Annotated in this window: 106 protein-coding genes and 3 tRNA genes (2 of these 109 only partly in view); 49 read left to right on the top strand and 60 right to left on the bottom strand. The window is 71.5% G+C overall.

Features of this window, described 5'->3' with window-relative positions; all coding sequences use genetic code 11:
• Both ACLBWP_RS05945 and ACLBWP_RS05940 read left to right on the top strand, forming a co-directional pair.
• Nucleotides 1-528 carry the 3' portion of a carbohydrate ABC transporter permease gene (locus ACLBWP_RS05945; RefSeq protein WP_243562439.1) on the top strand. It extends 438 nt beyond the left edge of the window, so the window shows 528 of its 966 coding nt (coding positions 439-966); its start codon lies off the left edge, out of view; its stop codon occupies nt 526-528.
• A 1-nt stretch (nt 529) separates the two neighbouring features.
• Nucleotides 530-1,444, top strand: coding sequence for a carbohydrate ABC transporter permease (locus ACLBWP_RS05940; RefSeq protein ID WP_447654471.1), 915 nt, complete (start codon nt 530-532; stop codon nt 1,442-1,444).
• An 85-nt stretch (nt 1,445-1,529) separates the two neighbouring features.
• On the opposite strand, the gene ACLBWP_RS05935 is transcribed toward ACLBWP_RS05940, so the two are convergent.
• The gene (locus tag ACLBWP_RS05935) at nt 1,530-2,363 is read right to left on the bottom strand and encodes a siderophore-interacting protein (protein WP_447654470.1); all 834 of its coding nucleotides are present in this window, start codon (nt 2,361-2,363) and stop codon (nt 1,530-1,532) included.
• 28 nt (nt 2,364-2,391) lie between these two features.
• Between ACLBWP_RS05935 and ACLBWP_RS05930 the strand changes: the two genes are divergently transcribed.
• Genes ACLBWP_RS05930 through ACLBWP_RS05915 form a run of 4 tightly spaced genes read left to right on the top strand, consistent with a single transcriptional unit; the run spans nt 2,392 to nt 6,519 of the window.
• Nucleotides 2,392-3,471, top strand: coding sequence for a FecCD family ABC transporter permease (locus ACLBWP_RS05930; protein ID WP_447654469.1), 1,080 nt, complete (start codon nt 2,392-2,394; stop codon nt 3,469-3,471).
• 47 nt (nt 3,472-3,518) lie between these two features.
• A complete protein-coding gene (locus ACLBWP_RS05925; RefSeq protein ID WP_447654468.1) occupies nt 3,519-4,616 on the top strand; it encodes a FecCD family ABC transporter permease in 1,098 nt (365 codons plus the stop codon).
• Nucleotides 4,613-5,494, top strand: a complete 882-nt coding sequence (locus ACLBWP_RS05920; RefSeq protein WP_447654467.1) for an ABC transporter ATP-binding protein — start codon at nt 4,613-4,615, stop codon at nt 5,492-5,494. Before ACLBWP_RS05925 ends, ACLBWP_RS05920 begins: the two co-directional genes overlap by 4 nt.
• A gap of 11 nt (nt 5,495-5,505) precedes the next feature.
• Nucleotides 5,506-6,519, top strand: coding sequence for an ABC transporter substrate-binding protein (locus ACLBWP_RS05915; RefSeq protein WP_447654466.1), 1,014 nt, complete (start codon nt 5,506-5,508; stop codon nt 6,517-6,519).
• Between the two features lie 4 nt (nt 6,520-6,523).
• On the opposite strand, the gene ACLBWP_RS05910 is transcribed toward ACLBWP_RS05915, so the two are convergent.
• The 3 genes from ACLBWP_RS05910 to ACLBWP_RS05900 form a co-directional block, all read right to left on the bottom strand.
• Nucleotides 6,524-6,787: a hypothetical protein gene (locus ACLBWP_RS05910; protein ID WP_447654465.1), complete on the bottom strand. Its 264-nt coding sequence runs from the start codon at nt 6,785-6,787 to the stop codon at nt 6,524-6,526.
• 49 nt (nt 6,788-6,836) lie between these two features.
• A complete protein-coding gene (bla, locus tag ACLBWP_RS05905; RefSeq protein ID WP_447654464.1) occupies nt 6,837-7,781 on the bottom strand; it encodes a class A beta-lactamase in 945 nt (314 codons plus the stop codon).
• A gap of 88 nt (nt 7,782-7,869) precedes the next feature.
• On the bottom strand, nt 7,870-8,433 hold the full coding sequence (locus tag ACLBWP_RS05900; RefSeq protein ID WP_447654463.1) for a TetR family transcriptional regulator: 564 nt from the start codon (nt 8,431-8,433) through the stop codon (nt 7,870-7,872).
• Nucleotides 8,434-8,541: 108 nt separating this feature from the next.
• Between ACLBWP_RS05900 and ACLBWP_RS05895 the strand changes: the two genes are divergently transcribed.
• Complete coding sequence (locus tag ACLBWP_RS05895; protein WP_447654462.1) at nt 8,542-9,114, top strand: hypothetical protein; 573 nt, start codon at nt 8,542-8,544, stop codon at nt 9,112-9,114.
• Between the two features lie 81 nt (nt 9,115-9,195).
• On the opposite strand, the gene ACLBWP_RS05890 is transcribed toward ACLBWP_RS05895, so the two are convergent.
• Entirely contained in the window at nt 9,196-10,677 is a 1,482-nt protein-coding gene (locus tag ACLBWP_RS05890) for a mannitol dehydrogenase family protein (RefSeq protein WP_447654461.1), read from the bottom strand.
• A gap of 160 nt (nt 10,678-10,837) precedes the next feature.
• On the opposite strand from ACLBWP_RS05890, the gene ACLBWP_RS05885 reads away from it, so the two are divergent.
• The 5 genes from ACLBWP_RS05885 to ACLBWP_RS05865 all read left to right on the top strand — a co-directional run bounded on the left by ACLBWP_RS05885 (nt 10,838) and on the right by ACLBWP_RS05865 (nt 16,205).
• On the top strand, nt 10,838-11,491 hold the full coding sequence (locus tag ACLBWP_RS05885; protein WP_447654460.1) for a TetR/AcrR family transcriptional regulator: 654 nt from the start codon (nt 10,838-10,840) through the stop codon (nt 11,489-11,491).
• Between the two features lie 72 nt (nt 11,492-11,563).
• A complete protein-coding gene (locus tag ACLBWP_RS05880) occupies nt 11,564-14,227 on the top strand; it encodes an MMPL family transporter (protein ID WP_447654459.1) in 2,664 nt (887 codons plus the stop codon).
• A gap of 132 nt (nt 14,228-14,359) precedes the next feature.
• Nucleotides 14,360-14,803, top strand: a complete 444-nt coding sequence (locus ACLBWP_RS05875) for a MarR family winged helix-turn-helix transcriptional regulator (RefSeq protein ID WP_447654458.1) — start codon at nt 14,360-14,362, stop codon at nt 14,801-14,803.
• Between the two features lie 45 nt (nt 14,804-14,848).
• Complete coding sequence (locus ACLBWP_RS05870; protein WP_243562463.1) at nt 14,849-15,061, top strand: hypothetical protein; 213 nt, start codon at nt 14,849-14,851, stop codon at nt 15,059-15,061.
• Nucleotides 15,062-15,113: 52 nt separating this feature from the next.
• Entirely contained in the window at nt 15,114-16,205 is a 1,092-nt protein-coding gene (locus ACLBWP_RS05865; RefSeq protein ID WP_447654457.1) for an alkene reductase, read from the top strand.
• Nucleotides 16,206-16,298: 93 nt separating this feature from the next.
• Here ACLBWP_RS05865 and ACLBWP_RS05860 read toward each other — a convergent pair whose 3' ends face one another.
• The 4 genes from ACLBWP_RS05860 to ACLBWP_RS05845 all read right to left on the bottom strand — a co-directional run bounded on the left by ACLBWP_RS05860 (nt 16,299) and on the right by ACLBWP_RS05845 (nt 19,229).
• Entirely contained in the window at nt 16,299-16,454 is a 156-nt protein-coding gene (locus ACLBWP_RS05860) for a hypothetical protein (RefSeq protein ID WP_447654456.1), read from the bottom strand.
• A 321-nt stretch (nt 16,455-16,775) separates the two neighbouring features.
• Nucleotides 16,776-16,848, bottom strand: a tRNA-Arg gene (locus tag ACLBWP_RS05855).
• A gap of 106 nt (nt 16,849-16,954) precedes the next feature.
• Nucleotides 16,955-17,740, bottom strand: a complete 786-nt coding sequence (locus tag ACLBWP_RS05850) for a dienelactone hydrolase family protein (protein WP_447654455.1) — start codon at nt 17,738-17,740, stop codon at nt 16,955-16,957.
• 67 nt (nt 17,741-17,807) lie between these two features.
• Nucleotides 17,808-19,229 (bottom strand): glucose-6-phosphate dehydrogenase, encoded by a 1,422-nt coding sequence (locus tag ACLBWP_RS05845; protein ID WP_243562468.1) that lies wholly within the window; start codon nt 19,227-19,229, stop codon nt 17,808-17,810.
• Nucleotides 19,230-19,330: 101 nt separating this feature from the next.
• On the opposite strand from ACLBWP_RS05845, the gene ACLBWP_RS05840 reads away from it, so the two are divergent.
• On the top strand, nt 19,331-20,488 hold the full coding sequence (locus ACLBWP_RS05840) for a Gfo/Idh/MocA family protein (RefSeq protein WP_447654454.1): 1,158 nt from the start codon (nt 19,331-19,333) through the stop codon (nt 20,486-20,488).
• Nucleotides 20,489-20,633: 145 nt separating this feature from the next.
• Entirely contained in the window at nt 20,634-22,913 is a 2,280-nt protein-coding gene (locus ACLBWP_RS05835) for a bifunctional metallophosphatase/5'-nucleotidase (protein ID WP_447654453.1), read from the top strand.
• A gap of 717 nt (nt 22,914-23,630) precedes the next feature.
• Here the strand turns inward: ACLBWP_RS05835 and ACLBWP_RS05830 are convergent.
• The 3 genes from ACLBWP_RS05830 to efeU are packed head-to-tail and all read right to left on the bottom strand — an operon-like array spanning nt 23,631 to nt 27,713.
• Nucleotides 23,631-24,914, bottom strand: coding sequence for a Dyp-type peroxidase (locus ACLBWP_RS05830; RefSeq protein WP_447654452.1), 1,284 nt, complete (start codon nt 24,912-24,914; stop codon nt 23,631-23,633).
• Nucleotides 24,911-26,137 carry an iron uptake system protein EfeO gene (gene efeO, locus ACLBWP_RS05825; RefSeq protein WP_447654451.1) on the bottom strand — a complete coding sequence of 409 codons (1,227 nt, stop codon included), beginning with the start codon at nt 26,135-26,137 and terminating at the stop codon, nt 24,911-24,913. Before efeO ends, ACLBWP_RS05830 begins: the two co-directional genes overlap by 4 nt.
• Complete coding sequence (efeU, locus tag ACLBWP_RS05820; protein ID WP_447654450.1) at nt 26,124-27,713, bottom strand: iron uptake transporter permease EfeU; 1,590 nt, start codon at nt 27,711-27,713, stop codon at nt 26,124-26,126. The genes efeO and efeU overlap by 14 nt, the downstream gene beginning before the upstream one ends.
• A gap of 69 nt (nt 27,714-27,782) precedes the next feature.
• Here efeU and ACLBWP_RS05815 point away from each other — a divergent pair, with 69 nt between their 5' ends.
• Together ACLBWP_RS05815 and ACLBWP_RS05810 are read left to right on the top strand one after the other, a co-directional pair.
• Nucleotides 27,783-28,586, top strand: a complete 804-nt coding sequence (locus tag ACLBWP_RS05815; RefSeq protein WP_243562480.1) for a trimeric intracellular cation channel family protein — start codon at nt 27,783-27,785, stop codon at nt 28,584-28,586.
• Between the two features lie 367 nt (nt 28,587-28,953).
• Nucleotides 28,954-29,628, top strand: a complete 675-nt coding sequence (locus tag ACLBWP_RS05810) for a TetR/AcrR family transcriptional regulator (protein ID WP_447654449.1) — start codon at nt 28,954-28,956, stop codon at nt 29,626-29,628.
• A gap of 226 nt (nt 29,629-29,854) precedes the next feature.
• Here the strand turns inward: ACLBWP_RS05810 and ACLBWP_RS05805 are convergent, their stop codons facing one another.
• The 5 genes from ACLBWP_RS05805 to ACLBWP_RS05785 all read right to left on the bottom strand — a co-directional run bounded on the left by ACLBWP_RS05805 (nt 29,855) and on the right by ACLBWP_RS05785 (nt 36,957).
• A complete protein-coding gene (locus ACLBWP_RS05805) occupies nt 29,855-32,188 on the bottom strand; it encodes a transglutaminase family protein (RefSeq protein ID WP_447654448.1) in 2,334 nt (777 codons plus the stop codon).
• On the bottom strand, nt 32,185-33,507 hold the full coding sequence (locus ACLBWP_RS05800) for a DUF58 domain-containing protein (RefSeq protein WP_243562486.1): 1,323 nt from the start codon (nt 33,505-33,507) through the stop codon (nt 32,185-32,187). The genes ACLBWP_RS05805 and ACLBWP_RS05800 overlap by 4 nt, the downstream gene beginning before the upstream one ends.
• Nucleotides 33,507-34,529 carry an AAA family ATPase gene (locus ACLBWP_RS05795; RefSeq protein ID WP_447654447.1) on the bottom strand — a complete coding sequence of 341 codons (1,023 nt, stop codon included), beginning with the start codon at nt 34,527-34,529 and terminating at the stop codon, nt 33,507-33,509. The genes ACLBWP_RS05800 and ACLBWP_RS05795 overlap by 1 nt, the downstream gene beginning before the upstream one ends.
• A gap of 170 nt (nt 34,530-34,699) precedes the next feature.
• Entirely contained in the window at nt 34,700-35,713 is a 1,014-nt protein-coding gene (locus tag ACLBWP_RS05790; RefSeq protein ID WP_243562488.1) for a sugar phosphate isomerase/epimerase family protein, read from the bottom strand.
• Nucleotides 35,710-36,957, bottom strand: a complete 1,248-nt coding sequence (locus ACLBWP_RS05785; RefSeq protein WP_447654446.1) for a Gfo/Idh/MocA family protein — start codon at nt 36,955-36,957, stop codon at nt 35,710-35,712. The genes ACLBWP_RS05790 and ACLBWP_RS05785 overlap by 4 nt, the downstream gene beginning before the upstream one ends.
• Nucleotides 36,958-37,059: 102 nt before the next feature.
• On the opposite strand from ACLBWP_RS05785, the gene ACLBWP_RS05780 reads away from it, so the two are divergent.
• Both ACLBWP_RS05780 and ACLBWP_RS05775 read left to right on the top strand, forming a co-directional pair.
• Nucleotides 37,060-38,058, top strand: coding sequence for a LacI family DNA-binding transcriptional regulator (locus tag ACLBWP_RS05780; RefSeq protein ID WP_243562492.1), 999 nt, complete (start codon nt 37,060-37,062; stop codon nt 38,056-38,058).
• Between the two features lie 458 nt (nt 38,059-38,516).
• Entirely contained in the window at nt 38,517-38,732 is a 216-nt protein-coding gene (locus ACLBWP_RS05775; protein WP_243562494.1) for a hypothetical protein, read from the top strand.
• Between the two features lie 84 nt (nt 38,733-38,816).
• Here the strand turns inward: ACLBWP_RS05775 and ACLBWP_RS05770 are convergent.
• The 5 genes from ACLBWP_RS05770 to ACLBWP_RS05750 form a co-directional block, all read right to left on the bottom strand.
• Nucleotides 38,817-38,905 (bottom strand) — tRNA-Ser (locus tag ACLBWP_RS05770).
• A gap of 428 nt (nt 38,906-39,333) precedes the next feature.
• The gene (locus tag ACLBWP_RS05765) at nt 39,334-40,635 is read right to left on the bottom strand and encodes an LCP family protein (protein WP_447654445.1); all 1,302 of its coding nucleotides are present in this window, start codon (nt 40,633-40,635) and stop codon (nt 39,334-39,336) included.
• A 173-nt stretch (nt 40,636-40,808) separates the two neighbouring features.
• Nucleotides 40,809-42,158, bottom strand: a complete 1,350-nt coding sequence (locus ACLBWP_RS05760; protein WP_447654444.1) for an LCP family protein — start codon at nt 42,156-42,158, stop codon at nt 40,809-40,811.
• Nucleotides 42,159-42,342: 184 nt separating this feature from the next.
• Nucleotides 42,343-43,035: a GntR family transcriptional regulator gene (locus ACLBWP_RS05755; protein ID WP_447654443.1), complete on the bottom strand. Its 693-nt coding sequence runs from the start codon at nt 43,033-43,035 to the stop codon at nt 42,343-42,345.
• 239 nt (nt 43,036-43,274) lie between these two features.
• Nucleotides 43,275-44,738 carry an MFS transporter gene (locus ACLBWP_RS05750; protein ID WP_243562502.1) on the bottom strand — a complete coding sequence of 488 codons (1,464 nt, stop codon included), beginning with the start codon at nt 44,736-44,738 and terminating at the stop codon, nt 43,275-43,277.
• Between the two features lie 385 nt (nt 44,739-45,123).
• Here ACLBWP_RS05750 and ACLBWP_RS05745 point away from each other — a divergent pair, with 385 nt between their 5' ends.
• Nucleotides 45,124-46,509, top strand: a complete 1,386-nt coding sequence (locus tag ACLBWP_RS05745) for a sigma 54-interacting transcriptional regulator (protein WP_447654442.1) — start codon at nt 45,124-45,126, stop codon at nt 46,507-46,509.
• Nucleotides 46,502-48,535, top strand: a complete 2,034-nt coding sequence (locus ACLBWP_RS05740; protein ID WP_447654441.1) for a VWA domain-containing protein — start codon at nt 46,502-46,504, stop codon at nt 48,533-48,535. The genes ACLBWP_RS05745 and ACLBWP_RS05740 overlap by 8 nt, the downstream gene beginning before the upstream one ends.
• A 38-nt stretch (nt 48,536-48,573) precedes the next feature.
• On the opposite strand, the gene ACLBWP_RS05735 is transcribed toward ACLBWP_RS05740, so the two are convergent.
• Genes ACLBWP_RS05735 through ACLBWP_RS05725 form a run of 3 tightly spaced genes read right to left on the bottom strand, consistent with a single transcriptional unit; the run spans nt 48,574 to nt 50,630 of the window.
• A complete protein-coding gene (locus ACLBWP_RS05735) occupies nt 48,574-49,338 on the bottom strand; it encodes an SCO1664 family protein (protein ID WP_447654440.1) in 765 nt (254 codons plus the stop codon).
• Nucleotides 49,335-49,862: a DUF3090 domain-containing protein gene (locus ACLBWP_RS05730; RefSeq protein ID WP_447654439.1), complete on the bottom strand. Its 528-nt coding sequence runs from the start codon at nt 49,860-49,862 to the stop codon at nt 49,335-49,337. Before ACLBWP_RS05730 ends, ACLBWP_RS05735 begins: the two co-directional genes overlap by 4 nt.
• Before the next feature lie 33 nt (nt 49,863-49,895).
• Complete coding sequence (locus tag ACLBWP_RS05725; RefSeq protein ID WP_447654438.1) at nt 49,896-50,630, bottom strand: MSMEG_4193 family putative phosphomutase; 735 nt, start codon at nt 50,628-50,630, stop codon at nt 49,896-49,898.
• Nucleotides 50,631-50,701: 71 nt separating this feature from the next.
• Between ACLBWP_RS05725 and ACLBWP_RS05720 the strand changes: the two genes are divergently transcribed.
• Genes ACLBWP_RS05720 through ACLBWP_RS05710 form a run of 3 tightly spaced genes read left to right on the top strand, consistent with a single transcriptional unit; the run spans nt 50,702 to nt 52,030 of the window.
• Complete coding sequence (locus ACLBWP_RS05720; RefSeq protein WP_243562514.1) at nt 50,702-51,160, top strand: GtrA family protein; 459 nt, start codon at nt 50,702-50,704, stop codon at nt 51,158-51,160.
• A gap of 4 nt (nt 51,161-51,164) precedes the next feature.
• Nucleotides 51,165-51,584 (top strand): bleomycin resistance protein, encoded by a 420-nt coding sequence (locus ACLBWP_RS05715; RefSeq protein WP_447654437.1) that lies wholly within the window; start codon nt 51,165-51,167, stop codon nt 51,582-51,584.
• 17 nt (nt 51,585-51,601) lie between these two features.
• On the top strand, nt 51,602-52,030 hold the full coding sequence (locus tag ACLBWP_RS05710; protein ID WP_243562517.1) for a BLUF domain-containing protein: 429 nt from the start codon (nt 51,602-51,604) through the stop codon (nt 52,028-52,030).
• A gap of 3 nt (nt 52,031-52,033) precedes the next feature.
• Here ACLBWP_RS05710 and ACLBWP_RS05705 read toward each other — a convergent pair whose 3' ends face one another.
• The gene (locus ACLBWP_RS05705; RefSeq protein ID WP_447654436.1) at nt 52,034-52,651 is read right to left on the bottom strand and encodes a TetR family transcriptional regulator; all 618 of its coding nucleotides are present in this window, start codon (nt 52,649-52,651) and stop codon (nt 52,034-52,036) included.
• An 8-nt stretch (nt 52,652-52,659) separates the two neighbouring features.
• Entirely contained in the window at nt 52,660-53,310 is a 651-nt protein-coding gene (locus ACLBWP_RS05700) for an NAD(P)H-binding protein (protein ID WP_243562524.1), read from the bottom strand.
• Between the two features lie 125 nt (nt 53,311-53,435).
• Between ACLBWP_RS05700 and ACLBWP_RS05695 the strand changes: the two genes are divergently transcribed.
• On the top strand, nt 53,436-54,365 hold the full coding sequence (locus ACLBWP_RS05695; RefSeq protein WP_447654435.1) for an NADP-dependent oxidoreductase: 930 nt from the start codon (nt 53,436-53,438) through the stop codon (nt 54,363-54,365).
• A gap of 14 nt (nt 54,366-54,379) precedes the next feature.
• Here the strand turns inward: ACLBWP_RS05695 and ACLBWP_RS05690 are convergent.
• The 3 genes from ACLBWP_RS05690 to serS form a co-directional block, all read right to left on the bottom strand.
• A tRNA-Ser gene (locus ACLBWP_RS05690) sits at nt 54,380-54,464 on the bottom strand.
• A gap of 170 nt (nt 54,465-54,634) precedes the next feature.
• Nucleotides 54,635-55,477 (bottom strand): HAD family hydrolase, encoded by an 843-nt coding sequence (locus ACLBWP_RS05685; protein WP_447654434.1) that lies wholly within the window; start codon nt 55,475-55,477, stop codon nt 54,635-54,637.
• Nucleotides 55,474-56,751, bottom strand: a complete 1,278-nt coding sequence (serS, locus tag ACLBWP_RS05680) for a serine--tRNA ligase (RefSeq protein WP_447654433.1) — start codon at nt 56,749-56,751, stop codon at nt 55,474-55,476. Before serS ends, ACLBWP_RS05685 begins: the two co-directional genes overlap by 4 nt.
• A gap of 139 nt (nt 56,752-56,890) precedes the next feature.
• Here serS and ACLBWP_RS05675 point away from each other — a divergent pair, with 139 nt between their 5' ends.
• A complete protein-coding gene (locus tag ACLBWP_RS05675; protein WP_243562534.1) occupies nt 56,891-57,976 on the top strand; it encodes a diacylglycerol/lipid kinase family protein in 1,086 nt (361 codons plus the stop codon).
• A 198-nt stretch (nt 57,977-58,174) separates the two neighbouring features.
• On the opposite strand, the gene pheA is transcribed toward ACLBWP_RS05675, so the two are convergent.
• Genes pheA through ACLBWP_RS05655 form a run of 4 tightly spaced genes read right to left on the bottom strand, consistent with a single transcriptional unit; the run spans nt 58,175 to nt 61,690 of the window.
• Complete coding sequence (gene pheA, locus ACLBWP_RS05670; protein ID WP_243562536.1) at nt 58,175-59,128, bottom strand: prephenate dehydratase; 954 nt, start codon at nt 59,126-59,128, stop codon at nt 58,175-58,177.
• A gap of 10 nt (nt 59,129-59,138) precedes the next feature.
• Complete coding sequence (locus tag ACLBWP_RS05665; protein WP_447654432.1) at nt 59,139-59,720, bottom strand: MarR family winged helix-turn-helix transcriptional regulator; 582 nt, start codon at nt 59,718-59,720, stop codon at nt 59,139-59,141.
• A gap of 9 nt (nt 59,721-59,729) precedes the next feature.
• Nucleotides 59,730-60,188: a hypothetical protein gene (locus tag ACLBWP_RS05660; protein WP_243562539.1), complete on the bottom strand. Its 459-nt coding sequence runs from the start codon at nt 60,186-60,188 to the stop codon at nt 59,730-59,732.
• On the bottom strand, nt 60,185-61,690 hold the full coding sequence (locus ACLBWP_RS05655; RefSeq protein WP_447654431.1) for a molybdopterin-dependent oxidoreductase: 1,506 nt from the start codon (nt 61,688-61,690) through the stop codon (nt 60,185-60,187). Before ACLBWP_RS05655 ends, ACLBWP_RS05660 begins: the two co-directional genes overlap by 4 nt.
• On the opposite strand from ACLBWP_RS05655, the gene ACLBWP_RS05650 reads away from it, so the two are divergent.
• The 3 genes from ACLBWP_RS05650 to ACLBWP_RS05640 are packed head-to-tail and all read left to right on the top strand — an operon-like array spanning nt 61,670 to nt 64,430.
• Nucleotides 61,670-63,112: a glycosyltransferase 87 family protein gene (locus ACLBWP_RS05650; RefSeq protein WP_447654430.1), complete on the top strand. Its 1,443-nt coding sequence runs from the start codon at nt 61,670-61,672 to the stop codon at nt 63,110-63,112. The two genes, ACLBWP_RS05655 and ACLBWP_RS05650, sit on opposite strands and share 21 nt — an antisense overlap.
• Nucleotides 63,109-64,188, top strand: a complete 1,080-nt coding sequence (gene moaA, locus ACLBWP_RS05645; protein ID WP_447654429.1) for a GTP 3',8-cyclase MoaA — start codon at nt 63,109-63,111, stop codon at nt 64,186-64,188. The genes ACLBWP_RS05650 and moaA overlap by 4 nt, the downstream gene beginning before the upstream one ends.
• Nucleotides 64,189-64,190: 2 nt before the next feature.
• The gene (locus ACLBWP_RS05640; protein WP_447654839.1) at nt 64,191-64,430 is read left to right on the top strand and encodes a MoaD/ThiS family protein; all 240 of its coding nucleotides are present in this window, start codon (nt 64,191-64,193) and stop codon (nt 64,428-64,430) included.
• Between the two features lie 114 nt (nt 64,431-64,544).
• On the opposite strand, the gene ACLBWP_RS05635 is transcribed toward ACLBWP_RS05640, so the two are convergent.
• The 5 genes from ACLBWP_RS05635 to ACLBWP_RS05615 form a co-directional block, all read right to left on the bottom strand.
• On the bottom strand, nt 64,545-65,564 hold the full coding sequence (locus ACLBWP_RS05635; RefSeq protein ID WP_447654428.1) for a sulfate/molybdate ABC transporter ATP-binding protein: 1,020 nt from the start codon (nt 65,562-65,564) through the stop codon (nt 64,545-64,547).
• Nucleotides 65,561-66,322 (bottom strand): ABC transporter permease, encoded by a 762-nt coding sequence (locus ACLBWP_RS05630; protein ID WP_447654838.1) that lies wholly within the window; start codon nt 66,320-66,322, stop codon nt 65,561-65,563. The genes ACLBWP_RS05635 and ACLBWP_RS05630 overlap by 4 nt, the downstream gene beginning before the upstream one ends.
• A gap of 107 nt (nt 66,323-66,429) precedes the next feature.
• A complete protein-coding gene (gene modA / locus ACLBWP_RS05625) occupies nt 66,430-67,221 on the bottom strand; it encodes a molybdate ABC transporter substrate-binding protein (protein WP_447654427.1) in 792 nt (263 codons plus the stop codon).
• A gap of 100 nt (nt 67,222-67,321) precedes the next feature.
• Nucleotides 67,322-68,449, bottom strand: coding sequence for a ThiF family adenylyltransferase (locus ACLBWP_RS05620; protein WP_447654426.1), 1,128 nt, complete (start codon nt 68,447-68,449; stop codon nt 67,322-67,324).
• The gene (locus ACLBWP_RS05615; protein ID WP_447654425.1) at nt 68,436-68,840 is read right to left on the bottom strand and encodes a TOBE domain-containing protein; all 405 of its coding nucleotides are present in this window, start codon (nt 68,838-68,840) and stop codon (nt 68,436-68,438) included. The genes ACLBWP_RS05620 and ACLBWP_RS05615 overlap by 14 nt, the downstream gene beginning before the upstream one ends.
• A 149-nt stretch (nt 68,841-68,989) precedes the next feature.
• On the opposite strand from ACLBWP_RS05615, the gene ACLBWP_RS05610 reads away from it, so the two are divergent.
• Both ACLBWP_RS05610 and ACLBWP_RS05605 read left to right on the top strand, forming a co-directional pair.
• Nucleotides 68,990-70,648 (top strand): glycosyltransferase family 39 protein, encoded by a 1,659-nt coding sequence (locus ACLBWP_RS05610; protein WP_447654424.1) that lies wholly within the window; start codon nt 68,990-68,992, stop codon nt 70,646-70,648.
• An 80-nt stretch (nt 70,649-70,728) separates the two neighbouring features.
• Nucleotides 70,729-71,244, top strand: coding sequence for a GNAT family N-acetyltransferase (locus ACLBWP_RS05605; protein ID WP_447654423.1), 516 nt, complete (start codon nt 70,729-70,731; stop codon nt 71,242-71,244).
• A 4-nt stretch (nt 71,245-71,248) separates the two neighbouring features.
• On the opposite strand, the gene ACLBWP_RS05600 is transcribed toward ACLBWP_RS05605, so the two are convergent.
• From ACLBWP_RS05600 to ACLBWP_RS05580, 5 genes are all read right to left on the bottom strand, one after another.
• Nucleotides 71,249-72,181, bottom strand: a complete 933-nt coding sequence (locus ACLBWP_RS05600; protein WP_447654422.1) for a 4-(cytidine 5'-diphospho)-2-C-methyl-D-erythritol kinase — start codon at nt 72,179-72,181, stop codon at nt 71,249-71,251.
• Nucleotides 72,182-72,190: 9 nt separating this feature from the next.
• Nucleotides 72,191-73,498, bottom strand: a complete 1,308-nt coding sequence (locus ACLBWP_RS05595; RefSeq protein WP_447654421.1) for an O-acetylhomoserine aminocarboxypropyltransferase/cysteine synthase family protein — start codon at nt 73,496-73,498, stop codon at nt 72,191-72,193.
• Entirely contained in the window at nt 73,498-74,535 is a 1,038-nt protein-coding gene (locus ACLBWP_RS05590) for an LLM class flavin-dependent oxidoreductase (RefSeq protein ID WP_447654420.1), read from the bottom strand. Before ACLBWP_RS05590 ends, ACLBWP_RS05595 begins: the two co-directional genes overlap by 1 nt.
• An 82-nt stretch (nt 74,536-74,617) precedes the next feature.
• Nucleotides 74,618-75,646: an ATP-grasp domain-containing protein gene (locus ACLBWP_RS05585; protein WP_447654419.1), complete on the bottom strand. Its 1,029-nt coding sequence runs from the start codon at nt 75,644-75,646 to the stop codon at nt 74,618-74,620.
• Nucleotides 75,647-75,698: 52 nt separating this feature from the next.
• The gene (locus ACLBWP_RS05580; RefSeq protein WP_447654418.1) at nt 75,699-76,541 is read right to left on the bottom strand and encodes a helix-turn-helix transcriptional regulator; all 843 of its coding nucleotides are present in this window, start codon (nt 76,539-76,541) and stop codon (nt 75,699-75,701) included.
• A gap of 101 nt (nt 76,542-76,642) precedes the next feature.
• Between ACLBWP_RS05580 and ACLBWP_RS05575 the strand changes: the two genes are divergently transcribed.
• Nucleotides 76,643-77,380 (top strand): SDR family oxidoreductase, encoded by a 738-nt coding sequence (locus tag ACLBWP_RS05575; protein ID WP_447654417.1) that lies wholly within the window; start codon nt 76,643-76,645, stop codon nt 77,378-77,380.
• Between the two features lie 12 nt (nt 77,381-77,392).
• Here the strand turns inward: ACLBWP_RS05575 and ACLBWP_RS05570 are convergent, their stop codons facing one another.
• The 6 genes from ACLBWP_RS05570 to rsmI form a co-directional block, all read right to left on the bottom strand.
• Nucleotides 77,393-77,893 carry a hypothetical protein gene (locus ACLBWP_RS05570; protein ID WP_447654416.1) on the bottom strand — a complete coding sequence of 167 codons (501 nt, stop codon included), beginning with the start codon at nt 77,891-77,893 and terminating at the stop codon, nt 77,393-77,395.
• Nucleotides 77,894-77,993: 100 nt separating this feature from the next.
• Entirely contained in the window at nt 77,994-78,203 is a 210-nt protein-coding gene (locus tag ACLBWP_RS05565; protein ID WP_243562577.1) for a hypothetical protein, read from the bottom strand.
• Between the two features lie 268 nt (nt 78,204-78,471).
• Entirely contained in the window at nt 78,472-79,323 is an 852-nt protein-coding gene (rsmA, locus tag ACLBWP_RS05560; RefSeq protein WP_243562579.1) for a 16S rRNA (adenine(1518)-N(6)/adenine(1519)-N(6))-dimethyltransferase RsmA, read from the bottom strand.
• A complete protein-coding gene (locus tag ACLBWP_RS05555; protein ID WP_447654415.1) occupies nt 79,320-80,234 on the bottom strand; it encodes a TatD family hydrolase in 915 nt (304 codons plus the stop codon). Before ACLBWP_RS05555 ends, rsmA begins: the two co-directional genes overlap by 4 nt.
• Nucleotides 80,231-81,808: a methionine--tRNA ligase gene (gene metG, locus ACLBWP_RS05550; protein WP_447654414.1), complete on the bottom strand. Its 1,578-nt coding sequence runs from the start codon at nt 81,806-81,808 to the stop codon at nt 80,231-80,233. Before metG ends, ACLBWP_RS05555 begins: the two co-directional genes overlap by 4 nt.
• A gap of 120 nt (nt 81,809-81,928) precedes the next feature.
• Nucleotides 81,929-82,750 carry a 16S rRNA (cytidine(1402)-2'-O)-methyltransferase gene (gene rsmI, locus ACLBWP_RS05545; RefSeq protein WP_243562583.1) on the bottom strand — a complete coding sequence of 274 codons (822 nt, stop codon included), beginning with the start codon at nt 82,748-82,750 and terminating at the stop codon, nt 81,929-81,931.
• 53 nt (nt 82,751-82,803) lie between these two features.
• Here rsmI and ACLBWP_RS05540 point away from each other — a divergent pair, with 53 nt between their 5' ends.
• A complete protein-coding gene (locus tag ACLBWP_RS05540; RefSeq protein WP_447654413.1) occupies nt 82,804-84,435 on the top strand; it encodes a dolichyl-phosphate-mannose--protein mannosyltransferase in 1,632 nt (543 codons plus the stop codon).
• A gap of 359 nt (nt 84,436-84,794) precedes the next feature.
• Here ACLBWP_RS05540 and ACLBWP_RS05535 read toward each other — a convergent pair whose 3' ends face one another.
• On the bottom strand, nt 84,795-85,463 hold the full coding sequence (locus tag ACLBWP_RS05535) for a TetR/AcrR family transcriptional regulator (RefSeq protein WP_447654412.1): 669 nt from the start codon (nt 85,461-85,463) through the stop codon (nt 84,795-84,797).
• A 163-nt stretch (nt 85,464-85,626) separates the two neighbouring features.
• On the opposite strand from ACLBWP_RS05535, the gene ACLBWP_RS05530 reads away from it, so the two are divergent.
• The 6 genes from ACLBWP_RS05530 (at nt 85,627) to hrpA (ending at nt 95,867) form a co-directional block, all read left to right on the top strand.
• The gene (locus ACLBWP_RS05530) at nt 85,627-87,171 is read left to right on the top strand and encodes an MFS transporter (RefSeq protein ID WP_447654411.1); all 1,545 of its coding nucleotides are present in this window, start codon (nt 85,627-85,629) and stop codon (nt 87,169-87,171) included.
• A 249-nt stretch (nt 87,172-87,420) separates the two neighbouring features.
• Nucleotides 87,421-88,284 (top strand): sulfurtransferase, encoded by an 864-nt coding sequence (locus ACLBWP_RS05525; protein ID WP_447654410.1) that lies wholly within the window; start codon nt 87,421-87,423, stop codon nt 88,282-88,284.
• Between the two features lie 193 nt (nt 88,285-88,477).
• Nucleotides 88,478-89,542 (top strand): NAD-dependent epimerase/dehydratase family protein, encoded by a 1,065-nt coding sequence (locus ACLBWP_RS05520; protein ID WP_447654409.1) that lies wholly within the window; start codon nt 88,478-88,480, stop codon nt 89,540-89,542.
• Between the two features lie 2 nt (nt 89,543-89,544).
• A complete protein-coding gene (locus ACLBWP_RS05515) occupies nt 89,545-90,075 on the top strand; it encodes an ATPase (protein ID WP_447654408.1) in 531 nt (176 codons plus the stop codon).
• A 79-nt stretch (nt 90,076-90,154) separates the two neighbouring features.
• On the top strand, nt 90,155-91,987 hold the full coding sequence (locus ACLBWP_RS05510; RefSeq protein ID WP_447654407.1) for a thioredoxin domain-containing protein: 1,833 nt from the start codon (nt 90,155-90,157) through the stop codon (nt 91,985-91,987).
• 25 nt (nt 91,988-92,012) lie between these two features.
• Nucleotides 92,013-95,867 carry an ATP-dependent RNA helicase HrpA gene (gene hrpA / locus ACLBWP_RS05505; RefSeq protein WP_447654406.1) on the top strand — a complete coding sequence of 1,285 codons (3,855 nt, stop codon included), beginning with the start codon at nt 92,013-92,015 and terminating at the stop codon, nt 95,865-95,867.
• An 82-nt stretch (nt 95,868-95,949) separates the two neighbouring features.
• On the opposite strand, the gene ACLBWP_RS05500 is transcribed toward hrpA, so the two are convergent.
• On the bottom strand, nt 95,950-96,621 hold the full coding sequence (locus tag ACLBWP_RS05500; RefSeq protein ID WP_447654405.1) for a DUF2461 domain-containing protein: 672 nt from the start codon (nt 96,619-96,621) through the stop codon (nt 95,950-95,952).
• 43 nt (nt 96,622-96,664) lie between these two features.
• On the opposite strand from ACLBWP_RS05500, the gene ACLBWP_RS05495 reads away from it, so the two are divergent.
• The 4 genes from ACLBWP_RS05495 to ACLBWP_RS05480 all read left to right on the top strand — a co-directional run bounded on the left by ACLBWP_RS05495 (nt 96,665) and on the right by ACLBWP_RS05480 (nt 100,283).
• Nucleotides 96,665-97,033, top strand: a complete 369-nt coding sequence (locus ACLBWP_RS05495; protein ID WP_447654404.1) for a VOC family protein — start codon at nt 96,665-96,667, stop codon at nt 97,031-97,033.
• Nucleotides 97,034-97,136: 103 nt separating this feature from the next.
• On the top strand, nt 97,137-98,855 hold the full coding sequence (locus ACLBWP_RS05490; RefSeq protein WP_447654403.1) for a long-chain-fatty-acid--CoA ligase: 1,719 nt from the start codon (nt 97,137-97,139) through the stop codon (nt 98,853-98,855).
• Complete coding sequence (locus ACLBWP_RS05485) at nt 98,852-99,337, top strand: nucleoside deaminase (RefSeq protein ID WP_447654402.1); 486 nt, start codon at nt 98,852-98,854, stop codon at nt 99,335-99,337. The genes ACLBWP_RS05490 and ACLBWP_RS05485 overlap by 4 nt, the downstream gene beginning before the upstream one ends.
• A gap of 1 nt (nt 99,338) precedes the next feature.
• Nucleotides 99,339-100,283 (top strand): alpha/beta fold hydrolase, encoded by a 945-nt coding sequence (locus ACLBWP_RS05480; RefSeq protein ID WP_447654401.1) that lies wholly within the window; start codon nt 99,339-99,341, stop codon nt 100,281-100,283.
• A gap of 36 nt (nt 100,284-100,319) precedes the next feature.
• On the opposite strand, the gene ACLBWP_RS05475 is transcribed toward ACLBWP_RS05480, so the two are convergent.
• Nucleotides 100,320-101,198 carry an NmrA family NAD(P)-binding protein gene (locus ACLBWP_RS05475; protein ID WP_447654400.1) on the bottom strand — a complete coding sequence of 293 codons (879 nt, stop codon included), beginning with the start codon at nt 101,196-101,198 and terminating at the stop codon, nt 100,320-100,322.
• Between the two features lie 56 nt (nt 101,199-101,254).
• Between ACLBWP_RS05475 and ACLBWP_RS05470 the strand changes: the two genes are divergently transcribed.
• Entirely contained in the window at nt 101,255-101,761 is a 507-nt protein-coding gene (locus ACLBWP_RS05470) for a MarR family winged helix-turn-helix transcriptional regulator (protein WP_447654399.1), read from the top strand.
• On the opposite strand, the gene ACLBWP_RS05465 is transcribed toward ACLBWP_RS05470, so the two are convergent.
• Together ACLBWP_RS05465 and ACLBWP_RS05460 are read right to left on the bottom strand one after the other, a co-directional pair.
• Entirely contained in the window at nt 101,758-102,273 is a 516-nt protein-coding gene (locus ACLBWP_RS05465) for an AAA family ATPase (protein ID WP_447654398.1), read from the bottom strand. The two genes, ACLBWP_RS05470 and ACLBWP_RS05465, sit on opposite strands and share 4 nt — an antisense overlap.
• A gap of 33 nt (nt 102,274-102,306) precedes the next feature.
• The gene (locus ACLBWP_RS05460) at nt 102,307-102,702 is read right to left on the bottom strand and encodes a hypothetical protein (protein ID WP_447654397.1); all 396 of its coding nucleotides are present in this window, start codon (nt 102,700-102,702) and stop codon (nt 102,307-102,309) included.
• Between the two features lie 327 nt (nt 102,703-103,029).
• Here ACLBWP_RS05460 and ACLBWP_RS05455 point away from each other — a divergent pair, with 327 nt between their 5' ends.
• The gene (locus tag ACLBWP_RS05455; RefSeq protein ID WP_447654396.1) at nt 103,030-103,692 is read left to right on the top strand and encodes a CatA-like O-acetyltransferase; all 663 of its coding nucleotides are present in this window, start codon (nt 103,030-103,032) and stop codon (nt 103,690-103,692) included.
• A gap of 156 nt (nt 103,693-103,848) precedes the next feature.
• On the opposite strand, the gene ACLBWP_RS05450 is transcribed toward ACLBWP_RS05455, so the two are convergent.
• Genes ACLBWP_RS05450 through ACLBWP_RS05440 form a run of 3 tightly spaced genes read right to left on the bottom strand, consistent with a single transcriptional unit; the run spans nt 103,849 to nt 107,427 of the window.
• Entirely contained in the window at nt 103,849-105,480 is a 1,632-nt protein-coding gene (locus ACLBWP_RS05450) for a hypothetical protein (protein ID WP_447654395.1), read from the bottom strand.
• 4 nt (nt 105,481-105,484) lie between these two features.
• Nucleotides 105,485-106,432 carry a carbohydrate ABC transporter permease gene (locus ACLBWP_RS05445; RefSeq protein WP_243562617.1) on the bottom strand — a complete coding sequence of 316 codons (948 nt, stop codon included), beginning with the start codon at nt 106,430-106,432 and terminating at the stop codon, nt 105,485-105,487.
• Nucleotides 106,429-107,427 (bottom strand): ABC transporter permease, encoded by a 999-nt coding sequence (locus ACLBWP_RS05440; protein WP_243562618.1) that lies wholly within the window; start codon nt 107,425-107,427, stop codon nt 106,429-106,431. Before ACLBWP_RS05440 ends, ACLBWP_RS05445 begins: the two co-directional genes overlap by 4 nt.
• Nucleotides 107,428-107,569: 142 nt before the next feature.
• Here ACLBWP_RS05440 and ACLBWP_RS05435 point away from each other — a divergent pair, with 142 nt between their 5' ends.
• Nucleotides 107,570-108,298 (top strand): class I SAM-dependent methyltransferase, encoded by a 729-nt coding sequence (locus ACLBWP_RS05435; RefSeq protein ID WP_447654393.1) that lies wholly within the window; start codon nt 107,570-107,572, stop codon nt 108,296-108,298.
• Between the two features lie 29 nt (nt 108,299-108,327).
• Nucleotides 108,328-109,353, top strand: coding sequence for a LacI family DNA-binding transcriptional regulator (locus tag ACLBWP_RS05430; protein WP_447654392.1), 1,026 nt, complete (start codon nt 108,328-108,330; stop codon nt 109,351-109,353).
• A gap of 194 nt (nt 109,354-109,547) precedes the next feature.
• Here ACLBWP_RS05430 and ACLBWP_RS05425 read toward each other — a convergent pair whose 3' ends face one another.
• Together ACLBWP_RS05425 and ACLBWP_RS05420 are read right to left on the bottom strand one after the other, a co-directional pair.
• Complete coding sequence (locus ACLBWP_RS05425; protein WP_447654391.1) at nt 109,548-110,231, bottom strand: esterase/lipase family protein; 684 nt, start codon at nt 110,229-110,231, stop codon at nt 109,548-109,550.
• A 119-nt stretch (nt 110,232-110,350) separates the two neighbouring features.
• Nucleotides 110,351-111,124 carry an alpha/beta fold hydrolase gene (locus tag ACLBWP_RS05420; protein WP_447654390.1) on the bottom strand — a complete coding sequence of 258 codons (774 nt, stop codon included), beginning with the start codon at nt 111,122-111,124 and terminating at the stop codon, nt 110,351-110,353.
• Between the two features lie 87 nt (nt 111,125-111,211).
• Here ACLBWP_RS05420 and ACLBWP_RS05415 point away from each other — a divergent pair, with 87 nt between their 5' ends.
• The 3 genes from ACLBWP_RS05415 to ACLBWP_RS05405 all read left to right on the top strand — a co-directional run.
• Complete coding sequence (locus ACLBWP_RS05415) at nt 111,212-111,706, top strand: hypothetical protein (RefSeq protein ID WP_447654389.1); 495 nt, start codon at nt 111,212-111,214, stop codon at nt 111,704-111,706.
• Nucleotides 111,707-111,722: 16 nt separating this feature from the next.
• Nucleotides 111,723-112,271 (top strand): dihydrofolate reductase family protein, encoded by a 549-nt coding sequence (locus ACLBWP_RS05410; RefSeq protein ID WP_447654388.1) that lies wholly within the window; start codon nt 111,723-111,725, stop codon nt 112,269-112,271.
• 69 nt (nt 112,272-112,340) lie between these two features.
• Nucleotides 112,341-113,149, top strand: partial view of an NAD(P)/FAD-dependent oxidoreductase gene (locus ACLBWP_RS05405; protein ID WP_447654387.1) — the 5' portion only. 517 nt of this gene lie beyond the right edge of the window; only the first 809 of its 1,326 coding nucleotides appear in the window; it begins with the start codon at nt 112,341-112,343; the stop codon falls past the right edge of the window.

Here is a 113,149-nt window from a genome sequence, read left to right as displayed (position 1 = left end):
ATCTGGGTGTTCATCTTCACGCCCAGCACGGGCCTGTTCGCCAGCATCCAGTCGCTGCTCGGGATGACCCCGGGTGCCGGCGTGCTGGCCAGCCCGAACACCGCGATGATCGGCGTCGCACTCGCCACGGTCTGGTGGACGCTCGGGTTCAACTTCGTGCTGTACCTGGCCGGCCTGCAGGAGATCCCCCGCGAACTGTACGAGGCCGCTGCCGTCGACGGCGCGTCGAACTGGCAGCAGATCAAGTCGATCACGCTCCCGCTGCTCGGCCGCACGACGACGCTGGTCATCCTGCTGCAGATCATCGCGAGCCTGAAGATCTTCGACCAGGTCTACCTGATGACGAACGGCGGTCCGGGCATCTCGACGCAGGTCTCGCTGCAGCTCATCACCGGTGTCGGGTTCACCGACAACCGTCTCGGTGCCGCATCGGCCGCGTCGGTGCTCCTGTTCATCGTGATCGTCGCGATCGCAGTCATCCGGCAGCTCGTCGAGCGCGCTGCCGCCAAGCGAGAGATCGGTGCCTGACATGACCACCACCGAGAGCATCACGACCGACCGCCCGAAGTACCGCTCCGGCGTCTCGTCGGCCGCGCCCACCAGCGCCGCCAAGATCGGCGTCAGCGGCCGGGGCTTCACGATCGCGTCGGGCATCATCCTGACGGTGTTCGCGATCATCTGGCTGATCCCGAGCCTGTTCGCGCTCAAGACGTCGTTGTCCGACAACGGTGTCGCGGCGCTCGGCGCCAACTCGATCCTGTCGAACTGGAACCCGACGCTGCACTCGTACGCGTCGCTGTTCCAGGCCGGCGACATCTGGAACTGGTACCTGGCCAGCGGCATCACGAGCGTCATCACGGCCGTGCTGACGGTGTTCTTCGCCTCGATGGCGGCCTTCGCTCTGAGCCGGTTGGTGTTCCGCGGCCGGAACGTCGCGTTCCTGCTGATCATCCTCGGGATCATGATCCCGACGCAGGTCCTGATCATCCCGATCTTCCAGGAGCTCAACTCCGTCAACCTGCTGAACACCTACTGGTCGGTCATCTTCCCGCAGGTGCCCGCCGTGATCGCGGTGTTCATCTTCAAGCAGTTCTTCGACGGCATCCCCCGCGAGCTCGAGGAAGCAGCCCGCATCGACGGCGCGAACATCTGGAAGATCTACTGGTCGGTGATCCTGCCGCTGTCGCGTCCGGTCATCGCCGCGGTGACGATCCTGACGTTCGTCGGCGTGTGGAACAACCTGCTGCTGCCGCTGTTCGTCCTGTCGAACCCGGACCTGATGACCATTCCGGTGGGTCTGGCGACGGTGCAGGGCAGCTTCGGCCAGCGCTACGCCGACATCCAGGCGGGTGCGCTGCTGGCGGCGCTGCCGCTGATCATCCTCTACCTGATCTTCCAGCGGCAGATCGTGGAGGGCGTGACGGGTTCCGGCCTCAAGGGCTGACGCCACCACACGACGGACTGGAGGCCCGGTGCCAGCTGGCACCGGGCCTCCCGTCCGTCTGCGGTGCGGTCCGAGGGCGGTCCGCTCAGGCGAGGACGCGGGCCTTCTCCTGCTTCCAGAACCCGCTGAAGGTGATGCGCGACTTCGGCAGGCCGGAGCGGTGCAGGTGGCGACGGCCCTCGGTGGCCAGGGTCGACTCGCCCACGACGAAGGCGTAGCCGCGGTCGTCGGACGGCGTGTGCCGGCGGAGTTCCTCGAGCGCAGCGGCACCAGGCGTCGCGTGCGGGTCCTGCCGGACGAGCCAGGTCACAGTGACCCCGGCCGGAGCGTCGAGTTCGCGGATGTCACCGGCAGTCGGGACCTCTTGGATGATCCGCCCGACCGTGTCGCGTGGGAGTGAGGCCGCGATGCCGACGACGCCGGGCAGCCCGGTCTCCTCAGCCACGACCAGCACCTCGGAGGCGTCGTCCGGGCAGTCGAAGATGCACCCCTGGTCCAGGAAGGCGAGCTCGTCGCCCGGTCGTGCCGCACAGGCCCAGAGCGCGGCGCGGCCCTCGGGGGTGCCGTCGGCGTCGGTGTGCACCACGAAGTCGATGTCGAGCTCGGCGCGGGTGGACCCGGTCGCGGGACGGAACGCGGCGACGGTGTAGTTCGCGCAGTGCGGGCGGACGTCCTCGGGGATGGCCAGGAACGGCGGCCACCACTTCGCGCCGTCGAGCTCGGGCAGGCGGAAGGTGTCCTGGTGCGGCAGCCGCAGGAACAGGCGGAACCAGTGGTCGAAGCCGAGGTACCCGAACTCGTGCAGGTCGTCGCCGGTGACGGTGACGCGGTGCATCGACGGGGTTGCCCGCTCGGTCCGCAGCACGCGTGCACGGAAGAGCCGGGGGTTCGTGGGCATGAGCCGCGGGGTCTTCGCCATGAGGGAAGGCTAACCTAAGATGGTTCGCGTGCCACCCCCCGTTCCCGTCGTGACCGATGCCCGCTCCACGGTCGTCAGCGCTGCCGTCGGCTCGGTCGGCGTCCACCGCGCCACGCTCCGTCGCCGAGCGCTCCTCGTGGTTGCCATGGTGCTCGCATTGGCGGTCACGGTCGTCCTGAGCATGGTGCTCGGCAGCAACCAGATCGGCACCGGGCGGGTGCTGGCCGGGCTGCTGCACACCGGCAGCAGCACCGACGAGGCGATCGTCTGGGGCTCCCGCGTCCCCCGGACGCTCATCGGTGCGACCGTCGGTGCTGCACTCGGTGTCGCCGGGCTGCTCATGCAGGGCCATACGCGCAACCCGCTCGCCGACCCCGGCCTGTTCGGGGTGTCGGCCGGCGCCGGACTGGCCGTCGTGCTCGGGGTCTACGTCTTCGGCATCACCAGCACGGGCGTCACGGTGTGGTTCGCCCTTGCCGGTGCCGTCGTGGCCAGCGTCGTCGTGTTCTCGGTGACGATCGCGGGCAGCGGGACCGCCAGCCCGGTGCCGCTCGCCCTCGCCGGTGCGGCCGTGTCCGCGCTGCTCGGCGCCGTGACGTCGTTCATCGTGCTCACCGACCAGGACTCGCTCGACGCCTACCGGCTGTGGGTCGTCGGGTCGCTGTCCGGCCGACAGCTCGACGTGCTCGGCGCGACGTGGCCGTTCCTGGTCGTCGGGCTCGTGCTTGCCGTCGCCAACGTGCGCGCCCTCGACGCATTGGGCCTCGGCACCGACCTGGCACGGGGCCTCGGCGAGAACCTGCTGGTCGCACGACTGGTCGGCCTGGGCGGCATCACGCTGCTGGCCGCCGGTGCGACCGCCGCCGCCGGCCCGATCGGTTTCGTCGGCCTGACCGTGCCGCACGTCGCCCGTGCCCTGGTCGGCACGGGGCACCGGTGGGCGCTGCCCGCCTCGGCGCTGCTCGGCGCGGCACTGGTGCTGCTGGCCGACGTGATCGGGCGGCTGATCGGCGGGTTCGCCGAGGTCGAGGTCGGCATCGTGCTCGCCGTGATCGGCGGTCCGGTGTTCGTGGCCGTGGCACGTCGGCGATCGCTGGTGGCGCTGTGAGCGGGCGGACGGCGGCGACCCGAGCGGCCGGGCCGACCACGGCGGCCGTGGGACCCGACGCAGCCGGACGCCGCGTGGCGCCCGGGGCGGCCTCGGCGCGCCGGGGCGTCCGGATCGGACCCGTCGGACTCGCCTGGCGCCCGCGCGTGTTCGGCATGACCATCGGCGCGGTCGTGGTCGCCCTGCTGCTCGTCGTGCTCGGCGTCGCCATCGGGTCGACGTGGATCACACCCGGCGTCGTCATCCGCTCGCTGCTCGGACTCGAGAGCGGTCCGGACGCCTTCATCGTCACCACGCTCCGGTTGCCCCGGGTCCTCACCGGCGCCCTGGTCGGCCTGACCCTGGCGGTCGCCGGCGCCTTGACACAGACCTTCACACGCAATCCGCTCGGGACGCCCGACATCATCGGGGTGACCTCCGGCGCGAGCGTCGGCGCCGTCGCCGCCGTGGTGCTGGGCGGTGGCAGCGCCTCGATCAGCGCGCTGGTGCTCGGCGGCGGGATCCCCGTTGCCGCCACGGTCGGTGCCCTGGTCGCCGCTGCGGTCGTGTACGGCCTCGGGTGGCGCGGCGGCGTGCAGAGCTACCGGCTGGTCCTGGTCGGCATCGGGGTCAGCGCCACACTCGACGCGATGACCAGCTACCTGCTCGTGCGCGCGCAGATCACCCAGGCGACCGCGGCCTCGCAGTGGCTGGTCGGCAGCCTGTCGAGCACCTCATGGTCGGCCTTCTGGCCACTGTTGATCGTCGCAGCGGTGGCCGTCCCGATCGCCCTCGCGACGAGCGCCGCGCTCGGCATCGGCCAGCTCGGGGACGAGGTCGCAGTCGGCGTCGGACTGGGCATCCAGCGGCACCGGCTGCTCGTGATCGCCCTGGCCGTGGTGCTCACCGCCGCTGCCGTCGCCGCTGCGGGGCCGGTCGGGTTCGTCGCGTTCGTCGTGCCGCAGGTCGCGCTCCGTCTGGCCGGCACGAACCGACCACCGCTGCTGCTGTCCGCCGCACTCGGGGCCGTCCTGGTCCTCGGCGCCGACCTGCTCGCACGCTCGGCGTTCCCGTGGCAGGTGCCCGTCGGCATCGTCACGACCGTGATCGGTGCCCCCTACCTGATCTGGCTGCTCGTCCGTCACCGCAAGGAGATGTCCCGATGACCCCGACCGCACCGGCTCACGCCCCGACCCTCGCGCCGCCCGCGACGACACCGGTCCTGCAGGCCCGCGGCCTGTCCGTCGGCTACGACCGCCACCCGGTGCTCCGGGACCTCGACCTGTCGATCGAGCGCGGCACCGTCACGACCTTCCTCGGGGCGAACGGCTGCGGCAAGTCCACGTTGTTGAAGGCCTTCGGTCGTGTCCTCAAGCCCATCGCGGGCGAGGTCCACCTGGACGGCACCCCGATCCGCTCGCAGCCGAACCGCGCCGTCGCCCGGAAGCTCGCGATCCTGCCCCAGTCCCCCGTCGCGCCCGCCGGCACGAGCGTCCTCGACCTGGTGATGCGCGGACGGAACCCGCACCAGTCGTGGGCGAAGCCGTGGACCCCCGAGGACGCTGCCGTCGCCGAGGACGCGATCGCCGCCACCGGGCTGACCGACGTGGCCCACCGCGACGTCGCGAGCCTGTCCGGCGGCCAGCGGCAGCGCGCGTGGATCGCCCTGGTGCTCGCCCAGCACGCCGAGACCCTGCTGCTCGACGAACCCACGACGTACCTCGACCTGGCGCACCAGCTCGAGGTGCTGCGGCTGGTGCGGCGGATCAACCGCGACCAGGGCTCGACGGTCGTGATGGTCCTGCACGACCTGACGCTCGCCGCCCGCTACTCGGACCGCCTGGTGGTGCTGCACGACGGCGGCGTCGCGGCCGACGGCGCACCGCGTGACGTCCTGACGCCCGAGGTCCTGGCCCGGGCGTTCGGCCTGCACGCCCGGGTCGTGCCGGATCCGGTGACGGGAGCGCCCATGGTCGTGCCCGAGGCGGACGAGCACGACCTCGATCACCTGTCAGGGCTCGCAGCCGACGCCGACTTAGGTTAGGCTCTCCTAACGTGAAGCTCCGATCCGTACTCCTGACCGCTGTGGCCGCGACGGCCCTCCTCCTGGCCGGCTGCTCGAGCACCGGGACGACCGGCTCGTCATCCGACGGCGGCGGGGGTGGGTCCACGTCGGTGTCCGACGGGGCCTGGTCCTACAAGGACGCCACCGGCACCACCGTCAAGGTCGACCACACCCCGAAGCGCGTCGTGGTCCTCAACGACATCGCCCTGTCGTTCGTGCACTACGGCCTGCGCCCGGTCGGCACCTTCGGGCAGCTGACGATGGCGTCGGACGCGCGGTTCAAGGGCGTCGACACCAAGGGCATCACCCAGCTCGGCACCGGGTACGGCGACATCGACCTCGAGCAGCTCGCGGCGCTCAAGCCCGACCTGGTCGTCACGTCGGTCTACCCCACGGACTCGTCGGGCACGCTCGACCCGAAGGCGCCCGGCTACGGCTTCAAGGACATCGCGCAGCAGAAGCAGATCGCGGCCATCGCTCCGATCGTCCAGGTCAAGTGGGGCGGCAAGGGCCTCGACGTCATCACGACCATCAGCAAGCTGGCCGAGTCCCTCGGGGCGAAGGAGTCGACGGTGACCGCCGCCGAGAAGCGCTTCGACACCGCCAAGCAGCAGCTCACCGCCGCGGCGAAGGAACAGGACCTGAAGGTCGTGTCGATGTACGCGGACGGCGACGGTGCCTACGTCACCCGTCCCTCGGACGAGCCGACCCTGCAGATGTACAGCGACTTCGGTCTCGACCTGGTCACCCCGAAGCCCAAGGGCTGGTACTGGGGCATCTACAGCTGGGAGAACGCGGGCCAGGTGCGCGGTGACGTCATCCTGCTGTCGCAGCAGGGTTACCAGGTCGCCGACCTGCAGAAGCAGCCGACCTTCGCCGACAACCCGGCGCTCGTCGCCGGCCAGGTCCACAGCTGGACGTTCCCGGCGCTCGACTACACGTCGCAGGCGCAGTACATGACCGACCTGGCGGGGTGGCTGCAGGAGAGCAAGAAGCTGTCCTAGCCGGTCAGTCCTTCGGCAGCAGCGGCGCCCAGAAGGCGTCGGGGCCGTCCGCGACGACGGCATCGGCGTCGAAGCGGAAGCCGTACTCGCTGACGAACTCGGCCGCGCCGGCGACCTCGTCCTGCTCGTCGTCGCGGTCGGGTTCGAACAGGTACACGCCGTGCCCCATCGGGACCCCGCTGTCGCTGACGATCGTCAGGTCCCAGCGCCCCGCCTCCGACCGTTCGATCCGGACGACGGCGGCCTGTGCAGCGGTGAAGTCAGCCATGCCGCGGAGCGTACGCCGCGGTGCTCCGGATCACCGCAGCCGCGACGGGTCACCGCAGCGCGGCGATCGCGGCTCGTGCCGCCGCGGCCACCAGGGCGTCGTCGGCGGTGGCGTCCGGCTGGTCCTTGCTCGTCATGACGACGACCACGACCGGCGCCCGTCCCGCCGGGTAGACCACGGCGATGTCGTTCCGGACGCCGTACTCCCCCGTGCCGGTCTTGTCGGCGACGGGCCACGCGGGGTCCACACCCGCGCGGACCGTCCCGGCGCCCGTGGTGTTGTCGAGCATCGTGTCCCGGATGAACGTGCGGTCGGTGGTCCCGAGCGTCGAGCCCAGCAGCACCTTCCGCAGGTCGGTGGCGAACTGCGCGGGCGTGGTCGTGTCCCGCGGGTCGCCCGGCGTCGCCTCGTTCAGGTCGGGTTCCAGGCGGTCGACGTTCGTCGTCCGGTCACCGGTCACACGCAGGTACCGCTCGACCGCGTCCGGTCCGCCCACCCGCTCGACGAGCAGGTTCGCCGCGGTGTTGTCGCTGAACCGCATCGCCGCGTCGATCAGCTCGCGGACGGTCATCCCCGTGTCGACGAACCGGCTGGTGATCGGCGCGTAGGACAGCAGGTCGCTCCGGTCGTAGTGCACGACGGTGTCCAGGTCCGCGTCGGACGAGGCCGCCAGCACCGCGGCGACGATGAACGTCTTGTTCGTCGAGGCGAAGGCGAAGCGCTCCCCCGCCCGGTACGCGACCTGACGACCGCTGCGGGTGTCGATCGCGGTGACACCGAGCCGCGCGTGGTGCGACTGCTCGAGCGCGGCGAACGAGCGCTGGATCGCGCGGTCCGCACTCGACGACGACTCTCGCGCCGCGACGGACTCCGCTGACGTCGTTGCCGCCGGTCCCGCTGTCTCCCCGAACGGCACCTGCGTGACGACGACCGCTGCCGACGCCGCGGCGACGAGGACGACGGCCCCAGTGATGAGCCTGTTCCTGGTTCGCATGCGGCCAGCCTGCCCGTCACGCCCCATGTGCGCCTGGCCGACGAACTCGAACTCGCCGCTGACCGCGTGATCCGCTCGGGCACGCAGCTCAGTGCCGCGCCGAGTCCGCAAGCCGTCGGCAGGTCACCACGAAGGTCTGGGCGAGCCGGGTCTCCCCCACGCGAGCGCAGGTCGAGAGCGACTCGCGGAGGGCGAGCACGGTCAACGGCACCGCAAATGGGTCATCCACGGCCCAGGTCCGCCGCAGGTCGGGCACCAAGGCGGCATCGCGGGTCGACATCGCCGCAGACAGCACCGGATCCTCGTCGATGGTCTCGGTGACCCGCATGAGGTGCCGGCGCGGGTGTCCCCGCGTCCGCTCCAACCAGCCGAGGGTCTGCTCGACACCGCTCACCAGGTCCGCGAAGCCCGGCTGCCCGCCGATGCACCAGCCGGCCGCCTCGAGCACCCACTGCACGCCGAAGCGGAACGCGTCGACCTTCGCGGGGCAGTACCGGAAGAACGTGCGCTCGGTCGTGCCCGCGGCCTGCGCGATGTCGCGAGCGGTCGTCTTCGCGTATCCCTGCACCTGCACGAGACTGACCGCCGCCGCCTCGATCGCGCGCTCGGTCGCGATCCGGTTCCGGATCCGCGGCCCCGGATCGAACGACATCAGATGCCCTGCCGTGTGGTCATCGCCATGCCTTGCATCGTGACAGTCACTGACGGTTCGCAAGGGCGCGGAGATCGATCTGTGGACAGCGGCCGCTCCGCTCGCGGCATGACCGTCGAGGACGACATCGCTGCCCTGACGGCGGCGCTCCGAGCGGCGCTGCCCGGCTCCACCACGTCGCTGCGCGGGTCCCGAGCGGCCGGCACCGCCGACCGGTACAGCGATGTCGACCTGGCGTGGGAGGTCGGTGCGCAAGGTGACGCAGGATCGGAGGCGATCCCGCGAGCGCTCACCTCGGTCGGCACGGTCGAGTCCGTCCGACTCGACCCGGACAGCGGCGCCACACGTCGGCTCGTGTTCGCGCGCATCGCGGAGTGGTCACTGTTCCAGCGGATCGACCTGGAACTCCGCGGGACCTTCGCGGCGACACCGTCCTGGGTCACGCCGTGGTCGCCCGCCGAGAGTGCCCTCATGAACGTGATCGCCGCCGTCAAGGCCACCGCCCGCGGGATGGGCGACATCGACGGCCTCCTCGCTCGTGCGGCGGACCGGATCGGGCTCGGCCAGCGGGACGGGCCGGCGCGGGATCTCATGCGTCAGGTGGTCGAGCGCGCCGTGTGCGTCGATCCGATGCAGGCGTCGCTCGGCGCACGTGTCAGCGCGCTGATCACGTCGGACTGAGCGGCTCGCGATGCTGACCACGGTCGGACGGGAGGACCGTGGCGGCGCCGCCACGGTCCTCCCGTCCGGTGGGTGGGCGCGTCAGGAACGCGACAGGCGCTCCACCGTCGCGTGCGCGCCGTCCGCCAGCAGGCCGTCGAGCGCCTCGCGGTACGCGGCGACGAACCGTTCGTCGTCGGCCAGGTCGCCGAACACCGCCCGGTTCTCGATGAAGGCCAGCCGGTCCTCGCGCTGCGTCAGCGCGATCCGTTGGAGCGAGTCGGCCAACCGGTCGACGATCGTGATCGGTTCGCCGGACTCGTCGGTGCCCTCGGCGTACCGGGCCCACGACGCCACGATGCCGGCGGACAGCGCGACGGGACCGCCGGACGCCAGGTTCTCGCGGACCACGGGCAGCAGCCACTTCGGGATGCGGTCACTCGACTCGGCGCAGAGCCGGGCCAGGGTGTCGCGGACCTCGGGGTTCTGGAAGCGTTCGATGAGCGTGGCCTTGTAGTCGTCGAGGTCGATGCCGGGCACGGGCGTGAGCGTCGGCGTGCCCTCCTCGTCCATGTACCGCCGCAGGAACGTCGCGATCGCGGGGTCCTGCGTGGCTTCGTGGGCGTAGCGGTACCCGGACAGGTACCCGAAGTAGCACAGGCCCTGATGGCTCGCGTTGAGCAGCCGCAGCTTCATCAGCTCGTAGGGCTCGACGTCGTCGACGATCTGCACGTCGGCGTCCTGGTACGGCGGTCGTCCGGCGGGGTGGTCGTCCTCGAGTACCCACTGGAAGAACGGCTCCGCGACGACGGGCCAGGCGTCCTCGATGCCCAGGTCCTCGCGGACGGCCGCGCGGTCCTCGTCGGTCGTGACGGGCGTGATCCGGTCGACCATCGAGTTCGGGAAGCTGACGTGTTCGTCCATCCAGTCCGCGAAGGCCGCATCCTGCAGTCGGGCGTAGGCGGTGAACATCCTCCGGGCGACACGCCCGTTCCCCTGGATGTTGTCGCACGACATCACCGTGAAGGGCACCTGGCCGCTGTCACGACGACGCCGCAACGCCTCGACGACCAGCCCGAAGACGGTGTGCGGTGGCGCTTCCCCGCGCAGGTCCGCGGCGACACCGGGCTCGTCAGCGACGAACTCCCCCGTCACGTGGTCGAAGTTGTAGCCCCCCTCGGTGATGGTCAGACTGACGATCTTCGTGTCGGGCGAGGCCATCTTCGCGATCACGGCCTCGGGGTCGTCGACGGCCAGCAGGTAGTCGACGATGCTGCCGATGACGCGGGCGTCCCGAGTGCCGTCCGGGTGCTTCAGCACGAGCGTGTACAGGCCGCCCTGCGCCGCCATCGCCTCGGCCATCCGGCGGTCCTGCTCGAGGACACCCACGCCGCAGATCCCGAAGTCGCGGGCCTTCCCCTGCTGCAGCAGCCGGTCGATCACCATCGCCTGGTGCGCGCGGTGGAACCCACCGACACCGAAGTGCACGATGCCGGCGGTGATCCCGGCGCGGTCGTACGTCGGGACCGCGATGCCGGTCGCGGCGATCTCGTCGAGGGCGTCCGGGGACAGACGAACAGGCATCGGTACTCCTTCGTACGGGGTGTGCATGCAGAGCCAGTCAACCACGGCACCGATGTGCTGAACGGAGTTTCTGTGATCGGCCGACTGATCCGGGGGACGAGCCTGGACGTCTCCTGCGCCGTGTTGCACCGAGTGCATCGATGCACTTAGTGTTCCCGCCGTGACCCTGTCGATCGACCGCCGTGCTGCCCTCAAGGCGAAGCACCGTGCCGCGATCCTGCAGGCCGCGCGTGCGCTGGTCGACGAACGTCGTGGCCGGGGCTTCAGTGTCGACGAACTCGCCGCGCGCGCCGACGTCGCGCGCCGCACCGTGTTCAACCACTTCTCCTCGCTCGACGAGATCCTGCTCACCGTCTGCGAAGAGGTGCTGTCGGTGATCATCGACCGGTTCCTGGCCGACATGGCGAACACCCCCGTCGGCGACGGCACCCGTTCGGCGATGTTCGACGAGCTCGAGTCCGCCGCGCGCGGTGCTGACCTCGCGCCGGCGATCGTGCGGATGCAGATGGTCCTCGGTGAGCCCGACGAGGAGACCGACGCGAAGGCCGCCGTGCTGACACAGACCGCGTTCTCGCGCGTGTCGGACCGGCTGCGCGAAGAGGTCGTCCGCCGGCACCCGGCGGCCGATGCCCTCGACGCGGCATTGCTCGTGGAGTCGCTCATGAGCGGCATCGTCGTCATCGCCGAGCACTGGCTCACGACGACGGGCCCACGCCTCGACCAGGAAGCGCTCGACGACTGGGACGCCCTGCTCGCACGCCTCGTGCACAGCGTCCGCAGCGGCTACATGGCCGACCACGACACGCACCACTAGACGCACCACCAGGGGTCCGCCGGCGTGCCCCACCCACACCGCACCACCTCTACGAAAGGAACGGGGCACCGCATGGCCGGTCTGCTCTACCGCCTCGGACGATTCTCCGCTCGGCGGCACTGGCTCGTGATCATCTCCTGGGTGGTCCTGTTGGGCATCGCGGGCGGCACCTACGCCCTCTTCGCCGGAACGATCTCCTCGTCGATCACCATCCCCGGCACGAAGACCAGCCAGGTGCAGGACGAGCTCGCGGACAAGTTCCCGAGCGCGAACGGCGGCACCGGCACGCTCGTGTTCACCACCAAGGACGGCAAGGCCTTCTCGGACACCCAGAAGACCGGGGTCGCCGACTTCCTGAAGGACATCGAGCAGCTCAAGGGCGTCAAGGGTGCGACGAGCGGGTTCGACACCCAGCAGCAGCTCGACGACCAGCGGCAGAAGCTCGTCGACGGCAAGCAGCAGATCGCGGACGGCCGGACGAAGATCGAGCAGGGTCAGGCCCAGCTCGACGCGCAGAAGCAGCAGCTCGAGGACGGCAAGACGAAGATCGCCGCCGCCCAGGCCCAGCTCGACGCGCAGAAGCAGCAGGCCGCGGCGGCCGGTGGCGCAGCAGCCTCGGGTGCCGCCGCGCAGGCGGCACAGGCGCAGCTGACCCAGGCCCAGGCGCAGATCGACGCGCAGCAGGCCCAGATCACGTCCGGCGAGCAGCAGCTCGCCGACGCGCAGAAGACGATCGACACGAACACGCAGAAGCTCGACGACAACGAGACCGAGATCACGCAGGGCACGAAGCTGCTGGACCTGTCGAAGGACATCCGCTTCGTGTCGAAGAACGACAGCACGGTGATCGGGACCGTGCAGTTCACGAAGTCCACGTACGAGGTCCCGGCGTCCACGAAGACCGCGATCTCGGACAAGGCCGACGACGCGAAGATCGACGGCGTCGAGGTCTACGTGTCGAACGACATCGCCCAGGGCGTGCCGTCGATCCTGGGGCCGGGCGAGATCGGCGGCGTGATCATCGCCGCGATCGTGCTCTTCCTGATGCTCCGCACGGTGATCGGCGCCGCGGTCCCGCTCGTCTCCGCCGTGCTCGGCGTCGGCGTCGCGTCCCTCGCAGCGCTGTCCTTCTCGAGCCTGGTCGAGTTCATCTCGGTCACGCCCGTGCTGGGGGTGATGTTGGGCCTGGCGGTCGGCATCGACTACTCGCTGTTCATCCTGAACCGCCACCGCACCCAGCTGAAGCAGGGCATGCGGGTGCACGAGTCCATCGGCCTGGCGAACGGCACCTCGGGCAACGCCGTGGTGTTCGCGGGGGCGACGGTCATCGTCGCGCTGCTCGCGCTCAACATCACCGGCATCCCGTTCCTGGGGCTGATGGGCACCGTCGGTGCGGTCGCGGTGTTCTTCGCGATCTGCATCGCCACGTCCTTCACCCCGGCGCTGCTGTCGATCATCGGCATGCGGATCCTGCGCCGCAAGGAGCAGAAGAGCATCGGCAACACGGGCTCGACCCGGGTGCCGAACAAGCCGATGTCGACCTGGCGCGCCGTCATCACGCTCGTTGCGGGCATCGCGGTGCTCGGCACGATCGCCCTCCCCGCCACGCAGATGCGACTGGGCCTGCCGAGTGGCGCGTCCGAGGCCGTCGACTCCAGCCAGTACAAGGCGTACAAGGCGCTCGACAAGGAGTTCGGTGCCGGCCAGAACGGCCCGCTGCTCGTCGTGGCGACCCTGCCGAAGGCGATCGCGTCCGACGACGTCACGGCCACCGAGGTCACGATCGGCCAGGCCATCGCGAAGAACGCAGACGTCGACGCGGTCCTGCCGATCGGCGCCTCGAAGTCGCGCGAGGTCATCGCCTTCCAGGTCAAGCCGGACGGCGGCCCGGACAGCGTCTCGACCGAGAACCTGGTGAAGGACCTGCGCACGCAGGACGTCTCCGTGTCGGGCGGTTCCGCCACGCTCGGGGTCGCCGGCAACGCGTCGGCCAACATCGACGTGTCCGAGAAGCTGTCGAACGTGCTGCCGCTCTACCTGGCGGTGGTCGTCGGCCTGTCGCTGATCATCCTGATCATCGTGTTCCGGTCGTTCCTGGTGCCGATCACGGCCACGGCGGGCTTCATCCTGTCGGTGCTGGCGTCCTTCGGTGGCCTGACCGCCATCTACCAGTTCGGTTGGCTCGGCAGCGTGTTCGGGGTGCACGACCCCGCACCGATCCTGAGCTTCCTGCCCATCATCGAGATCGGCATCCTGTTCGGGCTCGCGATGGACTACCAGCTGTTCCTGGTGTCGGGCATGCGCGAGGCGTACGCCCACGGCGCCAGTGCGAAGGTGGCCGTCCAGCGCGGCCTGCACGCCGGTCGCGCGGTGGTCACGGCAGCGGCGATCATCATGATCTCGGTGTTCGCGGGCTTCATCTTCTCGGACTCGTCCACGATCAAGCCGATCGGGTTCGGGCTGGCGTTCGGTGTGCTGGTGGACGCGTTCGTCGTCCGCATGCTGCTGATCCCGGCGGCGATGCACCTGCTCGGCGAGAGCGCGTGGTGGTTCCCGAAGTGGCTGGACCGCATCGTGCCGGACGTCGACGTCGAGGGCGCCAAGCTCGAGCGCGCCCACCCGGGTGACGGACACGACCTGGCCCGCGAGTCGACCCACACGGGCACGCATGTGCTGCCGGTCGAACCGGACGCCACGACGCACGACTCGGGGCACCCCCCGGCGCACCGCGCGTAGCGCACCGCGCGGAGCGCACCGCGCCCATCGCACCGCCCTGGAGGCCCGGTGCCGGTCCCCGAGACCGGCACCGGGCCTCCCGTCCGTCGCCCACCCACGCCACGGTTCGTGCACGAACGGTACGCTGGCCGCATGGCCCAGACCGACCTCGACCCGCTCGCCCTCGACCGGCAGCTCTGCTTCGCCCTCGCCGCGACCAGCCGCAGCGTGATCGGGCTGTACCGCGACCTGCTCGAGCCGATGGGCCTGACGCACCCGCAGTACCTGGTGATGCTGGCGCTGTGGGAGCACGATCCCCGGTCCGTGCGCGAGATCGCCGGCGAGCTGCGTCTGGACTCGGCCACACTCAGCCCGCTGCTCAAGCGGTTGGAGGCTTCGGGCTACCTCCGCCGCACCCGCAGCACCACCGACGAACGACAGCTCGAGGTCAGCCTGACCACCGCCGGCCGAGCGCTCCGCGAGCGTGCCCGCGCGGTGCCGGTGAAGATCGCCGAACGCCTGGGCTGGCCGCTCGCCCGACTCGAGGCCCTGAAGGACGAACTCACCGCACTGCTCGAACTCGTCGACACCGTCTGACTCGTTCGTGCAACAATGGTGAGTGCACGAACGAAAGGGAGAACCGTGGGACGCTTCGGCCGGTGGTACGAACGGTGGAACACGACGCTGATCGAGAAGATGGGCCCGTCGCAGATCGGGGCCGGGCATGCCGAGGGCGTCGACGACCGCACGGTGGACCGCGGCTGCCCGATCTGCCACAGGCCGTTGTCGCTGCACCAGGTCATCCGTCCCGAGGGCCAGGTCCGCTCGTCGACGCTCGTCTGTCCGCGCGACTGACCGATCTGCGCGCAGGCGGAATTGCACGCGGCAACAGTGCGTTCGGCCTGAGGTGAAGCTCTTCGAAACCACCTCCTTCGGCGCCCTGCAGCTGTCGAACCGCATCGTCATGGCCCCGCTCACCCGCACCCGCGCCGGCGAGCACGGCATCCCGAACGACCTGCTCGTCGAGCACTACCGCAAGCGCGCGGGCCTCGGCATGATCATCACCGAGGGCACCTGGCCCGTGCAGGAAGGCCGCTCCTACCCCGGGCAGCCCGGCATCGAGACGGACGAGCAGATCGCCGGGTGGCGCCGCGTCGCCGACGCCGTGCACGCCGAGGGCGGCACGATCGTCATGCAGCTCATGCACGGCGGCCGCGTCTCGCACCCGTCGATCTCCGACACCCCGCGCATCGTCGCCCCCTCCGCGATCGCCGCCCCCGGTCAGACGCACCTGGCCGACGGCTCGAAGGCCGACATGCCGGTCCCCCACCAGCTGACCACCGACGAGGTCGCCCAGGCCGTGCAGGGCTTCGCCCAGGCCGCCCGCAACGCGATCGCCGCCGGGCTCGACGGTGTCGAGGTCCACGGCGCCAACGGCTACCTGGTCCACGAGTTCATGTCCCCGGTGTCGAACACCCGCACCGACCAGTACGGCGGCTCCCCCGAGAACCGTGCGCGCTTCGCGATCGAGGTCACCACGGCCGTCGCCGAGGCCGTCGGAGCGGACCGCACCGGCATCCGCCTGTCGCCGGAGCACGGCATCCAGGGCGTCATCGAGGACGACGCGGCCGACGTCCGCGCGACCTACACCGCCGTCGCCGAGGGCCTCGCCCCGCTGGGTCTGGCGTTCGTCGACGTCCTGCACGCCGAGCCGACCGGTGACCTGGTGCAGCACGTCCGTCGCACCGCCCGCGCCCCGTTCATCGTGAACTCGGGCTTCTCGTCCCTGACCACGCGCGACGAGGCCATCGCACTCGTCGACGCCGACCAGGCCGACGCCGTCGCCGTGGGTCGCATGGCGATCGCGAACCCCGACCTGGCACACCGCTGGGAGCGCGACACCGAGCTGAACGAGCCGCGCCCGCAGTTCTTCTACGGCGCGACGGCCGAGGGCTACACGGACTACCCGACCCTCGCCGAGGTGCGCGCGATGGCGTAGCACCCGACCCCCGGTCGGACGGGAGGCCCGTGGCGGATCCGCCACGGGCCTCCCGTCATGTCCGTGGCCGGTGCTCCGGCCGTGGCCGGGCCGCTACTGCGCGGCCGGCTCCTGCAGGCTCGGGCCGTCCTCGAGGAACACCGTCGGGTGGCCCGGCGTCGGCAGGTCGGGCTTCGTGTCCAGCTCGGCGTCCGCGGCGAGCGCACCGGTGTCGTCGCCGGTGGGCACCGGGTCGGTCGAAGGGGGCATCGCGAGGCTCCGTTCACGACGAGGGGCGTCCTGGCGCGCTGATGGTACCGCCGCCGGGCGCGCCGGCACCAGGCCGATCCGCCGAGCGCGGCTCGTGCGGCGGCTCGCGGCGACTCGTGGCGCCGAGTCTCGGCTCCGCGGACAGTCTGCGGGCCGGAACGCCCGGATGATGTCCGCCAGAGCGAGACTCGGCGCGCGCCGGTCCGGGGCGCGAACGGTGCGGACGGACACGCCCCCGGGAACGCCGAAGGCCCCGATGCGATGTGCATCGGGGCCTGCAGCGGTTCGGTGTCAGTCCGTCATCCTGAACTGACGGTACTGTGCGCTCGAAGGGACTCGAACCCCCAACCTTCTGATCCGTAGTCAGATGCTCTATCCATTGAGCTACGAGCGCATTGCTGCCGAAGCGGCCGTGGAAGACTCTACAACAGGTGCGGCCCGCAGCGCCAATCGTGCCGGGGTCGACGCCACGAACGGCGTGTCGCCCGGCTCGAGCGCGGTCAGACGATGGCGAGCTCCTCGCCGAACACCTCGGCCAGGAACGCCTCGAGCGCCTGCCACGAGCGACGGTCGGCCGTCGCCTGGTACTGCGCACCGTTCTCGGGCGCGTCGGTCTCCGGCACGGCGAACGCGTGCATCGCACCCGCGTACGTCACGACCTGCCAGTCCAGATCGGGCACGGCGCGCATCTCGTCCTGCCAGGCCTGGACGGCAGAGTCGGGCACGACGGGGTCGATCCCGCCGGTGAGCACGAGCAACTTGGCCCGGATCGCCGCGGCATCGGACGGGTCGTGGGCGATCAGGCCGCCGTGGAACGAGACCGCCCCGACCAGGTCCGCGCCGGTGCGGGTGAGCTCGAGCGCTGCGGACCCGCCGAAGCAGTACCCCATCACCACGACGCGGGAGTGGTCGACGTCGGGGTCGGCGCGCAGCCGGTCGAGCCCCGCCTGCACCCGGGCACGCATGAGCGGCAGGTCCTGGTAGTACGAACCGGCGACCTCGGCGGCGGTGTCGTCGCCCGGACGGACGCCCTCGCCGTAGACGTCGGCGCCGAAGGCCACGTACCCCAGGCGCGCGAGCATCGTCACGCGGGCCTCGACGTGCTCGTTCACCCCGTGCCAGTCGTGGATCACGAGCACGCCGGGGCGGGGCCCGGACACGGCGTGGTCCTTCGCCAGCACCCCGAGCAGCGCCGTGCCCTCGTGGTCGTAGCGGACGGGCTCGACACGGATGTCGGCTCCGGCGGGTTCGGGAACGGTCTGCAGGACGTCGTCGATCGTGGTCATGTCCCGGACGCTACGCCCGCTGCCCCGGACGGTGCCGGGACGGCGGGCGGCGCGGGTGCGGAGCCGTTCAGCAGTCGATGTTGTCCCAGCCGTCGGGCCCCTCGGACCCGGCGGGGTAGTCGTCCAGGTCGACCTTGCCGGCCCGCCAGGCGGTCAGGAACGGCTCGACGACCTTCCAGCCCTGCACGGCGCTGTCGCCGCGGACCGACAGCGTCGCGTCGCCCTCGAGCACCCCGGCCAGGACCTCGCCGTAGGCGCTGAGCCGACCGGGGTTGAACGTGGTCTCGAGCACGGTGTGGTCGATCGTGTACGGGTCGCCCGGGCCGTTGACGTTGAGCTCGAGGTCCATCTTGTCCGGCGCGATCCAGATCCGCAGCCGGTCGGGGCGCTGCACGCCGGTCAGCCCGTCGGGCACGTGCGGGGAGTCCTTGAAGGTCACGACGATCTCGCGGCGCTGGGCACCGAGGGCCTTGCCGGACCGCAGCGTGAACGGCACGCCCGCCCAGCGCCAGTTCGCGATCTCCAGCCGGATCTGCGCGAGGGTCTCGGTGCCGATCGACGGGTCGACCCCGTCCTCGTCGACGTAGGACGGCATCGAGCGGTCACCCACGGTGCCGGCTGTGTACCGCGCGCGACGACCCGCGGTGAGCGGGTCGCCGCCCCACGGCCGGACGGCGCGCAGCACGAGTTCCTTCTGCGTGCGCAGGTCGTCGGCGTCGATCGACGCGGGTGCCTCCATCGCGACGACGGCCATCACCTGCAGCAGGTGGCTCTGGATCATGTCGACCAGGGCACCGGCCTTGTCGTAGTAGCGTGCGCGACCCTCGAGCCCCAGGGTCTCGTCGTAGACGATGTCGACGCGCTCGACGTGGGTGGACGACAGCAGCGGCTCGATGATGCGGTTCGCGAAGCGCAGCCCGAGCAGGTTCAGCACCGTCGAGCGGCCCAGGAAGTGGTCGACGCGGTGGATGCGCTCCTCGGGCAGGAACGAGTGCAGCAGGTCGTTGAGGTGTTCGGCGCTGGCGGCATCGGTGCCGAAGGGCTTCTCGAGCGCGAGACGGATGCCGGCGGGCAGGTCGAGGTCGGCCAGGACGGCGCAGCTCTTCTCGGTGACGGCGGGCGGCAGGGCGAAGTACACGGCCGGGTCGTGGTGGCAGTCGGCGAGCAGGGTCTTCAGGTCGTCGGCGCTGGTGACGTCGGCCTTGCGGTAGCTCGAGGCGTCGACGACGTCCTGCAGGCGCTTCGACAGCGGCTTCGACCCCGAGGCGCCCTCGTCCTCCTCGTTCTTCGACGCCTGTGCGTTCTCGAACGCGTCGTGCACCAGCTGCTTCCAGTCGTCGGCCGCGATGTCCTCGACCCCGGCTCCGACGAGCTGCACGTCCCAGTCCTCCTTCACCTCCAGCAGCGTCGCGAGGCCCGGCAGCAGCAGGCGCTTGGACAGGTCGCCACTGGCACCGAGGATGAGGAGGGTGGTCTGGAGGCTCGACATGTCCCAGACCGTACCCACCGGTTCCGGTGCACGGACGGGTGGTTCCAATACTGTGGGCACCGTGACGGCGCACCGCGGGCGTCGGGACGCGAGGGAGCACCATGGCGACTGAGGACACCGGACGACGACTGCGTGTGGTCGTCGTCGGCACGGGCATGATCGCGGCGGTGCACGTGCGCGCCGCGAAGGCCGCCGGGGCCGAGGTGCTCGGGGTCCTCGGCCGGAACCCCGATCGCTCCGCGCAGGTCGCCGCCCAGCTCGACGTGCCCCGCGGGTACGCCGACCTGGACCAGGTGATCGCCGACGCACCCGACGTGGTGCACGTCTGCACGCCGAACGACCAGCACCACCCCCAGGCCCTCGCCGTCATCCGCGCCGGCATCAACGTCGTGTGCGAGAAGCCGCTCGCGGTGTCGAGCGCGCAGGCCGCCGAGCTCGAGCGGGCCGCGGCGGACGCCGGCGTCGTCGCGACGGTGCCGTTCGTCTACCGCTTCCACCCGATGGTGCGCGAGGTCCGGTCGCGGATCACCGACGGCGACCTGGGCCGGGTGCTCGCGGTGCACGGCCACTACCTGCAGGACTGGATGCTCGACGAGGACTCGTCCTCGTGGCGGGTCGACGCCGGCGCCGGCGGGCTGTCCCGCGCGTTCGCTGACATCGGTTCGCACTGGTGCGACCTGGCCGAGTTCGTCACGGGCGAGCGCTTCGCGAGCGTCAGCGCCACCACGGACATCGTCTACCCGACCCGGCCGGCCGCCTCCGGCCCGTCGTTCTCGGGCTCGCCCGACCCGGACCCGATCGCCGACGCCGGCACCCGCGACGAGGTCACGACCGAGGACACCGCCGTCGCCACGTTCCGCACCGAGACCGGCCGGATCGGCAACGTCGTCGTCTCGCAGGTCGCCGCCGGACGGAAGAACCGGCTGTGGTTCGAGGTCGACGGCACACGCGGTTCGGCCGCCTTCGACCAGGAGCAGCCCGAGTCGGCCTGGTTCGGCAACGAGACCGGCGCCCAGATCGTGGTGCGGGACCCGTCGCAGGGCTCCCCCGACCAGCGGCGTCTGGCGACCGTGCCGGCCGGGCACCCGCAGGGCTACCTCGACGCCTTCGCCGCCTTCGTCGCGGACACTTACACCGCCGTCCGCACCGGGGTGGTCCCCGACGGTCTGCCGACCTTCGCCGACGGCGCCCGGTCAGCGCGCATCATCGACGCCGTCGTGGCGAGCGCGCGCTCGCGCGCGTGGGAGGACGTCGGCTGAGCCGACGGGTCGGACTGGAGGCCCGGCTGCCGTGACCGACGTCGGTCACGGCAGCCGGGCCTCCAGTCCGGTCATGTGAACAGCGCGTGACGTTCGCCGGGACCCCCTGGCGGGTTGTCTGTGGATCCTCGTAGGTTCGTTGCCGATGAACACGAAACCGACCTCCCGACGACGCGGCATCGCCGCCGGCGCCGCCCTGGCCACCGCTGGTGTCCTCGTCGCCCTGTCCCTGCCCACTGCCGCCGTCGCAGCCGACGGTGACACGACGATCGACATCTACGACGTCAACGACTTCCACGGACGCATCGCGCAGTCCCTGAGCAGCCCGACCCCGCGCGCCGGTGACGCCGCCGGTGCCGCGGTGCTCGCCGGAGCACTCGACGAGCTGCGCGGGCCCGACCCCTCGACGTCGGCGTTCGTGAGCGCCGGGGACAACATCGGCGCCTCGACCTTCGAGTCCTTCGTGCAGCAGGACCAGCCGACGATCGACGTGCTCAACCAGATGGACCTGTCCGTCAGCGCGATCGGCAACCACGAGCTCGACGGTGGCCGCGCCGACCTGCAGGACCGCGTGATCGGGCCCGAGGGGGCGCGCAACGCGAAGTGGGACTACGTCTCCGCGAACATCCTCGACCGGGCGACCGGCGAGCCCGCGTTCCAGCCGTACTCGATCCAGCAGATCAGCGGCAAGCGCATCGGGTTCATCGGCGCGACCGTCGACCTGACCGGGCTCGTCAGCCCAGCCGGCATCTCCACGTTGCAGATGGCCGACATCACCTCGTCGGTGAATGCGGTCGCCGACGAGCTCACCGACGGCAACGAGGCCAACGGCGAAGCCGACGCGCTCGTGCTCCTGGTCCACGACGGCGCGGACACCGCTGCGGCGAGCGACCTCGACAACGGGTCGGCGTTCGCGAAGGCGGTGCACGGGGTCACCCCGAAGGTGTCCGCGATCCTGTCCGGACACACGCACCAGACCTACGTGCACAACGTCGTGCCCGACGGTGGCACGGTCCCCCGCCCGGTGATCCAGACCGGGTCGTACGGCTTCAACCTGGGCCACCTGCGCATGACGGTCGCGGCCGACGGCTCCGTCGCCGCGACGGTCGAGAACCTCAGCCTGGTCGACGGCACGTACGCACCGGACGCTGCCGTCGCCGCGACCGTGACGAGCGCCGTCGCCGCCGCCGAGGTCCGCGGGGCCGAGGTCATCGGGAAGACCGACGTCGACATGCGCCGCGCGGTGCAGACCGACGGCAGCGAGAACCGCGGGGGCGAGTCCACGCTCGGCAACTTCGTCGCCGAGGTCCAGCGCAGCGCCACCCAGGACCGTCAGGGCGCCCAGATCGCGTTCATGAACCCGGGCGGTCTGCGTGCCGACCTGGCCGGCGGCGACGTGACCTACAAGGAAGCGGCCGTCGTCCAGCCGTTCGCGAACACCCTGGTCGTGCTCGACCTGACCGGGGCGCAGGTGAAGCAGGCGCTCGAGCAGCAGTGGCAGCCCGCCGCCGCCAGCCGGCCGTTCCTGAAGCTCGGCGTGTCGAAGGGCTTCTCGTACGCCTACGACCCGACCGCCGCGGCCGGGTCACGCATCACCTCGATGACGCTCGACGGCACCCCGATCGACCCCGCGACGACGTACAAGGTCACGGTGAACTCGTTCCTGGCGTCGGGTGGCGACAACTTCACCGCGTTCGCCGGTGCCGCGGCCAAGCAGGACAGCGGCACGGTCGACCTCGAGGCGCAGGTGCAGTACTTCCGGACGAACCCCAGTGTCACCGTGGCCGACGACCAGCGTTCGGTGGGCGTCCAGATCACCCCGACGCCCGAGGGCGGTTTCCAGCCGGGCGACCCGATCGCCATGGAGCTGTCGTCGCTGGTCTTCAGCAGCGCGGCCGACCAGCCGACCACGGTGTCCGTCAGCGCTGGTGACCAGGTGCTCGCCACGGCGGACATCGACCCGACGGTCGTCGACACCACGGACGAGCAGGGCCGGGCATCGCTCCAGTTCACCGTGCCGACCGGCACCGACGCTCCGGCAGCCCGTGCGGCGGAGACCACGTTCGCCGCGCTGGCCGCCACCACGGACGCACCCCTGGTCGTGACCGTCGGTTCGACGCGCATCGTGCTCCCCGTGACGGTGCCCCTCGCTGCGGCCGTCGCCCCGGGCACCGACCCGACCGACCCGGGCAACCCGGGCGACCCGGGTACCGACCCAGGCACGGGCCCCGTCGCCGGTGGCGGTGCTGATGCGGGCAGCGGTGGCGTCGTCGGTGCCGGCACGGGTGGCACCGCCGTGCGCGGCTCGGGCGGCCTGGCCTACACGGGCACTGAGCTCGCCGCCCCGGCCCTGGTCGCCGGGCTGCTGCTGCTCGCCGGCATCACGGCGATGGTCGTCGCACGACGGCGGCGCACACGAATCTGACCGCACGTCGCCGGACGCCCCCGTCCACTCGCGACACCGTGGGAGGCCACGATGTCCGGGTGCGGCGGGGGCGTCCTGCGTCCGGGTGGGTTCGGCCGTCCGCTCCGGGCGTATCCGGTCCGCACCGATCCCTGTCGTTCTCCGGGTCCGACGGGTAATCTCGGCCCTGTCGCCCCCGCGACGCGCCACGCTGGGTCGCCTCTCTTCGCGAGCGGTGGTTCCGTTTCGCGTGACTCCGTGGCGCGGGTGTCCTCCGTCTCCAGGGAAACGACGGAGGGCACCCATCCCTGGGGCTCAGCCGCGCGCCTTCGCGCCGCGCGTCGCCGCCCGCTGTTCGCCGCTCGCTGTTCGCCACTCGCGGTGACCGGTCACAACACCCCGCGCGCCACCCGCCGACCGGTCACCATCCGTCGCCTGCGGCAACGCCAACCGACGACCCGCGACCACTCGGCGAACGCGAGCGGGGAGTCGTGACCAGCCAGACGGGGCGACAGCGACGGCGACAGCGACAGCGGCGACGACCACCGGACTGGAGGCGGTGCGAACGAACCGAACCGCGCCTCCCGTCCGGCCCGCGACCGGTCACGACACCCCGCGCACCACCCGCCGACCGGTCACCATCCGTCGCCTGCGGCAACGCCAACCGACGACCCGCGACCACTCGGCGAACGCGAGCGGGGAGTCGTGACCAGCCGGACGGTGCGACGGCGCCCGCGGCTACCGGAAGAGCTGCTCGCCGATGTACGAACCTGCGCGGGGCGCCGGCGGCACCGCGAACACCGCGGACCCGATGTGCGCGATGTACTCGTTGAGCCGGTCGACCGCGCCGAGGCGCCGCTGGATCCGGGTGAAGTGGTCCGGGTCGGTCATGTACGCCGCGAAGAACAGCCCCGCGTCGAGCTGCCCGTACTGGTTCAGCCCGTCGGTGTAGTTGTAGCCGCGCCGCAGGATCTTCACCCCGCCGTTGTTCTCGTGCGCTGCCAGGGCCACGTGCGAGCGGGCGTCGATGGCGGTGTCGCCGTCCGACGCCGACCCGGAACCCGTCGCCGCGCGAGCGTGGAAGTCCGGCGTCGTGTGCTCCGTCCCGCCGGACAGCGGCGCGCCCTCGACCTTCGTCCGGCCGAACACCCGCTGCTGGTCGCTCACGACGTCGGCGTCCCAGATCTCGATGTTCATCTGGATCTTCCGCACGACCTGGTACGTCCCGCCGGCCATCCACCCGGCGGAGTCGTCGAGCCACACGAAGCGGTCGTACTCGTCGTCGGTGGTGATGTTGCGGGTGCCGTCCTTGAAGCCCATCAGGTTGCGCGGGGTCGTCTGCGACGGCCCGGCCGAGGCACGCCCGAACCCGAGCACGGTCCAGCGCACGGTCGCGGTGCCGCGCGCGATCCGGGCCAGGTCGCGCACGGCGTGGTACGCCACCTGCGGGTCGTCCGCGCACGCCTGCAGGGACAGGTCCCCGCCGGTCAGGCCGTCCTGCAGCCGGTCGCTCGGCAGTGCGGGGATGTCCTGCAGCTGCGCCGGTCGGTGCGCGGCCAGCCCGAACCGGTCGTCGAACACGCCCGGGCCGAGTCCGACCGTGACGGTGAGCGACGCCGGGCCGAGGTCGAGCGCCTCGCCGGTGTCCGCGCCGACGCCGTTGCCGTGCGCCGGCTCGACGGACCCGACGGTCTTGCCGGCCTGCAGCTGTGCGATCGAGGCCGACCAGCGCGCGAGCAGCACCTGCAGGTCGGTCGTGGCCGAGGTCGACAGGTCGAACGTCATGAACACGCAGTAGCGCTGCGGGTCGGTGCGGATGCCGCCCTGGGGCTGGCGGGCAGCGGTGGCGTAGAAGGGGTGGCTCAGCGACAGGTCGATCGACTCGTCGCCGTTCGACGCCGCGCTGAACGGGTTGACGCCCGTGGCCGCGGTCGCACCCGCGACACCGGCGACCGCGCCGACACCGGCCCCGGCTGCCGCGAGTCCGGCACCGAGCAGTCCCCGCCGCGAGAACTCGCTCACGCGGTGGCGACCTTCTCGGCCAGGCGGGACAGCGGGTCCTGCAGTGCCTGCACGCGCTGCGAGATCGCGTTCGCATGCTCGGACTTGGTGGCGTCGGTCCAGCTGTCGAAGCCGCCCAGGTCGCTGGCGTTCCGGAAGCCGTCCATCATCGTGTTCGTCTGGTCGAACTGGGTGCTGATCTGCTTGGTCAGGGTCGGGTCGAGCTTGGTGAGCCCCGGCTTCAGGTACGCGAAGGCCTGGCGGGCGCCCTCGACGTTCGCGGCGAGGTCGACCAGGTCGATGTGGCTGTAGGCCTCTTCCTCGCCGGAGATCTTGTTCGACTGCACCTCTTCGAGCAGGCCGGCGGCGCCGTTCGCCAGGTCCTCGGGCTGGTAGTCGAGCGTCGGGACGAGCTTCGCGAGCAGCTGCACGTTGGTGGCCAGCTCGGACGCGGTCTTCTTCGTGTCGTCCGTGATCGCACCGCTGGCGAACAGGTCGCGCTCGACGGCGTGGAAGCCGCTCCACCCGACGGCGGGGTCGAGGTTCGACGCGCGCATGTCGATCAGGTAGTCGAGGTTGCCGGCGTTGTCGGTGGCCTTGTAGCCCTTCTTGACGAAGCCGTCGACGTCGCTCTCGACGTGCTCGTAGTACGGGCGGGCGTCGGCGTAGTCCTTCTTGGCCGCGTCCAGGTTGCCCGCCGCCACGTCCTTCTGCAGCTGCTCGACCGCGGTGACCATGTCGGTGACCTGGCCGTCGACGTACGTCGCGTAGCCCTTCGCCCCCTGCTTCAGGAGCGAGGCCGCGCTGCTGTTCGCGGTCGAGGCGACCTTGCCGGTGACCGTGAAGTCGGTCATCTCGGTGTCGGCGCCGGGGCAGTACACCTGGTACTTCCCGCCGCCCAGCGTGCTGGTGAACGAGACCGCGGCCAGGCCGGGCGCCAGGTTCTCCTTCTCGCCGAAGATCCGCTGGTCCTGCAGCAGCTCGACCTCGGTGATCGCGGTCGAGGACTCGTTCTTCACCGTGAAGGTGACCGGGCCGGCAGGGACCTTCGTGGTCGACACGGCGCACTTGTCCGAGCCGTCGTTCGTCAGGGTGATCGACACGCGCGACACCCCGCCCGAGGTCGAGGCGTCGTCCGTCGCCGAGGACGGGTTCGCGGCACAGCCGGTCAGGGCCAGCGCGGTCACGACGCCGAGTGCGCCCAGGATGGTGAGGGGTCGGACGGTTCGCTCAACGAACGGCATGGGCGGTGCTCCTTGTCGGGTCCCCGGCGGGTGGTCCGCGGGCGGGGACGGGTACGGGGTCGTGGTGCGCGGGTGCCGTCAGACGACGACGGTCACGCAGGGCGAGGGCGAGCTGGGCTGCTGCGGCGGTGCCCAGGGCGATCGGCAGCCAGGCGCTCCAGAGCGCGAGTTCGGCGGAACGCGTGGCGGCGGCCGAGACGGCCGTGGCCGTGCGCTGCACGCGCGCGTCCGGCACGGCGAAGGCGGTGCGGTCGATCGACGTGGTGCGTGCGGACGGGAGGCCCCCACCACGCAGCGTCAGCACCGAGCGTTGGGTGCTGGTCGCGTCCAGGACACCGCCACCGGCGGTCCACAGGGTGGTCGTCGTCGAGACCGACCAGCCGGCCCGGAACGGGCCGGGGTTCGTCGAGGGTGAGATGCCGACGGGCACGCGGCCGAAGATCCCGACCAGGTCGTCGAGCGTCAGCGAGGCGGGCTGGCCGCCGGCACCGTCGTCGGTGGTCGTGCGCCACCGGTCGGCGGTGATCCCAGCGCGGGTGACGGTGCGGTGGGTCGATGCCGGGAAGTCGACCCGGGCCTCCCGGCCGTTGCCGCGGGTGCGCAGGACCGCAGCCTGCCCGTGGACCTCGGCCGACACCGAGGTCTGGTCCCCGGTGGCCGGCACGGTCGACGGCACGTGCACGCCGCCGGTCGGGACGGCGAGCGCCAGCACGGCAGCGGCGACGGCGAGGACGGCTGCGACGCTCCCGCGGACCACGGGCACCCGGGCGGGGGCCGGTCGCCAGGCGCGCGGCCACAGCGAGATGGCCAGGACGGGGACGACGTACAGGACCCAGCCGAGGACCTCGATCACGCGGGGGTCCGGTGGGATGCCGAGCACGCCGGTGACCAGGGCGCCCTGCACCGAGCCGTTCGGGGCGAGCCAGCTCAGGTCGACGGTGCGCTGCTGGCCGATGACGATCCAGCCGGCCTCGTGCGCACGGCGCAGGACGGTCAGCACCAGCCCGCCGGCGACGAAGACCAGGAAGACGCCCGTGCCGGTGAAGAACTTCGCCAGGTTCATCCGGACGCCACCGGTGTAGATGCCGTAGCCGACGGCGACCGCTCCGGCGATGCCGACGACGGCGCCGAGCGCTGCCAGTCCGGTGTCGCTGGACGCCTGGAAGGTGGCGAGCAGGAACACCGAGGTCTCGAAGCCCTCCTTGAGGACGGCGAGGAAGGCCATGCCCGCCAGGGCCCAGGCCGTGCCGCGGCCGAGCGCCTCGGTCGCACTCGCCTCGAGCTCCTTCGTCAGGTGCCGCGCGTGCGTGCGCATCCAGACGATCATCCCGGTGACGAAGACGACGGCGACGATGCCGATGACCGCCTCCATCCCCTCTTGCTGGGCCTGGGGCAGCGCCTGCTCGACGGCCTGCAGCCCGAAGCCGACGGCGATGCTCAGTGCGACGGCGATGCCGACTCCGAGCCACATCGGCGCCAGGGGCACGCGGTTGCGACGCAGGAACGCGGCGATGATGCCGACGATGAGCGTGGCTTCGAGGCCTTCGCGGAGGCCGATGACGAGGGTGGCAAGCATGACGTAGGCAAGGCTAGCCTTACTTCTGGCTTCCCGTCGACCCGGTCGGCGTGGGGTTTGATGGTTCTCATGAACCTGCTCTCGGCGGACGGACTCGCCGCCGTCACGAACGTGCTCGACCTGGCCGGGGTGTTCGCGTCCGCGCTGCTGGGCGGCGCCGTGGCCCGGTCGATGGGACTGGACCTGTTCGGGTTCGTGGTCGTCGGGTTCGTCTCCGGCCTGGGCGGCGGCATGCTCCGCGACGTCCTGCTGCAGAACGGGCCGCCCGTCGCCCTGACCGACCCGCTGTACGTGCCGGTCGCCGTCGCCGGAGCGCTGGTCGCGTTCTTCGTGTCGTTCTCCGAACGCGGCTGGGACCGCCTGTTCACGTTCCTCGACGCCGCCGTCATCGGGTTCTGGGCCGTGGTTGGCGTGCAGCGCACCGTCGACGCCGGGCTCGAGTGGCCGGCCGCGATCATCATGGGCACCATCACGGCCGTCGGCGGTGGGGTCGGCCGCGACCTGCTGCTGCGCCGCGTGCCGGCCGTGTTCGGCGGCAATGCGCTGTACGCCTCGGTCGCGGTCGCCGCCTCGACGGTGATGGTCATCGCCTCGGCGCTCGGGTCCCCCACGATCGGCATCGTCGCCGCGGTCGTGCTGTCCCTGGTGCTGCGCTGGGGTGCTGTGCGCTGGGGGTGGGGCCTGCCGAACGGGCGCGACTGGCAGCCGCAGTCGACCCTGGCATCGCTGCTGCGCCGGGGCCGCGGGCTGCGGCCCGATGCCGTGCGGCTGCTGCGCCGAGGTCGCGGACCGCGGCCCGATGCCGTGCGGCTGCTCCGCCGACCCGGGCGTCGACGCGGCCCGGGCAGCGTGCACACCGACGACGACCACTGACGCGCCCGGGCGGTGTCCCGTTCGCGTCGCGGACCTTCCACGCGCCCGGCCCGACGCCTATCATCGAGACCGCCGGGTATCGAGATGCCCGGCGTACCTCATCCCGACGTCGCCCTTCGTGCACGGCGTGTTGCGAGCACCAGGGCCCGGGACGACACCGACGCGACCCGAATGCGGCGGTACCGGCCGGAACGACACGGGGTGTGCAGCCACTGGGGGCTCCACCGCACCGCGCGTGGTCAGACGCGCGGCGCGGCAGGTTCCCGGTGGCGCACCGCAACCACCAGGATGACGGGGCACCCCCATCACCACGCCTGTCCCACGGCTCGGCCACCGTGTCAGGGACACCCATCTGAAGCAGGACCAGATGCGCGACGCCGACTCCCCGGACGACACCCCGCCGACCGGGCCCACCTCGACCGGGCCGGCCGCGACCGGGCCCACCTCGACCGGCCCGACCTCGACCAGGACGCCGCGGGCCGAGGTCCGGGAACGTCTGCTCGCCGCCGGTGCCGCGACCTTCGCCGAGCTGGGCGTGCACGAGGCCCGGCTGGACGACGTGGCCGCCCGGGCCGGCTTCAGCAAGGGCGCCGTCTACTCGAACTTCTCGTCGAAGGAGGACCTGGTCGCGCAGGTCATGCAGCGTGCGACCAACCTGGTGCTCGGCGCACTCGACGACCTGGTCGACCCCGACGTCACCGCGACCGACATCGGCGACGTCGTGCGCACGGCCTTCGGTCGGCACGACCAGCGCGAACAGTTCGCGCTGCTGTCCGAGTTCCGCGGCTACGCGACGCGCCACCCGGAGTTCATGCCCGAGTTCGTCCGGCAGCGCCGCGTCCTGCAGGACGGCGTCGAGCGACTCGTCAGCCTGTGGTTCGGCGCGCATCCCGAGGTGGACCCCGGGATGCCGCTCGACGTCCTCTCGCAGGCGCTGATCGCGACGAACGTCGGTCTGGTGTTCGACACCCCCGCGCTCGACGCGGTCGATCCCGGCGAGGTCGTGGCAGCCCTCGTCGAAGCCGTCATCCGCCGGCGCTGACGCTGCCGCGAACCGCGCACGGTGCTGCGTGCGCGAACCTCGCACGGCGCTCCGTGCGCGAACCTCGCACGGCGCTCCGTGCGAGGTTGACCGCCCCGTGCAGGCGATCAGCCTCGCACCGAGCCACCACGTGCGCACGGGGACGCAACCTCGCACCGTGCGCACCACGACAGCACGCCGCCAACCTCGCACCGTGCGCACCGCGGACCACGGACCGCGGACCGCGCTACGACTGGGCCGTCCGGCGCCGCCGCCCCTCGTGCGACCAGGCCGACGAGGGCGTCAGGCTCGGCGGCAGCAGGCGCGACCGCACGCGCGCCGGCAGGGTGACGGACGCGTCCAGGGCGACCCGCGCCGTGCGGAGGACCGCGACCAACCGATCGCCGTCGACGGAACCGGCGGCGGCGTAGCGCTCCTGGTCGATCGCGTCGACGACCGTCTCCAGGTGGCCGACCACCTCTGTCGGCACCGTCGTCCGGAGCCGACCGAGCACCGCCCGCGCCGTCCGGGCGACCGCGGCGGCGTCATCGGGCGGAGCGAGTCCGGGCGCGTACCCGTGGTCGGCGACGTCGTCGAGCAGTTCGCGCCACGCGGTGACCGCCGGGGAACGCCCGGAGGCCACCTCGCTCAGTCGCACGCGACGGCGGACACCACGGACGAACGCCGGGGCGACGAGCACGGCCAGGGCGATGAGGATCCCGACGAGCAGCCCCCACGGGCCGTTGCCCCCGCCGGTGGACGTGGCGGCGCCGGCCTCGGCCGAGGCGCTCGGGGTCGGCGTGGCCGTCGTGGACGGTGTGGCCTGGTCGGGCGCGGGCAGCGGCGTCTCGGGGGCGGCAGCGGTGGGCGTCGCCGTCGGCTGCGGATCGGCGGTGGCGGCCGCGTCCGAGTCGGGCGTCGGCTCGAACGCGACCCACCCGGCACCCTTGATGTACAGCTCGGGCCACGAGTGCAGCTGCCGGTTGGACACCGTGTACTCGCCGTCCTGGGCGGTGCCGCCGGCACGGTAGCCGACCGCGATCCGCGAGGGGATGCCGAGCGACCGGGCCATCACCGCCATGGCGGACGAGAAGTGCACGCAGTACCCCTGGCGTACCTGCAGGAACTTCGCGACCACGTCCATGCTGTCGCCGTCGTACCCCTGCTCGACGGGCGCGGTCTCGGAGTAGGTGAACAGGTCGCTGCGGAACCACTGCTCCAGCGCTCGGGCCTGTTCGTACTGCGTCGCCGCCCCACCGGCGACCCGCGTAGCGGCCGCGGAGATGCTCTTCGGCAGGTCCTTCGGCAGCTGTCGGTCGGTGCGGAGCTCCGCGGTCGAGGGCGTCTGGTAGCCGCGACCCTCGAAGCTGCCGAGCCGCCCGGACGCGTCGACCGCGTCCAGGTAGGCGTTGGCGAAGGTGGACGACCCGTACACCTGGTAGGTGGCGCCGCGACGGGTGGCCGGTCCCGTCGACCGCACCGTGCTCGAGTCCCCCATCCACCGCCACTGGTCCAGCTCGAGGTTCGTGGACTGCGACTGGATCGACACGGCGCCCGCGGGCACCGGCAGGTAGTTGCTCGACAGCCCGGTGATGCGGACGGTCACGTCGCCCCGACTGGCCAGCCGTGGGTTGACGCCGACGGCGTACCGCGGCTGGTCGGCAGTCGGGGCGTTGCTGACGTCCGTGACCGTCGGCACCCAGTCACCGGACCCGAAGTCGTCGAGGTCGGCGAGCTTGAGGTACTCCGGCTGCCCGTCCGAGGTGCGGTAGCGGAACACCTCGAGTTCGTTGGGTCGCCGCAGGTCCTGCCCGAGGTTCAGCAGCGTGCCGGGGCGTCCGGGCTGGATGGGCGACTGGATCGCTCCCGTGACGCCCGACAACCAGCTCGCGTTCAACGGCACGATCGACGGCAGCCCGACGGCGACCACCAGGGCGATCGCACCGACCACCGTCGCGGGCAGTGCGCGTTGCACGGGCCGGACCGACAACCACAGCAGCGCCAGGAACGCCAGGCCGGTCGCGACCACGAGCCCGGTGCTCGCCGGGGTCCCGGTGACGACACCGGGGACGATGAGGATGACGAGCGCGGGTGCCGCGGCGAGCGCTGCCGCCGGCGCGACGGTCGCCAGGAAGATCGACGCCGCGGCCACCCACGCGATCGCGACGGTCACGACCAGGCGGATGGCATCCGTCTGCGGCAGCGGGGCGGGGTTCAACCGGATGGCGGCGATGGTCTGGCCGAGTGCGCCGTTGCCGTCGATCCACCCGAGCGGCTGGATGTCGTTCACGAGCGCCGCGGCGCACGAGCAGGCGATGAGCGTCGCGACGAGGGCGACGAAGCGGACGCCGGGCGGTCGTCGGCGCACCGTCAGGACGACGCCGACCAGCACGACCACGATCGCGACCGCCGAGGTCCACCACGCGACGCCCTGCACGAGCGGCCGGAACGCCAGCGCGGCGATGAGCACGGGGACCGGGGCGAGGGCGACGACCCAGGGCGAGGGGCCGCGGACCACGTCGTCACGTTCGAGGATCTCGCGGACGTCGGTGCGGCGCTCCCCCGCGGTCGCGGTCGTCATCGCACGGCTCCGGTCCCGGCGACGGGGACGACGAGGGTGCGCCATCCGCCACGGTCGAGGATGCCCCGCACCACCGGGTCCGGCGGCACGATGGTCGCCAGGATGCCCCGGCTGGACCCGCTGGTCGAGGAGACGAGTTCGGCGGCCTGCTCGGCGGTGCAGTGCCCGGTCACGACGGCGGTCATGCCGTGCACGTCGCGACCGCGGACCTCGGGCAGGACGGCGGTCACTGCGCGCGCGTCGCTGCGGACGTGCACGTCGGCCAGCCCGACCAGCACGTCGGTCAGTCCGCCCGCGTCGCCGGTGTGCCGGGTCGCTCCGCCCACGTCGTCGGTGACGAGCACCACGCGCGAGGTCCGTGCTGCCAGCGCCCTGGCCACGCTGGCGGCGACGACCACCGCGTGCTCGAAGGCCGCGTCGCCGCCCAGGTCGCTGAGTTCGGCCAGGTCGTCCCGCCCGAGCTGCTGGTACGACTCGCGGCGCAGGTCGAGCGCGATCACCGCTTCGGGGGGTTGCGCCTGGGTGGTCTGCCGGACGTGCAGTTCGCCGCGCCGGGCACTCTGCGCCCAGTGCACCCGACGGATCGGGTCGCCCGGTCGGTAGGGCCGGAGTTCGCTGTCGTCGGCGGACCCGCCCTGCCCGACGCGACCTTCGTCGGCGGAGACCGCACCGGCCAGTGCGCCGGTGTCCATCGCCGACAACGGGGTCGACGACGGGACGACGACGACCTCTTCCGGGATCACGACCGGTCGGTCGATGCGGAGCAGGCCGAAGGGGTCCTCGACACGGATGGTCACGGGGCCGATCGTGGTGCGGCCGCGGTGCATCGCCAGGGCCTCGACGTCGAACACGGCGGGCGGCAGGTTCGGCCCGACCTCGACGTACGCCTGTGCGTCGCTCACGCTGGCGAAGGCGTCGTCGAGCTGTTCGCGCACCAGCAACGTCGATCGAGGTCCGAGCGCCAGGGTCGTGCCCCGCAGGGTGATCCGCTCGCGGTAGACCTCGCCGACCTGCACCATCGCGCGGGGCGCCACCCGTGATCCGCGCAGGGGCGCGGCGACCAGGAACGCCATCGCGAACCCGAGCACCACGAGCACGAGCAGCAGCAGCCCGGCCGACACGGCGACGCTCGTCGTGGCGACGAGTCCGCCGCACACCAGGCCGACGCCGACGGCGATGACCGTCCAGCCGCGCGCGGTCGGCCGTGGGAACGGCGTCCGACGCAGCATCGCGGTTCCCCGGCGGGTCAGCCGCGCCAGCGTCGAGCGGGCAGCACCCGCACGACGCAACAACGGCAGGCGCACCGGTGACCCGGACATCAGGAGCGCACGGGCGCCGCGGTGAACGGCACAGCGGTCTCGGCGACGACGCGCACGACGATCTCGCGTGCGGTGTCCTCGGCCGAACCACCCAGACCACGGGCAACGGGGACCAGGCGGTGCGCCAGCACGATCGGCGCCAGCTCGGCGACGTCGTCCGGGGTGACGAACGGGCGCCCCAGCAGTGCAGCGTGCGCGCGCGTGGCCTGCGCCAGGTGCAGCGTGGCACGGGGGCTCGCGCCGAGCACCAGGTCGGGGTGCGAGCGGGTGGCGCGGACGATCGCGATGACGTACGCCTCGACGTCGGGGGCGATGTGCACCTGCCGGACGGCCTGCATCATGCCCCGCAGCGACTGCACGTCGACCACGGGTCGGACCGACTCGAGCGGGTCGCGGCTGCCGCGCGCGGTGAGCATGCGCCGCTCTGCCTCGACGCTGGGGTACCCCATCGCGATGCGCGCCATGAACCGGTCGCGCTGGGCCTCGGGCAGCGGGTACGTGCCCTCCATGTCGACCGGGTTCTGCGTCGCGACGATCATGAACGGCGACTCGAGCGGCCGGGTGACACCGTCGACCGTGACCTGCGACTCGGCCATGGCCTCGAGCAGCGCGGACTGGGTCTTCGGGCTGGTCCGGTTGATCTCGTCGCCGATGACGACGTTCGCGAAGACCGGACCGGGCGAGAACCGGAAGGTGCCCGAGGACTGGTCGAAGATGTTCACACCGGTGACGTCGGACGGCAGCATGTCCGAGGTGAACTGGATGCGGTTCACCGATCCGCCGACGGACGCGCCGAGGGCCTTCGCCAGCACGGTCTTGCCGACGCCGGGCACGTCCTCGACGAGCAGGTGTCCCTCGGCGAGCATGACCGTCAGCGCCGTGCGGATGGCGTCGGTCTTGCCGTCCACCACCGTCGCGACTGCGGACATGATCGCCGCACCGGCGTCACGGACCCGGTCGATGGGGAAGGCGAGGTCGGGGGCTTCCGGCACGCAGGTCTCCTCGGTTCGATGTCCGCGCATGCTACATCGGGCCGGTGACAGCACCCGGAGGATGTGTCACCGATGTGCCGTCCGGACCACGGCAGTCGGACTGGAGGCCCGATGTCGGTGCGTAGACCGGCTCACCGGCACCGCGCCTCCCGTCCGTGACGCGGGGTCGCGACCACGCAGTCGCGACCGGACGCGTCCGCTCAGTCGCGTCCGGACGGAACGGCCAGGGCCGCGTCCGCGGCCAGCAGGACGCGTGCTGCTGCGGCGACGCCCTCCTCGCGTCCGAGCTCGGTGTCCTCGTGCTCGATGTTCACCCACATGTCCGGGTCGACCTCGCGCAGGGCACGGAGGAACTCGGTCCACCACGCCTGGTCGTGGCCCTTGCCGAGGGCGACGAAGTCCCACGCGGACGGCGCGGGCCACTCGTTCGCCCACTCGTCACCTCCGAGGTTCGTCCGCGGCTCGCTCGGGGCCAGCCGGCGGAAGGAGTTGTCGAGCACGCCGTTGATCGCGGCGTGCGGGTTGATCCGGACGTCCTTGGCTGCGGCGTGGAACACGAGCGGCCCGAGGTCCCGGACGACGGCGATCGGGTCCATCTGCTGCCAGAACAGGTGCGACGCGTCGAGCTCGACGCCGACGTTGGTCAGTCCGCCCCGCTCGACGAGCTCACGGATCGACGCCGGGTTGAAGACGAGGTTCTGCGGGTGGAGTTCGAGCGCGACCTTGACGCCGTGCTCCTGGGCGAGGACGTCGATCTCCTGCCAGAACGGCACCGCGACGCTCCACTGGTGTTCCAGGACGTCCAGGGCAGCCGAGTTCCACGCGTTCACGATCCAGTTCGGCCGGGTGCCGCCGGGCTCCCCCGCGGGCAGGCCGGACATCGTCACCACCCGGTCCTGGCCCAGGCGCGCCGCCAGCTGGATCGACCGTCGGACGTCCTCGGCGTGGGCGGCGCCGATCACGGGGTCGGGGTGCAGCGGGTTGCCGTTGCAGTTCAGCCCCGCGATCGACACCCCTGTGCCGTCGAACTGCGCCAGGTAGTCGTCGCGCGCCCGGTCGTCCGTCAGGATGCGGTCGATGTCGGGGACGTGCACCGGGGGCAGGAAGCCGCCGGTGTTCAGCTCGATGCCGGTCAGGCCGTTGTCGGCGATCACGCGGAGCGCGTCGGCGAGGGGGCGGTCGTGCAGGATCGCGTCGTACAGGCCGAGCTTCATGCGTGCTGCTCCTCGGCGATGACCACGTCGGGGCTCCCGGCGCTCGTGCCGATCCGGAAGGACGCCCCGTCCGCCGCGGCAGACCGTGCCACCGCGTCCAGGACCTCCATGTTGTGCAGACCGTCCACGAAGGTGGCGTTGGCAGGCAGCGGGTCGGCTGCGCCCACGACCTCGTCGAGGAAGGCCCGTGCCTGGTACTCGAACATCTGGTTCTGGCCCCAGCCGACCCCGGGGGCGTCCATCGCCATGCCACCGGCGACGTAGGGATGGTCGGGGCCGAGGACGACCTGCCGGTACCCGCCCACGCGCGACCCGTCCGCCTGCAGCGCCAGCCCGATCTCGGACGGCCGTTCCTGGTCCCACCGTGCGGCCCCCCGCTCGCAGAACACCTCGACGATCAGGCCGTTCGGGTGCCCGGAGGCGACACGGGACGCCTCGAGTGAACCGACCGCCGCGCCGTCACCGAAGCTGGCGGCGAACGTGGCGTAGTCGTCGTTCTCGACCGCGGCGATTTCCCCCGTGACCTCGGCGTGCTGCCCGCGCAGGGCGTGCCCCGCGGCCACGGGGCGCTCGGTGATCGTCGTGGTGAACAGTCCGCCGCGGACGCTCCGGACGTCGCCGGCCAGGAACTCGGCGACGTACACCAGGTGCGATCCGACGTCGGCGAGCGCACCGGTGCCGGGTGCTCCGGCGAAGCGCCATGAGAACGGGACGCCCGGCGAGGCGCCGTAGTCGGTCCAGTAGCGGCCCGAGACGTGCAACACCCGGCCGAGGGTGCCGTCCGCGACCAGTTCGCGGATCGCCGCCAGTCCGGGTGCGCGACGGTAGGTGAAGCCCACGCGGGCGACCTGGCCGCGCTCTGCTGCCTGGTCGGCGGCGGTGACCATGGCCCGGGCGTCCTCGAGCGAGTCCGACAGCGGCTTCTCGCACAGAACGTGCTTGCCCGCCGCCAGCAGCCCCTCGACGATCTCGCGGTGCAGTCGGTTCGAGACGACGACGCTCACCACGTCGATGTCGTCGGCCGCGGCGATCGCCCGCCAGTCGGTGTCGTGGCGCTCGTACCCGAACCGTGCCGCTACCCGGGCGGCGAGCGGCTCGTCGACGTCGCCAACCGAGACCAGGCGAACGGGCGGCAGTGTCGGGCCGAACAGGGTCGGGGCATTGCGCCAGGCCGCCATGTGGGCCTTGCCCGCCATGCCTGCGCCGATGACGGCGGCTCCGATGCTGGTGGTCGTGGTCGGCATGCTGTGCACCTCGTCGTGATCGCGTCCCAGATGCTCTGGAACGTTCCAGAGCGGATGCGTAGACTGTAGCCCGACCACCCCATGTCCTGTCAAGGAGTCCGCGTGACCGATCGGCGACCACCGACGATCATCGACGTCGCCGCCCGCGCCGGGGTGTCGAAGTCGCTCGTCTCGATGGTGATGCGGGACGACCCTGGGGTGTCCGATGCGCGCCGCGCTGCCGTGCTGTCCGCAGCGGCCGACCTGGGCTACCGACCCAACCGTGCCGCGGCGATCCTCGCGGGGACACGCACCCGGACGATCGGGGTCGTCGTCGACGACTTCCGGAACCCCTGGTACGTCCCGATGCTCGACGGCATCCGCAAGGCCCTCGAACCGCACGGCCTGCGACTGACCCTGGCCGACGCGACGACCAACGCCCACCTGGCATCGTCGCCGTTCGACGACCTCGTGTCGCTCCGCGTCGACGGGATCGTGCTCGCCGCCGAGAGCTCCCCCGACCTCGACGTCCCCGATGCGACCCCGGTCGTCGTCGCCGGCGTGCGCGCGCTCGCCCCGCTCGGCGTCGACGTGGTGGCCTCGGACGAAGCCGCCGGCGCCCGCCTGGCGATCGAGCACCTCCTCGACCTGGGGCACCGCTCCGTCGCACACCTGAGCGGGACGGGAGGCTCCGCCGCGGCCCGGCGCGTCGCCGCCGTCGACCGGATGATCGCCGCAGACATCGCACCCGTCGTGGTCGGTGAGGGCGCCACCTCCGAACAGGCGGGACACCAGGCCGCGATCGCGGTGCTGACCCGGCATCCGTCCGTGACGGGGATCTTCGCCGCGAACGACGTCATGGCGATGGGCGCGATCGCAGCCGCCCGGTCCCTCGGCCTGCGCGTCCCCGAGGACGTGTCCGTGGTGGGCCACGACGAGACCCCGCTCGCCGCGTCGCCGCTGGTGGACCTCACCACGGTGGACCCGCACAACGTCGAGGTCGGCCGATGTGCCGCCGAACGGCTCGTCGCACTGATCGGGACCGGCGTGCACCCACCGGCGACGATGACCCTGGTGCCGCCGGAGCTCGTGGTGCGGGGGACGACGGCGCCGCCGCAGTGAGGGGCCGGCGTGCGCGGTGCGGCGGTGGCGCGCCGGTCGACGCGGTGCGGCGTCGGCAGCATGGTGCGAGGCAACAGGCTCGCACCACGCCGTCAGCCCGGCACGCACTTCCGAGCTCCCGCCACCGTCGCCTGATCGGTGACCAGCAGACGGACTGGAGGCCCGATGCCGGTGCGCAGACCGGCTCACCGGCACCGGGCCTCCAGTCCGGAGCACGCCGGGATCGCGCCCCCGCACGCGCGTCGCACCCCGTCTCATCGGGGCGCGACGCCCGCCACGGGGCGCGACGCGCGCCGCGACCGGTACCCGGGCGATGCGCAGTCGACCGGACTACTGTCCTCGTCAGGTGACCCTGACCCCCGGCCGCTGGAACGATCTCTCGTCCGATGCTGACCGGAAGCAACCATGCAGGCTCGACCCGTCCTCCCGTGCTCTGTTCCCGACCCGGGGTGTTCCCGATGACGCTCCTGGACGGCGTCCTGTGGGTCGAGGTCGACGAGAGCCACTGGGAGGGATCCTCGGGGCAGCAGCTCGTCGGTGTGGTCTCGTGGCGGGACGGTTACGTGCTGCGGTCCACCGGCGGCGAGGTCAACGGGACCCACAGCACGCTCGACAGCGCGAAGGCGCAGCTCGAGGGCTGGATCCGCTGGTTGGACTCCACCAGCACGGACTGACGCGCGACCCCGGTACGGACGAAGCCCCTCTGGCGACCAGAGGGGCTTCGTCGTGCGTGGTGCCGTGTCGTGAACGGGTTCGTGCGGAGACGGAGGGATTTGAACCCTCGGTCCCCAAAAGGGGACTCCACCTTAGCAGGGTGGTGCACTCGGCCGGACTATGCGACGTCTCCATGCGCCCTTGCGGACGCGCTCCCCACCATACAGGAGGACGCGGTCACTCTCGACCCGTCCGCGCACCGCGCTTCGTTGATGGTCCCCTGAAGTGGGGACACGTTCCCCTTGTCCCGACGTACCCCGGGTCGTAGGGTCGTCGAGACGCGACGATCACGTTCCGGGGTTCGTCCCCCTTGTCGCGACACAGCACCCAGCGTCGCTCCCGGCATGGGCCCGGCTCGCCCGATGGATCGGTGCCCGCCGAGGAGCGACTCCGCGGGGGCGTGGCTCCGGCCGCGTCCCCGCTTCTGCGTGTGCGGCCCGGCCGGCCGGCCCGACCCGCCGAGACTCGGTCAGGCGGACACGTTGCGGCGTGCGGAAGGCGCAATGTGTCCGCCAGGCCGAGACTCGGCGCCGCCGCGCCGCAGCCGAAGCCGCGCCGCACCTACGAGCCGAAGGCCTTCGAGCAGGTCTGCTGGGCGGCGGACTGGCCCTGCAGCCCGTCGATGGTGTCCGACGTCGCCGGTGCCGACGGGGCGGCGGTCGCCGGGGCGGGCGTCGACGGCGCAGGCGTTGCCGGGGCAGCGGGCGCCGCCGGCGTGGTCGCAGCACCGGCCGGCGTCGACGGTGCCGCCTCGGACCCGATGCCCGTGCTGCCCGCACCGAGCGAGAACGACTGGTCGGCCTTGATCTTGGCGAACAGCTCGTCGGCCAGGTACTTCGTCGGCTGCACCTTGCCGGCGTAGACCCCCGTGCCGCCGGTGTCGCCCGGGTACTGCACGAAGTTCACCTTGTCGAGCGGCAGGTCCTGCAGCGCCCGACCCATCTGCACCATCGTCCCGATGTCGTTCAGGCTCTGCGAGAGCTGCATGTTGGACGCTGCGGCACGCGCGAGCTTGTAGAGCGTGGTGGGCGAGGTCAACGTGTCGTTCGACTTCACCGTGCGCAGCAGCGACGACAGGAACACCTGCTGCGAGCTGATCCGGCCGAGGTCCGACCCGTCGCCCACGCCGTGCCGGGTCCGCAGGAACTCGAGCGCCTGCTCCCCCTGCAGCGTCGTCGTGCCCGCGGGCAGGTCGAGCCCGGTGTAGCGGTCCTTGATCGGCGACGCGACACACACGGGCACGCCGCCGATGGCGTTCGACATCTCGATCACGCCGTTGAACGACACCGCCGCCGAGTACTGCACGTCCAGCCCGGTCAGCCCCTGCACCGTCTGCACCACGCAGTTCAGCCCGCCCTCACCCCAGGCGTCGTTGATCGGCTGTGCCGCCATCGCTGGCGTCGACCCGGAACCGTCGGGCTTCTGGCACGCCGGGATCGGCGTGACCAGGTCGCGCGGGATGCTCACCGCGGTCGCATTGGTGTGGTCGGCGGACACGTGCAGCAGGATGTTGACGTCGTTCAGGGTCGCATCACGTTCGCCGTACTGGGTGCCCTGCGCCGGGTCGTTGTCGGTCCCGACGACGAGCATGTTGAACCCGCCCTTGTACGCATCGAGCTGCGGCGCGTCGGCCTTCGCGGTCGCGACGGGCTGCCCCTGGATCGCGACGCCCTCGCCCAGGTCGTCTGTGACCTGCTTCGCCGCGATCGCCGCGACCGAGGCCGTGCTGACGAGCGCGACCGCGACCACGCCGGACAGCACCTTGGCGGCGGTCCCGAAGGGGCTGCGCCGTGGCAGGCGTCCGTGTCGGGCGATCCCGGCCGCTCGGTTCAGGCGGTGGGATCGGTCACGGACGTCGTTCACGGGCACTCCTGTCGTCGGCGGACACGATGACGGAAGGCGTCCTGCTCGCCTCCGTCGGGACCCACGCGCGGGCCGCTCGGGCCGCACCGTGGGGACGGCAACCGGACAAGGGTGCCACAGGAACGCCTGGCGATCCCATGTGACTTGCGGCGTGGATCCTCCGGGTGCGCGGCTCAGCCGGCCGCGACCGCGCAGGTCTTCTGCCGCGCGGTCTGGCCCGTCACGCCGGACATCTGCTGGGTGGTCGCCGACGGGGACGGGCCCACGTCGGACCCGGATCCCCGCTTCGGGCTGGAGGCTCCGCCCTTCTGGTCCGCGCTGCTCCCGGTTGCCGAGTCCCCACCGGCACCACCGCCGGTCGCGTCCGTCGCGCCACGTCCGGTCGCACCCGCATCGAGCCTGAACGGACGGTCAGCGCGGACGGCACGCATCAACCGCTGCGCCGTCGCCTGGTCGGGGACGACCTTGCCCGGGAAGGCCGGGTCGGTGACGCTGCCCGGGTACTGCACGAAGGTGATGTGGTCGAGCCCGATGCCGTCGAAGGCCCTGGCCATGTCGACCATCGTCGCGGGCTTCGCGAGCGAGGTGGACAGCGTGATGTTCTTCGATGCCGCCTTCGCCAGGCCGTAGAGCTCGGTGGGGTCCCGCAGCGTGCCCTCGCTCTTGACCTTGCGCAGCAGCGACGACAGGAACTGCTGCAGGCTCGAGATCCGCGACAGGTCGCTGCCGTCCCCGACGCCGTGCCGATCCCGCAGGAACGCCAGGGCCGTCGCACCGGAGACGGTGTGCTCGCCGGCAGACAGCTGCAGCCCGGTGTACGGGTCGTCGACCGCGTCCGTGACGCACACGGGCACCCCGCCGACCGCATCCGACATCCGGATGACGCCTGCGAAGCTGACCTGCGCCGCGAAGGGAACCTGCATGTCGGTCACGTGTTCGATCGTCGACGCGACGCAGTCCATCCCGCCGCGTCCGTACGCCTGGTTGAGCGGGGTGTTCGTCACGGCGGGACTGTCACCGCACGCGGGCTGGTCGACGATCAGGTCGCGCGGGAAGCTGACCGCCACGGCCTGGGTGTGGTCGGCGGACACGTGCAGCAGGACGTTGGAGTCGTTGAGCGTGGCGCCACGGTCGCCGTAGGCCTGCCCCTGGGACGGGTCGTTGTCGGCGCCGATCGCCAGCACGTTGAACGCGCCGTCCGTCGAGCCGGCCCCGCCGATGTCCACCGCGCCCTGCTGGAACCCGTGCCCGACGTCGTACGCGGCGTAGGCGGAGAGCGACGTGGCGCTGACCACGACCACCGCGGCCGTCATCCCGACGACCGTCGCGAGGCGTCGCAGGCCGAGCTGGCCGCCACCGCGCCCGTGACGGGCTCCGCTGACGCGGTACCCCGGGCCGGACACGACGGCGGGTCGACGACGCGCATCGATCAGGTCGTCGAACGCGGCGACACCGTCCCGCGCGCCTGATCTCGCTCGTGCGGACGAGGTCTGGTTGTGGTGCGGACCGTCGGGGTCGGTCACGGGCGGGCTCCCTCCGAGTGACCTCGGGGGCCGCTCGCGGGGACCATACGCGACCCGGGCCCGCGCGCTCGGCAACCCGGGCGGCGCGGCGTGCCCTGTTCGGGGGGCAGTCACGGACGCAGCGATGACGGTGATCGGAAGCGTGTGCCGATCTGGCCGGCCCGCCGGGTCGGTCAGGGTCCGCTCATGCCGACTCCACCGCGCGGAACCGGTCGGGCAGGGCGATCAGGCACTCCCCGAGCTCGCGGACCAGGCGCCTGCACAGCACCAGGTCGTCCTGGACCGCGGCATCACGGGCACGATCGACCAGGTCGAGTCGCTGTCGGCGGTCCACGACCGCGTCGATGCCGTTCGCCAGGGCCACGTCGTCGGTGTAGAAGACGTCGAGGACGGGGCGCTGCGCGGCGAGCAGATCGGCGCACACGGACGAGCCGGTGCGGCGGAGCAGCCAAGCAGCCAGTTCGACGAAGGCGCCGGCTTCGGACAGGCAGTCGCGGAGCCACGCCGGGTCGAATCGTTCGGTCGTCGCCCCGACGGACGTCGTCGGCTCGACGAGCAGCGAACACCCCAGGCGGATGCGCTCCTTCATCTGCTCGATCGACCAGTGTGCGATGACGACACCGACGTACCGTTGCACCGACACCAGGCGCAGCGACTCGAGCGGCACCAGTGCTTCGCGCACGGGTGTGCGCGAGACCCGCATGTCGTCGGCCAGGGCATCGAGCCGCAGTCGCTGACCCCGCCGGTACTCGCCCCGCAGGATCCGCTCGAGCAGCCGCAGGAACACGGCGTCCCGCAGCAGGCTGCGCGGGACGCCCAGCCCGTCACGTTCTCGCGGACCGACCACAGCTGTCGCCAGCCCTTCACCGAACCCCATGCCGCCAGCGTCATGTGTCGATCCCGCGCCCGCCCCGGTGGGACGCCGATCCGTGGACGTCCGTGCCGCTGGGTGCCCTGTGGAGGACTGGACACCCGCCGATCGCCCGAGGCCGTCGGCCTGCGCGATCACCCCGTCTCGCATCACTGCACTCCCGCTGTCGTGACCCCCGGCGGGGGTCGATGCAGTGACTGTGGCAGGCGCGGACGTCAGCCGCTAAACATTCCGTATTTCGGTGATCAGCGCTTGGCGTCTTCCTTCTTGACGATGACGGACAGCGGCTGGGTGACGTCCTCCAGGCCCTTGCGGGCAGCGTCCACGCCGAAGATCAACGCCACGACGCCGCCGATGATCATGATCCCGGCGCCGAGCAGGTAGCCCCAGAACAGCGGCTCGCGCGAGGTCCCGTCGCCGATGAGCGCGCCGTAGACGAGCGGAGCGACGGCGCCGAAGATCTGCGCCAGCGCGAAGAAGTACGAGATCGCCTGCGAGCGGAGCTCGAGCGGGAAGATCTCGCTGACGGTCAGGTACGCACTCGACGCCCCGGCCGAGGCGAAGAAGAACGAGACGCACCAGAAGAGCACCTGCACGGTGGCGCTGATCGCGTCGGCCTGGAACAGGAACGCCGACACCGCGAGCACCAGACCCGAGATCAGGTACGTCGAGAAGATCATCTGCCGACGGCCCCACGTGTCGAACAGCCGCCCGAGCAGGAGCGGGCCGAGCAGGTTGCCGATCGCGAACGGGAAGAAGTACACGGCGGTCTCGGACGTCTTCAGCCCGAAGAAGTTCGTGAGCACCAGGGCGTACGTGAAGAAGATCGCGTTGTACAGGAACGCCTGCGTGATCATCATCGTCGCGCCGACGAGCGTCCGGGTCGGGTACTGCTGGAACAGGACCCTCACGATCGTCGAGAACCGGACGTTGTCCATCGGGGTGACGGTCATCGCCTTGGACTCGTCGACGGGTTCGAGGGGGTGGCCGGACTCCCGCTCGACCTCGGCCTCGATCCGCGAGACCGTCGCCTCGGCCTCGTCCTGCCGGCCGTGCGTCATCAGCCAGCGCGGACTCTCGGGGATGTGCCGCCGCAGGAAGATGATCGCGATGCCGAGCACCGGGCCGAGGAAGAAGCCGATACGCCAGCCGATGTTCTCGGAGAAGATCGACGTGTCGAGCAGGTAGATGTTGGCGAACGCGCCGAGCGCCGCGCCACCCCAGTACGTGCCGTTGATGGCGATGTCGACGTGCCCGCGGTACTTCGCCGGGATCAGCTCGTCGATCGCGGAGTTGATGGCCGCGTACTCGCCGCCGATGCCCAACCCGGCGACGAACCGGAACGCCGCGAGGAACCAGAAGTCCTGCGCGAAGCCGGCGATGCCGGAGCCGATCAGGTAGATCGCCAGGGTCAGGATGAAGAGCTTGCGTCGGCCGAGTCGGTCCGACATGCGGCCGAACACGATGGCACCGACCACCTGGCCGACCAGGTAGAAGGTCCCGAGGTAGGTGACCTGCTGCGCCGACAGGTCCAGGTCGGCCTGGAAGCCCGCGTTCGAGACGATCTGGATCTCGAGTCCGTCCAGGATCCACGAGATGCCCAGGCCGACGATGACGCTCCAGTGGAACTTCGTCCACGGCAGTCGGTCCATCCTGGCCGGGACGAGGCTCCTGACCTGTCCGTCCTGCAACCCGTTCGCGGTCGTCATCGCGTCGCCCTCCTGACCCGCCGGACACCTTCCGGTCCGGCACAGATGGAGAACGTACGCCCGGATCGCCGCGGTGGTTCGCGGTCGGAACGACATGGGCCGGCAGCCGCGTGGAGTGGACCGACGCGGAGCCGGATCCCCCTATCCGATCCGGCTCCGTCGCCGGTGTCGGGTCGACGGCGCAAGCGCGACCGGTCAGACCCTGCGCACGATCATCGCGGCTGCGGCGCAGCGAGACAAGTGCCGCCGTGGAACGGAACGTGAACGTGACCAGGTCCGGACAGGAGGCTCGTGGCGGGCCCGCCACGAGCCTCCTGTCCGGCGCTGCTCGCCCTGGGCGAACAGGTGGACCGGTTCGTCGGTGGACCGGCGTAGCGTCGATCACGTGACCCGACCCTCCATCAGAACGGTCGGCGAGCTCCGCACCTCTGGACACGTCCAGAAGACGGTCCGCGCCGAGATCCGCGACAACCTGCTCACCGCCCTGCGTCAGGGCACCGACCCGTGGCCCGGCCTGCACGGCTTCGAGACCACCGTGATCCCGCAGCTGGAACGTGCCCTGATCGCCGGACACGACGTCGTCCTGCTCGGCGAGCGCGGGCAGGGCAAGACCCGCCTGCTGCGCACCCTGCAGGGCCTGCTCGACGAGTGGACGCCGGTCATCGCCGGTTCCGAGCTCGGTGAGCACCCGTACGAACCCATCACGACCGCCAGCATCCGTCGGGCGCAGGAGCTCGGCGACGCGATGCCCATCGAGTGGTGGCACCGCGACGGCCGCTACGTCGAGAAGCTGGCGACGCCCGACACCTCGGTCGCCGACCTGATCGGCGACGTCGACCCGATGAAGGTCGCCGAAGGCCGCAGCCTGGGCGACCCGGAGACCATCCACTTCGGGCTGATCCCCCGCGCGCACCGCGGCATCGTGGCCATCAACGAGCTCCCCGACCTGGCCGAACGCATCCAGGTCGCCATGCTCAACGTGATGGAAGAGCGCGACGTGCAGATCCGCGGCTACGTGCTGCGGCTGCCGCTCGACGTGCTCGTCGTCGCCAGCGCGAACCCCGAGGACTACACGAACCGCGGTCGGATCATCACCCCGCTCAAGGACCGTTTCGGCGCCGAGATCCGCACGCACTACCCGATCGAGCTCGACGACGAGATCGCCGTCATCCGGCAGGAAGCCCAGTTGACGGCCGAGGTGCCCGATCCCCTGGTCGAGATCCTCGCCCGCTTCACCCGCGCGCTCCGCGAGTCCAGCGCGGTCGACCAGCGCAGCGGCGTCAGCGCACGGTTCTCGATCGCGGGCGCCGAGACGGTGTCCGCCGCCGCCGTGCACCGCGCGGCACGCCAGGGCGAGCCCGAGGCCGTGGCACGTCCGATCGACCTCGAGACCGCGGTCGACGTCCTGGGCGGCAAGATCGAGTTCGAGTCCGGCGAGGAAGACCGGGCGGACGAGGTCCTCGAGCACCTGCTCCGCACCGCCACCGCCGAGACGGTCCGTGCCCGGCTGCGCGGGATCGACCTGGCCCAGCTCATCGAGGCGCTCGACGGCGGCACGATGGTCACGACGGGCGAACAGGTGTCCGCGCGGGCGTTCCTCGAAGGCCTGCCGTCACTCGGCGAGTCCGACCTGTACGACCGGATCTGCGAACGTCTGGGCGCGACGAACGACGGCGAGCGTGCCGGCGCGATCGAGCTCGCCCTCGAGGGCCTGTTCCTGGCGCGCAAGATCAGCAAGGAGTCCGGCGGGGGCGAAGCCGTCTATGGCTAGTCGGCAGAACCGCCGGCTGTCCCGCGACACCCGGTACGGCCGGTACGAGGGCGGCCCGGACCCCCTGGCGCCGCCCGCCGACCTGTCCGAGGCGCTCGACGCCATCGGTCAGGACGTCATGGCGGGGTACTCCCCCGAGCGCGCAATGCGGGAGTTCCTGCGCCGCGGCGGTCGTGACCAGCGCGGCCTCGACGACCTGGCGCGCCGCGTCGCCGAGAAGCGCCGCGAACTGACCGCGAAGAACAACCTCGACGGCACGCTGCAGCAGGTCAAGCAGCTGCTCGACGAGGCCGTGCTCGCCGAACGTGGCGAGCTGGCCCGCAACGTCGCGATGGAGGACGGCGACCGGGCCCTGGCCGAGATCCAGCTCGACAGCCTGCCGCCGTCGCCGGCCGCAGCGGTGCGCGAGCTCGGCTCGTACGACTGGACGAGCCCCACGGCGCGCCAGAAGTACGACGAGATCAAGGACCTGCTCGGCCGCGAGATGCTCGACCAGCGGTTCGCGGGCATGAAGCAGGCGCTCGAGAACGCCTCGGACGACGACCGCGCCGACGTGCAGGCGATGATGCAGGACCTCAACCAGCTGCTCGAGGACCACCGCGCCGGCACCGACTCGCAAGAGCAGTTCGACGAGTTCATGGCCAAGCACGGCGAGTACTTCCCGTCGAACCCGCAGAACGTCGACGAACTGCTCGACGACCTGGCAGCCCGGTCCGCCGCTGCGCAGCGCATGCGGAACTCGATGACGCAGCAGCAGCGCGACGAGCTCGACGCACTCGCGCAGCAGGCGTTCGGATCCCCCGACCTGATGGGTGCGCTGAACCAGCTCGACGGCAACCTGCGGGCCCTGCGCCCCGGCGAGGACTGGGGTGGATCCGAACGCATGGAGGGCGACCAGGGTCTGGGCCTCGGCGACGGCACCGGGGTCTTCCAGGACATCGCCGACCTCGACTCGCTGGCCGAACAGCTCGCGCAGTCCAGCCCCGGCTCCGACCTCGACGACCTCGACCTCGACGCCCTGGCCCAGCAGCTCGGTGCCGACGCCGCGGTCGACGCCCGCACGCTGCAGCAGCTCGAGAAGGCCCTGCGGAACTCCGGCACCATGCGCCGGGGTGCCGACGGGCAGGTCAAGCTCACGCCGAAGGCCATGCGACAGCTCGGCAAGAGCCTGCTGAAGGACGTCGCGCAGAAGATGTCCGGTCGCCAGGGTGCGCGTGACCTGCGGCGCTCCGGCGCGGCGGGCGAACCGTCCGGCGCCACGCGGCAGTGGGCGTTCGGCGACACCGAGCCGTGGGACATCCCCCGGACCGTCACGAACGCGGTGACCCGCACGGCGGCGACCGGTCGCACGGGGGCGGGCGTCCGGCTGACCGTCGAGGACGTCGAGGTGCAGGAGACCGAGGCCCGCACCCAGGCCGTGGTCGCCCTGCTCGTGGACACGTCGTTCTCGATGGCGATGGAGGACCGCTGGGTCCCCATGAAGCGCACGGCACTGGCCCTGCACACGCTCATCTCGACCCGGTTCCGCGGCGACGACCTGCAGCTCATCGCGTTCGGTCGCGAAGCCGAGGTGATGGACGTCGAGCAGCTGGTCGGGCTCGACGCGATGTGGGACAAGGGGACCAACCTGCATCACGCGCTGCTGCTGGCGAACCGGCACTTCCGGAAGCACCCGACGGCACAGCCCGTCCTGCTCATCGTCACCGACGGCGAGCCCACGTCGCACCTCGAGCCGAACGGGCAGGTGTTCTTCAGCTACCCGCCCGACCCGATGACGGTCGCGCTGAGCGTCCGCGAACTCGAGAACGCGCACCGGCTCGGCGCGCAGACGACGTTCTTCCGGCTCGGCGACGACCCGGGGCTGGCCCGGTTCATCGACGGGATGGCCCGGCGGGTGGACGGCACGGTCACCGCCCCCGAGAACGACGACCTGGGGGTCGCCGTGGTCGGCTCGTACCTCGGGTCACGGCGACCGGGTGCGCTGTTCCAGGACGACGACTGGGGCGGGTTCGGCCGGTTCGGCTGACGGACCGGTCCTGATGGCGGACGGGAGGCCCGCCGACGTCAGAACAGCGGCCAGGGAACCGCCGAGCCGTACCCGGCCGGTGGCGGGAAGGTACCGACGGCCGCCAGGGCGGCGCAGCGCGCCTCGAGGTTGTCGATCTCGTCGACGGTCAGGTGCTCGGTCAGCGCCTCGCCCAGATCGCCGTGGAGTGCCGCGGTGACGCGGTCGATGCCCGCGAGTTCGTCGTCGGTGAGCGGCTCACCGACCCAGCCCCACAGCACCGTCCGGAGCTTGTGCTCGACGTGGAAGGTCAGTCCGTGGTCGACGCCGTAGCGGTGCCCGTCCGGCATCGCCAGGACGTGGCCGCCCTTGCGGTCGGCGTTGTTGACGACCACGTCGAAGACGGCCATCCGTCGCAGCGCCGCGGTGTCCTCGTGCACCAGGGTGACGGGCCGGTCGTGCTCGTCGATCGCCTCGAGCACGGTCCTCCGGCCGTCCTGGTCGGCCTGCTCCGTCGGGACGACGTCCACCGCGTCCTGCTCGGGGTCGACGTCTTGCCACCGCTGGACCATGCCGCGGCCGAGCGGGCCGTCGCCCAGCCACGTCGGCGGGACCACGTGCCACCCGAAGGCCTCGGAGACCAGGAACGCCGACACCTCGCGGCCGGCCAGGGTGCCGTCGGGGAAGTCCCACAGCGGCTTCTCGCCCGCGACGGGCTTGTACACGACCTCGTGCCCGTCGAGCTCGGCCAGGAAGGTGGCGTTCGACGCCTCGCGGATGCGGGCGACGAGCTCCATGCCGCTTGCGTCGGGGGCTGCGCTCATGCGGCGCCGGGTGGACGACCGGCGGCCACGACCTCGCGCGTGCGTTCGACGAAGGCCCGGGCCGTGCCGACGGGGATCTTCACCTGCAGCAGCTCGGCGGGCTCGGGGATCTCGACGACCGCCTCGATCTCGCCGTCGACGTCCTGCTCTTCGGCGACGATCTCGACCTCGTCGTCGATCGGGTACGCCTCGATGACCACCTGCGCGGTCGCGGGGTCGAATCCCAGGCTGAGCGCACCCGCGCGGAACTCGGGCTCGACCGGCTGGTCCAGCGGGTCGACGTCGTACAGCTCGCGCGGGACGGACGGCGGGACGCTGAAGCGGTTGTCCTCGACCGTGGCGACCTCGTCCAGCAGCTCGTCGAGCTTCTCGGCCAGCACGGCGGACTGTTCCTTCTCGAGCGCGACGCTCACGACCCGGCGGCCGTCGCGGGCCTGCAGGTAGAAGGAGCGCTCACCGGGGAGCCCGATGGTGCCGACGACGAGACGGTCCGGCCAGTCGAAGCCGTGGACGATGGTGGGCATACCCGCATTGTAGGAGCGGGCGGCTGCGTCCGTTCAGGAACTCGGGCTGCCCGGGCCGGGTTCCGCAGCGTCCGCGGGCGGCTGGTTGCCGGCACCGCCGCCGACCGCCGCGTCGCCGCTGGGTGCCGGCGCCGTCGCCAGCCAGGACAGGTCGCCGGACTCGGTGTTCGTCGAGACGACCTCGGGGCGGTGCTCGCCGTACCGCACGACCGACACCGATGCCGGTCCGACCGTGATCCGCTGGAACAGGTCCAGGTGCATGCCGAGCGCGTCGGCCAGGATCGCCTTGATGATGTCGCCGTGGCTGACCGCGACCCAGACCGCGTTCGCGCCGTGCTCGGCCTGGATCTGGGCGTCGATGCGCCGGATGGCCGCCACCGCCCGCGACTGCATGGTCTGCATCGACTCGCCGCCCGGGAACACCACGGCACTCGGGTTCGACTGGACCACGCGCCACAGCGGCTCCTTCGCCAGGTCGCTGAGCTTCCGGTTCTGCCAGTCGCCGTAGTCGGCCTCGGTGATCGCCCGCTCGATGCGCTGCTCGGGCTCGCCGTGCTGGAAGGCCGTGATCGCGCGCGCGGTCTGTCGGCAGCGTTCGAGGGGGCTCGACACCACGGCGACCACCGGCACCTCGGCGATCCGTTCCGCTGTCCGCGCCGCCTGTTGCTTGCCGACACTGTCGAGGGCGACGCCCGCAGTGCGGCCGGCCAGCAGCCCCGTCGCGTTCGCGGTGGTGCGTCCGTGGCGGACGAGCAGGACGGTGGACATGGACCGATCCTATTCACGCGTGCTCAGGAGGGATTCGCCGCGCACCCAGGCTGAACTGCATACTTGAGGTGATGGATGCCGTGTTCTCCCTGTTCCGACGCTACCCCTCTGCGGGTCGTTTCCTCGTCGTCGGCGGCATCGGCTTCCTCATCACGATGGTGATCAACTACGGGTTGAAGCTGTTCGTCATCCCCCAGCACCCCGTCACCGCGTTGGTCGTCGGGACCGTCGTCGCGACGGTCGTGTCGTACTGGATGAACAAGAAGTGGTCGTTCGGCGACCGCGGTGGCCTGCACACGGGGATCGAGATGCTGTACTTCGTGATCGTCAGTGTGATCGGCATCGGCCTCAACTCGGCACCGCTGTGGGTCTCGCGGTACGTCTTCGGACTCGAGGTCCCGCACGTCAGCCTGGCCACGCAGGAGATCGCCGACTTCGTCAGCGGCCCGGTGATCGGGACGCTGATCGCGATGGTGTTCCGGTACTGGGCGATGAGCAAGTGGGTCTTCGTCCAGCGCGCCGAGGTCTGACCCGGTGAACGACGAACCAGCGCTCGTCCCGGAGTTGCTGGTGACGGACCTGGACGTCAGCCTGCGGTTCTGGATCGACGCGTGCGGCTTCACGATCCGCTACGACCGGCCCGAGGAACGGTTCGCGTACCTGCAACTCGGGTCGGCGCACCTCATGCTCGAGCAGGCCGGTGTCGGCCGTAACTGGGTCACCGGGCCGCTGGAACGACCGCTCGGGCGCGGCATGAACCTGCAGGTCACCGTGCCCGACAGCGACACGATCGCCGCGGCGCTCGACCGGTCCGGCACCGCGCTCTTCATGCCGCCCGAGACCACGTGGTACCGGACGGGCGACTCCGAGGTCGGGGTCCGCCAGTTCCTGGTGACCGACCCGGACGGGTACCTCATCCGATTCCAGTCGCGAGTGGCTCGCCGACCGGTCTGATCCGGCAGGATGGTCGGGTGCTGGTCTCGATCGTCTACATGAGTCGTGCCGTCGCCGAGTTCGACGACGCCACGATGACCGAACTGCTGCACGGGTCGCGGCTGCGCAACGAAGCACTGGGCGTCTCCGGGCTGCTCGTGGCCAAGGGGGGTCGGTTCATGCAGCTGCTCGAGGGTCCGGCATGGAGCGTCGACGACCGGTACGCCGCGATCGCTCGCGACCCGAAGCACACCGATCTGACCTCGCTCATCCGCGAGGAGATCCCGGAGCGGCGCTTCGACGGGTGGTCGATGGCGTACCACAGCCTGGACGACCACGACCTGGCGTCCGAGGACGGTTTCAGCCCGTTCCTGCGCGGCGGGATGGACTTCCCGCCGTCGTTCGACCGCACCAGCGCGGCGTGGCTGCTGAAGTGGTTCCGCGATCGCGAGCTGCGCGACGTCTGACGATCAGCCCGCGAAGGTCGATCGCACCACCCGAAGCAGGCGCTCCTGGTGGGCACGCTCCGCGACACCGAGCACCATCACCTGCCACATCGTGGCGACCGCGGGCAGCAGGTCTGCGCGCCCCGTCCGCACGTTCGACACGAGCTGCACGCCGGTGAAGTACGGCACGAGCGTCGCACCGAGGGCCTCGGCCGGCACGTCGCCACGGACCTCGCCGCTGGCGAGGGCCAGCCGGAAGACGTCCACGACGCCGGCGATCCACTGCTCGTAGAAGCTCGCAGTCTGCTGCGCGAGCACACCGTGCTCCAACGAGATGCGGATGCCGGCGCGGACGACGACGTCGGTCATCAGCAGGTCAGCGACCCCTCGCGAGGCCCGGATCAAGGTCACGAGCGGCGAGGGGTCGGCCGTGTCCAGCGCCTGGAACGTCCTGGCGTTCTGCTCGTCGATCACCGCCAGCGCCAGCGCGTGCTTGGTCGGGAACCACCGGTGGAGGGTGCCCTGTGGGACACCTGCCGCCCGCGCGATCCCAGCGATGCTCGCCGTCGCGTAACCGTCTCGGGCGAACGCGACGGCAGCGGCGTCGACGATCAGCGCTCGACGACCCTGGTCCGGGTGCATCCGACCGGTCAGGCCTGGTCGGCGCGGATGAAGTCGGCGATCGGCGTGCTGCCGCTGTTGAAGCGGTAGGTGCTGCCGGCAGTGCCACCTGACTCGAGCACGTCGGCGATCACGTGGGCGACGTCGCCGCGGGCGACCTTCGCTCCGGTGCCGTCCCAGTCGACGGCGCCGGTGGGCTCGTCGTCCGTCAGCGTGCTCGGCGCCACGATCGTCCACTCGAGCCCGGAGTCACGGACCACCGCGTCGGCGATCATCTTGGACTGGGCGTAGGCGAAGAAGTCGTCGTCCTGGGGCACACCGTGGTCGAGCTCGGAGCCGGACCACGAGACCATCACGTACCGCTCGACGCCGGCGCGGGCCGTGGCCTGGACGGACAACACTGCGGCGTCGCGGTCGATCGCCCAGGTACGGTCCACGGAGCCCCCGCCGGCACCGGCCGACCAGAGCACAGCGTCCTTGCCACGGACCAGGTCCTCGAACCCCGACAGGGTCAGCTGCTGGATGTCCGCGACGGTTGCCTGTCCACCGTGCTGGGCGATCTCGTCGGCCTGTTCGGGCTTGCGGATGACGGACGTGACGTGGTGGCCGCGCTCGGTGAGGATGCGCGTCGCGAGGAGTGCGACCTTGCCGTGGCCGCCGAAGATGATGATGTCGCTCATTGCAACGACGCTACCCGTCGGCCCTCCACGGCGGATGTCCGGACGGGTTGTTGCTTCGAATTCGCAGCAGTGCTACGGTGTCACTCAGTGCTTCGAACTCGAAGCACAATCGAGAGGACAGAACCATGCGTGCAGTGCAGTTCCACGACTTCGGCGGACCCGAGGTCCTCCAGCTGGTCGAGCGCGACCAACCCACCCCCGGCACCGGGCAGGTGCGCGTGCGCGTCGCCGCCTCCGCCTACAACGCGGCCGACGGCGGCATGCGCGGCGGGTTCCTGCCGATCCCGGTCGAACTGCCGCACGTGCCCGGCTACGACGTTTCCGGCACCGTCGACGCGCTCGGCGACGACGTCGACGGGCTGTCGGTCGGCGACGCCGTGATCGGGTTCCTGCCGATGGAGCGCGACGGCGGCGCTGCCGAGTACGTCCTGGCCCCGGCCGACACCCTGGTGCCCGCACCGACGACACTCCCGCTGGCGGATGCCGCGGCACTGCCCTCCGTCGCGCTGACGGCGTGGCAGGCACTCTTCGACGAAGGGCAGCTGCAGGCGGGGCAGCGCGTACTGATCGTCGGCGCCGGTGGCGTCGTCGGAAAGTACGCGATCCAGCTCGCAGCCCGCGCCGGCGCGACCGTCATCGCGACGGCCAGCCCGCGCAGCGCCGACGCGGTCCGTGCCGCGGGTGCTCACCAGGTGATCGACCACACCACGACCGACCCGCTCGGCGCTCTGGACGGGCAGGTCGACGTGCTGCTGAACCTGGCGCCGATCGACCCGGCGCAGTTCGCTGCGGACGTGGCTGCGGTGCGCGACGGCGGCATCGTCGTCAGCACCACCGCATCCATGGCCACCCCTGGCGACGACGCGCGCGGCGTCCGGGCGGCGACGGTGTTCGTCCAGCCGAACCGGGGACGCCTGACCGAACTGGTGTCACTCGTCGACGCCGGCGAACTGACCGTCGAGGTCACCCGCCGGATCCCGCTCGCCGAGCTGCCGGAACTGCACGCAGAAGCCGAGGCCGGCGGGGTCACCGGGAAGGTGATCGTCCTGCCGTGACGTGGGACTGACGGCGGAGGGTGTGGGATTCGAACCCACGAGACATCACTGCCCACCTGTTTTCAAGACAGGCTCCATCGGCCACTCGGACAACCCTCCACGACGCGACCACGTGGCGAGACGTGACCGCGTCCCGGAAAGTGTACCGGGCCTCCCGTCCGCATCGCTCGTCTGGCGAGTGGTGCGAGCTTGGCCGACCCGTGCAGCGCAACGAGCGCGCACGGAACGATCAACCTCGCACCGGGCGCAAGCGACCACCGGACCCCGGTCTACCGGGGGAGCGTGTCCAGGGCGGCCGCCAGGCCGTCGTCCGCCACTCCGCCGGTGATCTCGCTCGCGGCCTCGACCACGTCGGACGGCGCCTGCCCCATCGCGACACCACGGCCGGACGTCGACGCCCACCGCAGCATGTCGATGTCGTTGCGGCCGTCTCCGGCGGCGAACACCCGGCTGCGCGGGATGTCGAACCACTCGCGCACACGCTCCATGGCGGTGGCCTTGGTCACACCCTCGGGAGCGATGTCGAGCCACGCGGTCCAGCCGACGTTGTACGACACCTTGTGGAGGCCCATGCGGTCGACGATCTGCAGGAACTCCTCGAGCCCGTGCTCCGGCGAGATCACCACGACACGGGTGGCCTGCACGCCGAGCAGCTGCTCGAAGGGCACGTGCGCGCCGTGCTTGGTCATGGCGTCGTCGGGGAACTCGCCGCTCAGCAGGTATTGCCCGTCGGGCGACTCCACGCCGTAGGCCCCGTTCGCCAGGGCGCCACGGATGGTCTGCAGCACGTCGGTCGGGTCGAAGGTCTCGACGTGCACGCGGACGTAGCCGTTGATGGCGTTCGGCGCGGTCGAGCGTCGCAGGGTGACGGCACCGTTGGCGCAGACCAGGTACTCGGGCTGCACGCCCAGGCGCTCGAGCACGGGAACGGTCATCCCCTCGCTGCGACCGGTGGACAGCATGACCTGGTGTCCGGCGGCCGTCGCGGCCTGGATGGCGTCCACGGTGGCCTGCGTGACGACGCCGTCCTCACGCATGACGGTGCCGTCGATGTCGAGGGCGACGAGCCAGCGCTTCACCTTGGTGGCCGCGGTGCCGTGGGCGTCGTTCATCGGGGTTCGATCACCTCGACGCCGCCCAGGAACGGGCGCAGCACCTCGGGCACCACGACCGAGCCGTCGGCCTGCTGGTGCGTCTCGAGGATCGCGACGAGCCAGCGGGTGGTGGCGAGGGTGCCGTTGAGCGTGGCGACCGGAGCCGTCTTGCCCGAGTCGGTGCGGTAGCGGATGTCGAGGCGGCGGGCCTGGAACGTCGTGCAGTTCGACGTCGAGGTGAGCTCGCGGAAGGTGCCTTGCGTGGGGACCCAGGCCTCGAGGTCGTACTTGCGCGCCGCGCTCGTGCCGAGGTCGCCCGCGGCGGTCTCGATCACGCGGTAGTGCAGCCCGAGGTCCTGCAGCATCGACTCCTGGTACGCCATGAGTTTCTGGTGCTCGGCATCGGCCTGGTCCGGGTGGACGTACGAGAACATCTCGAGCTTGTTGAACTGGTGCACGCGCAGGATGCCGCGGTTGTCCTTGCCCGCCGAGCCGGCCTCGCGCCGGTAGCAGGTCGACCAGCCGGCGTAGCGGAGGGCCTGGTCGCCGTCGTCCGAGGACGGGAACGCCAGGATCTCGTCGGCGTGGTACCCGGCCAGGGCGACCTCGCTGGTGCCGGTCAGGTACAGGTCGTCGGCTTCGAGCCGGTAGACCTCGGCAGCGTGTTCGCCGAGGAACCCGGTGCCCGCCATCGTCTCCGGGCGCACGAGCGTGGGCGTGATGAGCGGCGTGAACCCGTGCTGCACGGCGCGGTCGAGGCCGAGGGACATGAGCGCGATCTCGAGCCGGGCACCGAGGCCCTTGAGGAAGTAGAACCGCGATCCGGACACCTTGACGCCGCGTGGGATGTCGATGATGTCGAGCAGCTCGCCCAGGTCGGCGTGGTCGCGCGGCTCGAAGTCGAACGACGGCTTGGTGCCGACGGTCTTGAGCGTGACGAAGTCGTCCTCACCGCCGGCGGGGACACCGGGCAGGACGGTGTTCGGGATCGAGCGGACGACCTGGTTGAAGGTGTCCTCGGCGGCGGTGACCGCGGCCTGGGCCTCCTTGACCTTGGCGGCGAGCGCCTGGGCATGCTGCACGAGCGCGGCCTTCTCGTCCTTGGGGGCCTTTGCGACGGTCTTGCCGAACGCGTTCTGCTCGGCGCGGAGCGCCTCGAACGACGAGATCGCGCCGCGGCGGGCAGCGTCCGCGTCGACCGCCCGGTCGACGACCTCGACGGAGGCGCCGCGCGCAGCCTGTGAGGCCTTGATGACATCGGGATCGTCGCGCAGCAGCTGGGGGTCAATCACCGACCCATCCTAGCCAGAGCCAGGTGACCAGCAGATGGACGGGAGGCTCGTGGCGGGGCCCGCCACGATCCTCCCGTCCGGCGGCGGCCGGGCCGCGACCCGGTGCGCGCTCCCCAGCCGCCGTCGGTACGGTCGATGCATGTCATCGCCCTCGGAGACCGCGCCCGCGCAGCCGGACGCCCTCGCCTCAGAGCACCGCACCGCCGCCGTCGTCTACAACCCCGTCAAGGTGCACCTGCCGACCCTGCAGCGCACGGTGGAGCAGTACCAGCGCGAGGCCGGGTGGAACGAGACGCTGTGGTTCGAGACCTCGGAGGAGGACCCGGGGGGCGGGATGGCCCGCGAGGCGATCGCGGCGGGGGTCGACGTCGTCGCGGCAGCCGGTGGTGACGGCACGGTCCGCGCCGTCGCCGAGGTCGTCTGGAAGTCCGATGCCGCACTCGCCCTGCTGCCGAGCGGCACCGGCAACCTGCTGGCCCGGAACATCCCCGCGCCGATCGACGACCTGAGCGCGAGCGTCCACACGATCTTCCGCGGTGAGGACCGCGCGATCGACATCGGCACGGTCGGCGTCGAGCGTGAAGACGGATCGCGGGAGCAGTTCGGCTTCCTGGTGATGGCCGGCCTGGGGCTGGACGCGCGGATGCTCGCGAACACGAAGCCCGAGCTGAAGAAGAAGGTGGGCTGGCTGGCCTACGTCGACTCGCTGATCCGGTCGTTGCGGGACGCCGACGCGTTCGAGTTCCGCTACCGCCTGGACGGCGAGGGCAACCGCTCGGTGCGCGCGCACTCGCTGATCGTCGGCAACTGCGGCACGCTGCAGGCCGGCGCGACGCTGCTGCCCGACGCCGAGATCGACGACGGCGTGTTCGACGTGGTCGTGATGCGTCCGCGGGGGTTCTTCGGGTGGGTGCGGATCGCCGCGCGCATGCTGTGGGAGAACGCGATCCTGCGGTCGGTCCGACGCTCGGCGCTGGGCCACACCGCGATCGGCAAGCGCATCACCACCCGTGCGCGTGAGGAACGCCCGCTGCGCTACCTGCGCGGCGAGGAGTTCACGGCGCGACTCGAGGCGCCGGACGAGTTCGAGATCGACGGCGACCCGGTCGGCAAGATCACGGCGTTCAAGGCGCAGATCCACGGCGGGGCGCTGCGCGTGCGGGTCGCCGGGCCGCGCGACCAGACCCGGTCGACGCGACAGGTGCGGGCGCACCACCGCATCTGACGGCGGGCAGGGGCGCCGGGGCTGGGGCTGGCGCACGGTGCGAGGTTCGCGACCGGTGCGAGGTTGATCGGCCGGTGCCGCGCAACAAGCTCGCACGGCGCCGCCGAACTCGCACCAGCGTGCAACCTCGCACCGTGCTGAGCGAGCACACCCTCGCACGCCGGCAGCAACCTCGCACCGTGCTGGGCGGGGCTGGGCTCAGGCCCCGGGTTCGCCCGCCACGATCGCCCGCAGCCAGTCGCGCGCCTCGACGAACGCCTCGTCCGAGTAGCGCAGCGGCACCTCGGACTCCTGCCGATCGGCCCGTGGGTAGGACCCCAGGAACGTCACACGCGGGCTGAACCGGCGCAGGCCGAGCAGCGCGTCCGCGACCCGCTCGTCGAGCACGTGCCCGTCCAGGTCGATGACGAACCGGTACCGCCCGAGCTCGTCGCCGATCGGCCGCGAGGACAGCAGCCCCATGTTGATGCCCCGGGTCGCGAACTGCTCGAGCATGTCCACCAGGGCACCCGGGTGGTCGGCCGGCAGCTCGACGATGACGCTCGTCTTGTCGCTGCCGGTGCGCGTCGGGATCGCCAGGGTCTTCGAGACGAGCACGAACCGGGTGACGGCACTGGCGTTGTCGCCGATCGAGTCGGCCAGCACGGCCAGCTCGTAGTGGTCGGTGATGCCGGGGGGTGCGACGGCAGCGTCGGCGGTCGGGTGCTCGTCGAGCAGTGCTGCCGCGGCGGCGACGTTCGAGGACGCGGGGATGTGCCCGTGGCCGCGGACGTTGGCCTCGAGCCAGTGGTGCGTCTGGGCGTAGGCGACCGGATGGGCGTTGACGGTGCGGACGTCGGCGAGCGCGGTGCCGGGCCGGGCGACGAGCACGAAGTCGACGGGCACCAGGTACTCCCCCACGATGCGCACCCCGGGGATCCGGGCGAGGGCGTCCTGCGTGGCGCTGACCCCACCGTCCACGCTGTTCTCGATCGCGATGACGGCGCCGACGGAACGGCCGGAGACCACGTCGTCCAGGGCCTCGCCGACGTTGTTGACGCTCCGCCAGGGCTTGCCCACGGCGGCGTCGACGAGCTTGAGGGCCGCCTCGGTGAAGGTGCCCGCGGGTCCGAGGTAGCTGTAGGTCTCGCTCGGGGCGTCGGGCTGGCTCATGCGGGTGAGCCTATTGCAGCGGCGCGACCTGCCCGGGCTGCACCGGCAGGGGTGGCGCCTGTCCGGTCAGCCGCTCCTCGCAGATCGCCACGTCGTCGTCGTCGCGCGGGTACGTCACCGCGGCGAAGCGTCCCTCGGGGTCGAGCCGCTCGAGCAGCGAGCGGGTGATGCCGTCGAGCGCCTCGACCTGCTCGTCGGTCAGCGCGTCGATGACGAACTGCCGGGCGGTGCGGACGTGGTCGGGAGCTGCGTCGACGATGAGCGCGAACCCGGCGTCGGTGAGCCGGACGTCGGTGGCGCGACGGTCGTCCGACGACGGGCACCGTGTCACGAGTCCGCGCTTCTGCAGCCGCGAGACCACGTGCGACAGCCGCGGCAACGAGGCGTTCGTCGCCGAGGCCAGTGCCGACATCCGGAGCGTCCGCCCGTCGGTCTCGGACAGCATCGCGATGACCATGTAGTCGAAGTGCGTCAGGTCGGCGTCCCGCTGCAGCTGCTGGTCGAGTGCGGCCGGCAGGAGTTCCATGACGGCGACGAGCTTCATCCAGGCGCGCAGCTGCCCACGTGTCAGCCAGGGCACCTCGTCGGTCATGGCTCCATCCTACGAAGTGGTTGTCGTTTCAACCACCCTGGGCGCGGGTCGGCGACGTGCGGTCACCCACCCGACGACGAGCACCACGACGACCACGACGAGCAGCGCGCCCTCGACCACCAGCAGTCGTGTCGTGTAGTCGAACGGCACGACGGTCGGGTTCTTCGCACCGTGCGCCTTCGCCGCGATCTCCGGCAGCACCACGAGCGCGAGCACGCTGCCGAGCACGACCGCGGCCTGCACCACGACCAGCACCCACGTGCGCAGCGCGCGTCCGGCGCGGCGGAGTCCGAGGCCGACCAGCACCACGAACGGCGACAGGATCGCGTCGTGCAGGATGACCGCACCGATCAGCCAGGTCACGAGCCCACCGATCCGGTTCGGTCGGACGGTCTCGACCATCGTGTACGCGCCGAAGGCCAGCACGAGCACACCGAGCACGACCAGGGTGATCCGCGCGGCCCTCATGACCGGACCTCGATCCGTTCGATCCACTTGGTCTGCAGCACGCCGGGTCGGCCCGGGGCGATGATGCGGGCCGGGAACCCGTGGTCCAGGTCGAGCGTCCCGCCGTTGAGTTCGAGCGCGATCAGGGTGGTCGGGTCCGAGGCGTACTCGGGGCCCATGTCCATGATCCGGTAGCCGCCGTGGCGTTCGAGACTGGTCACCCGCACCGCCGACTCGGGGTCGGCCTGCACGGCCCGCACCAGGTCGCGCATCCGCACACCCTTCCAGGTCGCCATCTGACTCCAACCCTCGACGCACGAGATCGGCAGCTCGACCGTGGTCATCCCGAGCGCGACGAGCTCGGCGCGCGAGAAGGTCCGCGTCACCGCCGGGCCCACCACCGTCAGGGTCCAGTCGGCGGCCGTCGCGGTGGCGAGCACACCGGCGGCACGTGCCGTGCGGTTCACCGGCAGCGCGTTCGGGCCGAGGTGGCGCTTGCGGGGCGCGAAGACGTTGAACGGCTCGCCGAGCTTCGACGACTGCCCGACCGTCAGCACGACGACGCCGGCCGTCGCGGCTGCGACACCCGCGAAGAACCCGCGTCGCGCGACGCGCTCCCGCCGGCCCGCGGTCGCGGGCGCGGGCGCGGTCGCGGTCGCGCCGAGACTCGGCCCCGCGGACGGATTGCGTGCTGATCCGGCCGCGTCATGTCCGCCGGGCCGAGACTCGGCGACGGCGACGGCGTCCGGACCGGCATCGGCACCGGACTGCGGACGGGAGGCCCGGGGCGACTCCGCCCCGTCGGTCACGCTGGCGGCGGGGGCGCCGTCAGCCCAGCGCATCACCCGACCCGTGATCCCCCGCGGGTACGTGGCGGAGGCGCTGCGGGCCTCCCCCACGTACTCGGGCAGCTCGCTGCCCACCGAGCCGTCGGACACGAACCGGCCGTCCGCGTCGTAGGCGTCGCGCGCCCGCCAGTACCGGGCGATGATCCGCAGCTTGGCGGCGATGTGGATGGCGAGCGAGCCGATCAGCACGTACGACAGCGCGTAGTGCACCTGCCGGAACGGGAACGGCCACGGGTACCACTGGTACGTGTTCACCAGGCCGGTGCCGACCTGCACGATCGCGGACGACACGAACAGTGCGATCGACGCGCGTTCCAGCAGGTGCAGCACCCCGCGGACGGGCGGGTCCTGCGCCAGCGCGGGCATGACCGTGTTGAGCTTGGCGACCAGCAGCGGGATGATCGCGATGCCGGCGGTGATGTGCAGCCCCTGCGTGAACTGGTACAGCTGCGTCGGCCGCGTGGGGAACCGCATCCAGGGCAGCGGGTCCTGCAGGAAGTGGCTGTAGACGCCGGTGCCGAAGCAGATCAGGAACGCGATCCCGAGCAGCCGACCGAGCACCACGGCGGTCCGGGCGTTGCGGTTCGGCGAGGCCATCGCGGACCGGGCGTCGTGCAGCGAGCGGCGGACGATCGTCGGTACCCTCGACGCACCATGCGACTGCGACTCGGCCATCCCCTGTCCACCGTGATCGCCGTCGTCGGCGTGCTGGCCCTGGCGGGCGTCATCGCCGTCGGCATCACGCATCTGGGGTTCCTCCGGTCCGGTCATCGACTGTCATTCGTCACGTGGACCCTGATCGCTTGGGCGGTGTTCGTCGTCGCGGTCGTGGCGCTGCGGTTCGTCCCGGCACGACTGGTGACCATCATCGTCCTCGGTGGCGCGGTCGTGGTGGGACTCGCCGCACTGGTCGGTCCCCCCAACACCAGCACGGACTCGGCGCGGTACGCCTGGGACGGCATCGTGCAGCACGCCGGGACCTCGCCGTACCTGCACACCCCGCAGTCCGAGACCCTGGCCCACCTGCGTCCGGACTGGTTGTTCCCGGACAAGGTGAACGGCACGTGCGACAACCTGAAGCCGCGGTTGCACGGACTCGGCGACGGAGCCGACGGGCACTGCGTCGCGATCAACCGCGTCGACGTGCCCACCATCTACCCGCCGCTCGCCGAGATGTGGTTCGCCCTGGTGCGGTCGCTCGTGCCGGTGACCGCGCAGTACATGCCGTTCCAGGTCGCCGGACTGATCGTCTCACTCGGCGTCACGGTCGGGCTGCTGGTCGTGCTGCGCCGCACGGGTCGCCCCGCGTGGTGGGCGGCACTGTGGGCCTGGTCGCCGCTCGTCGCGTCCGAGGCCGTCACGAACTCGCACGTCGACGTCCTCGGTGCAGCGCTCGCCACCGCCGGCGCCGTGCTCGTGGCGTTCGGCCGGCCGATCTGGGGCGGCATCGCCCTCGGCGCCGCGACCGCCGCCAAGCTCATCCCCGCGATCGTCTACCCGCCGCTGCTCGGCCGGTGGCGGCACTGGTGGGCGATCCCCGTCGGCATCGCCGTCTTCGGGCTGCTGTACGTGCCCTACGTCATCACCACCGGGGCGAAGGTGCTCGGGTACCTGCCCGGGTACCTGAGCGAAGAGGGGTACGAGGACGGCTCCCGCTTCGCCCTGGTGTCCCTCGTGGCCCAGGGCGACGCCGCGACGGTGCTCGTGGCACTGGCCGTCCTGGTCGCAGCGGTCATCGCGTGGCGGCTGTCCGACCCGAGCCGTCCGTGGTCGGGCGAGGTGCTGATGATCGGCGTGACCTTCCTGGCCGTGACGCCCCGGTACCCCTGGTACGCGCTCCTGCTCATCCCCTTCGTGGTCCTGTCCGGGCGCTGGGAGTGGTCCTCGATCGGCCTGGCCATCACCGTGCGCGGGCTCTGGGTCAACGCCGACGCCTACCGGTGGTGGCTGCTCGGGGCGGTCCTGCTGATCGTGGTCGTCACCGTGATCCGCACCGACCGGGCCGACTGGCTGCGCTGGCGCGACCGGCTCGTCCCGTCCCGCATGCGCCACGGGCGACCGACGCCCACGCCCGGCGACGTATCATCGCAGCCATGACCGCCGTCGCACTCCCGGCCACCGGGCTGCTCCGTCGGGTCCGGACCGAGACCGCCGTACCACCCCGACCGGCGGGTGACCCCGGGCTGGTCGACCGCTTCGGTCGTCGCGCGGTCGACCTGCGGGTCTCGCTGACCGAACGCTGCAACCTGCGCTGCACGTACTGCATGCCGGCCGAGGGGCTGCCGGTCATCCCGACCGACGCGCTCATGACCGCGGCCGAGATCGAACGGCTGGTCCGACTCGGCGCCGAGCACCTGGGGGTCCGCAAGGTCCGGTTCACGGGCGGTGAGCCGCTGCTGCGTGCCGACCTGGTCGACATCGTCACCCGGTGCGCGGCACTCGGCGTCGAGCTGTCACTGACCACGAACGCGATCGGGCTGGCGGCGCGCGCGCAGGCACTGCGCGACGCCGGACTCGAGCGGGTGAACGTGTCGCTCGACACCGTCGACCCCGACGTCTTCGCCACGGTCACCCGTCGCCCGTTCCTGGCCCGGGTGCTCGAGGGCATCGCCGCCGCCGACGACGCCGGACTCGGGGTGAAGGTCAACGCCGTGCTGCTGCGCGGGGTGAACGACCACCTGGCCGTCGACCTGCTGACCTGGTGCCTCGAGCGCGGCCACGAGCTGCGCTTCATCGAGCAGATGCCGCTCGACCCTGGGCACGCGTGGGACGGCACGTCGATGGTGACCGCCGCCGAGACCCGCGCGATGCTCGGCGAGCAGTACGTGCTGACCCCGGACCAGGCGCCGCGCGACGGTGCTCCGGCCGAGCGCTTCCGGGTGGCCTCGCGGGCGACGGGCGAGGACCTCGGCACCGTGGGCGTGATCGCCAGCGTGACCGAGTCGTTCTGTGCGGACTGCACCCGCACCCGCCTGACCGCCGAGGGCCACGTGCGCAGCTGCCTGTTCTCCGACCAGGAGTCCGACCTGCTCGGGCTCATGCGCGACGGCGCCTCGGACGAGCAGGTGCTCGACCGCTGGCGTCTGGCGATGTGGGCCAAGCCGCGTGACCACGGTGACGACGCCGACGGCATGGTGCACCCGACGCGTGGCATGAGCGCGATCGGCGGGTGACGATGACCACGATGCGGTTCTTCGCCGCCGCCCGCGCGGCCGTGGGGGTCGACGAGACCACGGTCGACGCCGAGACGCTCGACCAGGCACTGCGCGGGGTCGATGCCGTGGACGCCGACCGGTGGCTGGTGCTGCAGGAGCGGTGCTCGTACCTGGTCGACGGACTCAGCACCCGTGACCGGTCGACGACACTCGACGGCGTCGGGCTGGTCGACGTGATGCCGCCCTTCGCCGGCGGCTGATCCCGCACGGTGCGAGGGTTCGCACCGTGCGAGGTTGTCGCGTGGTGCGAGGTTGATCGGTTCGTGCGCGGAAAGTACCTCGCACGGCGCGGACAACCGCGCACCAGGTCAGCGTCAGCGCGCGGAGACGTCCAGCTCGGCGGGGTCGACGGCGACGTGCACGGTGTCGCCACGCGTCAGGGCCAGACGGGTGGCGGTGGCGATCGTCACGTCGGCGACCAGGTCGTCCGTCCGCACCCGGACCAGGCCGTCGCGCGGCTCGAGACCGCGCACCGTGCGCTCGGGCCCGGCGCCGTCCCACGTCACGACGGCGGCCGTCGGGTGGTACGCGGCCTGGACGGCACGGCCAGGAGGCCCGGTGTGCGTCGCCGACACCAGCTCGCCCCCGCCGGGCAGCGCGATGCCACGGCTGGTGGCGGTCCCGACGACCACGACCAGTCCCGAGAACGCGGCGCCGAAGGCGCTGGTCGGTCGTCCGAGCACCCGGTCGGTCGGCCCCTGCTCGACGACGCGGCCGTGCTCGATCACGACGACGCGGGACGCCAGCCCGACGACCTCGATCGGGTCGTGCGTGACGAGGATGCTCGGGCGTCCCACCACTGCGGCACGGAGGGCAGCGCGCACGTCGTCCCGGGCCTCGACGTCGAGTGCCGAGGTCGGTTCGTCGAGCAGCAGCACCGCGGGGTCGGCGGCCAGTGCCCGGGCGATCGCGACCCGCTGGGCCTGTCCGCCGGACAGCGTCGCCGGAGCGCGGTCGGCCAGGGCGAGTGCGTCGACGGCCGACAGCGCCGTGTCGGAGCGGAGCCGGGCCTCCCGTCCGCCCAGGCCTGCCGCACGCGGACCGTACCCGACGTTGCCGGCGACGGAGCGGTCCGGGAACAGCTCGGGACGCTGCGTGACCAGGCCGACCCGACGCCGGTGGGACGGCACGGCGCGGCGCCCGTCGTCGACGGATCGACCGGCGACCTCGATGCCGCCGGCGTCGATCCGCAGGAGTCCGGCGATCGCCTCGACGACGGTGGACTTGCCGGCGCCGTTCGGTCCGACCAGCGCGACGCACTCGTCGGCACCGATCACCAGCTCGACGTCCACGTCACGGTCGCGCAGGACGACGTGGGCGCGCAGCGCGGTCATGCCGGCACCGTCCGCGCGCCGCGGATCGAGGTCGTGCCGATCACGACGACCGCCACGACGACGAGCACCAGTGCCAGCGCCACCGCCGTGTCCGGGTCGATCTCCCGCTGCAGGTAGATCTCGAGCGGCAGGGTCCGCGTCACGCCCTGCAGGCTGCCGGCGAACGTCAGGGTCGCGCCGAACTCGCCGAGTGCCCGCGCGAAGCACAGCACGACGCCCGAGGCGATGCCGGGCAGTGCCCGCGGGATCGTCACCGTGAACAGCACCCGGGTGGGACTCGCGCCGAGGGTCGCCGCGACCCGCTCGAGCCGGTCACCACCGACGCGCAGGGAGCCCTCGACGGCGGACACCAGGAACGGCATCGCGACGAAGGTCTGCGCCATCACGACCGCCACGGTGGTGAACGCGATGCGGATGCCGTGGTCGGCGAGGAACCCGCCGACCGGTCCGATGCGCCCGAACGCCGCCAGCAGGGCCAGCCCGCCGACCACGGGCGGCAGCACCAGTGGCAGCAGGACCAGGGCCCGGGCCACGCCGACCCAGCGGGAGCGGACCCGCGAGAACAGCACGGCGAGGGGCAGGCCGAGCACCAGCGCGATGCCCGTGGCGGCCGCCGCCGTGCCGAGGCTCAGGCCGAGTGCGGTGAGCGAGGCGGGGGCGGTGACCAGCGCGACGAACGACGACCAGTCGACGCGGCCGACCATCGCCAGGACCGGCACGACGACGAAGAGTCCGCCGACGACGGCCGGCACCGGCAACCACCACGGGGTCGGGGTCCGGCTGCGTGCCCGGGTCCGGCCGTCCGCTCGGGTCCGGCTGTCCGCCCGGGTCTGGCTGTGCGCCCGGGTCTGGCTGTGCGCCCGGGTCACGGCTTGCCGAAGCCCGCTTCCCGCAGGACCCGCTCACCCGCGCTCGACCGGACGTAGGCGCTGAACGACGCGGCCAGCGCGGCGTGCCCGGAGCCCTTGACGACGCCGATCGGGTACGTGTTGACGGCCTTCGCCGCGGCGTCGAAGTCGACCCCGTCGACCTTGCCGTCGGCGCCCTTGACGTCGGTGACGTAGACCAGCCCGGCGTCGGCCTGTCCCGACTCGACCTTGCCGAGCACGTCGGTGACCGACTGTTCCTCGCTGACCGGTGCGAGCGTCACGCCACTGGCCTGCTCCACCGTCTGGGTCGCCGCTCCGCACGGCACGGGCGCGGCGCAGGTCACGACCTGCAGCCCGGACGCGGTCAGGTCCTGCAGGTCGTGGATGCCCTTCGGGTTGCCGGGGGCGACGGCGATCTGCAGCGTGTTCGTCGCGAATGCGGGCGTGCCACCGGTGATGAGCCCGGCGTCGGTGAGCTTGGTCATGTTCTTCTGGTCGGCGCTGGCGAACACGTCGGCCGGGGCGCCGTTCTGGATCTGGGTGACCAGGTCGCTCGAGCCCGCGAACGAGAACGTCACGGTGGTGCCGGGGTGGGACGCCTGGTAGTCCTTGCCGAGCGTGGTGAACGTCTGCTGCAGGGACGCCGCGGCGAACACGGTGATCGAGCCCGTGGGGGTCGCGCTGGCGCTCGGCGTGGTGCTCGCGGTGGATCCGCCCTGGGCGCTGCACCCGGTCAGGAGGACGGCGGCGGCGAGTGCCCCCGAGACGATCGCCGTGGTCCTGCGCATGTCTGATCCCATCCGTGACGCACCTGCGACGTCTCATGACGATCCTAAGCGCATCTGCGAGCTCGGTTCGCGCTGCAGTCCGCGCGTCACGGCCTGCCGTTCAGACGACCGGGCGGCCCTCGCGCAGCCAGGCCTGCATGCCACCGTCGAGCACCACCGCGGGACGGTCCGCCGTCGACGCCCACGCGACGGCGCGCGGTCCCCGTGCGCAGACGACCACGACCGGTGTGTCCCGGGCGTGCGCGTCGGTCGCGAGCTCGTCCGGGGTCACGGCACCGGCGATGACCCCCTCGGCGCGCTCCTCGGGCGTGCGGACGTCGACCACGACCACGTCGTCCGCCGGGTCCGCGAGCCGGGCGGCGAGCGCCGCGGGGGCGATGCGGTCGGGTTCGGCCGCCGGGGCGTCCGGCCGATGCGAGTCCGGTCCACGTCGCAGCGGGCTCTCGGTCCAGCGCCACCGTCGGGCGTCGACGCTGAGCACCCGGCCGACCAGCGGGTCCCCCAGTCCGGCGACGATCGCGGTGACCTGCGCCGCCATCACCGAGCCGACCGCGCCGCACAGGGCCGGCAGGACACCGTCGATCGCGCACGAGCCCTCGTCCGGGTGCACCTCGGGGTGCAGGTCGTGGAAGTCGATCGGGGCGCCGGTCAGCACGCCCGCGTCGTCGAAGACCGACACCTGGCCGTCGTAGCCGAGCACGGTGCCCCAGACGAAGGGCACACCGGCGGCGGCGCAGGCGTCCGACACGGCGCGGGTGACGACGACCGAGTCCGCGGCGTCGACCACGACGTCGTGGTCGACGACCAGCTGCGGGGCGAACCGGCCGACCAGTGCGACGACGTCGGCCTCCGGGTCCACCGCGCGGGCGTGCTCGGCGGCGACCTGGGCCTTGGGGCGTCCGACGTCGGCCGTGGTGAAGAGCGTCTGCCGCGCCAGGTTCGAGGGGTCGACGGTGTCGGGGTCGACGATCGTCAACCGGGCGATGCCACTGCCCGCCAGGTACGACATGACCGGGGCACCGAGCCCGCCGGCGCCGACGACCAGGACCCGTGCGGCGGCCAGGCGGGTCAGCGTGCGGTCCCCACCGGCGTCGAGAGCGGCGGTGCGGGAGCCGAGCCGCCGCCGGGCGGGGGTGAGACCGGGCGAGGCGGCGGGCGTCGCGGGCGGTGTCGGTGCGGACGTCACCGCGGGTGTCACGGCGGGCGTCACGGCGTCATTCGTCGTCACGGGGTGCCTCCACCGTGACCATCGTGGCCTTGACCGACGCCGTCGCGACGGAACCGACCTCGAGCCCCAGGTCACGGACCGCCTCGGCGCTCATCAGGGACACCACGCGGTGCGGCCCGCACTGCAGTTCCACCTGCGCCATCACGGTGTCGACGACGACCTCGGTGACGATGCCGACGAAGCGGTTCCGCGCCGAGCTCCGACCCGCGGCGGGATCCGGCAACGCGGCGCTCTGGGCCTTGGCGTGGACGGCCAGTTCGCGCCCGTCGACGACCGCGCGTCCGGCGCCGTCCGAAAAGCGTGTGAAGGTCCCCGCATCCACGAGCCGGCGGACGGTGTCGTCACTGACCCCGAGGTAGCGGGCGGCGTCACGGATGCGCAGGCGGCTCATGCCCGGATGCTAGCCGGTGTGCGGGCCAGGGGGGACGTGGACCCGACCCGCCCGATCCTGTGAGCACTCCGAATCCCACGGTGCAGTTCCCAGTCGATCACCCCGCTGTGCGAGGTCGCCGCCCAGCAGGCGCCGATACCGTCGGACCCGTGAGCACTCCCCGGACCGGCACCATCAGCGTCCCTCGGTCGCTGTCCGCACCCACGGTGCGCAGTCGCCTCCGAGGGGGCTCCCGCGCGGTCGGTGCCGCGGTCGTCCGCACCCCGGAACTCACCATCGGCGCCCTTGCCGTCGTCGCGACCGCGGCGTTCTCGTGGGTACCGTCGGTCTGGTACGACGAAGCCGCCACCGTCACCAGTGCCACGCGGAGCTGGCCGCAGCTGTGGGCGGAACTGCACTCCGTCGACGCCGTGCACGGTCTGTACTACGCGCTCATGCACGCCTGGTTCTGGCTGGTCGGGTACACCCCCTTCACGCTGCGCTTCCCGAGCGCTCTGGCGATCGGCGTCGCGGCCGGGCTGGTCGTCGCCCTCGGTCGTCGGCTGGGTGGTCGGCGGCTCGGGATCGTCGCCGGGCTCGTCTTCCTCGCGCTGCCCCGCGTGCAGTGGGCCGGCGGAGAAGGTCGACCCTACGCCACCATCACCGCGCTGTCGGTCTGCCTGACCCTGGTCGGTCTGACGGCCGTCCGCCGCACACGCTCGGGACGACGACCAGTCCTGTGGTGGTCGGCGTACGGCGTGCTGGCGCTGGTGTCGGTGACGTTCAACATCTACCTCTCGCTCGCCGTAGTCGCGCACGCGGTCGCCCTGCTCTGGGTCGCCCTGGCCGAACGCCGACGGACCCGGGCACAGACCATGCAGGTCCGGAGCGGCCTGCCCACGCAACCGCTGGTGACGCGGCGGACATCGGTCCGCTGGCTGATCGCCGCCGGCGCCGCGGCACTCATCGCCTCGCCCTTCGTGCTCGAGGTCGCCTCGCAGTCGAAGCAGGTCGGCTGGATCGCCGGCATCACGGACCGCACCAAGGACCAGGTCTTCGCCACCGCGTGGTTCGGCGGCATGGACTGGTACGCCGCCGTTGCGTGGGCCCTGCTGATCGTCGGCGTCGTCACCGCCGGCGTGCAGGCCCACCGCCGCAGCGCCTCCGTGCGGGCCCTGGTCCGCATGCAGGCCGTGCGCGTCGCCCTGCCGCTCGTGATCGTCCCGACGGCCGCACTCGTCGGAGCGACCGCACTCGGCGAACACCTGTACTCGCCGAAGTACGCCAGCCTGAGCCTGCCGTTCGTGGCGCTGCTGATGGCGCTGGCGATCACGCTCATCCGGCCCAAGGCCTGGCTCGTCGGTGCGCTGGCCGCCGTCCTGCTGCTGTCCGTCCCGAACGCGTACGACGTCAAGACCCCGCTGTCCAAGCAGGACTCCACCTGGGCGAACGCCGCGTCGATCGTCGCCGCCGCTCGTGACGCCCGACCGGACGCCGACGAAGGCGTCATCTACGGCAGCGTGTACCGGCACCCCGGCGCGACCGCAGACATCATCCGGGTCTCGTACCCGTGGGCGTTCACCGGCATGACCGACCTGGGTGTGCGTAAGGACGGCGCGCAGTCCGGCGTGCTGTGGAACCAGACCGGTGACCTCGCCACGACCGTTCCCGCTCGCCTGGGCGACATCGACACGGTCTGGTTCGTCGGTGGGACCTCGCGCAACATCGAACCGCAGGCGGCGTCGGTGCTGTCGCAGCACGGATTCGTCGCCGAGCACCACTGGAAGACCGGCGAAGTGCTGCTGACCGAGTACGTCCGCGCACGCTGACCAGCCGCCGACGTCGCTGACCTGCGCTCGACGCCGCTGACCTGCGTGGTCCCGATGCCGCACTGTGCCATGCTGCGACCATGCAGCACGACGTCCACCTGATCGCGCCGGCCGATGCCGCACCGCTCGCCGCCCTGCTCGTCCGGAACCGCGCCTGGCTGGCTCCGTGGGACCCCGCCCGTCCGGAGACCTACTTCACCGAGGGCGGTCAGCGCGCGGAGATCGACTCGTGCCTGCGACGTCGGGGCCGCGGAGTCATGCTGCCCCTCGTGATCACCACGGACGACGTCGTGGTGGGACGGCTGAACGTCAACTCGATCGTCCGCGGTGCCTTCGAGTCCGGCACCCTGGGCTACTGGGTCGCCGAGGACGCGGCCGGGCACGGGGCTGCGACCGCCGCCGTCGGACTGGCGGTCCGCATGGCGTTCGACGGGCTCGGACTGCACCGGCTCGAGGCGGGCACACTGCCCCACAACGTGCGGTCACAGCGCGTGCTCGAGAAGAGCGGCTTCGAGCGGTACGGCTACGCGCCGCAGTACCTGCGCATCGCCGGGGCATGGCAGGACCACGTGCTGTTCCAGCGGCTGGCCGACTGACGCGTCAGTGCACCACGCGCGCGCCGTGCACGGGCCCGGTGGCACGCACGGCGACGAAGCCCGCGGCGCTCAGCGCGACCTGGACCTCGAGCGCGCTGTCCCGGTCGGCGACCAGGAACGCGACGGTCGGCCCGCTGCCCGACACCAGACCGGCCAGTGCGCCGGACTTCTCCCCGAGTTCGAGCGTCCGCGCCAGTTCGGGCTGCAGCCGCATGGCCGGCGCCTGCAGGTCGTTGTGCAGGCAGTCCGCCAACAGCTCGGGGTCGCCGGCACGCAGGGCCTGCAGCACGTTGGACTCGACCACGGGCATGGACGGCGCCGGGGTGATGTCCGCCCGGTAGCGGTCGCGGTGGGCGTCGAGCGCGCGGTAGACGGCCGGTGTGGACAGCCCGTCGTCGCTCAGCGCGAGCACCCAGCGGAACTCGCCCTTGGCCAGCGCCGGGCTGAGCTCGTCGCCGCGACCCGTCCCGACCGCGGTGCCGCCGGCAAAGGCGAAGGGCACGTCGGCCCCGAGCCGCGCGGCGATGCGCAGCAGTTCGTCACGGCCGAGGGCGGTGCCCCAGAGCGTGTCCACCGCCAGCAGCGTGGCCGCGGCATCCGCAGAGCCACCGCCCATGCCGCCGGCGACGGGCACGCGCTTCTCGATCGTGAGCCGCACCCCGCCGGTGTACCCGGCGGCTTCGGCGACCATCCGGGCCGCGCGGATCGCCAGGTTCGTGCCGTCGACGGGCACGGATGCGGTGTCGATCGACCCCGTGAACGTCACGGAGAAGTCGTCGGCGGGTTCGGCGACCACGTCCTCGAACAGCGAGACCGCCTGGTACGCGGTCGCGACGTCGTGGTAGCCGTCGTCCTGCAGTGCGCCGACGGACAGGAACACGTTGATCTTGCCGGGAGCGCGCGTCCGCACGCGAGTCGGTGCGGCCAGCGAGGTCATGACCCCAACCTATCCCGCGCGCGCTGCGGCGAAGCCACGCTCCAGGTCGGCGAGGACGTCGTCCGGGTGTTCCAGGCCGATCGACAGCCGGATCAGCCCGTCGCCGACACCGGACGCCGCGCGCTCCGAGGGCGTCATCTGCACGTGCGTGGTCGACGCGGGGTGCACGACGAGCGACCGCACGTCGCCGATGTTCGAGACGTGGTCGAACAGCTCGAGCGCATCGACGAACCGACGCCCCGCTGCAGCCCCACCGGCCAGGTCGAACGCCAACACCGCCGAGGGCCCCCGGGGCACGTAGCGCTGCTGCAGGTGGTGCCACGGCGAGGACGGCAGCCCCGCGTAGTGCACGTGCTCGACCTGGTCGTGGCCGTCGAGCCACGTGGCGACGGTCGCCGCGTTCGACACGTGCCGGTCCATCCGGAGCGACAGGGTCTGGATGCCCTGCAGCACCAGGAAGGCGTTGAACGGGGCGATCGCGGGTCCGAGGTCCGCCGACAGCTTGGACCGGGTGCGCTGGATGAACGCCCGCCGGCCGAACTTCGCCGCGAAGTCGGTGCTCGCGAACCCGGAGTGCTCGGTCGACGTCAGCTGCGGGTACTTGTCCGGGTACGCCGCCCAGTCGAAGTTGCCGCTGTCGACGATGAGCCCGGCGATGGCGCTGCCGTGTCCGGCCAGGTACTTGGTGGCCGAGTGCACCACGATGTCCGCACCGTGCTCGATCGGACGCACCAGGTACGGCGTGGCGATCGTGTTGTCGACGATCAGCGGGACCCCGGCGTCGTGCGCCACGCCGGCGACCCCGGCGAAGTCGAGCACGTCGCCGCGCGGGTTCGGGATCGACTCCCCGAAGAACGCCCGCGTCTCCGGACGCACCGCCGCGGCCCACTCGGCCAGGTCGGTCGGGTCCTGCACGAACGTGAAGGCGATGCCGAGGTCGCGCAGGGTCGAGGCGAACAGCGTGTAGGTCGCACCGTACAGCGACGCGCTCGACACGACGTGGTCGCCGGCGCGCGCCACACCGAGCACCGCGAGCGAGGTCGCCGCCTGCCCCGAGGCCAGCGCCAGCGCGCCCACCCCGCCCTCCAGGTCTGCGATCCGCCGCTCCAGCGCCGCCGCCGAGGGGTTGTTCACGCGTGAGTACGTGTGCCCGGGCGCGTCGAGCATAAACCGGTCGGCCGCGTCCTCGGCCGACGGGTACACGTACGCCGCCGTCTGTGCGATCGGCGGCACGTTCGCACCGAACCCCGGATCGGCCCGGAACCCGGCGCGGATCTGCCGGGTCTCGAAGTGCCAGCCGTCCTCGACCGAGGCCATCAGGCGGTGACCACCGACGAGCGCACCAGCGGGATGACCTGCTCGCCGAAGCGCTCCATCTCCTCGAGCTGCGGCGAGAACTGCAGCAGCAGGGTGTCCACGCCGACCGTTTCGTACTCGCGGATCCGCGCGGCGACCTGCTCGGGCGTCCCGACGAACTGCGGCCGCAGCCCCCGGTTCGACACCGAGTAGTCCTCGAGCGAGGGCACGTGCTCGAGCTGCGACTTGGAGATGAAGTCCTGGTAGGACTCGTAGGCGTTGCCGTGCTGCACGTCCGTGATGCGCGCGAGCTCGGCCTGCGCCTCGGCCTCGGTCTCGCGCACGATCGCGTAGGCCGCCATGCCGAACGCCTCGAACGGCGGCAGCCCGGCCTCGTCGCGACGTCGGCGCATGTCGGCGATCTTGGTGCGCAGCTCGTCCACCGTGCCGCCGTGGGTCACGTAGGCGTCGGCGTAGTGCGTGATGCTCGCCTTGCCCGCTTCGCTCTCGCCACCGGCGTAGATGCGCGGCGTCACGAGCGGCTTCGGCTCGAGGTGCGCGTTCTGCACCTCGTAGTACTCGCCCGAGAACGAGTACGGCGTCTCGCGCCACAGGCCCTTCATGACCTCGACGAACTCGGCGGTGCGCTTGTAGCGGTCGTCGTGCTCGGAGAAGATGCCGCCGTACTGCCGCGCTTCTTCCGCCCACCAGGCGCTCACGACGTTGAAGGTGAACCGGCCGCCCGAGATGTCGTCGATCGTCGCCGCCTGCTTCGCGGTCACCGCCGGCAGGTGGTACCCCGGCCGCATCGCCGCCATGATCTCGAGCCGGTCGGTCGTCGCCGCGATGGCCGCCGCGAGCGCCCAGGCCTCGAGGCTCGGCGCAGCCACGCCCTTGATGTCGTTGAGGTTCAGCTCGGGCACGAGCGTCAGGTCGAAGCCGATGCGCTCGGCGCGCTGCGCCAGGCGCTTGACGTAGTCGAAGGTGACCGGCATGTGCTCGTCGTCGACGTTGCGCAGCCAGCCGCCGAACAGCGGGGTCCAGTATCCGAATCGCACAGGGTTCCTCAGGTGGTGACTGTCGGACGGGAGGCTCGGTGCCGGTGGCGACCCGGGCCTCCCGTCCGGTGGGTGGTCGGGTTCAGGCCGTGGCGACGGATGCGGCGGTCGTCGCGTACTCGTCGGCCAGCAGGCCGCCCAGGTACCGGGCGATGGAGCGCGGGCCGGAGGCCGGCGCGGTCTCCTCGACCGCCGGGTTGTAGTTCGTGTTGGTGTTGATGTCGTAGACCACCGTGCGGCCGTCCGTGGTCTCCATGAACTCCACGCCCGCGATCGTGATGCGCTGGTCGGCCAGGAACGTCCGCAGCTGCTGGACGAGCGGATGCTCGGCCGTGACCTCGGTCCGGACGCTGAACGCGGGCGGGGCGCCGGCGGTCTCGGTGCCGGGGACGTCGCACACGGCGCCGGCGATGACCTGAGGCCCGTTCTCTCCGGATGGCACGGCGCACGCGTCGGCCGGGCAGAGCTCGAAGCTGCCCGCGCTGGTGTCGACCCGGACGGCGTAGACGAACTCGCCACCGACGAACTCGACGCGGGTGATGAAGGGCTCACGCGCGGTCAGGTACTCCTGCAGCAGGGTGATGCCGTCGACGGGCTCCTCGAACTCCGGGGAGTCGACGTAGGCGTCGAACTCGGCGAGCGAGTCGAAGCGGCGGACGCCCAGGCCCTTGCCGCCCTGGTTGTGCTTCGTGATGAACGGCACGTCCTGGCCGTCCGTGAAGCTCGCGGCGGCGTCCTTCAGGGTGCTCGTGCCGAACACCGCGGTGGTGCGGGGGACGTCGAACCCGGCGTTGCGCAGCAGGCCGTGCTGCGCGACCTTCGACACCTCGAGCTCGAGCACGTGGCTGCCTCCGACCACCTGGCGGCCGGCGCGTTCGAGCCAACCCAGCACGGCGCGGGTGTACTCCTTGCTGTGCTCGTGCCCGCGGGTGTGGCTGCTGGCCGACATGCGGCTCCAGTAGACACCGGGTTCCGGCTCGGCACCGAGGTCGATCTGTCCCTCGGTGAGCAGGATCTCTTGCACCGGGACGCCCTCGGCTTCGAAGGCGGCGGCGAGCGGCGGGAACCACTCGGGGTTCTCGTGGATGACGTACACGCGCGGGGAGGTCACCAGACCACCCTAAGCACGGTGCCCGTGGGGCTGCCAGGTGTGTGACGCGGTGCTACTCGCTGAACACCTGCTGGCCGACGACGCCCAGCAGGTCGAGCTTCTGGGCGTCCTCGCTGCCCGCCGGCGCCGTGAAGAGCAGCAGGGCCTGCGCGAGGTTCGACGTCTGCAGCACCTGGCACTCCACGGTGATGCGCCCGAGCTCCGGGTGGACGAAGGTCTTGCGGTCCTCCCACCGGCTGCCCACCTCGTGCAGTGCCCAGAGCTGCCGGAACGCCGGACTGTGCGTCTCGAGGTCGGCGACGAGCGCCGACGCCCGTCGGTCCCCCGGACCCGCTGCGCCGACGGCCGCTCGGAGCGCCGCCACCTGGGCGCGCGCGAGCCGCTCGTGCTGCTCCGGCGCGTACCGGGCCGGCTCGGCGTCGGTCATGAACCAGCGCCACGGCTGGTAGCGCTCGTTGCCCGTCAGACCCACGGTGCTGCCGAGCAGGGCCGCGCCCAACGGGTTCTCGACCAGGGTCTCGCCGAGGTCGCTCACGACGATCGCGGGGGTGTCCTGCAGCCGGTCGAGCACGCGGAGGATCGCCGGGTCGACGTGGTCGCTCCGGTGCACGCGCACGGGGGCGTTGTGCCCGGCCAGGCGGAACAGGTGGTCGCGCTCGTCGAGGGTGCACCGGAGCGCCCGGGCCACGGCTGCGATCATCTGCTCGGACGGCTGTGGCCCGCGCTGCTGCTCCAGCCGCGTGTAGTAGTCGGCGGACATGCCCGCCAGTGCTGCGACCTCCTCGCGCCGCAACCCAGGAGTGCGGCGGCGGGCACCGGCGCCGAGGCCGACGTCCTCCGGGCGCAGGAGCTCGCGGCGACGGCGGAGGAAGTCGGCGAGGGCAGGGCGGTCCATGGTCCCAGTCTGCTCGGGGCAGTGCCGTGCAGCCAGGGATCGTCGGTCCCCCGATGACCGGGCTCTGGTTCGGGTCTCGGGTGTGCCGGATCGTCGATGCCATGGACATCACGAACTCGACCGTCTTCATCTCCGGCGCGACCTCGGGCATCGGCCTGGGGCTGGCGCTCCGCCTGCAGCAGGCCGGCAGCACCGTCGTCATCGGCGGACGCCGGCAGACGTTGCTGGACTCCCTGGCCACCGAGCACGGCTTCGCCACCGTGCAGATCGACGTCGACGACCCGGCATCGATCACCGCAGCCGCCGCGACCGTCACCGCGGCGCACCCGTCCCTCGACACCCTCGTCACGATGTCGGGGATCATGCGGCAGGAAGACCTGCGGTCGTCGGCGCACCTGCCCGACGCCGAGGCCACGGTGACGACGAACTTCCTGGGCACCGTCCGGCTCGTCGATGCCTTCCTGCCGCACCTGCTCGAGCAGCCGGCGTCCACGGTGATGACGGTGTCGTCCGGGCTGGCCTTCACGCCGTTGACCCCGACGCCGACCTACAGCGCGATGAAGGCCGCCGTGCACTCGTACACGCTGTCGCTCCGGCAGCAGCTCACCGGCTCCCCCGTGTCGGTGCTCGAGCTCGTGCCGCCGGCCGTCGCCACCGACATCCAGGGCGAGGGGGTGGACTTCGGCGGGATGCCCCTGCAGGCGTACCTGGACGAGGTGACGGCGCTGTTGCAGGCCGGAGCGTCGCCGGAGGTCCTGGTGCAGAACGTGCTGCCGCTGCGGTGGTCGGAGCGGGACGGGACGCAGCAGCAGCTGATCAAGCGGCTGGCGGGGCACTGACGACGTGGTGCTTCACGTCCTCCGCCACGCGGGCGGACGGCGCGACCGACTCGCGCTGACCAGTCGTCGTGGGGTGTAGACGCGGAGCAGTGTCTCGTCGACCATCGCGAAGCGATCGTCCACCGTCGCGATGCCATCGGCGCCGGACGCGACGACCAGACCTGCCTGCACGGCGTGTGCCGCCGACAGGCCGTGACGCTCCATGAAGTACCGGACGTCCTCCAGCAGGTTCGGGGCGTCGACGTGCACGGTGTCCGCGCGCATCACGACCGCGTGCCAACGTCGCAGCAGGGCACCCGCCAAGTCACGCACGTCCGGGTCGGTGAAGCGCACGACCGCGTCCGTCGGCCGCGGCCGGACCTGCACTTCGAGCGCGGCGAGGTCGAATGCTGCTTGGTGGAGCTCGAGTTCGAACAGGTCGTTGTAGAACAGGGTGCGGCGCGCGCGGATGAGTCGTTCCAGGAACTCCGAGCACGCATCGTGGTCGGTGTCGGACTGCTCGAGCGCACTCACCACGAATCCTGTCTCAAGCACCACACCAGCCGGGAGCGCCGCGCAGTCCTCTGTGGGAACGACGCCGCGGTCGTCGGGGGTCCCGGTTCGCCGGACCACCTCACCGGTACCAGACGGGCCGAGGGCCTGACTGCGGTGGAACCGTGAACGTCGAACGGGCCAGGATCTCGCGCACCTGGTCGGCGCGGGCGTCCGGACTGCCGACGGGACGATGACGTGCGGCCTCGATCTGCTCCGCACTCAACAAGCGGATCGGGACCGCGTCGGAGTGGTGGTACCGCTCGTCGCGCTTGGGGCGGATCGTGCTCATGGGTGCTCCTGTCCTCGGTCGTTGCACGGTAGGTCTGGCGTGTCCAGCAGCGCAAGAAATCCGTATGCAACATCCGAACGCGCGCCGAGCGTGATCGATCCGTGGACGGCCCGAACCGAATCGCGGTGCGGGGTCGGCCGCGTGGTGCCCGGTTGTTACCCGGCACCGGGCGGTCGACCTCGCACGGGGCGCGAACCGCGCACGGGGCGCGAACCGCGCACGGTGCGCGAACCGCGCACGGGGCGGGAGCGGCGCGCGGCGCTCTGCGCTACTCGGCGGCGGCGAGCACCGTTCGGCCCAGGCGGACGAAGTCGTCCGCGCTGAGTTCCTCGCCGCGGGCCGTGGGCGCGATGCCCGACGCCTCGAGCACCTGGGATGCGTGCGCGCTGCCCCCGAGCACGCCGGAGAGCGCCTGACGGAGCATCTTCCGGCGCTGCTGGAACGCCGCGTCGACGAGCGCGAAGACCTGTGCCCGCAGGACCTCGTCACCCGGCGGGTCGTGTCGGACGAACCCGACCAGCACGCTGTCGACGTTTGGCACCGGCCAGAAGACCTGGCGGCTGACCTGCCCGGCGATGCGCCACGCGCCGTACCAGGCGGCCTTGACGCTCGGCGAGCCGTACACCTTGCTGCCCGGGTCGGCGGCCAGGCGGTACCCGACCTCGGCCTGCACCATGACGAGCGACCGCTCGATCGACGGGAACGTCGCCAGCAGGTGCAGCAGCACCGGGACCGAGATGTTGTACGGCAGGTTCGCGACCAGGTGCGTCGGCGCCGTCGGCAGGTCGTCCGCGCCGACCTGCAGGGCGTCCTGGTGCACGACGGTCAACTGCGCCGCCGGCTGCATCGTGGCCACCGTCGCCGGCAACTGCGCCGCCAGACGGGCATCGATCTCGACTGCTGTGACGGCAGCGCCGGTCTCGGTCAGGCCGAGCGTCAGGGACCCCAGGCCCGGCCCGACCTCGAGCACACGAGAGTCGGCCGTCACGCCACCGGCTGCCACGATGCGCCGGACGGTGTTGGCGTCGTGCACGAAGTTCTGCCCGAGCTTCTTGGTGGGCGTGACGTCGAGCTGGGACGCCAGGGAGCGGATCTCCGCAGGACCGAGCAGCGCGCTCACTGTTCGACCGTGACCGGTTCGGCGTCCCACGCGCCGTAGACCAGCTCGGTGTTCGACGCGATCTGCGCCGCGAGCATGGAGGCGTCGGCGCCGATGGTCTCAGCCATCGACCGCAGCGTGAGCGGGATCAGGTAGGGCGCGTTCGGCCGACCGCGGTACGGCGTCGGCGTGAGGTACGGCGCGTCGGTCTCGACCATGATCAGGTGCCGTGGCGCGGTGATCAGGGCATCGCGCAGGGACTGGGCGTTCTTGAACGTCACGGTGCCGGCGAACGACATGTACCAGCCGCGCTCGGCGCAGAGCCGCGCCAGGTCACGGCCGCCGGAGAAGCAGTGGAACACCGTCTTCTCGGGGGCACCGACACGGTCGAGCACCTGCACCACGGCATCGTGGGCATCACGGTCGTGGATGGTCAGCGCCAGGTCGTACTGCTTGGCGATGCGGATGTGCTCTTCGAACGACCGGATCTGGGCGTCACGGCCGTCTTCGGCGGTGCGGAAGAAGTCGAGCCCGGTCTCGCCGACGGCCCGGACCCGGGGCAGCGCCGCGAGCGCTTCGATCCCCGCCAGGTGCTCGTCGAGCAGCCCGGCGGCCTCGAGCGCCGGCGCCTCGTTCGGGTGCAGGGCCACGGCGGCGAGCACGCGTGGTTCGCGTCCGGCGATCGACGCGGACCACTGGGACGTGGCCAGGTCGGTGCCGACCTGCACGACCCCGCGCACACCGACGCTCGACGCACGGTCGAGGTGCTCACGCCAGTCGAGCGCACCGTCGGGACCGCCGTCGGCGATCTCCATGTGGGTGTGGTTGTCGTAGACGGGCACGACGAGGGCCTGGGGCAGCGGTGGGTAGCTGCGGTCGCGCTCGGACCCGTCGGCGCCGTCGCCCCGGGAGCGCAGGTGCGCGTCGGTCACGCTGCGCCCTGCTCCGCCTGCTCGATGCGCGGGAACAGCCCGGACTCGAGCTGCGTCACACGCTCGGCCCCCTGCCACTCCCAGGCACGGTCGACGCGCTGCTCGGCAATCGACCCGCCCGCTCCGATGGCCGCCCAGAGCTTCTCGGTGGCCTTCGGCATGACCGGCGAGACCAGCACCGCGACCGTTCCCAGCCCCCGGAGTGCCGTCGTCAGGACCGTGCCGAGCCGCTCGCGCTGAGCGTCGTCCTTGGCGAGCGCCCAGGGCTGCTGCTCGGTGATGTACCCGTTCAGGGCGTCGACGAGCTCCCACGTGGTGACGATGGCGTCCTGCGGTGCGAACGCGGCGATGGCGGCATCGGCGCGCTCGGTGACGCTGCGCGCCAGGTCGTCGATCGCCTGGTCGGAGTCGGACAGGGCACCGCGGTCGGGCACCGCGCCACCGAAGTACTTGTCGATCATCGTCAGCAGTCGGGACGCCAGGTTGCCGAAGCCGTTGGCGAGCTCGGCCTGGTACCGCGCCGAGATGTCTTCCCAGCTGAAGTTGCCGTCCTGCCCGAAGGTGATGGCCCGCAGGAAGTAGTAGCGGAAGGCGTCGGACCCGAACGTGTCGGTGATCTCGGACGGGGCGATGCCGGTGAGCTTCGACTTGGACATCTTCTCGCCACCGACCAGCAGCCAGCCGTGGCCGAACACCCGCTCGGGAACGGGCAGCCCGGCCGCCATCAGCATGGCGGGCCAGATCACCGCGTGGAACCGGGCGATGTCCTTGCCGACGATGTGCACGCTGGGCCACAGGCGCTGGAAGGCCTCGTCGTCGTCGGTGCCGTAGCCCAGCGCCGTGACGTAGTTGAGCAGCGCGTCGAACCACACGTACAGCACGTGGTCGTGGTCCCAGGGGATCGTGATGCCCCAGTCGAAGCTCGAGCGCGAGATCGACAGGTCGCGCAGGCCCTGCTTGACGAACGAGATGATCTCGTTGCGCACGCTGTCCGGCTGGATGAACTGCGGGTTCGACTCGTACAGGTCGAGCAGGCGCTGCTCGAAGTCGGACATCCGGAAGAAGTAGTTGCGCTCGGACAGGACCTCGACCGGGATCGAGTGGATCGCACAGACCTGCTGGCCCTCGTACGGACCGGTGCCCGCGACCAGGTCGCTCGGCTGCTTGTACTCCTCGCAGCCGACGCAGTAGAAGCCCTCGAACTCGCCGGCGTAGATGTAGCCGTCGTCGTACAGCTTCTGCAGGAAGGCCGTCACGCCGCGCTCGTGGCGTTCGTCGGTGGTGCGGATGAAGTCGTCGTTGGCGACGTCGACCGTGTCGAGCAGCGGCTTCCACGCGTCCGTGACGAGCCGGTCGGCCCACTCCTGCGGGGAGACGTCGTTCGCGGATGCCGTGCGCAGGATCTTCTGGCCGTGCTCGTCGGTGCCGGTCAGCAGCCATGTGTCGTCACCGCGCTGCCGGTGCCAGCGCGCGAGGACGTCCGCGGCGACCTCGGTGTAGGCGTGCCCGATGTGGGGCACGTCGTTCACGTAGAAGATCGGCGTGGTGATGCTGAACGAGGACCCGTCGGACATGCGGACCATCCTACGGGCGCGGCGTCCCTCGATGACGCGCCCTGCGGTGGCCTGTGGAGAACCCGGACAGGAGGCCCGTGGCGGGCCGGCACCGGGCCTCCCGTCCGATGCGCGGTCGACTCAGCGCGCGGCGAGCGCGCCCTCGTACAGGTCCCGCTTGGACAGCCCGGTCGCGTCGGCGACCGCGGCCGAGGCCTCTTTCATGCGGGTCCCGGCGGCGACGCGCTCGAGCACCAGGCGGACGCCGTCCTCGAGCGAGACCTCGTCGAGGGACCCCGAGGCGCCCGCGACGACGATGCAGATCTCACCCCTGACCCCCTCGGCAGCCCACGCGGCGAGCTCGTCCAGCGGCCCGCGGCGCACCTCTTCGTAGAGCTTCGTGAGCTCGCGGCACACCGCTGCGCGTCGCGACGACCCGAACCCGGCGGCCATGTCGGTCAGCGTGTCCGCCAGGCGGTGCGGCGACTCGAAGAACACCATCGTCCGCTGCTCCCCCGCGAGCGCCTCGAACACCCGGCGCCGCTCGCCGGCCTTGCGGGTCGGGAACCCCTCGAAGGTGAAGCGGTCGGTCGGCAGGCCCGACACGGCGAGTGCCATGAGCACGGCCGAGGGGCCGGGCAGCGCGGTGACCGTCACTCCGGCGGCAGCGGCGGCCTCGACCAGGGGGAAGCCCGGGTCGCTGATCGCCGGCATGCCCGCGTCGGTCAGGACCACGACGTCCTCGTCGCGCGCCATCTCGACGACCTCGGCAGCGCGCGCCCGCTCGTTGTGCTCGTGCAGGGCGATGAGCCGCGGGCGGTTCTCGATCCCCAGCGCGCGCATCAGGTGGATGGCGGTCCTGGTGTCCTCCGCCGCCACGACGGTCGCGTTGGACAGGGTCTCGACGAGTCGGCGCGACGCGTCGCCGAGGTTGCCGATGGGGGTTGCTGCGAGGACGATCACGTCCCCATTGTGGTCGCAGCCAGTCCTTGCGTGACATCCGTAGGATGCTCGGGATGACCACGGACCTCGCCGAGACGCTCGACAGCGCGCCCGCTGTGCCCCGCGGGTCCCGGCTCGACGACTGGTGGGCCCGTGTGCTCTCGGTCTCCTGGCGCTTCGCCGCCTGGCGGTGGGGCGGACCGATCGCGGTCACGGTCCTCGGTGCCCTGCTGCGGCTGGTCGATCTCGGCCGCCCGCACTCCCTGGTGTTCGACGAGACCTACTACGTCAAGGACGGCTGGTCCATCGTCCACCTGGGCTACGAGGGCACCTGGCCGGCGAATCCGACCGATCAGACGAGCCCCACGACCGACCAGCGCTTCACTTCGGGTCAAACCGACATCTTCACGAGCGCGGCCGAGTTCATCGCGCACCCCCCGCTCGGCAAGTACCTGATCGGCCTCGGGATGCTGCTGTTCGGGCCCGACAACGCCTTCGGCTGGCGCTTCGCGGTCGCCGTGCTCGGGATCGCGACGGTGTTCCTGGTCGCCGTGATCGCCCGGTCGCTGTTCCGGTCCACGCTCATCGGCACGCTCGCGGGCGGGTTCATGGCGATCGACGGGCAGGCGATCGTGATGTCCCGCGTCACGCTGCTGGACGGCATCGTCACGTTCTTCGTGCTGCTCGGGTTCGGCGCGCTGCTGCTCGACCGGCGGTGGACGTCACGTCGGCTGGACGCGTGGGTCGCAGCTCGTGCGGCAGCCGGGCGGGCGACACTGTGGGGACCGGTGCTGTGGTGGCGGCCCTGGCTGGTCGCGATGGGGCTCGCGATGGGCCTGGCGACCAGCACGAAGTGGTCCGGCATGTACTTCCTGGCGTTCTTCGCCGTGTACTCCGTCCTGAGCGACATGATGCTGCGCAAGCGGGCCGGCATCGAGTTCTGGTCGTCGAGCGCGTTCCTGCAGCAAGCTCCCGTGACGTTCCTGCTCACCGTGCCGGTCGCCGCGATCACGTACGTGACCTCGTGGACCGGCTGGTTCGTGTCGAAGGACGGCTGGGACCGTGACTGGATCGCCTCGGGCGGGCAGCGCTGGACCGGGGTGCTGACCTGGGTGCCGGACAGCCTGCAGAACTGGTGGCACTACCAGTCCGAGATCTACGGCTTCAACATCGGTCTGCACACGCCGCACTCGTACCAGGCGAACCCGCTGCTGTGGCTGTTCATGCAGCGGCCGACGTCGATGTACTACGTCGGCACGAACGCCGGGCAGGACGGCTGCGCGGTCGACCGCTGCGGTGCGGCGATCACCGGCATCGCGAACCCGTTCATCTGGTACCCGGCCGTGGCCGCCGTGGTCGCGTTGCTGGTGCTCTTCGTCACCCGACGCAAGTGGGAGTACGGCTTCGTCGTGATGGGCGTGGCCGCGGGCTACCTGCCGTGGCTGCTGTACGTCAACCGGACGGTCTTCCAGTTCTACACGATCGCCTTCGAGCCCTTCATGGTGATGGCCCTGGCGGTCGCCGTCGGGTTGCTGCTCGGCTCGCGCGAGGATCCGCGGCCCCGTCGCACGCGGGCGATCGTCTGGATCGGGGTGTACCTGGTCGTGGTCGTGCTGGCCTCGGCGTACTGGTACCCGATGTGGTCGGCGATGCAGGTGCCGTGGGACTTCATCAGGTCGCACTACTGGCTGCCGAGCTGGTTGTAGCGCGAGCTCGCTCGGTTCCGCCGAGTGGTCACGACACCCCGCTCAGTTCCACCGACTGGTCACGAACTGTCGGTCCAAGGCCGTCGTGACGACGGTTCGTGACCGATGGACGGACGTGAGCGGTGCGTCGTGACCGGTCGCTCAGTTCCGCCGACTGGTCACGACACCCCGCTCAGTTCCACCGACTGGTCACGAACTGTCGGTCCAAGGCCGTCGTGACGACGATTCGCGACCGATGGACGGACGTGAGCGGTGCGTCGTGACCGGTCGTCGGCCCCGTCGGTCGCGTCGGACCCGTCGGTGGCGTCGGACTGGAGGCTCGGTGCCGGTCCGATGCGCCCGGCACGGTCCAGAGCGGGTCAGGACTGGGAGTGGAGGGCCAGCTCGAGCGACTCCCGGTCGAGCGGCGCACCCGCCATGGCGACAGGGCCGGTCGGGTCGGCCGGGGGAAGGACCCCGTCGATGACGACCTGGGCGTAGCGGCGCCACGCGTCCGGGTCCTGCGCTCGAGTGGCGTCGGCGACGGCGCCGATCATCGTCGTGAGCATCGGGAGATCGCGGTAGTCGAAGCCGTTGCGGACCACGCCGGCATCGCGCGCTCGCCCGATGATCGTGCTGACCTGACGCTCGAGCCGGTCACGCTCGTGCACGATCGACGGGCGGGCCTTGCCGGCGCGGATGATGGCGTCCGCCAGTGCACGGTCACGCGCGCGGAACTCGAACACGCCCATCAGGTACAGGCGGAGGGCCTCGCGCGGGTCGATCTCTTCGGCGGCGCGGGCCGCAGCCGCGTTCATCGCGTCGAACTTGGTGGCCAGCAGTGCCTCGATCAGCGAGTCCTTGTCGGCGAACCGGCGGTACACCGTGCCGACGCCGACCCCTGCTTCGTGCGCGATGTCGTTGAGGGTGACCGACAGGCCTCGCTCGGCGAAGCACTTGCGTGCGGTCTGCAGGATCAGTTCACGGTTCCGCGCGGCATCGGCGCGGAGAGGCCGATCGAGGTCCGCGTGCTGGTCGGTGGTGCTCACGCCGACGAACCTAATTGAACTTTCTGGGAACAAGCGGATGCACCTGCTCCGTTTGGGTCTACAGTGGGCACAAGCGGATGCAGGGCATCCGCTTCTCCATCTCCTCGGAACGCCCGACGGCGCGTGTTCCTCCCTCCACTCGATCGAACACCAGGAGGCTGCCGTGACGGCAGAACAGACTTCACCCGCCCGCAGCACCAGTGCTGTCGGCGGTCCCGCGCCCGCACCGGCCGGCCGCAAGGAACACCGATGGATCGCTCTGGCGGTGATCGCGCTCGCGCAGCTGATGGTCGTGCTCGACGCCACCATCGTCAACATCGCCCTGCCGTCGGCGCAAGCGGACCTCGGGTTCGGCACCGACCAGCGCCAGTGGATCGTCACGGCGTACTCACTGGCCTTCGGGTCGCTCCTGTTGCTCGGCGGACGTCTCGGCGACCTGTTCGGGCGCAAGAACACCTTCATCATCGGGCTCGTCGGCTTCGCCATCGCGTCCGTGCTCGGCGGTCTGGCGGACAGCTTCGGCCTGCTCGTTGCCGCCCGCGCACTGCAGGGCGCCTTCGGTGCGCTCCTGGCGCCGTCCGCGCTCGGCATGCTGACGACGACGTTCCGTGACCCGAAGGAACGCGGCCGTGCGTTCGGCATCTTCGGTTCGATCGCCGGCTCGGGCGCCGCCATCGGCCTGCTGCTCGGCGGTGTCCTGACCGAGTACGCGTCGTGGCGCTGGTGCCTCTACGTCAACGTCGTCTTCGCGATCCTCGGCGTGATCGGCGCGCTCGTCTTCATGGCGAAGCCGCCGAAGGTCGATCGTCCGCGCATCGACGTCGCCGGCGTGCTGACGATCACCGCCGGTCTGGTCGGCGTCGTCTACGGGTTCTCGAACGCCGAGACCAACGGCTGGGACGACCCGTGGACCATCGGCATGCTCGCTGCCGGGGTCGTGCTCATCGCGGCCTTCATCGTGATCGAGACCCGTGTCGCCCACCCGCTGCTCCCCCTTCGTGTGGTGCTCGACCGTGACCGCGGCGGGTCGTTCATCGCGATCGGCCTGGTGGCGATCGGCATGTTCGGCATCTTCCTGTTCCTGACCTACTACCTCGAGCAGACGCTCGGGTTCTCGGCGCTGCAGACCGGCCTGGCGTTCCTGCCGATGCCGCTGTCGATCATGGTGTCGGCGACGCAGATCGGTGGGCGCCTGCTGCCCCGCGTCGGTCCGAAGATCCTGATCTTCGCCGGCGGTCTGGTGGCTGCGACCGGGCTCCTGCTGCTGCTCCGCACCGACCTCGACAGCACGTACGCGGGCACCGTCCTGCCGGCGCTGATCGTCATCGGGCTCGGCATGGGCACGATCTTCTCGTCGGCGATGAACACCGCAACGACCGGTGTGGCTCGTGCGGATGCCGGAGTGGCGTCCGCGACCGTGAACACCATGCAGCAGATCGGCGGCTCGATCGGCACAGCTCTGTTGTCGACGATCTTCGCCGACGTCGTCAAGAACAGCCTGTCCGGGCTGACTACGGCACCGACCAAGCTGCAGCAGGCACAGGCCACGCTGGACGGCTACCACGCGGCGTTCGCGATCTCGGCCGGCGTCCTGGTGATCGTGGCGATCGCCAGCGGGCTGCTGATCAACCGGCAGTCGGTCCGCCTCGAGAAGCTCGAGCACCTGGCGGCCAACGCCACGGGCAGCATCCCCGCCGCAGCACACTGACGCTCGCCCGCCGCGCGGACTCCCACGCGTCGGGCGCGGAGCGCGTCGGGCCCGAAGCGCGTCGGGCGCGAAGCGCGTCGGACTCCGAACGACGGGGTCGCTGTCGAACGACAGCGACCCCGTCGTTCTGCGTCGTCCAGCACCCCACAGCCGAACGTCCTTCGGTCCAGCACCCGCTCTCCCACACTGGATTGCGCACTGTTGCGGTTCCCGTGCCTGCCGTCAGGGGTGCGCATTATGGTCAGGGTCATGTCCCCCGTCCTGACCTCGCCGCTCGTGTCGACGCAGTGGCTCGCCGACCACCTGGGTGCGGACGAGCTCGTCGTGCTCGACGCGTCCGTGCACACCTCGGGGACCGGTCGTGGCACGACGTGGCGGACGGCGCACGACACGTACGAGCAGTCCGGGCACGTTCCCAGTGCGCGCTACGCCGACCTGGTGCGGGACTTCTCGACGCCCGATGCCAGCGTGCCGTTCACCCGCCCGGACGCCGAACAGTTCGAGCACGCTGTCCGAGCGCTCGGCATCACCAACACCTCGACCGTCGTGGTCTACGACGACAGCGTCGGCGAGTGGGCAGCGCGACTGTGGTGGACCTTCCGGGCGTTCGGCTTCGACGACGTCGCCGTGCTGGACGGCGGGTTCATCAAGTGGCGCGACGAGGGCCGCCCCGTCCGGATCGGCGCACTGCGGACCTCCGCGGCACGGCTTCCCGACGCCGACGTGTTCCTGGCCGGCGAAGAGCGACCGCTCTGGGCCGATCGTGCCCGCGTCGAGCGTGCCGTGGACGGCACACAGCCGGCAGCGCTCGTGCTGGCCGTCGACGACTCCACCCTCGGCACGTCGCACCCGCCGGTCGTCCCCGGATCGACGCCGATCACGCTGCACCGCGTCGTCGACCAGGACTCCAACGCGCTCCGCCGTCCGGCAGCGCTCCGCGATGTCTTCGCACCCGTGCTCGGGTCGGACGAGATCGTCACGTACTGCGGGGTGGGCAGCGCGGCGTGCGTCGATGCGCTGGCGTTGACCGTTCTCGGCCACGACCGCGTGCAGGTGTACGACGGCTCGCTCGCGGACTGGTGGCGCTGGGACTTCGAGCCCCTCGCATCCTGACGCCCGTGGCTGCGGCTCCGGCCGCACGAGCACGCCCACACGACCACGGTCGTGCCCGCACGGACACCGTCGCGCCCACACGGACACCGTCGCGCCCACACGCCCACGGTCGGGCCGCACGAGCACGCCCACACGACCACGGTCGTGCCCTCGTCGGCCGTCGAAGACGCCCGCCGGCACTAGCGTTGGCGCCATGAGCACCAAGCGCGCGGTCGTCCTGGGCGGAACGGGCGGTGTCGGCTCGGCCGTCGTGCGGGAACTGCTCGAGCACTCCGGTCGGGGCGACGACGACTGGCAGGTCGATGTCCTCGCGCGGCGCGGTGGCGACGTCGCCGACACGCTCGTCGGGGCCGACGCGACGTTCACGCCCGGCGACCGACGCGACACGCAGGTCCTCCGCGACCTGCTGCGTCCGGGTGCGGACCTGCTCGTCGACACCGTGGGCGCGACCCGTGACGATGCCGCCCAGCTGCTGCCCTACCTCGGCGACGTCGGCTCGACGGTGTTCCTGTCGTCGAAGGCGGTCTACGTCGACGAGCAGGGCCGTCACGCCAACGCACTCGACAAGCCGGTCTTCCCCGGTGCCGTGACCGAGATCCAGCCGACCGTCACACCGGCCGACGGCGACCCGACCAGCCGCGACGGCTACGCGGCCGCCAAGGTCGCCGCCGAACAGCTGCTGCTGGACCACGGCGCCCCGGTCACGGTCCTTCGCCCGTCGAAGGTGTACGGCGTCGGCATCGGGCGTCCCCGGGAGTGGTTCGTGGTGCGCCGCGCGCTCGACGGCCGCGAGCGGGTCCTGCTCGCCGACCAGGGTCGCGGCGTCGACCACACCACGGCTGCCAGTGGGATCGGGAGCCTGGTCCGCCTGGTCGCCGGTGCGCCCGACCGCCGGATCCTCAACGTCGCGGACGCATCGGCGCCGTCCGTCCTCGAGATCGTGCGGACCGTCGCCGGCCACCTGGACCACCGGTTCGACGAGGTGCTGCTCGACGCCGAGGCGCCGGGGTTCGTCGGGCTGACGCCGTGGTCATCGCCGACACCGTTCGTGCTCGACACCTCGGCTGCGCAGGCCCTCGGCTGGGAGCCGCCCCGGTACCAGGACGCGGTCGGGCCAGAGCTCGACTGGCTGGTCGACACCGCGCACCGCACCCCGGCCGACGGCGACGTCCCGTGGGCGACCGACCCGTTCTGGGACCGCATGTTCGACTACGGCCCCGAGGACGCCGCACTCGTCATGCTGTCCCTCGGCTCGTGAGCATGCCCCGCTCCGAGGTGCTGTTCATCGGCGGCCGGTCGGGTGTCGGCAAGTCGACCGCGGCCGAGGCCCTGCACGACCTGCTGTCGGCGCACGACGTCCGGCACGCGGTCATCGAGGGCGACACGCTCGACCTGGCGTATCCGGCGCCGCACCGCGAACACCCCGAGGCGCGGCTCGCCGAACGCAACCTCGCCACGATCTGGGCGAACTACCGGGCGCTCGGGTTCCATCGGCTGGTGTTCACGAACACGGTGTCGGTGCTCGAGACCGAACGGCTCGCCGCAGCGATGGGCGATGACCCACTGGTGGTCGCCGCGCTGCTGCGCGCCGGCGACGACCAGACCGCGTCACGGCTGACCCGCCGTGCGGGCGGCGTGCTGCCGGCAGCGCAACTCGCCCACAGCACGCGGACCGCCGGGAGGCTCGACACGGCCACCCCGGACCGGGTCACCCGGATCGACACGGACACCATGGCTCCGGCCGACGTCGCACGTCGGCTCGCGACGCTGACCGGGTGGCTTCCCGACTGAGCGCTGTGGACAGCCGCGAGTCGTCCACAGACAGGGACTGCAGTCCTCCTGCCCAGGCCGGACGGGGCACGCTGGAGCCATGAACGACAACCGGCTCGGCACCGCCGTCAGCCCCTACCTGCGCCTGCACGCCGACAACCCGGTGGACTGGCGTGAGTGGGGCCCCGACGCCTTCGCAGAAGCACGCGAGCGTGATGTGCCCGTCCTCGTGTCGATCGGGTACGCCACCTGCCACTGGTGCCACGTGATGGCGCGCGAGAGCTTCTCCGACCCCGAGATCGCCGAACTGCTGCGGCAGGACTTCGTCGCCGTCAAGGTCGATCGCGAGGAACGGCCCGACGTCGACGCCAGCACGATGGCCGCGGCCGCCGCCTTCACCGAGCAGCTCGGGTGGCCACTGACGGCGTTCATGACGCCCCAGGCCCACGTCTTCTTCGCGGGCACGTACTCCCCGCCGACCCCGGTCGGGCAGCACCCGTCGTTCCGGCAGGTGCTCGGTGCCGTGCTCGACGCCTGGCGCGACCGGCGGGACGAAGTCGAGGCCAACGCGGCCGCGCTCGCGGCGGCGATCCGGCAAGGCGCAGTCGACGCGAGCGACGGCGGAGTGGCCGGGCGTGACGGAGCCGCACCGGTCCTCCCGTCCGTCGACGCGATCCACCAGGTCGTGCGCGCCGTCGGACAGGGCGAGGACCCGGTGTACGGCGGGTTCGGCGGTGCCCCGAAGTTCCCGTCAGCGCCGCTGCACGAGTTCCTGGCGGATGCCGGCGCCGACGGGGACCCCGCGGCGGCAGCCCTCTGCGACCGGTCGCTCCGCGTCATCGCCGCATCCGAGCTGACGGACCCGGACGGTGGCGTGTTCCGGTACGCCACCCGTCGTGACTGGTCCGTGCCGCACTACGAGCGGATGCTCTACGACAACGCCGGACTGCTGGCGATCGCTCCCCCCGGCCAGACCCGGGGCATCGCGGACTTCCTGCGCGACACCCTCCGCCGACCGGACGGCGCCTTCGTCGCGGCGCAGGACAGCGAGTCGACGATCGACGGCCGCCGAGTCGAGGGCGAGTGGTACCGCCGACCGGTGTCGGAACGGGTGCACCTGGATCCACCGCCCCTCGACGACCAGGTCCTGACCGGGTGGAACGGACTCGCGATCCGGGGGCTGGCGATCGCCGGTGCGCGCCACGGCGACGACGACATGATCGCCCTCGCCCGAGCCGCGGCCGATGCGGTCGTCGACGCACACCTGCGCGACGCGCACGTCGTCGTGCGGTCGAGCACCCCGCGCGGGGTGTCGTCGGCCCCGCCCACCATCGAGGACGTCGGCCTGTTCGCCGAGGGGCTGCTCGAGCTGGCACTCGTGACGGGCCAGGTCCGGTACGCCGTCACGGCTCGGGCCCTGGTGGACGACGGACTGTCGGGCTCGCTCCGGTCCGACCCGGTCCTGGCGACCGCCGGCACCGCGACGGGCGAGCAGCCGCAGACCGCGTTGCGGTCGGGGACCATCGCCCTGGCGAGCGCCGCGTGCACGATCGGCACGCTCACCGGTGACGACCAGTACCGGGCAGCCGCCGTCGAGCTCGTCGGTGACCGTGCTCGCGCGGGCATCGACCGACCGCTGGGGCATGCCGATGCGCTCGGCCTGGCGTTGGCGATGCAGCGACCGTCACGACAGGTCGTCGTCGTCGCGACCGATCCCGGGGCGCTCCGTGCCGCGGCGGTCGCGTCACGCCGCCCGGGCACCCTCGTCGTCGTGGTCACCCCGACCCAGGCCGCCGAGTGGGCCGCCGCCGGCTTCGAACTACTTGCGTCCCGCGACCAGCTCGACCCCGCCGCGTACGTCTGCCACGACCGCGTGTGCGCACTGCCCGCGCGCTCCGTGGACGACCTCACGCGCCAACTCGCGAGCGTCTGAGCGCGGACGGTATCCTGGAATGCTCATGTCTCCCACGCCTGCCGTCATCACCTACCCGCCCGAGCTGCCGGTCTCGCAGCGGCGCGACGACATCGCGGCGGCCATCCGCGACAACCAGGTCGTGATCGTCGCGGGTGCCACCGGCTCGGGCAAGACGACGCAGCTGCCGAAGATCTGCCTCGAGCTGGGCCGCGAGCACATCGGCCACACGCAGCCGCGGCGGATCGCCGCGCGGACGATCGCCGAGCGCGTGTCCGAGGAACTCGGCGGCGAACTCGGCGACCTGGTCGGCTACCAGGTCCGCTTCACCGACAAGGTCAGCGCGAACACCCGGGTCAAGCTGATGACCGACGGCATCCTGCTCAACGAGATCCACTTCGACCGCGATCTCACGCGGTACGACACGATCATCATCGACGAAGCCCACGAGCGGTCACTGACGATCGACTTCCTGCTCGGGTACCTCAAGCGGCTGCTGCCCCGTCGCCCCGACCTGAAGCTCATCATCACGAGTGCGACGATCGACCCGGAGTCCTTCTCGAAGCACTTCGGCGGCGCCCCGATCATCGAGGTCTCCGGACGCACCTACCCCGTCGAGATCCGGTACCGAGCGCTCGTCGCCGAAGAACCCGGTGACGAGGACGACGATGACGACGACACCGATTCCCGGACGGCGGACTCGGGCAGCAACCAGGACGACCGCGACACCCTGACCGGCATCACCGACGCGCTCGACGAACTCGCCCGCGAAGACCCGGGCGACGTCCTGGTGTTCCTGTCCGGCGAGAACGAGATCCGCGATGCCCAGGACGCCATCGAGGGCAAGGGGTACCAGGGCACCGAGGTCCTGCCGCTGTACGGACGGCTGTCCGCGGCCGACCAGCACCGGGTGTTCCAGCGATCGTCGACGCCCGGAGTGCGGCGTCGCGTGGTGCTCGCCACCAACGTCGCCGAGACCTCGCTGACCGTTCCGGGCATCAAGTACGTCATCGACACCGGCACCGCGCGCATCTCGCGCTACTCCCCGCGTGCCAAGGTGCAGCGACTGCCGATCGAGGCCATCTCGCAGGCCAGCGCGAACCAGCGCTCCGGCCGCGCGGGTCGCACCAGCGCAGGCATCGCGATCCGGCTGTACTCCGAGGACGACTTCGGGCGGCGCCCCGAGTACACCGATCCCGAGATCCTCCGGACCAACCTGGCTGCCGTCATCCTGCAGATGATCTCGCTCGGGTTCGGCGACATCGAGTCGTTCCCCTTCCTCCAGCCGCCGGACTCACGTGGCGTCAAGGACGGCCTCGACCTGCTGCGCGAACTGCGGGCAGTCGACCAGGACGGTGCGATCACGAAGTCCGGTCGGCAGCTGACGCGGCTACCCGTCGACCCACGGCTCGGCCGCATGGTGCTCGAAGCCGGGCGGCAAGGGGTCGGACGCGAAGTCCTGGCGATCGTCAGCGCTCTGAGCATCCAGGACCCGCGCGAGCGACCGCTCGAGAAGCGTGCGCAGGCGGACCAGCTCCACGCACGGTTCGCCGACCCGACGAGCGACTTCCTGACGCTGCTGGGGCTGTGGAACCACATCCAGGACAAGCAGTCCGAACTGTCGTCGAGCGCGTTCCGACGGCTCTGCAAGGCCGAGTTCCTGAACTACCTCCGCATCCGCGAGTGGCAGGACCTGTACCGGCAGCTGTCACGCGCCGCCAAGCAGGTCGGCATCCACGTCGCCACGGAGCGCAAGGACGATCCCGACGCCGTGCACCGATCGCTCCTGGCCGGGCTGCTCAGCCAGATCGGTCTGCGCGACCGCGAGAAGCGCGACTACCTCGGGTCGCGGAACACCCGGTTCGTCCTGTTCCCGGGCAGCGTCCTGGCGAAGAAGCAGCCCGACGCCGTGATGGCCGCCGAGCTCGTCGAGACGAGCCGCCTGTTCGCACGGACCGCAGCCCGGATCGACCCGCTCTGGACCGAGCAGCTGGCCGGCGACCTGCTCAAGCGCACCTACGGCGAGCCGCACTGGGAGAAGAAGCAGGGTGCCGTCGTCGCCTACGAACGGGTGACCCTGTTCGGCGTGCCGATCGTCCAGCGCCGACGGGTTCAGTACACCCGCATCGACCCCGTGCACGCGCGTGAGCTCTTCATCCGGCATGCCCTGATCCAGGGCGAGTGGGACTCGCAGCAGGCCTTCGACCGCGCGAACCGCACGCTCCGGCGCGAACTCGAACAGCTCGAGGAACGCACCCGACGCCGGGACATCCTGCTCGACGACGAGACCGTCTACGAGTTCTACGACGCCCGCGTGCCGGCCGAAGTCGCCACGACCCGCGACTTCGAGGGCTGGTGGCGCCGGACCCGACGCGAGCAACCCGATCTGCTGACGATGCAGCGCGAGGACCTGCTCGACGAGTCGGCTGCCTCGGCTGCCGAAGACGGTGCCGAGTACCCGACCGAGTGGCGCTCCGGCGACCAGCGGCTGGCGGTGCGGTACCGGTTCGAGCCCGGTGCCGAGGACGACGGCGTGAGCGTGCAGGTCCCGATCGCGCTGTTGCCGCGCATGCGCGAGGAAGGGTTCGACTGGCAGGTGCGCGGGCTCCGTCGTGACCTGGTGACCGCGCTCATCAAGGCGCTGCCGAAGCAGATCCGGAAGAACGTCGTGCCGGCTGCCGACTGGGCCGAGAAGATCGTCGACGAGCTGCCCGACGACGCCCCGACCGAACCCACCGAGAGCTTCCGGGCGACCCTGGCGAAGACCATCCAGCGCATGACCTACGTGCCGGTGACCGAAGCCGACTTCGACATGACGCGGGTCCCGGCCCACCTGCTGCCGACCTACGCCGTCGTCGACGAACGCGGGCGACGGGTCGAGGCGGGCAAGGACCTGTCCGCGCTGCAGACCAAGCTCAAGGACCGCACCCAGCAGAGCGTCGCCGCGGCCACCCAGCGCGATGGACGCGGACGCGGAGCCGGGCGGGCCGCCGACGCCGCACCCGACAGGCGCATCGAGCGCTCCGGTCTCGTCGCGTGGCCGGACACCAATCTGCCGCAGGTCCTCGACACCCGTCAGGCGGGCGGCGTGATCCGCGCGTACCCGGCGCTCGTCGAAGAGGGCACCGGGCCGAAGGCGACCGTCGGCGTCCAGCTGCTGGCGACGCCCGGTGACCGCGCCGTCCGGATGCCCGCCGGGGTCCGACGCCTGGTGATGCTCGCGGTGCCGTCGCCCGTGTCCTACATCCAGTCGCACCTGACCGCGCAGGAGAAACTGGCGCTCGCGGCCAGCCCGTACCCGTCGACGAACGCGCTGTTCGACGACGTCCTGGCGGCCGTGGTCGACGCCGGCATCCGCGCGGTCCACCCCGACGGCGTCCTGTTCACGCGCGCCGAGTTCGAGTCGGTCCGCGATGCCGTGTCCTCGTCGGTGGTGGACACGATGTTCGCCGCGGTGTCCGAGGTCGCCGCGGTGCTGACGGCGCTCCGGGGCGCCGATCGTGCGCTGAAGCAGGCGAACAGCATGGCGCTGCTGCCCGCACTCAACGACATGCGCCAGCAGCTCGACCGTCTGGTGTTCCCCGGGTTCGTCGCGGTGGCGGGGCTCGGACGGCTCCGGCGCATCCGCGTCTACCTGCAGGGCGTGGAAGCCCGCGTGACGAAGCTCCTGCAGAACCCCGGCCGCGACGCCACCTGGATGCGCGAGGTCGCCGCGGCGACCGGCCGCTACGAGGATGCCGGGGGCACGTTCCCACCCGCCATGGGCTCGCACCCGGAACTCGTGCACGCACGGTGGATGCTCGAGGAGTTCCGCCTCAGCCTGTTCGCGCAGGAACTCGGGACCGCCGAGACGGTCTCGCTCCAGCGCATCACGAAGGCCCTGGCCGCCGCCGCGCGCTGACGAGACGGCGAGACGGCGAGACGGCGAGACCAGGAACCAGGAACCAGGAACCAGGAACCAGGAACCAGAAACCAGCGGTGACTCAGGCCCGTTCGTCGATCGACCGCGCTCCCGGCACGGGCGGTGCCGGGTCGTCGCTGGCCTGGGGATCGTCCGCCCGGGCCCACTTCACCGTCCACCGCACCAGCGGCTGCACCCGCTCCCACGCCGCCACGATGTCGTCGAGCGGACTCGCCAGCGGCAGGTGGACCAGCGCCGCGTAGTGCTGCATCCGCAACAGCTCGATCCGCGGGTGGTCCGCTGCGTACCCTCGCGGCGCGGTCTTCAGCGGCGGCCCGGCGATGTCGTACCCGGCGTCGGTCAGCTCGTCGAGCGCATGCTGCAGCGCTGCCGCCGCGTGCGGTCGCTCGTCGATCACCGTCCGGGCGGCCGACAGCTGCGCCCGCGCGGGTTCGTACAACCCGCCGCCGACCTGCAGCCCGTCCACACCGGCGCTCAGGTAGACGCCACCGGCCGTGAGCCCGGTGTCCTCGCGGTACGGGCGCTTGTCCGGTGTGAACCGCAGGTCGCGGTGTTGCCGGAGCACCCGTCCGGGGCCGTACCGCCGCTCGGCCTCGTGCAACAGCGACTCCATCGGGTCGCGGACGTGCCGTTCCCAGTCGTCGCGGTGTTCCTCGAACCACGCGCTGTCGTTGTGCGCGGCGAGACCCCGGAAGAACGTCGCCAGCGCGGGCGAGAAGAACGCATCGGTCATGCAGCCAGTGAACCGCCGCCCGCTGAGGACTACCCTCACCGGCATGATCGGCACCCTCGACGTCATCGTCCTCGACTGCCCGGACACACGGGCACTCGCACGGTTCTACGCGGAGCTGCTCGGGGGTGAGATCGTCGGGTACGACGAGGACTGGGCCGAAGTGGTCCTGCCGATCGAGGGACACCGCCCCCTCGTGGCGTTCCAGCGCGTCGACGACTACACGGCACCGGTCTGGCCCGGGCAGGACACCCCGCAGCAGGTGCACCTGGACGTCAAGGTCGACGACCTCGATGCCGGCGAACAGGCGGTCCTGGCGATCGGGGCGACCGCGACAGGCTCGGGCACGGAGACGTTCCGCGTCTTCCTCGACCCCGCCGGGCACCCGTTCTGCCTGATCCACCCGAACGACTGACGCGCAGACGGGCAACACCCCGCCCCGCACAGGGGTCACCGATCCCACACCTGTCGGTCGTAGGGTGGTCGAGCACCACTCGTCATCGGAGACGGAGATCGGCATGAACGCCATCCAGCCCACCGCCAGCCCCCGTCGAACGCAGGCCACGGCCTCCGTCGCCGCGATCCTCGCCGAGTCGGCGGCCCGGTTCCCGGACGACGTCGCCCTGATCGTCGGGGACCAGCACACCACCTACGCCGAGCTGTGGGCCGAGACGCTCGCCTACGCCGGAGCGCTGCGCGAACGGGGTGTCACCGAGGGCGCCCGGGTCGCGATGCTCCTGCCGAACGTCGCGGACTTCCCGCGCGTCTACTACGCCACGCTCGCCCTCGGGGCCGTGGCGGTGCCGGTGCACGCGCTGCTGAAGCGCCGCGAGATCGAGTACGTGCTCCGCGACAGCGACGCGACGCTGCTGGTCTGCGCAGCGCCATTGCTGGGCGAGGGAGCCGCGGGAGCAGCCCTGGCGGGAGTCGACGTCGTGACCGTGCTCGCGCCTCCAGGCGGAGCGACGGCGGGCGGAACGACGGCGGGCGGAACGACGGCGGGCGGAGCGACGGCGGGCGGAGCGCCGACCGGCGACGCGACCACAGACGGCGCAGCCGCGCCGGACCGACTGGAGGCCCTGGCCCAGTCCGCCACGCCGCTCGACCGGTACGTGCCCCGCGACCCGTTCGACACCGCGACCATCCTGTACACCAGCGGCACCACCGGCCAGCCGAAGGGCGCCGAGGGCTCGCACTTCGCGCTGCTCGAGCAGGTCAACACGAACCTGATGACCACGTTCGACATGCACCGCGGCGACGTGCTGCTGGGTGCGCTGCCGCTGTTCCACACGTTCGGGCAGACCTGCACGATGAACACCGGGTTCCGGGTGGGCGCGACGATCGTGATGCTGCCGAAGTTCGACGGTGACTCCGCCCTGGCCGCGATGGTCGAGCACGAGTGCGAGATCTTCATGGGCGTGCCGACCATGTACATGGCGCTCCTCGACGCCGCGACGCGCACCGAGGCCCGGCCGAGCCTGCGCTACGCGATCTCAGGAGGCGCCTCGCTGCCGTTGGCGGTCCTGCAGAAGTTCCAGACCGTGTTCGACGCGCCCATCCACGAGGGGTACGGGCTGACCGAGACCTCGCCGGTCGCGTCGTTCAACCACGTCGGCACGCCCCCGCACCCCGGCACCATCGGGACGCCGGTGTGGGGCGTCGACATCGAGATCGCGGACCCGACCGTCGCGGACCGCATCGTGCTGATGCCCCACGGCGAGATCGGCGAGCTGGTGATCCGCGGGCACAACCTGATGAACGGGTACCTGGACCGGCCCGAGGACACGGCGGCCGCGATCGTCGACGGCTGGTTCCGGACGGGTGACCTCGGCACGAAGGACGACGAGGGCTACCTGACGATCGTCGACCGCACCAAGGACATGATCATCCGCAACGGCTACAACGTCTACCCCCGGCAGGTCGAAGAGGTCCTGGCGACCCACCCCGACGTCACGATGGCGGCCGTGTTCGGCGTGCCGCACGAGGTGCACGGCCAGGAGATCGAAGCGGCCGTCGTGCTGCGTGCCGGTGCCACCGCGACCCCCGAGGAGCTCGTCAAGCACGTGTCCGACGAGATCGCCGCGTACAAGTTCCCCCGTGTCGTGCACATCGTCGACGCGCTGCCCCTCGGCCCGAGCGGCAAGGTGCTGAAGCGCGCCCTGGTCGAGCAGTTCGCACCCGAGCCGGCGAGCCAGGCCGAGCCGGCGAGCCAGCCCGAACCGTCCGCCACCGCATGAGCACCCCCGACCTCGACACCCGCTTCGCCGAGCGGGTCGTCGCCCGCGCCGTGCAGAACGTCCGCGAGGGCGGCAAGCCCTTCGCGTGCCTGATCGTCCGCGACGGCAAGGTCCTGGTCGAGGCGGCGAACCAGGTGACGCAGTCCGGCGACCCGACCGCGCACGCCGAGATCACCGCGATCCGGCTGGCGGCCGAGATGGGCGTGAGCGACCTGACCGGGCTGGACGTCTACGTCACCGCGTACCCGTGCCCGATGTGCCTGGGCGCGCTGTACTACGCGCAGCCGGACCGGGTCGTGTTCGCCGCCAGTCGTGACCAGGAGTCCGAGCACTACGAGGACGGCAACCGCCTGATGACCCTCGACACGTTCTACGGCGAGTACACCAAGCCCGCGCACGAGCGGACGCTGTCTGCCGAGCAGGTCACCGTCGAGGACGCGACCGCACCGTTCCGGCAGTGGTCGACACTGCACGCCTCCTGACGTGCCGTACCCCCGCATCGAGCCGTACCGGACGACGACGATCACCACCGACGACGGTGCCGCGCTGTACGTCGAGGAGTCGGGCACGCCGGACGGCACGCCGGCGCTGTGGTTGCACGGCGGCCCGGGCGGCTCGCTCGGGTCCGGCTGGTACCGCACCCACTTCGACCCGGAACGCTACCGGCTGATCGGGATCGACCAGCGTGCCAACGGTCGCAGCACCCCGACCGTGCTGGACTCACGGGCGCGGCTGGCGGACCACACGACCGGCCGGTTGATCGCCGACCTCGAACAGGTGCGTCAGACGCTCAGGATCGCCACCTGGGTGGTCGCGGGCATCTCCTGGGGCACGACCCTGGCGCTCGCCTACGCCCTCGAACACCGCGAGCGCGTCCGAGCACTCGCGCTGATGGCCGTGACGACGACGGGACGTGACGAGGTGGACTGGATCACCGAGGGCGTCGGTCGGCTGTTCCCCGAGGACTGGGACCGGTTCGAGCGGGCGTCCCACCGCCGCCCCGGTGAGCGCGTCGTCGAGGCGTACGCCCGCCGACTCGCCGGTGACGACGCGGCGGACCGCGACGCTGCGGCGGCGGAGTGGGACCGGTGGGAGAGCGTGCACGTCTCGCTGGACGACCCGTCGATCCGTGGTCGCGGACACCTCGGCCAGGAGGCCCGGCTGGCGTTCGCCACGCTGGTCACCCGGTACTGGGCGAACGACGCGTTCCTGCCGGGCGACCGGGCGGTGCTGGCGCGGGCGGCCGAGCTCGCCGCCGTCCCGGCGGCGCTCGTGCACGGTCGCCGTGACGTCAGCGGCCCGGCTCGCACCCCGTGGTTGCTGCACCGACGGTGGCCGGCGAGCACCCTGACGATCGTCGAGGACGAAGGCCACGGCGGAGCGCGGGAGAGCGCGGCACTGACCGCGGCCCTCGACGGGTTCGCCTGAGCCCGACACCGCCCGCCGCTGTCCGGTCGACCCGGCTCAGTCGTGCCCGAGCAGCACCGCGCGGCGGTCCCGCGCCCACGCCGACATCGGTCGAGCTGGTGTCCCGGTGATCCGCTCGACCTGGTCGGTCAGGACGTCCACCCCGTCCAGCCCCCGTCGGGCGACCCGGCCGAACTGCTGCCGCAGTCCCTCGGCCTGCCACGCGGGGACCCCGCTCAGCCGGAGCACACCGGCGAACACCCGGCTCGGCAGGTGCACGTACCGCACACGGCGTCCGAGCCCCACGGACAGTTCCCGTGCGACGCCCCGGCCGTCGAGGAGCGCCGGACCGGTCAGCACGGGCTCGGCGCCGTCGTGCTCGCCATGCTGCAGGACGGTCGCGGCCACGCGGGCGATGTCGGCGGTGTCGATCCAGCCGATGACCCCGCGGCCCATCGTCTGCGGGAAGAACCCCCGCCGCAGCGCCGGGCCCGAGGACTCCAGGTTCGTCATGAACCCCGAGGGGTGCAGGATCGTCCGCGCCAGCCCGCTCGCCCGGACGACGGCGTCGATGCGCGCGATCGCACTCGCCCACGGCATCGGTGAGTGTTCGGCGGCATCACCCCCGGAGAGCTGCACGATCGCGCGGACCCCCGCGTCCTTCGCCGCGTGGACGGCGTTCGTACCGTGCGCTTCCTGCTGCTGCGTCGCCGCGGTGACGAGGAACAGCTGGTCGACCCCCGTGAACGCGCGCGCCAGTGCGGCACGGTCCCCCAGGTCGGCGATCCGCGCGTCGATGCCCCGCGCAGCCAGCTCCTCGGCCTGTGCCGGTCGGCGGACGATCGCGCGCACGGTCACTCCTGCGCCGTCCAGGATCGCCAGCGTCTTGCCACCGACGTCACCGGTCACGCCGGTGATGGCCACCACTCCGGTCATGGTTCCTCCTTGTATCAGTTTCCTGATACCAGAGCCTACGCCGGTACCATCGCTGCATGCACGACCCGTTCTCCCCGACGCGCGACGACGTCGACGCGATCGCCGCCTGGAGCGTCATCCGCGCAGCCCGGGTGCTCGCACGGCGGCTCGCAGACGTGCTCGCGCCGCTCGACCTGACCCCCGTGGAGTTCGGCGTGCTGGTCCAGCTCGCGGCGACGGAGGACACCGCGGCCGACCCCGCCCCGGCCGGCCTGGCGCAGGCCGACCTGGCCCGGGCCGTCGGGGTCAGGCCACAGAGCGTGACCGCGCTCGTTGCCACACTCGCGGATCGCGGGCTCATCGACCGCGGGACTGAACGTGGTCGGGGCCGTCGCTCGCGGATCGTGCTCACCGACGACGGTCGGGCAGTGCTCGCACAGGCGTACCCGGTCGTGCTGGCGAGCAACGCGTGGTTCGGGCCGGACACCGCGAGTTCGGCAGCCCTGGTGACGACGCTCCGTCCGATGCTCGACGGACCCGGCGGCCCGGACTCCCGCGCTGCACCGGCGGACGAGGTCCCCTAGCCGGCTGCTCCCTGCCGCCGCACCCACGCGACGACGGCGTCGAGCTCGGGTGCGTAGCCGTCCGTGGTGTCCACCTCGAGCACCGGGCAGCCGAGGTCCGGCGGCGACGACACCCGCGGCAGGTTCCGTCGGACCCGGTCGTTCAGCACGGCATCGTGCCCGCGCGCGACGAACCGGTCCATCGCCGCGACGCTGCGGCAATGCACGTTCAGCACGGCGCCGACGGGGTCCAGCGTCGACCGGACGTCGGCCTCGGACTGGTCGCGGTAGAGCGTGGCGTCGGCGATGACGCTGCACCCTGCGGCGGCGTACGCGGCGGCGATGTCCCAGAACAGCCGGACCCCGTGCGGGACGACCTCGTCGCGCGACAGCGCGCCGGAAGCCATCAGCCCGGCGTACAGCTCGTCGCGGTTCACCCGCGGCCACCCGAGACGCTGCGCGAGGGCCGCAGCGAGTGTCGTCTTGCCGCTGCCGGGAGCGCCACTCACCAGCACCACCGTCGGCTTCGTCACGAGGACACGATCGAGACCCGGCACGTCTCCACCCTACGAAGGAATCCGCTCCAACTGCGGAGCCCACGAGGTCGGCCCGAGCACCAGGACGGTGACCGCAGGGTCTCCCGTGTCGACTCCCGTGAACCAGTAGTCACCCCAGGAGATCCGTCGGCCGCGGACCGAGCGTCCGTTCAGCGTGAGCATGGTGCCGCTTCGCGGACTCGCACGAAGTCGGTGCTCAGACTCGCGCTCGACAGCGAGCATGACGTCCTCGTCGATCGAGTCGCCGCGCAGCACGTTCTGCATGAACTCGAGCGCGGCCCGCTCGAGCGCATCAACCGGAGTGTCGCGGGACTCCATCGACTCCGTCCGGACCCGAGGCCAGTGCCAGGCGTCGTCACGTCGGTTCGCGCCATGGTCGAAGACGAAGACGTCGACGTACTGCACTGCGCCGTCCACTCCTGCGTACCCGACTCCCGCAGGCTCGAAGTCCGGCGTGCTCGTGGGAACGGCGACGGCGTTACCGAGACGGCCTTCCAGCGCTCGGAGTGGCGCCGGTTCGAATGGCAGGTACCGCTTCGGGTCGACCACCCACGCACCTCACTTCCACGTCGGATTGCCCGACGAGCAGATCATCCCCCACGACGTGAGCACGTTGCCCGAGGCGAGCGCGCTGATCGATTTCCTCATGAGTCCTCCCTGTCTCGTACTCAACATGCCAGAACTCCACACGTTGCACAAGGGTGCTCGCGCGGTGCATGTCAGGATGGGTGCATGACCGCCGAACCGGCACCGACACCGATCGACCTCGACACCTGGGCCCGCCGCGAGCACTTCGCGTACTACCGCGACCAGGTCCCCTGCCGCTACGAGCTCACCGTGCAGGTGGACGTCACCGACTTCATCGCCGAGGTCCGTCGCACCGGCCGCCGCACGTACGCGTCCCAGATCTGGGCGCTGTCCACGGCCGTCAACGCCCACCGCGAGTTCCGGATGACGCTGCTGCCCGACCGCTCCCCCGCCGCGTGGGACGTCGTGCACCCGGCCTTCACGGTGTTCAACCCCGAGCGTGAGACGTTCTGCGCGGTGTTCGTGCCGTACGACCCGGACTTCGACGCCTTCCACGACGCCGCGGTCGAGGCCATGACGATCCACCGCTCAGCGACGACGATGTTCCCCCAGCAGCCTCGCCCGGCGAACCTGTTCGACGTGTCGACGCTGCCGTGGGCGTCGTTCTCGGGGTTCTCGCTGCAGGTCCGCGAGGGCTGGGACCACCTGCTGCCGATCATCACGATTGGCGGACACCACGACGAAGGTGGGCGCACCCTGCTGCCGCTGTCCGTGCAGGTCCACCACGCGGCCGCCGACGGGTTCCACACCTCGCGCCTGCTGACCGAGGTCGGGCAACTGTTCGCCGAGCCGACCTGGCTCGCCTGAGCGGCGTTGGCCGATCCGGTCGACGATCCTCGGGGTCCGGGAACCGGATCGGCCACCGGCGCGATCGCGATCCTGGTCAGGGTGGTCCGGTCCACCACCGGACAGGAGGCGCGGGGCGGGCCCGCACCGAGCCTCCCGTCCGGCGGGCGGTCCAGTTCAGGAGCCGGCGCGCGCCGCGAGTGCCTGCTCGAACTCCCGACGCATCGCGTCGCCGCCGCGGCGGCGCCACTCACGCACCGTGTCCTTCCACGACGACACCGGTGCACGGCCGAGCAGCACGTCGTTGATCGCGTTCGTCGCGAACGTGCCGACCGCCGGTCCCTTGGTGGAGTTCGTCGGCGAGTACAGGCCGTACGTGGGGTTCGTGATCCCGTCGTCGAGCCACGATGCCAACGAGTCGTAGACGACCTCGGTCATGTCCGGGAACCCGGCGTAGAACAGCGGGAGCGGACACTCGGTGAAGTACTGCAGCGGGAACTCGCCGAGCGCGGTCTCGCTGTTGCCGGTCTTGGTCAGGACGGGTGCGCCGTCGCGGTACTCGAAGTCGCGGCCCTCGATGCCGAACTTGCGGTAGGTCCAGGCCTCGGTGCCGAATGGCGACGCGCACCAGTTCAGCACGTCGAGGACCATGCGGATGCGGTCCTCGTTGCCGGCGGCGAGCGCGGTGATCGCGTTGTTCGGATCGCCGAGCCAGGGCTTCGGCTTCGCGCCGGACGGCCCGACGAACGGCGCCTGGGTCATGGCGAACCCGCTGCCCGGCTCCGCCTGCTGCAGCAACCCCGGGATCGCGCTGTAGCTGTCCTGCAGCATCACGGCCGAGCCCTGCACGAACCAGACCTTGCCGTTGTAGGCGGTGACGCTGTCCGGGTGCACGAGTCCGTCTGCCAGCAGCTTCCGCGACAGTTCGAGCATGTCCTGGTACTGGTCGACCTCGTACATGTGGGTGAGCCGGCCGCCCTGCTCGTCCCACTGGTTGGGCACGCCGAGCATCGACGCCAGGATGTTCGTCGGCACCGAGCCGAGCGCCCAGCGGTTCCTGTTCTGGTCGGTGAGCGTGCGGCACAGCGCGGTGAACTCGTCGACGCTCGAGAACGACGGGTCGACGCCGAGCCGGTCGAACAGGTCCTGGCGCCGGTGCAGCACCCCGGTGGTGAGCGGCCCACGCGGGACGGGCACGCCGTAGATCCCGCCGGAGAACACGGTGCCCCGCCACGACGCGGTCGGCAGGTTCGCCAGGTACGGCCAGTCGCGGATGCCGCTGCCGGACAGGTACGTGGTCAGGTTCTGCGCCTTGGCCTCGAGGAACTGCGGCAGGTACGAGAACGTGCCGAACACGGTGAACACGTCGCCGAGGGTGTCCCCGGCGACCTGGGTGGCGAACTTGTTGCCCCAGTCGGCGTTCGGCGTGATGGTCAGGTCGAGGTCGACACCCATCCGCTGGTCGAGTCCCTGCCAGTACCGGTTGCTGCCCTTGGCCGGCGGAACCGGCGAGTTCGTCGGCACGCTGCCGTGCAGGGTCGACCCGTCACCGGGTACCTTCGCGGTGGGCACGAGGGTGCTGGGCAGCTTCCGGAACGCGCTCGGCATGAGCGCACTGGTCTTCGGCAGCACCGGCTCGGGCCCGCCGGTCCACGGCACGTAGTCGGGCAGCGTGACGGGTTTGTTGATGGCCCTGATGTCGGTGGAGCGGGTCACGGTGTCACAGCCGGCCAGGAGGCTCGTGGCTGCGACACCGAGACCGGTCGCGATGAGCGCGCGGCGGCTCAGGCCGCTGTGGTGGTCGGTCACGGCGTCAGCCCTTCACCGCTCCGGTCAGGACACCCTTGGCGAAGTGTCGCTGCAGGAACGGGTAGACGATGAGGATGGGGACGATGGAGACCACGAGGATCGCCATCTGGATCGAGGCCTGCGGGGGCAGCGCATCGGAGCTGGTGCCGAGGTCGGCGCCACCGAGCTGCGCGTTGTTGATGACGTAGGTGCGGAGCACGAGCTGCAGCGGCCACTTCGCGGTGTCGTTGATGTACAGCAGCGCGTTGAAGAACGCGTTCCAGTAGCCGACGGCGTAGAACAACCCGATCACGGCGAGGACGGCCTTCGACAGCGGCAGCACGATCCGCAGGAACACCCCGAAGTCGCCGGCACCGTCGATGCGGGCGGACTCGATGAGCTCCCGCGGGATCGCCATGAAGAACGACCGCATCACGATGACGTTGAACGCGCTGAGCGCCGTCGGCAGGATCAGCGCCCAGTACGAGTCGAGCAGCCCGAACTGCTTGACGACCAGGTAGTTCGGGATGAGTCCCGGCGCGAACAGCAGGCTGACGAGCACCAGGCTGAGCACGACCCCGTGCCCGTACGACCCCGGACGACTCAGGGCGTACGCGAGCATCGCGGTGACGAACAGGCTGATCAGCGTACCGACGACCGTGATCCCGATGCTGACCACGAGCGCCCGGGTGACGACGCCACCGGCGAAGATGCTCTCGTACGCACCGAAGTCCAGGCCTGTCGGCCACATCACGAACCCGCCGGCGCCGTTGACCTGGCTGGAGGGGGCGACGCTGGTGGACACGATGCCCAGGAACGGCAGCAGCACGACCAGGCAGATGACCAGCAGGACGAACCCGGTGAGCAGACGTCCGGGGAGGGGTGCTGCGTCGGGTCCGCCGCGCTTGTGCTTGTTCGGACGGCCGCCGGTCGTCCCGGTCTGCGGGACGGTGACGCTCTCGGTGGCGGTCATCGGGACTCCTTCTGGTAGACGCCGGCTTCGCCGAACACGTGCGCGACCTTGTTGGCGCCCAGGACGAGCAGCACGCCGACGACGCCCTTGACCAGGCCGACCGCTGCAGCGACACCCCACTGCCCACCGAGCACGCCGTTGTTGTAGACGTAGGTGTCGAGGACCTCGCTGGCGCCCCGACCGACCGAGGCCTGCTGCAGCAGGATCTGCTCGAACCCGACGGTGAGCGAGTCCCCCAGTCGCAGGATCAGCAGCAGGATGATGATGCCCCGCATGCCGGGCAGGGTGACGTGCCAGAGCTGCCGCCACCGGCTTGCCCCGTCGACCTTGGCCGCCTCGTACAGGCTCGTGTCGATCTGGCTCAGCACCGCCAGGAACAGGATCGTCGCCCACCCGGTGTCCTTCCAGATCACCTGACTGGTGAGCAGCGCGATGAATCCGTGCGGGTTGCCGAGGAAGTCGATCGCGGTGCCGCCCGACGCCCGGATCGCGTTGTTGACCAGCCCCGAGCCGCCCAGGATCTGCTGGAACACCGCCACGACGATCACCCACGACAGGAAGTGCGGCAGGTACAGGATCGACTGCACGACCTGCTTGATCCGCTCGGACAGCAGCGAGTTGAGCATCAGCGCCAGGATGATCGGCGCGGGGAACACGAACACGACCTGCACCAGGGTGATGACGAGCGTGTTCCGCAGTGCGCCGAGGAACTCCGGGTCACCGTTGAACACCACCGCGAAGTTCTCGAAGCCCACCCAGGGGCTGCGGCCGAGCGGTACGAACGGCAGGTACTCCTGGAAGGCGATCAGGTTGCCGAGCAGCGGCAGGTACTGGAACGCCAGCAGCAGCGCGACGCCGGGCAGCCCCATCCAGAGCAGGACACGGTCGCGGCGGATGCGGTCCCAGGTCGTCTTCCGGCGGGGAACGGTGGACGGCGGTGACGTCCCGTCGGTCCCCTTCGCGGCTGATCGCACGCGGTCGTCGAGCTTCGTCACTCCTGGCCTCCTCCGTTGGATTCCTGGTGCGACCCTGTCGTGCACGGCAACGGACTGGCAACTGTTGCCATCCATTTCCATCGTTGTAAGTCGTTGGAGGGTTCCAGTGACCGCTCACGGGAACCCGTGACAGCATCGGGGCATGACCTTCGAGCAGCACGCACACTCGTTCGGAGCAGCGGCCGACGCCTACGAGCGAGGCCGCCCCAGCTACCCCGACGCGGTCGCGCAGTGGCTCGCGCCGGACCTGGTCGCAACCGCCGTCGATGTCGGTGCCGGCACGGGCAAGTTCACGCGCACGCTGCTCCCCCGCGCAGCCGAGGTCGTCGCGGTGGAACCCGATCCGGCGATGCGCGCGCAGCTCACCGTCGCGCTGCCCGACGTGCGGGTGCTCGACGGGTCCGGCGAGTCGTTGCCGCTGCCCGACGCCAGCGCCGACCTGGTGACGTTCGCGCAGTCGTGGCACTGGGTCGACCCCGACGCCGGTGCCCTCGAGGTCGCGCGGGTCCTGCGGCCCGGCGGTGTGCTCGGGCTCGTGTGGAACATCCGCGACGAGTCCGTGCCGTGGGCGGCGGAGCTCGGCGAGCGCATCAAGCGTCCGGAGTCGCGGATCATGTCGTACGACGGGCCGATGGTCGGCGAGCCCTTCGCCCAGGACGAGTACCGGACGTTCCCGTGGGTGCACGAACAGTCCCGGTCGGCGTTCCTCGACATGATCGCCTCGCGCAGCTACGTCATCGTGATGGAACCGGCCGACCGCCAGGCGCTGCTGCGTGACGTCGAGGACCTGCTCGACAGCTCCCCGGCATCGTCCGGCCCCACCGTGCGGGTGCCGTACGTCACACACGTGCACCGGTTCGCCCGGCCCTGACCCGGACGGCGGAGCGCTACGGTGACTCCATGCGAGCGACCGTGCGGGACGTGGCAACCCTGGCCGGGGTCTCACCGAAGACCGTCTCGAACGTCATCAACGGCGGGGTCGTCGTCCGGCCGGACACCCGCGAGCGCGTCGAACAGGCGCTGGCGCAGCTCGACTACGTGCCGAACCTGTCCGCCCGCGGACTGCGCAACGGCCGCTCCGGCGTGATCGCGCTGACCCTGCCGGAGATGAGCAGTGCCTACTCCGCCGAGCTCGCCCGCTGGTTCGTCGAACTCGCCCGCGACCGGGACTGGGTCGTCCAGCTCGACCAGACCGCGAACGACCCCGAGCGTGAGCGACAGCTGGTCTCACGCGCTCGGGCACACCTGGTGGACGGGCTGATCCTGAACCCGGTGTCCCTGAGCGCCAGCGTCCTGGCGTCGACCGCTGGTCTGCCGCCGACGGTCGTGATCGGCGAGGTCGAACCCGAGCAGGTCGACCAGGTGCACGTCGACAGCGTGGCCGCGGCGCACGAGGTCACGACGTTCCTGCTCGACCGTGGACACCGTCGCATCGCCGCCGTGGGCGCGCCCGACCCGCGCTCGGACCGCCGGCTCCGGACGGCGACGAGCGAGCTCCGCATCAGCGGACACGAGGCCGCGCTGCGTCAGGCAGGTGTGCAGCCGGACCCGACGCTGCGGGTCCCGCTGCGGGGGTGGTCGACCGCCGACGCCGCCGCCGACTTCGACGCCTGGCTGTCCGCACTCCGCGGCCCGCTGCCCGACGCCGTCTTCGCGTTCTCGGACTCGATCGCGTTCGGCGTGCTGCACGTGCTGGCTGCCCGCGGCATCCGCGTGCCCGACCAGGTCAGCGTGATCGGGTTCGACGACGTCGACGGCGCTGCGTTCGCGATCCCGGCGCTCACCACCGTGGCGTTCGACCGGCGGGCCTTCGCCGATGCCGCCCTCGACCTGCTGACCGCGCGGATCGCGGATCGCCACGCGGCCCCGTCCACGGTCGTGATCCCGCACCGCATCGTCGAGCGCGCGAGCGTCCGCGCGCGCTGAGGCCGCTGTCCCCGCACGGTGCGGGGTTCGCGACCTCGTGCGCCGCGCAGCACCGTGCGAGGTTCCTATCCCGTGCAGAGCGGCCGCCCGGTGCGGGGTTGTTGCCCGGCACCGGGCGATCGACCCCGCACGAGGGTGCAACCTCGCACCGTGCGCGGCCCCGCACGGTGCGGCCCCGCACGGTGCTCGCGGGCTCAGCGTGGGTGCGCCGCCGTCAGCACCGCGGCGCGCGTCCGCGCATCGCCGAGGATCCGGAAGTGCCCGCCGAGCGGCAGCCGCACGTTCGCGGCCCCGACGAGCTCGCTGCCGCCGGGGATGAGCGTGTCGAACACGCCGTACACCGAGGTGATCCGCGCGTTCACGTCGCGCTCCTGCGCCAGCGCCGACAGCACCGGGTCCGTCGCACGGAACACGCGCAGGTGCGCCACGGGAGCCAGATCCGCGTACCGCGACCCCCCGAACGGCGTCGACACGGCGACCATCCGGTCGATGCGGCCGTCCGGGTCGAGCTCCGTCATGGCGTACTTGCCGATCAACCCGCCCTTGCTGTGCGTCACGAGCAGCACGTCGTGCAGGTCGAGCTCGTCGATGGACGCCATCACCTCGGCTGCCGACACCGGCACCGGTCGCAGGTTGTGTCGCAACGAGGCGAGGACGTGCACGGGGTGCCCCTCGTCGTGCAGGGCGTCCATCAGGGGTCGCATGAAGTGCCACGTCTCGTAGACACCCGGCACGACGACGACGGGCGCCCCGTCACCGGTCAGGTAGTCGTCGGGCGTGGTCGGCCCCAGACTCCGGACCTGCCACACCGCCGCATAGACCCAGTCGAGCGCGGCCCACCAGGCGCGCCGCACCACCCCCACCCGGACTGGAGGCACGACTCCCCCCACACGGACCGGCTCACCGCCCGCAGTGGTCGGGTCGCTCACCGGGTCGCCTCCGCTCACCGGGTCGCCTCCGCTCACCGGGTCGCCTCCGCTCACCGGGTCGCCACCACTCACCGGGTCGCCTCGAGCGACCGGGCCTGGCGGAACTCGTCGACGAGTTCCGCGAACGGCCCAGGCTGGTGCTCCTGCACGTGGTGCCCGCCGTACAGCTCGACCAGGGTCCCGTCCCGCGCCGCACGGGTCAGGCGTCCCGCCCACGCGCTGCGGGCGATCGGGTCGCGGCTGCCGCGCACGACCAGGACGGGCACGCGCAGAGCCGCCACGGCGTCGAGCATCGGATAGCGGAGCATCGGCGTGAGCTGGCGCACGTACTGCCGCAGGCTCCGGAAGTAGTCGGTCAGCAGCACGACGTTCATGCGGGCGTCCTCGACCAGTCCGTCACGACCGAGCGCTGCCGCCAGCCAGGGCAGCGACCGGTGCCGGTCGTCGACGACCGGTCCGACGAGCACGACGGACACCACGGCGTCAGGGTGGTGCAACGCAGCTGCGACCACGACCTGCGAGCCCATCGACTGCCCGACCAGGACGCACTCGTGCACGCCCCGGGACCGCACGGCCCGCATGACGACGTCGGCGAGCTCGTGGACCTCGAGCCGACGTCCGACCGGCGGCAGTCCGCCGAACCCGGGCAGGTCGACGGCGATCGTGCGGTGGCTGCGGGACAGGACGCGCTGGGACCGGGCGAACGAGCGGTGGGACATCCCGATGCCGTGCACCAGCACGATCGTGGGAGCCAGGGCATCACGGCGACGACCCGCGGGAGCCATCGTCCGGAGCCGCACGAGCACACCGTCGACCGAGACCGTCTCCACCAGCGCGCGCACACCTCGAGCGTACGCAGGACGCACTCCCCAGGTGCTGGGCAGCCGGGTCATCGGGTCCTCTTGTGTTCGCGGCGTGGGATGTCGTCCATGAACGATCTCCCCCGCACGGACCCCGCGGTCCGCGACGACGACCAGGCTGCCCGTGCCGACGCGGGCTGGGCCAGCGCTCCGCCTGCCGGACCCGACCAGCAGTACGGCGCACCGAACCCGTACGCCCCCACGAACCAGTACGGACAGGCCCCGGCCGGCCCCACGAACCAGTACGGGCAGGCCCCCGCTGGCCCCACGCCCTGGTACGGCGCCGCGGCGACGACCGTGCCCGCCAAGCCCCGGCCGCCGTGGTTCTGGCCCGTGATCGCGGTCGCCGTGGGCCTGGCGGCACTGCTCGCGGGCGGTGGCGCGGGCTTCGCGATCGGCCACGCGATCGGGGCACACCAGTCGAGCTCGACCACGCAGTTCCCCGGGCAGGGCTCGAACGGGTTCCCCGGCCGGGGCGGCGGCACCGGCACGTTCCCGGGCCAGGGCAGCGGCACGGACTCCGGCATGGGTACGGGCACGAACGGTTCCGGTACGAACGGCTGAGCGCTACCCTCCGACCATGCGCAAGGTGACCTCTGGACTGTTCGCGTCGGTCGACGGCGTCGTGCAGGACCCGTACAACTTCCAGTACGACAGCTTCGACGACGAGCTCGGGGCGGCGATGGGCACGTTCATGGGCCGCACCGACACCGTGCTGCTCGGTCGGAACAGCTACGCCGAGTGGTCGGAATGGTGGCCTGCCCACCCCGAGGACCCGTTCGGCCAGTGGATCAACCCGATCGAGAAGCACGTCGCCTCGACGACGCTCGGCCCCGACCTGTCGTGGCAGAACGCCTCGCTCATCCAGGGCGACGTGCACGCGTTCGTGCGCGACCTGAAGCAGCAGGACGGCGGCGAGATCGCGGTGTGCGGCAGTGTCACGCTCGTCCGCAGTCTGCTGTTCGCGGGGCTGCTCGACGAGCTCCAGCTCATGGTGCACCCGGCGATCGCCGGCACCGGGCGCAAGCTGTTCGAGCCGACCGACCCGCCCACGCGCCTGCGGCTGGTCAGCAGCACCGTGACCAGCAAGGGCAACGTCCTGAGCACCTACGGGCCGTTCGCCGACTGACGGCGGTGAGCCGGGCCTCCAGGCCGTGAACCGGGGAGACGCCCAGGCGGCGTACCCTCGGGGGTGCCGTTGACCGCATCACCCACGGAGCTCACCATGCCGCAGGACACCCGCCCGCACGTCGTCATCGTCGGCGGTGGATTCGCCGGCATCGCCGCGATGCGCGAGCTCGCCGACGCATCGGTCCGCATCACGCTCGTCGACCGTCACGTCTACAACATGTTCCAGCCGCTCATGTACCAGGTGGCGACGGGTGGCCTGAACGCGGGTGACGTGACGTACTTCCTGCGCAGCCTGCGCGCACGCCAGGACAACGCCGAGTTCCGCCACGGGCTGCTGACGAACATCCGGCCCGACGAGAAGATCGCCGAGATGTCCGACGGCGAGGACCTGCACTACGACCACCTGATCCTGGCCAACGGCGTCAACACGAGCTACTTCGGCACCCCGGGCGCCTACGAGTACGCGTACTCGATGTACTCCCGCTCGCAGGCTCTGCGCATCCGCGACGAGCTGTTCACCCGGCTCGAGGAAGCGGCCGCCAACCAGGGCCCGGACGAGATCCGGATCGTCATCGTCGGCGGCGGCGCGACGGGTGTCGAGATGGCCGGAGCGCTGGCCGAGCTCCGCGACCAGGCACTCGAGAGCGCGTACCCGGAGATCAGCCGCGGGAACATCACCATCACGCTCGTGCACCGGAGCGGCGAGCTGCTGAAGCCCTTCGCGCCCCGACTCCGACGGTACGCGGCGAAGGTGCTGCGCAAGCGCGGTGTCGTGCTCCGCCTGAACACGGGCGTGTCCGAGGTGCGCCAGGACGGCGTGATGACGGCCTCGGGCGAGTTCATCCCGGCGTCGCAGGTCATCTGGGCCACGGGCGT

Source organism: Microbacterium sp. M1A1_1b (assembly GCF_053345565.1).
The sequence above is the reverse complement of the archived record's forward strand: the minus strand, read 5'-3'. Positions and strand labels throughout refer to the sequence as shown.

Coding starts and splice junctions, on each gene's coding strand:
- ACLBWP_RS05520 (WP_447654409.1), top strand. CDS start 88,478: ATGAGCACCAAGCGCGCGGTCGTCCTGGGCGGAACGGGCGGTGTCGGC.
- ACLBWP_RS05430 (WP_447654392.1), top strand. CDS start 108,328: ATGCGAGCGACCGTGCGGGACGTGGCAACCCTGGCCGGGGTCTCACCG.
- ACLBWP_RS05660 (WP_243562539.1), bottom strand. CDS start 60,188: ATGAGGGCCGCGCGGATCACCCTGGTCGTGCTCGGTGTGCTCGTGCTG.
- metG (WP_447654414.1), bottom strand. CDS start 81,808: ATGTCCGACGGGTCCTCGTTCAGCATCACCACGCCGATCTTCTACGTG.
- ACLBWP_RS05750 (WP_243562502.1), bottom strand. CDS start 44,738: ATGACGACCGCGAACGGGTTGCAGGACGGACAGGTCAGGAGCCTCGTC.
- ACLBWP_RS05935 (WP_447654470.1), bottom strand. CDS start 2,363: ATGGCGAAGACCCCGCGGCTCATGCCCACGAACCCCCGGCTCTTCCGT.
- ACLBWP_RS05900 (WP_447654463.1), bottom strand. CDS start 8,433: ATGTCGTTCGATCCGGGGCCGCGGATCCGGAACCGGATCGCGACCGAG.
- ACLBWP_RS05475 (WP_447654400.1), bottom strand. CDS start 101,198: ATGACCGGAGTGGTGGCCATCACCGGCGTGACCGGTGACGTCGGTGGC.
- ACLBWP_RS05600 (WP_447654422.1), bottom strand. CDS start 72,181: ATGACCTCGCTGGCCGCACCGACTCGCGTGCGGACGCGCGCTCCCGGC.
- ACLBWP_RS05415 (WP_447654389.1), top strand. CDS start 111,212: ATGAACGATCTCCCCCGCACGGACCCCGCGGTCCGCGACGACGACCAG.
- ACLBWP_RS05875 (WP_447654458.1), top strand. CDS start 14,360: ATGGCCCAGACCGACCTCGACCCGCTCGCCCTCGACCGGCAGCTCTGC.
- ACLBWP_RS05730 (WP_447654439.1), bottom strand. CDS start 49,862: ATGCCCACCATCGTCCACGGCTTCGACTGGCCGGACCGTCTCGTCGTC.
- ACLBWP_RS05525 (WP_447654410.1), top strand. CDS start 87,421: ATGTCCCCCGTCCTGACCTCGCCGCTCGTGTCGACGCAGTGGCTCGCC.
- ACLBWP_RS05615 (WP_447654425.1), bottom strand. CDS start 68,840: ATGAGCCGCCTGCGCATCCGTGACGCCGCCCGCTACCTCGGGGTCAGT.
- ACLBWP_RS05800 (WP_243562486.1), bottom strand. CDS start 33,507: ATGTCCGGGTCACCGGTGCGCCTGCCGTTGTTGCGTCGTGCGGGTGCT.
- ACLBWP_RS05435 (WP_447654393.1), top strand. CDS start 107,570: ATGACCTTCGAGCAGCACGCACACTCGTTCGGAGCAGCGGCCGACGCC.
- ACLBWP_RS05890 (WP_447654461.1), bottom strand. CDS start 10,677: ATGCCTGTTCGTCTGTCCCCGGACGCCCTCGACGAGATCGCCGCGACC.
- ACLBWP_RS05565 (WP_243562577.1), bottom strand. CDS start 78,203: ATGAGCACGATCCGCCCCAAGCGCGACGAGCGGTACCACCACTCCGAC.
- ACLBWP_RS05895 (WP_447654462.1), top strand. CDS start 8,542: ATGACCGTCGAGGACGACATCGCTGCCCTGACGGCGGCGCTCCGAGCG.
- ACLBWP_RS05580 (WP_447654418.1), bottom strand. CDS start 76,541: ATGGACCGCCCTGCCCTCGCCGACTTCCTCCGCCGTCGCCGCGAGCTC.
- efeU (WP_447654450.1), bottom strand. CDS start 27,713: ATGCTTGCCACCCTCGTCATCGGCCTCCGCGAAGGCCTCGAAGCCACG.
- ACLBWP_RS05835 (WP_447654453.1), top strand. CDS start 20,634: ATGAACACGAAACCGACCTCCCGACGACGCGGCATCGCCGCCGGCGCC.
- ACLBWP_RS05655 (WP_447654431.1), bottom strand. CDS start 61,690: ATGGCCGAGTCGCAGTCGCATGGTGCGTCGAGGGTACCGACGATCGTC.
- ACLBWP_RS05785 (WP_447654446.1), bottom strand. CDS start 36,957: ATGCCGACCACGACCACCAGCATCGGAGCCGCCGTCATCGGCGCAGGC.
- ACLBWP_RS05940 (WP_447654471.1), top strand. CDS start 530: ATGACCACCACCGAGAGCATCACGACCGACCGCCCGAAGTACCGCTCC.
- ACLBWP_RS05880 (WP_447654459.1), top strand. CDS start 11,564: ATGGCCGGTCTGCTCTACCGCCTCGGACGATTCTCCGCTCGGCGGCAC.
- ACLBWP_RS05635 (WP_447654428.1), bottom strand. CDS start 65,564: ATGACCGCGCTGCGCGCCCACGTCGTCCTGCGCGACCGTGACGTGGAC.
- efeO (WP_447654451.1), bottom strand. CDS start 26,137: ATGCCGTTCGTTGAGCGAACCGTCCGACCCCTCACCATCCTGGGCGCA.
- ACLBWP_RS05920 (WP_447654467.1), top strand. CDS start 4,613: ATGACCCCGACCGCACCGGCTCACGCCCCGACCCTCGCGCCGCCCGCG.
- ACLBWP_RS05735 (WP_447654440.1), bottom strand. CDS start 49,338: ATGAGCGCAGCCCCCGACGCAAGCGGCATGGAGCTCGTCGCCCGCATC.
- ACLBWP_RS05805 (WP_447654448.1), bottom strand. CDS start 32,188: ATGACGACCGCGACCGCGGGGGAGCGCCGCACCGACGTCCGCGAGATC.
- ACLBWP_RS05455 (WP_447654396.1), top strand. CDS start 103,030: ATGACCGCCGAACCGGCACCGACACCGATCGACCTCGACACCTGGGCC.
- ACLBWP_RS05510 (WP_447654407.1), top strand. CDS start 90,155: ATGAACGACAACCGGCTCGGCACCGCCGTCAGCCCCTACCTGCGCCTG.
- ACLBWP_RS05605 (WP_447654423.1), top strand. CDS start 70,729: ATGCAGCACGACGTCCACCTGATCGCGCCGGCCGATGCCGCACCGCTC.
- ACLBWP_RS05650 (WP_447654430.1), top strand. CDS start 61,670: ATGCGACTGCGACTCGGCCATCCCCTGTCCACCGTGATCGCCGTCGTC.
- ACLBWP_RS05720 (WP_243562514.1), top strand. CDS start 50,702: ATGGATGCCGTGTTCTCCCTGTTCCGACGCTACCCCTCTGCGGGTCGT.
- ACLBWP_RS05500 (WP_447654405.1), bottom strand. CDS start 96,621: ATGACCGATGCGTTCTTCTCGCCCGCGCTGGCGACGTTCTTCCGGGGT.
- ACLBWP_RS05640 (WP_447654839.1), top strand. CDS start 64,191: ATGACCACGATGCGGTTCTTCGCCGCCGCCCGCGCGGCCGTGGGGGTC.
- ACLBWP_RS05725 (WP_447654438.1), bottom strand. CDS start 50,630: ATGTCCACCGTCCTGCTCGTCCGCCACGGACGCACCACCGCGAACGCG.
- ACLBWP_RS05675 (WP_243562534.1), top strand. CDS start 56,891: ATGTCATCGCCCTCGGAGACCGCGCCCGCGCAGCCGGACGCCCTCGCC.
- modA (WP_447654427.1), bottom strand. CDS start 67,221: ATGCGCAGGACCACGGCGATCGTCTCGGGGGCACTCGCCGCCGCCGTC.
- ACLBWP_RS05695 (WP_447654435.1), top strand. CDS start 53,436: ATGCGTGCAGTGCAGTTCCACGACTTCGGCGGACCCGAGGTCCTCCAG.
- ACLBWP_RS05445 (WP_243562617.1), bottom strand. CDS start 106,432: ATGACCGCCACCGAGAGCGTCACCGTCCCGCAGACCGGGACGACCGGC.
- ACLBWP_RS05495 (WP_447654404.1), top strand. CDS start 96,665: ATGATCGGCACCCTCGACGTCATCGTCCTCGACTGCCCGGACACACGG.
- ACLBWP_RS05910 (WP_447654465.1), bottom strand. CDS start 6,787: ATGGCTGACTTCACCGCTGCACAGGCCGCCGTCGTCCGGATCGAACGG.
- ACLBWP_RS05790 (WP_243562488.1), bottom strand. CDS start 35,713: ATGAAGCTCGGCCTGTACGACGCGATCCTGCACGACCGCCCCCTCGCC.
- ACLBWP_RS05485 (WP_447654402.1), top strand. CDS start 98,852: ATGAGCACCCCCGACCTCGACACCCGCTTCGCCGAGCGGGTCGTCGCC.
- ACLBWP_RS05840 (WP_447654454.1), top strand. CDS start 19,331: ATGGCGACTGAGGACACCGGACGACGACTGCGTGTGGTCGTCGTCGGC.
- ACLBWP_RS05490 (WP_447654403.1), top strand. CDS start 97,137: ATGAACGCCATCCAGCCCACCGCCAGCCCCCGTCGAACGCAGGCCACG.
- ACLBWP_RS05845 (WP_243562468.1), bottom strand. CDS start 19,229: ATGTCGAGCCTCCAGACCACCCTCCTCATCCTCGGTGCCAGTGGCGAC.
- moaA (WP_447654429.1), top strand. CDS start 63,109: ATGACCGCCGTCGCACTCCCGGCCACCGGGCTGCTCCGTCGGGTCCGG.
- ACLBWP_RS05595 (WP_447654421.1), bottom strand. CDS start 73,498: ATGGCCTCGGTCGAGGACGGCTGGCACTTCGAGACCCGGCAGATCCGC.
- ACLBWP_RS05410 (WP_447654388.1), top strand. CDS start 111,723: ATGCGCAAGGTGACCTCTGGACTGTTCGCGTCGGTCGACGGCGTCGTG.
- ACLBWP_RS05515 (WP_447654408.1), top strand. CDS start 89,545: ATGCCCCGCTCCGAGGTGCTGTTCATCGGCGGCCGGTCGGGTGTCGGC.
- pheA (WP_243562536.1), bottom strand. CDS start 59,128: ATGAGCCAGCCCGACGCCCCGAGCGAGACCTACAGCTACCTCGGACCC.
- ACLBWP_RS05685 (WP_447654434.1), bottom strand. CDS start 55,477: ATGAACGACGCCCACGGCACCGCGGCCACCAAGGTGAAGCGCTGGCTC.
- ACLBWP_RS05705 (WP_447654436.1), bottom strand. CDS start 52,651: ATGCACCCGGACCAGGGTCGTCGAGCGCTGATCGTCGACGCCGCTGCC.
- ACLBWP_RS05815 (WP_243562480.1), top strand. CDS start 27,783: ATGAACCTGCTCTCGGCGGACGGACTCGCCGCCGTCACGAACGTGCTC.
- ACLBWP_RS05755 (WP_447654443.1), bottom strand. CDS start 43,035: ATGGGGTTCGGTGAAGGGCTGGCGACAGCTGTGGTCGGTCCGCGAGAA.
- ACLBWP_RS05700 (WP_243562524.1), bottom strand. CDS start 53,310: ATGAGCGACATCATCATCTTCGGCGGCCACGGCAAGGTCGCACTCCTC.
- ACLBWP_RS05740 (WP_447654441.1), top strand. CDS start 46,502: ATGGCTAGTCGGCAGAACCGCCGGCTGTCCCGCGACACCCGGTACGGC.
- ACLBWP_RS05575 (WP_447654417.1), top strand. CDS start 76,643: ATGGACATCACGAACTCGACCGTCTTCATCTCCGGCGCGACCTCGGGC.
- ACLBWP_RS05850 (WP_447654455.1), bottom strand. CDS start 17,740: ATGACCACGATCGACGACGTCCTGCAGACCGTTCCCGAACCCGCCGGA.
- ACLBWP_RS05860 (WP_447654456.1), bottom strand. CDS start 16,454: ATGCCCCCTTCGACCGACCCGGTGCCCACCGGCGACGACACCGGTGCG.
- bla (WP_447654464.1), bottom strand. CDS start 7,781: ATGCGAACCAGGAACAGGCTCATCACTGGGGCCGTCGTCCTCGTCGCC.
- hrpA (WP_447654406.1), top strand. CDS start 92,013: ATGTCTCCCACGCCTGCCGTCATCACCTACCCGCCCGAGCTGCCGGTC.
- ACLBWP_RS05810 (WP_447654449.1), top strand. CDS start 28,954: ATGCGCGACGCCGACTCCCCGGACGACACCCCGCCGACCGGGCCCACC.
- ACLBWP_RS05775 (WP_243562494.1), top strand. CDS start 38,517: ATGACGCTCCTGGACGGCGTCCTGTGGGTCGAGGTCGACGAGAGCCAC.
- ACLBWP_RS05540 (WP_447654413.1), top strand. CDS start 82,804: ATGACCACGGACCTCGCCGAGACGCTCGACAGCGCGCCCGCTGTGCCC.
- ACLBWP_RS05665 (WP_447654432.1), bottom strand. CDS start 59,720: ATGACCGACGAGGTGCCCTGGCTGACACGTGGGCAGCTGCGCGCCTGG.
- ACLBWP_RS05795 (WP_447654447.1), bottom strand. CDS start 34,529: ATGCGCGGACATCGAACCGAGGAGACCTGCGTGCCGGAAGCCCCCGAC.
- ACLBWP_RS05470 (WP_447654399.1), top strand. CDS start 101,255: ATGCACGACCCGTTCTCCCCGACGCGCGACGACGTCGACGCGATCGCC.